At 64.3% G+C, this 115343-nt stretch carries 103 protein-coding genes (2 of these 103 running past the window's edge); 39 read left to right on the top strand and 64 right to left on the bottom strand.

Annotation, left to right across the window (positions count from 1 at the left end; translation table 11 throughout):
• The 3 genes in view from HNS03_RS03700 to HNS03_RS03690 are tightly spaced (at most 16 nt apart) and all read left to right on the top strand, a layout consistent with a single transcriptional unit that may run on beyond the window.
• Positions 1-402: the 3' portion of a FecCD family ABC transporter permease gene (locus HNS03_RS03700; protein WP_367193185.1), read on the top strand. It extends 612 nt beyond the left edge of the window; 402 of the gene's 1014 nt are visible here — the last part of the coding sequence; the start codon falls outside the window, past its left edge; it ends in the stop codon at positions 400-402.
• Positions 402-1460, top strand: a complete 1059-nt coding sequence (locus tag HNS03_RS03695) for a FecCD family ABC transporter permease (RefSeq protein ID WP_367193184.1) — start codon at positions 402-404, stop codon at positions 1458-1460. The genes HNS03_RS03700 and HNS03_RS03695 overlap by 1 nt, the downstream gene beginning before the upstream one ends.
• A gap of 16 nt (positions 1461-1476) precedes the next feature.
• Entirely contained in the window at positions 1477-2433 is a 957-nt protein-coding gene (locus tag HNS03_RS03690; protein WP_367193182.1) for an ABC transporter substrate-binding protein, read from the top strand.
• Between the two features lie 58 nt (positions 2434-2491).
• Here the strand turns inward: HNS03_RS03690 and HNS03_RS03685 are convergent, their stop codons facing one another.
• The 4 genes from HNS03_RS03685 to HNS03_RS03670 all read right to left on the bottom strand — a co-directional run bounded on the left by HNS03_RS03685 (position 2492) and on the right by HNS03_RS03670 (position 7218).
• A complete protein-coding gene (locus HNS03_RS03685; protein WP_367193180.1) occupies positions 2492-2803 on the bottom strand; it encodes a DUF2218 domain-containing protein in 312 nt (103 codons plus the stop codon).
• Between the two features lie 116 nt (positions 2804-2919).
• Positions 2920-4041, bottom strand: coding sequence for an ABC transporter substrate-binding protein (locus HNS03_RS03680; RefSeq protein WP_367193179.1), 1122 nt, complete (start codon positions 4039-4041; stop codon positions 2920-2922).
• Positions 4038-5030: an alpha/beta hydrolase gene (locus HNS03_RS03675; protein ID WP_367193177.1), complete on the bottom strand. Its 993-nt coding sequence runs from the start codon at positions 5028-5030 to the stop codon at positions 4038-4040. The genes HNS03_RS03680 and HNS03_RS03675 overlap by 4 nt, the downstream gene beginning before the upstream one ends.
• Positions 5031-5055: 25 nt before the next feature.
• Entirely contained in the window at positions 5056-7218 is a 2163-nt protein-coding gene (locus HNS03_RS03670) for a TonB-dependent siderophore receptor (RefSeq protein WP_367193175.1), read from the bottom strand.
• A gap of 306 nt (positions 7219-7524) precedes the next feature.
• Here HNS03_RS03670 and HNS03_RS03665 point away from each other — a divergent pair, with 306 nt between their 5' ends.
• The 3 genes from HNS03_RS03665 to HNS03_RS03655 are packed head-to-tail and all read left to right on the top strand — an operon-like array spanning position 7525 to position 10486.
• Positions 7525-8610, top strand: a complete 1086-nt coding sequence (locus tag HNS03_RS03665) for a helix-turn-helix transcriptional regulator (protein ID WP_367193174.1) — start codon at positions 7525-7527, stop codon at positions 8608-8610.
• Complete coding sequence (locus HNS03_RS03660) at positions 8607-9659, top strand: FecCD family ABC transporter permease (RefSeq protein WP_367193172.1); 1053 nt, start codon at positions 8607-8609, stop codon at positions 9657-9659. Before HNS03_RS03665 ends, HNS03_RS03660 begins: the two co-directional genes overlap by 4 nt.
• Positions 9656-10486, top strand: a complete 831-nt coding sequence (locus HNS03_RS03655; RefSeq protein ID WP_367193171.1) for an ABC transporter ATP-binding protein — start codon at positions 9656-9658, stop codon at positions 10484-10486. The genes HNS03_RS03660 and HNS03_RS03655 overlap by 4 nt, the downstream gene beginning before the upstream one ends.
• A gap of 26 nt (positions 10487-10512) precedes the next feature.
• Here the strand turns inward: HNS03_RS03655 and HNS03_RS03650 are convergent, their stop codons facing one another.
• Genes HNS03_RS03650 through phnA form a run of 6 tightly spaced genes read right to left on the bottom strand, consistent with a single transcriptional unit; the run spans position 10513 to position 18085 of the window.
• Complete coding sequence (locus HNS03_RS03650; protein ID WP_367193170.1) at positions 10513-12093, bottom strand: dipeptide ABC transporter ATP-binding protein; 1581 nt, start codon at positions 12091-12093, stop codon at positions 10513-10515.
• Entirely contained in the window at positions 12090-13004 is a 915-nt protein-coding gene (locus HNS03_RS03645; RefSeq protein WP_367193168.1) for an ABC transporter permease, read from the bottom strand. Before HNS03_RS03645 ends, HNS03_RS03650 begins: the two co-directional genes overlap by 4 nt.
• Positions 13004-13963 carry an ABC transporter permease gene (locus HNS03_RS03640; RefSeq protein WP_367193167.1) on the bottom strand — a complete coding sequence of 320 codons (960 nt, stop codon included), beginning with the start codon at positions 13961-13963 and terminating at the stop codon, positions 13004-13006. The genes HNS03_RS03645 and HNS03_RS03640 overlap by 1 nt, the downstream gene beginning before the upstream one ends.
• Positions 13964-13968: 5 nt before the next feature.
• Positions 13969-15519 carry an ABC transporter substrate-binding protein gene (locus tag HNS03_RS03635; RefSeq protein ID WP_367193165.1) on the bottom strand — a complete coding sequence of 517 codons (1551 nt, stop codon included), beginning with the start codon at positions 15517-15519 and terminating at the stop codon, positions 13969-13971.
• A gap of 3 nt (positions 15520-15522) precedes the next feature.
• On the bottom strand, positions 15523-16809 hold the full coding sequence (locus HNS03_RS03630; protein ID WP_367193164.1) for an alkaline phosphatase family protein: 1287 nt from the start codon (positions 16807-16809) through the stop codon (positions 15523-15525).
• Positions 16810-16813: 4 nt separating this feature from the next.
• Positions 16814-18085, bottom strand: a complete 1272-nt coding sequence (phnA, locus tag HNS03_RS03625) for a phosphonoacetate hydrolase (protein ID WP_367193163.1) — start codon at positions 18083-18085, stop codon at positions 16814-16816.
• A gap of 148 nt (positions 18086-18233) precedes the next feature.
• Here phnA and HNS03_RS03620 point away from each other — a divergent pair, with 148 nt between their 5' ends.
• Positions 18234-19178, top strand: a complete 945-nt coding sequence (locus HNS03_RS03620; RefSeq protein ID WP_367193161.1) for a LysR substrate-binding domain-containing protein — start codon at positions 18234-18236, stop codon at positions 19176-19178.
• 244 nt (positions 19179-19422) lie between these two features.
• Here HNS03_RS03620 and HNS03_RS03615 read toward each other — a convergent pair whose 3' ends face one another.
• Positions 19423-20355 carry a dihydrodipicolinate synthase family protein gene (locus HNS03_RS03615; protein ID WP_367193159.1) on the bottom strand — a complete coding sequence of 311 codons (933 nt, stop codon included), beginning with the start codon at positions 20353-20355 and terminating at the stop codon, positions 19423-19425.
• A gap of 97 nt (positions 20356-20452) precedes the next feature.
• Complete coding sequence (locus tag HNS03_RS03610) at positions 20453-20599, bottom strand: hypothetical protein (protein ID WP_367193158.1); 147 nt, start codon at positions 20597-20599, stop codon at positions 20453-20455.
• On the opposite strand from HNS03_RS03610, the gene HNS03_RS03605 reads away from it, so the two are divergent.
• Positions 20592-21593 carry a 4-hydroxyproline epimerase gene (locus tag HNS03_RS03605; protein WP_367193156.1) on the top strand — a complete coding sequence of 334 codons (1002 nt, stop codon included), beginning with the start codon at positions 20592-20594 and terminating at the stop codon, positions 21591-21593. The genes HNS03_RS03610 and HNS03_RS03605 overlap by 8 nt on opposite strands.
• A gap of 45 nt (positions 21594-21638) precedes the next feature.
• On the opposite strand, the gene HNS03_RS03600 is transcribed toward HNS03_RS03605, so the two are convergent.
• Genes HNS03_RS03600 through HNS03_RS03585 form a run of 4 tightly spaced genes read right to left on the bottom strand, consistent with a single transcriptional unit; the run spans position 21639 to position 25799 of the window.
• On the bottom strand, positions 21639-22505 hold the full coding sequence (locus HNS03_RS03600; RefSeq protein ID WP_367193155.1) for a DUF296 domain-containing protein: 867 nt from the start codon (positions 22503-22505) through the stop codon (positions 21639-21641).
• Positions 22502-23257 (bottom strand): SDR family NAD(P)-dependent oxidoreductase, encoded by a 756-nt coding sequence (locus HNS03_RS03595; RefSeq protein ID WP_367193153.1) that lies wholly within the window; start codon positions 23255-23257, stop codon positions 22502-22504. The genes HNS03_RS03600 and HNS03_RS03595 overlap by 4 nt, the downstream gene beginning before the upstream one ends.
• Positions 23258-23300: 43 nt before the next feature.
• Positions 23301-24914, bottom strand: coding sequence for an acyl-CoA synthetase (locus HNS03_RS03590; protein WP_367193152.1), 1614 nt, complete (start codon positions 24912-24914; stop codon positions 23301-23303).
• Between the two features lie 45 nt (positions 24915-24959).
• Positions 24960-25799, bottom strand: a complete 840-nt coding sequence (locus HNS03_RS03585; RefSeq protein WP_367193150.1) for an IclR family transcriptional regulator — start codon at positions 25797-25799, stop codon at positions 24960-24962.
• Between the two features lie 210 nt (positions 25800-26009).
• On the opposite strand from HNS03_RS03585, the gene HNS03_RS03580 reads away from it, so the two are divergent.
• From HNS03_RS03580 to HNS03_RS03570, 3 genes are all read left to right on the top strand, one after another.
• On the top strand, positions 26010-27017 hold the full coding sequence (locus tag HNS03_RS03580) for a DctP family TRAP transporter solute-binding subunit (protein ID WP_367193149.1): 1008 nt from the start codon (positions 26010-26012) through the stop codon (positions 27015-27017).
• A gap of 216 nt (positions 27018-27233) precedes the next feature.
• Entirely contained in the window at positions 27234-27719 is a 486-nt protein-coding gene (locus tag HNS03_RS03575; protein WP_367193148.1) for a TRAP transporter small permease, read from the top strand.
• Positions 27712-29040, top strand: a complete 1329-nt coding sequence (locus HNS03_RS03570; protein WP_367193146.1) for a TRAP transporter large permease — start codon at positions 27712-27714, stop codon at positions 29038-29040. The genes HNS03_RS03575 and HNS03_RS03570 overlap by 8 nt, the downstream gene beginning before the upstream one ends.
• A gap of 161 nt (positions 29041-29201) precedes the next feature.
• Here HNS03_RS03570 and HNS03_RS03565 read toward each other — a convergent pair whose 3' ends face one another.
• The 6 genes from HNS03_RS03565 to HNS03_RS03540 form a co-directional block, all read right to left on the bottom strand.
• The gene (locus HNS03_RS03565) at positions 29202-30107 is read right to left on the bottom strand and encodes a 2-hydroxyacid dehydrogenase (RefSeq protein WP_367193145.1); all 906 of its coding nucleotides are present in this window, start codon (positions 30105-30107) and stop codon (positions 29202-29204) included.
• On the bottom strand, positions 30104-31744 hold the full coding sequence (locus HNS03_RS03560; RefSeq protein WP_367193144.1) for a dipeptide ABC transporter ATP-binding protein: 1641 nt from the start codon (positions 31742-31744) through the stop codon (positions 30104-30106). Before HNS03_RS03560 ends, HNS03_RS03565 begins: the two co-directional genes overlap by 4 nt.
• Positions 31745-31747: 3 nt before the next feature.
• Positions 31748-32584 carry an ABC transporter permease gene (locus HNS03_RS03555; RefSeq protein WP_367193143.1) on the bottom strand — a complete coding sequence of 279 codons (837 nt, stop codon included), beginning with the start codon at positions 32582-32584 and terminating at the stop codon, positions 31748-31750.
• A complete protein-coding gene (locus tag HNS03_RS03550) occupies positions 32584-33600 on the bottom strand; it encodes an ABC transporter permease (protein ID WP_367193141.1) in 1017 nt (338 codons plus the stop codon). Before HNS03_RS03550 ends, HNS03_RS03555 begins: the two co-directional genes overlap by 1 nt.
• A gap of 3 nt (positions 33601-33603) precedes the next feature.
• Positions 33604-35163, bottom strand: coding sequence for an ABC transporter substrate-binding protein (locus tag HNS03_RS03545; protein WP_367193139.1), 1560 nt, complete (start codon positions 35161-35163; stop codon positions 33604-33606).
• Positions 35164-35224: 61 nt separating this feature from the next.
• A complete protein-coding gene (locus HNS03_RS03540) occupies positions 35225-36520 on the bottom strand; it encodes an LLM class flavin-dependent oxidoreductase (protein WP_367193137.1) in 1296 nt (431 codons plus the stop codon).
• Here HNS03_RS03540 and HNS03_RS03535 point away from each other — a divergent pair.
• The 4 genes from HNS03_RS03535 to HNS03_RS03520 all read left to right on the top strand — a co-directional run bounded on the left by HNS03_RS03535 (position 36519) and on the right by HNS03_RS03520 (position 39480).
• A complete protein-coding gene (locus HNS03_RS03535) occupies positions 36519-36818 on the top strand; it encodes a hypothetical protein (RefSeq protein ID WP_367193136.1) in 300 nt (99 codons plus the stop codon). The two genes, HNS03_RS03540 and HNS03_RS03535, sit on opposite strands and share 2 nt — an antisense overlap.
• Before the next feature lie 34 nt (positions 36819-36852).
• Positions 36853-37527, top strand: a complete 675-nt coding sequence (locus tag HNS03_RS03530; protein WP_367193134.1) for a GntR family transcriptional regulator — start codon at positions 36853-36855, stop codon at positions 37525-37527.
• The gene (locus HNS03_RS03525; RefSeq protein ID WP_367193133.1) at positions 37527-38825 is read left to right on the top strand and encodes an NAD(P)/FAD-dependent oxidoreductase; all 1299 of its coding nucleotides are present in this window, start codon (positions 37527-37529) and stop codon (positions 38823-38825) included. Before HNS03_RS03530 ends, HNS03_RS03525 begins: the two co-directional genes overlap by 1 nt.
• Before the next feature lie 100 nt (positions 38826-38925).
• Positions 38926-39480 (top strand): flavin reductase family protein, encoded by a 555-nt coding sequence (locus HNS03_RS03520; protein WP_367193132.1) that lies wholly within the window; start codon positions 38926-38928, stop codon positions 39478-39480.
• Here the strand turns inward: HNS03_RS03520 and HNS03_RS03515 are convergent.
• On the bottom strand, positions 39461-40633 hold the full coding sequence (locus tag HNS03_RS03515; protein WP_367193130.1) for an alpha-hydroxy acid oxidase: 1173 nt from the start codon (positions 40631-40633) through the stop codon (positions 39461-39463). The genes HNS03_RS03520 and HNS03_RS03515 overlap by 20 nt on opposite strands.
• A 35-nt stretch (positions 40634-40668) precedes the next feature.
• On the bottom strand, positions 40669-42267 hold the full coding sequence (locus HNS03_RS03510) for a thiamine pyrophosphate-binding protein (protein WP_367193128.1): 1599 nt from the start codon (positions 42265-42267) through the stop codon (positions 40669-40671).
• 194 nt (positions 42268-42461) lie between these two features.
• Between HNS03_RS03510 and HNS03_RS03505 the strand changes: the two genes are divergently transcribed.
• The 10 genes from HNS03_RS03505 to HNS03_RS03460 all read left to right on the top strand — a co-directional run bounded on the left by HNS03_RS03505 (position 42462) and on the right by HNS03_RS03460 (position 53158).
• Entirely contained in the window at positions 42462-43370 is a 909-nt protein-coding gene (locus HNS03_RS03505; protein WP_367193126.1) for an SMP-30/gluconolactonase/LRE family protein, read from the top strand.
• A 251-nt stretch (positions 43371-43621) separates the two neighbouring features.
• Positions 43622-44605: a TRAP transporter substrate-binding protein gene (locus HNS03_RS03500; RefSeq protein WP_367193124.1), complete on the top strand. Its 984-nt coding sequence runs from the start codon at positions 43622-43624 to the stop codon at positions 44603-44605.
• 102 nt (positions 44606-44707) lie between these two features.
• Positions 44708-45208 (top strand): TRAP transporter small permease subunit, encoded by a 501-nt coding sequence (locus HNS03_RS03495; RefSeq protein WP_367193122.1) that lies wholly within the window; start codon positions 44708-44710, stop codon positions 45206-45208.
• 52 nt (positions 45209-45260) lie between these two features.
• The gene (locus tag HNS03_RS03490) at positions 45261-46571 is read left to right on the top strand and encodes a TRAP transporter large permease (protein ID WP_367193121.1); all 1311 of its coding nucleotides are present in this window, start codon (positions 45261-45263) and stop codon (positions 46569-46571) included.
• A 37-nt stretch (positions 46572-46608) separates the two neighbouring features.
• Positions 46609-47754: a CaiB/BaiF CoA transferase family protein gene (locus tag HNS03_RS03485; protein ID WP_367193119.1), complete on the top strand. Its 1146-nt coding sequence runs from the start codon at positions 46609-46611 to the stop codon at positions 47752-47754.
• A 185-nt stretch (positions 47755-47939) separates the two neighbouring features.
• Positions 47940-48446 (top strand): MaoC family dehydratase, encoded by a 507-nt coding sequence (locus tag HNS03_RS03480; protein ID WP_367193117.1) that lies wholly within the window; start codon positions 47940-47942, stop codon positions 48444-48446.
• A gap of 23 nt (positions 48447-48469) precedes the next feature.
• Entirely contained in the window at positions 48470-49630 is a 1161-nt protein-coding gene (locus HNS03_RS03475) for a CaiB/BaiF CoA transferase family protein (protein WP_367193116.1), read from the top strand.
• A 22-nt stretch (positions 49631-49652) separates the two neighbouring features.
• A complete protein-coding gene (locus HNS03_RS03470; protein ID WP_367193114.1) occupies positions 49653-50474 on the top strand; it encodes a CoA ester lyase in 822 nt (273 codons plus the stop codon).
• A gap of 206 nt (positions 50475-50680) precedes the next feature.
• On the top strand, positions 50681-52171 hold the full coding sequence (locus tag HNS03_RS03465) for an aldehyde dehydrogenase (RefSeq protein ID WP_367193113.1): 1491 nt from the start codon (positions 50681-50683) through the stop codon (positions 52169-52171).
• Positions 52172-52396: 225 nt separating this feature from the next.
• Entirely contained in the window at positions 52397-53158 is a 762-nt protein-coding gene (locus HNS03_RS03460; protein ID WP_367193111.1) for a GntR family transcriptional regulator, read from the top strand.
• A 49-nt stretch (positions 53159-53207) separates the two neighbouring features.
• Here the strand turns inward: HNS03_RS03460 and HNS03_RS03455 are convergent, their stop codons facing one another.
• From HNS03_RS03455 to HNS03_RS03445, 3 genes are all read right to left on the bottom strand, one after another.
• Entirely contained in the window at positions 53208-54368 is a 1161-nt protein-coding gene (locus HNS03_RS03455) for a CaiB/BaiF CoA transferase family protein (protein ID WP_367193109.1), read from the bottom strand.
• Entirely contained in the window at positions 54368-55516 is a 1149-nt protein-coding gene (locus HNS03_RS03450) for an acyl-CoA dehydrogenase family protein (protein ID WP_367193108.1), read from the bottom strand. Before HNS03_RS03450 ends, HNS03_RS03455 begins: the two co-directional genes overlap by 1 nt.
• 338 nt (positions 55517-55854) lie before the next feature.
• Positions 55855-56517: a GntR family transcriptional regulator gene (locus tag HNS03_RS03445; protein WP_367193106.1), complete on the bottom strand. Its 663-nt coding sequence runs from the start codon at positions 56515-56517 to the stop codon at positions 55855-55857.
• 170 nt (positions 56518-56687) lie between these two features.
• On the opposite strand from HNS03_RS03445, the gene HNS03_RS03440 reads away from it, so the two are divergent.
• The 5 genes from HNS03_RS03440 to HNS03_RS03420 are packed head-to-tail and all read left to right on the top strand — an operon-like array spanning position 56688 to position 61975.
• On the top strand, positions 56688-57635 hold the full coding sequence (locus HNS03_RS03440; RefSeq protein ID WP_367193105.1) for a tripartite tricarboxylate transporter substrate binding protein: 948 nt from the start codon (positions 56688-56690) through the stop codon (positions 57633-57635).
• A complete protein-coding gene (locus HNS03_RS03435) occupies positions 57626-58090 on the top strand; it encodes a tripartite tricarboxylate transporter TctB family protein (protein WP_367193104.1) in 465 nt (154 codons plus the stop codon). The genes HNS03_RS03440 and HNS03_RS03435 overlap by 10 nt, the downstream gene beginning before the upstream one ends.
• A gap of 1 nt (position 58091) precedes the next feature.
• A complete protein-coding gene (locus HNS03_RS03430; protein WP_367193103.1) occupies positions 58092-59567 on the top strand; it encodes a tripartite tricarboxylate transporter permease in 1476 nt (491 codons plus the stop codon).
• 43 nt (positions 59568-59610) lie between these two features.
• On the top strand, positions 59611-61041 hold the full coding sequence (locus HNS03_RS03425) for an aldehyde dehydrogenase (protein ID WP_367193102.1): 1431 nt from the start codon (positions 59611-59613) through the stop codon (positions 61039-61041).
• A gap of 37 nt (positions 61042-61078) precedes the next feature.
• The gene (locus HNS03_RS03420) at positions 61079-61975 is read left to right on the top strand and encodes an NAD(P)-dependent oxidoreductase (protein WP_367193100.1); all 897 of its coding nucleotides are present in this window, start codon (positions 61079-61081) and stop codon (positions 61973-61975) included.
• Positions 61976-62045: 70 nt separating this feature from the next.
• Here the strand turns inward: HNS03_RS03420 and hpxZ are convergent, their stop codons facing one another.
• From hpxZ to HNS03_RS03370, 10 genes are all read right to left on the bottom strand, one after another.
• A complete protein-coding gene (hpxZ, locus tag HNS03_RS03415; protein WP_367193099.1) occupies positions 62046-62423 on the bottom strand; it encodes an oxalurate catabolism protein HpxZ in 378 nt (125 codons plus the stop codon).
• A gap of 15 nt (positions 62424-62438) precedes the next feature.
• Positions 62439-64031, bottom strand: coding sequence for a gamma-glutamyltransferase family protein (locus HNS03_RS03410; protein WP_367193097.1), 1593 nt, complete (start codon positions 64029-64031; stop codon positions 62439-62441).
• 54 nt (positions 64032-64085) lie between these two features.
• A complete protein-coding gene (locus HNS03_RS03405) occupies positions 64086-65375 on the bottom strand; it encodes a TRAP transporter large permease (RefSeq protein ID WP_367193096.1) in 1290 nt (429 codons plus the stop codon).
• Between the two features lie 19 nt (positions 65376-65394).
• Positions 65395-65952 (bottom strand): TRAP transporter small permease, encoded by a 558-nt coding sequence (locus HNS03_RS03400; RefSeq protein ID WP_367193094.1) that lies wholly within the window; start codon positions 65950-65952, stop codon positions 65395-65397.
• On the bottom strand, positions 65949-66971 hold the full coding sequence (locus tag HNS03_RS03395) for a TRAP transporter substrate-binding protein (protein WP_367193093.1): 1023 nt from the start codon (positions 66969-66971) through the stop codon (positions 65949-65951). Before HNS03_RS03395 ends, HNS03_RS03400 begins: the two co-directional genes overlap by 4 nt.
• A 153-nt stretch (positions 66972-67124) precedes the next feature.
• On the bottom strand, positions 67125-68333 hold the full coding sequence (locus HNS03_RS03390) for an amidase (RefSeq protein ID WP_367193091.1): 1209 nt from the start codon (positions 68331-68333) through the stop codon (positions 67125-67127).
• A complete protein-coding gene (locus HNS03_RS03385) occupies positions 68330-69568 on the bottom strand; it encodes an amidohydrolase family protein (RefSeq protein ID WP_367193089.1) in 1239 nt (412 codons plus the stop codon). Before HNS03_RS03385 ends, HNS03_RS03390 begins: the two co-directional genes overlap by 4 nt.
• Before the next feature lie 40 nt (positions 69569-69608).
• A complete protein-coding gene (locus HNS03_RS03380) occupies positions 69609-72098 on the bottom strand; it encodes an ATP-binding cassette domain-containing protein (RefSeq protein WP_367193088.1) in 2490 nt (829 codons plus the stop codon).
• Positions 72095-72970, bottom strand: coding sequence for a branched-chain amino acid ABC transporter permease (locus HNS03_RS03375; protein WP_367193086.1), 876 nt, complete (start codon positions 72968-72970; stop codon positions 72095-72097). Before HNS03_RS03375 ends, HNS03_RS03380 begins: the two co-directional genes overlap by 4 nt.
• Positions 72971-73049: 79 nt before the next feature.
• Positions 73050-74246 carry an ABC transporter substrate-binding protein gene (locus HNS03_RS03370; RefSeq protein ID WP_367193085.1) on the bottom strand — a complete coding sequence of 399 codons (1197 nt, stop codon included), beginning with the start codon at positions 74244-74246 and terminating at the stop codon, positions 73050-73052.
• A gap of 503 nt (positions 74247-74749) precedes the next feature.
• On the opposite strand from HNS03_RS03370, the gene HNS03_RS03365 reads away from it, so the two are divergent.
• Entirely contained in the window at positions 74750-75418 is a 669-nt protein-coding gene (locus tag HNS03_RS03365; RefSeq protein WP_367193083.1) for a TetR/AcrR family transcriptional regulator, read from the top strand.
• 158 nt (positions 75419-75576) lie between these two features.
• Here the strand turns inward: HNS03_RS03365 and HNS03_RS03360 are convergent, their stop codons facing one another.
• The 6 genes from HNS03_RS03360 to HNS03_RS03335 all read right to left on the bottom strand — a co-directional run bounded on the left by HNS03_RS03360 (position 75577) and on the right by HNS03_RS03335 (position 82984).
• Positions 75577-76848 (bottom strand): acetylornithine deacetylase, encoded by a 1272-nt coding sequence (locus HNS03_RS03360; RefSeq protein ID WP_367193081.1) that lies wholly within the window; start codon positions 76846-76848, stop codon positions 75577-75579.
• Between the two features lie 227 nt (positions 76849-77075).
• The gene (locus HNS03_RS03355; protein ID WP_367193080.1) at positions 77076-78146 is read right to left on the bottom strand and encodes an acyl-CoA dehydrogenase family protein; all 1071 of its coding nucleotides are present in this window, start codon (positions 78144-78146) and stop codon (positions 77076-77078) included.
• The gene (locus HNS03_RS03350; RefSeq protein ID WP_367193078.1) at positions 78143-79282 is read right to left on the bottom strand and encodes an acyl-CoA dehydrogenase family protein; all 1140 of its coding nucleotides are present in this window, start codon (positions 79280-79282) and stop codon (positions 78143-78145) included. Before HNS03_RS03350 ends, HNS03_RS03355 begins: the two co-directional genes overlap by 4 nt.
• Before the next feature lie 289 nt (positions 79283-79571).
• Positions 79572-80375 (bottom strand): enoyl-CoA hydratase/isomerase family protein, encoded by an 804-nt coding sequence (locus tag HNS03_RS03345; protein WP_367193077.1) that lies wholly within the window; start codon positions 80373-80375, stop codon positions 79572-79574.
• Positions 80376-80438: 63 nt separating this feature from the next.
• Positions 80439-81233 (bottom strand): IclR family transcriptional regulator, encoded by a 795-nt coding sequence (locus tag HNS03_RS03340; RefSeq protein ID WP_367193076.1) that lies wholly within the window; start codon positions 81231-81233, stop codon positions 80439-80441.
• A gap of 71 nt (positions 81234-81304) precedes the next feature.
• Complete coding sequence (locus HNS03_RS03335) at positions 81305-82984, bottom strand: AMP-binding protein (protein ID WP_367193074.1); 1680 nt, start codon at positions 82982-82984, stop codon at positions 81305-81307.
• 456 nt (positions 82985-83440) lie between these two features.
• On the opposite strand from HNS03_RS03335, the gene HNS03_RS03330 reads away from it, so the two are divergent.
• Positions 83441-84571 carry an acyl-CoA dehydrogenase family protein gene (locus tag HNS03_RS03330; RefSeq protein WP_367193073.1) on the top strand — a complete coding sequence of 377 codons (1131 nt, stop codon included), beginning with the start codon at positions 83441-83443 and terminating at the stop codon, positions 84569-84571.
• 128 nt (positions 84572-84699) lie between these two features.
• On the top strand, positions 84700-85617 hold the full coding sequence (locus HNS03_RS03325) for an acyl-CoA dehydrogenase family protein (RefSeq protein WP_367193071.1): 918 nt from the start codon (positions 84700-84702) through the stop codon (positions 85615-85617).
• Between the two features lie 38 nt (positions 85618-85655).
• Here HNS03_RS03325 and HNS03_RS03320 read toward each other — a convergent pair whose 3' ends face one another.
• The 7 genes from HNS03_RS03320 to HNS03_RS03290 all read right to left on the bottom strand — a co-directional run bounded on the left by HNS03_RS03320 (position 85656) and on the right by HNS03_RS03290 (position 93769).
• Positions 85656-87806, bottom strand: a complete 2151-nt coding sequence (locus tag HNS03_RS03320; protein ID WP_367193070.1) for an acetate--CoA ligase family protein — start codon at positions 87804-87806, stop codon at positions 85656-85658.
• Positions 87807-87842: 36 nt separating this feature from the next.
• Positions 87843-88613 carry an enoyl-CoA hydratase/isomerase family protein gene (locus tag HNS03_RS03315; RefSeq protein WP_367193068.1) on the bottom strand — a complete coding sequence of 257 codons (771 nt, stop codon included), beginning with the start codon at positions 88611-88613 and terminating at the stop codon, positions 87843-87845.
• 5 nt (positions 88614-88618) lie between these two features.
• A complete protein-coding gene (locus HNS03_RS03310; RefSeq protein ID WP_367193066.1) occupies positions 88619-89926 on the bottom strand; it encodes a TRAP transporter large permease in 1308 nt (435 codons plus the stop codon).
• Positions 89927-89929: 3 nt separating this feature from the next.
• The gene (locus tag HNS03_RS03305) at positions 89930-90490 is read right to left on the bottom strand and encodes a TRAP transporter small permease (protein ID WP_367193064.1); all 561 of its coding nucleotides are present in this window, start codon (positions 90488-90490) and stop codon (positions 89930-89932) included.
• Between the two features lie 100 nt (positions 90491-90590).
• On the bottom strand, positions 90591-91715 hold the full coding sequence (locus tag HNS03_RS03300) for a C4-dicarboxylate TRAP transporter substrate-binding protein (RefSeq protein WP_367193063.1): 1125 nt from the start codon (positions 91713-91715) through the stop codon (positions 90591-90593).
• Positions 91716-92036: 321 nt separating this feature from the next.
• Positions 92037-92705 carry an enoyl-CoA hydratase/isomerase family protein gene (locus HNS03_RS03295; protein ID WP_367193061.1) on the bottom strand — a complete coding sequence of 223 codons (669 nt, stop codon included), beginning with the start codon at positions 92703-92705 and terminating at the stop codon, positions 92037-92039.
• 71 nt (positions 92706-92776) lie between these two features.
• The gene (locus HNS03_RS03290; RefSeq protein ID WP_367193060.1) at positions 92777-93769 is read right to left on the bottom strand and encodes an NAD(P)H-dependent flavin oxidoreductase; all 993 of its coding nucleotides are present in this window, start codon (positions 93767-93769) and stop codon (positions 92777-92779) included.
• 256 nt (positions 93770-94025) lie between these two features.
• Here HNS03_RS03290 and HNS03_RS03285 point away from each other — a divergent pair, with 256 nt between their 5' ends.
• The gene (locus tag HNS03_RS03285; RefSeq protein ID WP_367193058.1) at positions 94026-94838 is read left to right on the top strand and encodes an SDR family NAD(P)-dependent oxidoreductase; all 813 of its coding nucleotides are present in this window, start codon (positions 94026-94028) and stop codon (positions 94836-94838) included.
• A 38-nt stretch (positions 94839-94876) separates the two neighbouring features.
• Here HNS03_RS03285 and HNS03_RS03280 read toward each other — a convergent pair whose 3' ends face one another.
• The 11 genes from HNS03_RS03280 to HNS03_RS03230 form a co-directional block, all read right to left on the bottom strand.
• On the bottom strand, positions 94877-95362 hold the full coding sequence (locus HNS03_RS03280) for an aromatic-ring-hydroxylating dioxygenase subunit beta (protein WP_367193057.1): 486 nt from the start codon (positions 95360-95362) through the stop codon (positions 94877-94879).
• Complete coding sequence (locus HNS03_RS03275; protein ID WP_367193054.1) at positions 95362-96621, bottom strand: Rieske 2Fe-2S domain-containing protein; 1260 nt, start codon at positions 96619-96621, stop codon at positions 95362-95364. The genes HNS03_RS03280 and HNS03_RS03275 overlap by 1 nt, the downstream gene beginning before the upstream one ends.
• A 92-nt stretch (positions 96622-96713) precedes the next feature.
• Positions 96714-97955, bottom strand: coding sequence for an NAD(P)/FAD-dependent oxidoreductase (locus HNS03_RS03270; RefSeq protein ID WP_367193053.1), 1242 nt, complete (start codon positions 97953-97955; stop codon positions 96714-96716).
• A 317-nt stretch (positions 97956-98272) separates the two neighbouring features.
• The gene (locus HNS03_RS03265) at positions 98273-99475 is read right to left on the bottom strand and encodes an acetyl-CoA acetyltransferase (protein WP_367193052.1); all 1203 of its coding nucleotides are present in this window, start codon (positions 99473-99475) and stop codon (positions 98273-98275) included.
• An 8-nt stretch (positions 99476-99483) separates the two neighbouring features.
• Entirely contained in the window at positions 99484-100932 is a 1449-nt protein-coding gene (locus HNS03_RS03260; protein WP_367193051.1) for a 3-oxoacyl-[acyl-carrier-protein] synthase III C-terminal domain-containing protein, read from the bottom strand.
• A 65-nt stretch (positions 100933-100997) separates the two neighbouring features.
• The gene (locus HNS03_RS03255) at positions 100998-102158 is read right to left on the bottom strand and encodes an ABC transporter substrate-binding protein (protein ID WP_367193049.1); all 1161 of its coding nucleotides are present in this window, start codon (positions 102156-102158) and stop codon (positions 100998-101000) included.
• Positions 102159-102200: 42 nt separating this feature from the next.
• Positions 102201-103247, bottom strand: a complete 1047-nt coding sequence (locus HNS03_RS03250) for a branched-chain amino acid ABC transporter permease (protein ID WP_367193048.1) — start codon at positions 103245-103247, stop codon at positions 102201-102203.
• Positions 103247-104119 carry a branched-chain amino acid ABC transporter permease gene (locus HNS03_RS03245; RefSeq protein WP_367193046.1) on the bottom strand — a complete coding sequence of 291 codons (873 nt, stop codon included), beginning with the start codon at positions 104117-104119 and terminating at the stop codon, positions 103247-103249. The genes HNS03_RS03250 and HNS03_RS03245 overlap by 1 nt, the downstream gene beginning before the upstream one ends.
• Positions 104116-106056 carry a long-chain fatty acid--CoA ligase gene (locus tag HNS03_RS03240; RefSeq protein WP_367193045.1) on the bottom strand — a complete coding sequence of 647 codons (1941 nt, stop codon included), beginning with the start codon at positions 106054-106056 and terminating at the stop codon, positions 104116-104118. The genes HNS03_RS03245 and HNS03_RS03240 overlap by 4 nt, the downstream gene beginning before the upstream one ends.
• Complete coding sequence (locus HNS03_RS03235) at positions 106053-106877, bottom strand: ABC transporter ATP-binding protein (RefSeq protein WP_367193044.1); 825 nt, start codon at positions 106875-106877, stop codon at positions 106053-106055. The genes HNS03_RS03240 and HNS03_RS03235 overlap by 4 nt, the downstream gene beginning before the upstream one ends.
• Positions 106874-107722 carry an ABC transporter ATP-binding protein gene (locus tag HNS03_RS03230; RefSeq protein WP_367193043.1) on the bottom strand — a complete coding sequence of 283 codons (849 nt, stop codon included), beginning with the start codon at positions 107720-107722 and terminating at the stop codon, positions 106874-106876. The genes HNS03_RS03235 and HNS03_RS03230 overlap by 4 nt, the downstream gene beginning before the upstream one ends.
• A gap of 661 nt (positions 107723-108383) precedes the next feature.
• Between HNS03_RS03230 and HNS03_RS03225 the strand changes: the two genes are divergently transcribed.
• Both HNS03_RS03225 and HNS03_RS03220 read left to right on the top strand, forming a co-directional pair.
• On the top strand, positions 108384-108977 hold the full coding sequence (locus HNS03_RS03225) for a TetR/AcrR family transcriptional regulator (RefSeq protein ID WP_367193041.1): 594 nt from the start codon (positions 108384-108386) through the stop codon (positions 108975-108977).
• A gap of 151 nt (positions 108978-109128) precedes the next feature.
• Positions 109129-110028: an alpha/beta hydrolase gene (locus HNS03_RS03220; protein ID WP_367193040.1), complete on the top strand. Its 900-nt coding sequence runs from the start codon at positions 109129-109131 to the stop codon at positions 110026-110028.
• A 125-nt stretch (positions 110029-110153) separates the two neighbouring features.
• Here HNS03_RS03220 and HNS03_RS03215 read toward each other — a convergent pair whose 3' ends face one another.
• From HNS03_RS03215 to HNS03_RS03205, 3 genes are read right to left on the bottom strand one after another with little or no spacing between them, the layout of a single operon-like run.
• The gene (locus HNS03_RS03215; RefSeq protein ID WP_367193038.1) at positions 110154-110903 is read right to left on the bottom strand and encodes an SDR family NAD(P)-dependent oxidoreductase; all 750 of its coding nucleotides are present in this window, start codon (positions 110901-110903) and stop codon (positions 110154-110156) included.
• 6 nt (positions 110904-110909) lie between these two features.
• Positions 110910-111728 carry an enoyl-CoA hydratase/isomerase family protein gene (locus HNS03_RS03210; protein WP_367193036.1) on the bottom strand — a complete coding sequence of 273 codons (819 nt, stop codon included), beginning with the start codon at positions 111726-111728 and terminating at the stop codon, positions 110910-110912.
• A 53-nt stretch (positions 111729-111781) separates the two neighbouring features.
• On the bottom strand, positions 111782-112264 hold the full coding sequence (locus HNS03_RS03205) for an aromatic-ring-hydroxylating dioxygenase subunit beta (protein ID WP_367193035.1): 483 nt from the start codon (positions 112262-112264) through the stop codon (positions 111782-111784).
• Between the two features lie 426 nt (positions 112265-112690).
• Between HNS03_RS03205 and HNS03_RS03200 the strand changes: the two genes are divergently transcribed.
• The 3 genes from HNS03_RS03200 to HNS03_RS03190 all read left to right on the top strand — a co-directional run.
• Positions 112691-113887, top strand: a complete 1197-nt coding sequence (locus HNS03_RS03200) for an acyl-CoA dehydrogenase family protein (RefSeq protein WP_367193033.1) — start codon at positions 112691-112693, stop codon at positions 113885-113887.
• Positions 113888-113979: 92 nt separating this feature from the next.
• Complete coding sequence (locus tag HNS03_RS03195; protein WP_367193032.1) at positions 113980-115176, top strand: acetyl-CoA C-acetyltransferase; 1197 nt, start codon at positions 113980-113982, stop codon at positions 115174-115176.
• Positions 115173-115343 carry the beginning of an acetyl-CoA hydrolase/transferase family protein gene (locus HNS03_RS03190; protein WP_367193030.1) on the top strand. 1074 nt of this gene lie beyond the right edge of the window, so only the first 171 of its 1245 coding nucleotides appear in the window; its start codon is at positions 115173-115175; its stop codon lies off the right edge, out of view. Before HNS03_RS03195 ends, HNS03_RS03190 begins: the two co-directional genes overlap by 4 nt.

Genomic DNA, 115343 nt, shown 5'->3' with positions numbered 1-115343 from the left:
ATCTTGTTGATGCTTCTGTCGAGGTCGCTCACGCTGATCGCGCTCGGCCCGGAAAAGGCTGCATCGTCCGGCGTCAACGTGAGACTCGTATCACCGCTGGCGCTGGCTGCCGTCGTCGTCTCGTCCAGCGCCGCCGTCGCCATCTGCGGACCCATCGGCTTCGTCGGGCTGGTGGTGCCCCACATCGTGCGGCCCTTCGCCGGCGACGCCATGACAGTCGCCCTGCCCGCCAACGCCCTTCTCGGCGCAAGCGTCGTGCTTGCGGCCGACATCGTCGCGCGCTCGGCCTTTGCCCCTTACGTCGTCCACACCGGCGTGATCATGGATCTGGTAGGCGGGCTGGTCTTCGCACTGATCGTAAAGCGGTTCTATCTCTCCAGCGGACCACGGAGATTTGCCTGATGCGCACGGCTCGCCGCCTCGACGGTCGACGGGTGCTGCGCTTCGCCTCGGGTCTTGACGTCCCGCTGGCCAATCTCGCCGCGGCGGGGTTTCTTCTGGTGCTGGTGCTGATGATCATGGCGTACGCCCTCGGCGTCGGGGCCACCGCGCTCGGCATCGGCGATGCGTTGCGCGCAGTGGTCGGAGCGGGAATAGGCGACGGCCAGGCGTTCGCCCTCTGGCAAGTGCGGCTGCCGCACATCCTTCTCGGCTTCATGGCTGGCTGGTGCGTGGCCCTCAGCGGCGCGATGCTGCAATCCTTGTCCCAGAACCCGCTGGCCGATCCAGGCCTTCTCGGCCTCAGCCAGGGCGCCATGGTCGCGCTCATGGTGCTCTTGGTCTTCTTTCCGGGCTTGCCGCACGGGCTCGCCCCGTTCGTGGCCCTCGCGGGCGGCCTCGGCGTGGCTGCCCTGATCCTCTTCCTGGTGGGGTGGGACCAGGCGGACGGTCTTGCCATCCTGTTAATGGGCATTGCGCTGGAGACGACCCTATCGGCCGTCGCCTCGCTGCTCCTGCTCTACACGCCGCCGGAAACCTCCTATGCCCTGTCGAACTGGCTGGCCGGCTCCCTGTTCGGGGCAAGCTGGTCGGTGATCGCGGGCTTTGCGCCCTGGTTCGCCCTCAGCCTGCCCGTGATCCTTCTCGTCGGCCGCTCCCTGAAGAGCTTCGACCTCGGGGACGAAACAGCGCTGGCGCTGGGAGAGAATGTTCGCCGTTCCCGCCCGGCCATCCTCGTCGCCGCCGTCCTCCTGACTTCGGCGTCCGTGACAGCGGTCGGTCCATTGATCTTTCTCGGTGTCATCGCCCCGCACATCGCGGATGCGATCTCCCGCTCGACGGGCCGCACGCGTCTCGTTCTATCGGCGCTCGTCGGCGGGCTGCTTGTCGTCGCCGGAGATACCCTTACTCGCGCGAACACCAGCGACGTAGCCCTGCCGACCGGCCTCGCCATCACCATCATCGGCGTTCCCCTCTTCATCGCCACGCTGCGCCTGCGCGCGCTGCGCACGGTCCAGTAGCCAGACGAGTCCCCCAATGCGTTCCCTGATCCTGATCCTCTCGCTTTTTTTCGCCGGTGCCGCGATGGCCCAGACCCGACCCGTCACCGACGACGCCGGACGCGAGGTGACGATCCCGGAAGACCCGAAACGCATCGTGACCCTGCACGAGCCCCTTCTGACACTGCCACTTCTGGAACTCGGAATGCCGGTCGTCGGCAGCTACGGGCGTGGCGACAACGGAGAGAGCCTGCTTGCCCTCGACTTCATCGAAAACGTGCTGGGCGCAGATGGCGAGGCGCTCGGGATCAGCGGTATCGGCGCGCCCGGCAACATTGATCTGGAGCGCATCCGTGCGCTGGAGCCCGACTTGATCGTCGGCACCGAGCACGACGCACAAAAAGCCGACCAGCTCTCCGCCATTGCGCCGGTTTACCTGCAGAACAGCCGCTCTGGCGTGGTCAGCGGCTTTGAGGCGGAAGCCGCACTCGCCGAACGCTTCGCCCGCACGGACACCTTCGACGCCAAGAAGGCGGCCTATCTCGATCGCGTCGCCGAGGTGCGCGACAGCCTGCCGGGCAACCCCGGCGAGGAGACCTATCTGGCGATCATCATCTACGACCAGATCAACGTCATCAGCGCCATGTCCGGGGCGATCCAGGCGATCGAGGATCTCGGCTATTCCAAAGCCGAGTGGCAGGGCGCCGGCAAGGCGTCGGGCTACGGCAGCGGCTTCGCCGTTCCGCTCAGCTCGGAAGCGTTCGGCCGGCTCGATCCCGACGTGCTGGTGATCATGAACAGCTATTCCAGCGACGAACGCGACGAGGCCGCGATCCGCGCACGTCTCGACCGCATCGTGCCCGGCTGGGACCGGTTCCTGAAACCGGCCCGGGAAGATCGCATCATCTTCCTCGATTCCGGCGCGACCGCCACGCCGACGATCGCAAGCGCAGAGCACACCCTCGACGCCTTCGAAGCCTGGGCCCGCGACTAGCAGCTATCCACGCGAAGAGGAAACCGGTTCGCCACGACCGCCATGATCCGGCAGATCCCTATCGGGCCGCTGCCGCCCGCGGGGTCGACAGAGGCGTCCACGCCACGACCGCCTTTTCGCGCCAGGCAAACCGCTCCAGATGAACGGCAATCACCGACTGCATCCGCTCGCTGGCCTCCGCATCAGGTGCCTCGCACCGCATCACCAGCTCATCCTCCCGCGCCTCGAGCCAACAAACGCCGAAGGGAAAGGTCACTTGGCCGCGAGCGGCATCGAACTCGACGTCCACCTTGTGCCGGAAATGCTTGCAGAGCTGCTGCAGGTATTTGCTCGCGGCAGCGGTCGCGATACGTCCCTCCGACAAAACCATCGGCAGTGCCTCCCCTCCGGTGACCGGGCTGATTGTTGGATTGTGTCAGGCGAAGTGAAATCCGGCTCGTCGCGCGAGTAAGGGTAAAAAGAACGGATCCAGCCGCGCGTGGCGGACTATTGGGAAACCCAATAGGTGCCGTCGAGAGGCACCGGTTGATAACGCTCGTAGAGCGTCGAGAGCGTCGCTTCCGGATCGAGATCGGCGAAAAGGTCCGGGTGGAACCAGGTCGCCATTTCCTGGATCGCCGCAACGTGGAAGGGCGTATTGTAGAAGTGGTGCCAGATGGCGTGCGCCCGGCCCCCTTCCACGGCCCGCAGGTCGGCGATGCCCACCCGACCGAGCGAATGATCCAGCGACCTCAGGGCCTGCTCCACGGAAATGCCCGCGCCGAGCGCAATGCGGTTGGAGTCCGAATTGAACGTCCGCGAGGTTCCGATCCCGGTGCCGACATAGATGTCCGGCTGGTTTGTGAGCAGATATTCCAGGCTGACCGTCCCGAAAAGCCCGGGGAGTATCTCGGCACCCATGTTGGCACCGCCCGCCACGGCGACCATTTCTCCGATCATGCCATCTCCCATGGTCTCGCAACAGGCCTCGGCGAGCCCGACCCGGCTGTCCACGAAGACCAAGGGCCGGTCGGCCTGCGCATTCGCCAGCGGCTCCGTCACGCGACGCAGCTCGGTCTCATAGAAGTCGAGAAACTCCCGCGCCCGCTCTTCCCGGCCGAGCACGGTTCCGAGGAGCTCGATGCTGGGGCCGGTGTTTTCCAGTGGCTTCTGCCGGAAGTCCACGAACACGACGGTGACGCCCGCCGCTTCGAGCGCCGCGATGGTCTCCGCCGCGCGGGCTGACGGTCCATGCCCCTCGACCCCGAAGATGGCAACGTCGGCACCGAGCGAAATCGCCTTTTCCAGGCTGAAACTGTCTTCCGTCGTCAGACCGAGCCGGGGCACGTCGGCCAGGGCCGGAAAACGTTCCTCGTAGAGAGCGTAACCGTCCGGATCGAGGCGTTCATATTCGCCCATCATGCCGGCAATGCGGTCGACCGGGTTCTCGGTCTCAAGGATGGCGAGAACCGGCAGAAAGCGGCCTTCGCCCAGGACAACCTTGTCGATGTCGTCGGGCAGTTCCACCGTTCGACCGGCAAGATCGGTGACCACAGGTCCGGCAAGCGCGGCGAGAGGCGCGAGGACGAAAGAAAACACGGCAACGGCCGCGGCGCGCAAGCAGGTCATCTGGTGGTCTCCACGGGTAGGGCGAAGCTGAGGCCGCGGCTGATCGAGGCGGGCAGAACCGATGTGTGGTCTTCGTCGGGGAACTCGACAAACTCGACGTCCAGTCCATCCGCGTCCTGCAGCCGGATAGCCATTTCCCGGGCATTGTCGACCATACGGTTGTTTGCCTTCCACTTTCGTCGGGTTGCCGCCTGCGGGTGATCGTCCTCGACGCTCGTCAGTCGCTGCTCCAGCCCTCCGACAGAGAGGAACAGCGAGACATCGCCGCGCTCCGCTGCAGGGCGGTTCAAAAAGGCGTCGGCGGTTTTCACCACCATGCGATCGTTGAACCAGATCGACGGGCTCAACGAAACATAGGTGTCGAAGGCCCCCGGATCGGTGAAGAGAACGTGGAGGGCGAACAGCCCGCCGAACGAGTGGCCCAATAGCACTTCGCGCGACGGATCGACCGGTACGAGGCCGGCGACCAAAGGCTTCACATCGGTTTCGATAAAGGTGAGGAACGCATCGGCGCCGCCAAGCGGTGGCCAGGGTTTTCCGTTCGGACGCGGCGGCATGGAGACCATTTCCACCGGCGGCGTGAGATCGTAGGCGCGGCGCTCGATGTCGTAGGGGGCATCGCCCGGATAGCCGATGGCCACGACGACGGCTGGCGCAAGCCCGCTCGTGCGCGGGACGCGTGAACGGATGTCGATGGCGTCCCGAACCGTCCCGAACAGCGCGTTTCCGTCGGTGACGTAGACCACCGGATAACCCTGCGGCGGCGGCGGGGTCGAGGGCGTCCAGATCATCAGCCGATAGTCGCGGCCATTCGTCGTCGCGGTGATATCGCGCATCTGCGAACCGGGAATGCGGACCTCGGCCGATATTTCGTCGGCGTGGAGATATTGATTGGCAGAAGCGAGACCGCCGGTGGCAAGGCCGAAAAAAAGCAGAAGGACGGTCCGACGGACCGCCCCTCCGCGCTTCACTCGCGGCGCAGCACTCATCCTACGGGTTCCCAAGACCTTCGCCCTAGAACGTGGCCTCGAGCTTGGCCATGAACGCCCGTGGCTGACCATAGAAGTTGAAGGTCGAGGTCGTGCCCAGACGTTCGTAATATTTCTCGTCGAAGAGGTTGGTGACGGTGAACGTCCCCTGCACCCGGTCGTCGAACAGATAACCGATCTGGGCATCGACGGTCACGTAGTCGTCCTGCCTGATCTCCAACCCCTGATACTGGTTGTAGAACGAGCTCACGTAGTTGAGGCCGGCCCCGACATGCACGTTCTCGAGTATGCCCTGCTGGAAGGTGTACTTGCTCCAGATGTTGAACATATTCTGCGGAAGGTAGAACTGGTAGCTCAGATCGGCGGAGTCCTTCTTATACTCCATGTCCATGTAGGTGTAGCTGCCGAACAGCTCCCACCCCGGGAAGCGGGTCGGAAACGGCGAGCCGGAGAGTTCCGCCTCGACGCCGCGCACCTGGATTTCGCCGCTGGCCAGAGACGCCCCCGGAGCGTTCGGGTCGGCGATGGCACGGTCGGTGTCGTTGAGCTGATAAAGCGCCAGTGAGCCGTTCAGCCGGCCGTCGAAGAAGGACGACTTCACACCCGCCTCGATCTGGTTGGCCGTGCGCACCGGCAGAACGTCGCCCGCCGCATTGACCTCGGTCTGCGGCTGGAAGATCTGCGTGTAGCTCGCATAGACCGAGAAATTCTGGTTCAGGTCAACAACGAGACCGGCATAGGGCGAGAAGTTCGCGTTGTGCTCCACCTCGGTCGTCGATCCGGAGACCAGATCGTCGACATCGGCCCGATACCAGCTCTCGCGCCCACCGAGAACGATGGTGACCATCTCGTGTGGTTTCAAACGAAGCTGGCCGTAGATGCCCGCTTCCTTGGGATTGGAGCTGGTGCGCGTCGAATAGGCATAGGACGGCTCGGCGATGAACGGGTTGGGACTGAAGACGTTGTTCGTGCCCAGGCCGCGCAGGCGAGCCTGATTGATCTTCTCGTCAAGCTGCTGATAATCGACGCCGACCAGCACGTTCTGCTCCTGACCCAGCAGCGTGAACGCCTTGTCGATGTGCGCGTCGATGGAGAAGACATCTTCGCTCTGCTCCAGTCCGTAGCCGACCAGGGAGCTCGTTCCGTTCGAGGACGCGGCCGAACCGGTGTAGGCGTAGAAGGCGTCCGCATAGCGATTGGAGTAGCGCGCCCCGACCTTCGCCTCGCCGCCGCTGTCGAAGCTGTGGGTGAATTCGGCGATGACGTCCGTGGAGTGATTCTTGAAGTTGTTCCAGTCGGCTCCCAGGAATGTCGAGGTATCCACGTCGAGCAAGGTGCCGTCGGCGAAGGTCGGCAGACCGTTGGTCGGGGAGATGTCGCGCTCCTGGTACCATGTGCCGATGGTCAGCAGGTCGCGATCGGTGATGTCGATGTCGACGGTGCCGTAGGCAACGCCAACGTCCCAGCCGTTGTAGTCGACGAAGCTGTTGTTGTTCTCATAGGCCATGACCGCGCGGGCGCGGACCCGATCGTTCAGCGGTCCGGTGACATCCAGCTCGCCCCGAGCGTTGTCCCACGAACCGTAGGTGCCGGTCGCCTTGACTTGGAAATGGTCGAGACCGCGCTTGCGGACCAGGTTCACCGTGCCGCCCGGCTCGCCCGAGCCAGAATAGAGCGCCGACGGTCCCTTCAGGAACTCGACCCGCTCGAACGGCGCCAGGTCCGGGACGGTGCCGTTCCGGCTCCCCATGGGCGCTGGCAGGCCGTCGACATAGTAGCTGTCGAACTCGAAGCCGCGGGAGAAGATCGACGAGCGGCCCGGGTCGTTGGTGAATACCCTGAGACCCGGCGTCCACCGTGCCACGTCCTCCAGCTGCGTCATGTTCTGATCGTCCATGCGCTGCTGGGTGACGACGTTGATGGTCTGCGGAACGTCCTTGAGCTCCGCCATCCCCTTAAGCGAGGCCGTGCTGAGTTGGGTCGTGTAGCTTCCGGTGCCTTCCGTGGACGCGGAGCCCTGCCCCGTGACCCGGATCGTTTCCAGAGGCACGGCGCCATCGTCCTGCGCCAGGGCCGCATGGGACCCGAGAGACAACGCGGCGGCAATTGCCGTCGTGGCGAGCAGATGCGTCCGCACGAGCGCGACCGACAGCGCCGCGGAGCCGCGGCGACTGGTGACATACTCCATTTGACCCTTGCCCTTTCCGAGCTCTGCTTGGATTGCCGGCGCCGATTACGCGGCAGCCGGGAACAGTTCTAATATTTGACTTCCAAAGTCATGATTTTCGACTATATGGAACCAAGTCGCCACGGACCAGACGCCCCCTCTTTGGCCGTAGGTCAAATGCGTTTTCCAGACGCGCAGACATGTGCGGCAGAATACCAACTGTTTATCAATGCCGGTCAGAAGCATAGGAATTGCGAATCTGGAGGCCCTCGCCGCCAACAAACGCCAGGCAGCAAGACTCAAATCGATCTAATCTAGAGTAATTCTATGAACTGGAACCCGGCTGAACCCGTTGATCTGCCGAACGCGACATCCGGCCAGGTCGCGAGGACGCCCCGCCGTGCCGGCGCCCAAGCCGGGCGCGGACGGGGCGAGCGGAGCGCCACGGTACGGGGCGCCGATCTGGCGCGCTCCTCTTCGCTTGTCGGCACCGACTTCCAGATCCTTACACCCGACGCGACCGAAAACGGAGCCGCCCTATCCGGCCACTATGTTCTGGCCAAGCTGCGGCCGGGTCTCACGCTGCACGCCACAGACACGGTCGAGCTTCACGACCTCACCACGGAACTCGTGCAGCAATCGGGCCTGACCTGCTCGCTCGTGCTGGAGGGAGAAATCGATTTCGAACTCGGCGGACATCATTTCCACTGCGCCGCGCAGACGAGCGATCACGCGGGCTCCAATGGCTACGTCATCCTCCGTTCCTCGCCGCAGCGCTTCGTCCGTCGCTCGCGCCAAGGGACCCATGTTCGCAAGGTCAACGTCACCGTTTCGCTCGACTGGCTCGGAGCCCAGTCCGGCGAGTTGGGGAGACTGCTGCCGGCGATCCGTGGAACGGACCTGTCGCACGCGATCTGGTCGCCCTCGCCGCACGCCATCGCTCTGGCCGAACAGATCCTCAATCCGCCCGGTCTGGATGGCTTCCTCGGACGGTTGTATCTGGAGTGTCGCGCGACCGAGATTCTCCTGGAAGCCTTGCGCAGCCTTACCGGGCTCGGTCACGGCGCTGCGGCCGGCGTGCGTCCGCGCGATCGACGGCGCGTGCAGGCCGCCTGCGATTTCCTCGAGGAGCACTTGTCGACGCCGATCTCGATCGCGGACGTGGCCCGCGAGGTTGGCGCCAGCGTTTCCACCCTGCAGCGGCTTTTCCACGCGACCCGGGGTATGTCCGTCGGCAACTATGTGCGCGAGCGCCGCCTTCTCAAGGCGCGCTTTTCCCTCGAAACCGACGAGATTTCGATCGCGGAGGCGGCCGCCATTGCCGGTTATCACAGCCCCGCGAATTTCGCGACGGCGTTCCGGCGGCGGTTCGGACTGGCACCGAGCGAACTGCGCGCGTTGCACCACGAATGACCACAGCACAGACAGGAGCGGCGGCGCGCTATGGCGCGCTGGTCCGGCGACGGATCCTGCTGCTCGCCGGACTGGGCACCCTCGCCCTTGCCGCATTTCTCGCCGACTTGATGACGGGCCCGTCGGCAATCGATCTCGATATGTTGTTGACCGCGCTGTTCGACCCCGAGGCCACCAGCCGAGCCAACCAGGTGATCGTCTGGAACGTACGCCTGCCGGCCGCGCTCATCGCCCTGCTCGTGGGCGCGATCCTGTCGCTTGCCGGAGCGGAAACGCAGACCATCCTGAACAACCCGCTCGCCAGCCCCTTCACGCTGGGCGTTGAGGCTGCCGCCTCGTTCGGGGCCGCGACAGCGATCGTGCTCGGCATCGGGCTGCCGTGGATCGGCGAGAACTGGATGATCTCGGCGAACGCGTTCGTGTTCGCGTTTGCGTCGACCCTCCTGCTCCAGGGAGTGAGCAAGCTGCGCGGACGACGGCCGGACACCCTGATCCTGTTCGGCATTGCGATCTTCTTCACCTTCAATTCCCTGCTGGCGCTGATCCAATTCCTGGCGAGCCAGGAGGCCCTGCAACAGATCGTGTTCTGGACGATGGGCAGCCTCGCTCGCGCCAACTGGGAAAAAGTCGGAATCCTCTGCGTGGTGCTGGCGGTGCTATTGCCGTTTTCCCTGTCCGCCGCCTGGAAACTGACGGCACTGCGCCTCGGCGAGGACCGTGCGCGCTCGTTCGGGATCAACACCGCCCGGTTGCGGCTCACCACCCTCCTGCGCATCAGCCTGATGACGGCCGCCGCGGTCTCGTTTGTCGGCACGATCGGGTTCGTCGGATTGGTTGGACCGCATATCGCAAGGCTTCTGACGGGCGAGGATCATCGCTTCTTCCTGCCGGCGAGCCTCTTGTCGGGGGCGATCATCATGGCCGGCGCCTCGATCGCGTCGAAGTCGCTGGTGCCGGGCATCCTCGTGCCGATCGGCGTGGTCACCTCGCTCATCGGAATCCCGATCTTCATCGCCCTCGTCCTGGCCCGGCCGGAGCGTGGCGGATGAGCGGTACACCTCTGGAAATTCGCAATCTGTCGGCCGGCTACCGGCGCCGCCCGGTGCTGACCGGCGTGACGCTGGAGCCGTTTTATCCCGGCGAATTGACCGCCCTGGTCGGTCCGAATGCGGCCGGCAAAACCACTCTTTTACGGGCCGTCGCCGGACTTCATCCGGCACGCGGCGAAATCCTCTACGACGGCCGCGATCTCCTGCAGGCCTCGCCGACAGAGCACGCCGCCACCGTAACCTACATGCCCCAGGCCCTGCCGCAGCAGATCTCGCTGACGGTCTTCGAAAGCGTGCTGAGCGCGCTGAACGCCGTTCCGACAGGCTGTCCCCGCTCCAGCCGCGAGGCGGCTCGGGAGAGCGAAGCGGTTCTTGCGAGACTTGGGATCGAACATCTGGCCATGGCGGCGCTCGACGAGTTGTCCGGCGGACAACGTCAGCTTGCCAGCCTCGCCCAGGCGATCGTCCGTGCGCCGCGCATTCTGCTGCTTGACGAGCCCACAAGCGCGCTGGACATGCGTCATGCGTTTTCGGTGATGCGGCTGGTCAAGGATCTCGCGGCAGAGCGCGGCATGATCGTGCTCGTCGTGCTGCACGATATTGCCCTGGCGAGCCGGTGGGCGGAGCGCATCGTTCTTCTCGGCAATGGACGGGTTGCCGCCAGCGGACCCGCCGAAGCCGCGGTGACCCCGGAGACACTTGCCGACGTTTACGGCGTAAAGGCTCGTGTGGAACGCTGCAGCCGGGGTCTTGTGCAGATCAGCGTCGACGACGTGCTGCCCGCGCGGGACGCAGACGCAAGGCCGGATGCCACCGGAACATCCTGAACCGCGAACCGACGGCGAATGCTTGCTCAAGCCGCACGCGGCGGAACGCTGGAGAGCAGCAGTCGCGTCTGCTGGTGGCGCTGCGGCGCCTGCAGGTCGGCGACCTCGAAGCGATCGACGAGACGGCCGGCGTGCATCACCACGATCTCGTCGGCGATCCAACGCACCACCTCGATGTCGTGACCGATGAAGGCCATGGCAAAGCCGTGTTCGGCCTGCAATCGCTTCAGCAGTTGGAGAATCTGAAGCTGCACCGTCATGTCGAGGGCGGAGACCACCTCGTCGCAGACCAGGATTTTCGGATCGCACAACAGCGCCCGCGCGATGCACACGCGCTGGCGCTGTCCGCCGGAGAGCTGATGCGGATAGCGTGCCGCAAGCGCCGGCTCCAGACCAACCTCCTCCAACGCCGCCTCGATCTTCGCCGGCGCCTCGCCCCCTGCCCCTGCCAGAGCCAGCGGTTCTTCGAGAAGCCGGCGGACGGTCAGACGCGGATTGAGCGCGCCATAGGGATTCTGGAAGACGAACTGGACCGAGCGGCGCTGCGCTCGCGAGAGACGGGGCTCCGATGGCGTCAGGGTCTCGTCGAGCAGCCGGACCGACCCGGTCGCCGGCGCCCTCAGCCCGCACAGAGCCGCCGCCAGCGTGCTCTTGCCCGAACCGGACTGGCCGAGAATGCCGAGCGTGCGGCCTTCGTGGAGCACGAGATCGGCTTCGTGAACGGCACGAACGGGGCGCCCGAAAAGCCCTTTGGCGGGATAGTCCACCGAGAGGTCCCGAGCGACGGCGCGGCAGGCGGCGCCACGCACCGTTGGATGACCAGGCATCCCGACGAGCGCCTTGCGCGCCTCCACCAGCCGCCTCGAATAGGGATGCTCCGGCCGCGACAACACCGTTTCCGCGGAACCGGTCTCGACGATCTCCCCGTGGTTCATCACCGCAATGTCGTGCGCCAACGCGCCCGCCACCGAAAGATCATGCGTGATGAAGAGCATCGCCGTTCCGTGGCGCGACTGCAGCGTGGCCAGCAGTCGCACGATCTCCGCGGCGATGGTTCCGTCGAGGGCGCTGGTCGGCTCGTCGGCGATCAGGAGATCCGGCGCGCAAGCGAGCGCCATGGCGATCATTACGCGCTGCTGCTGACCGCCGGAGATCTCGTGCGGATAGCGCGCGGAGATCGCGGGATCCGGCAGCTCCACCTCGCAGAGAAGATCCGCGATGTGCCTGCGGCGGGCGGCGGCGGAGCGGACGCCCGTGCGCCGCAAAGCCTCGCCAATTTGCGTACCGACCCGCATGAACGGGTTCAGGCAGGCCATCGGATCCTGGAAAACGACGCCGATGCGCCGGCCCCTAAACGCCCGCATACCACGCTCGTCGCGCAACGGGAGAGGCGCGCCGTCGAAGCTGATCGCACAGCCATCGCCATACGCGACGCCGCGCGGCAACAGGCCGAGAAGCGACAATCCGGTCATCGACTTGCCGGAGCCGGACTCGCCGATGAGGGCGAGCGTCCGGCCTGCATGCAAGTCAAAGGAGAGACCGCGCAGGATCTCCGTTTCGCCGGCGCGGACGGTGAGGTTGCGGACCTGGAGAAGCGGCGCAGTCATCGGGAGAGCCTCGGATCGACGGCGCGGTGGACGATATCCATCAGGGCGTTGATAAGGACGAGGCCGACGGCGGCGACGGTGATCGCCGCTTGCACCACCGGATAGTCGCGGCCGTGGATGGCGTTGAGCATCAGGCTGCCGAGACCCGGCAGCCCGAACAGGATCTCCATCGTGAGCGTGCCGGCGACGAGGCCGGCGAGCACCAGGCCGGACATGGCCAGCGCCACGGGGAGCGCCGTCGGCAGGAGATGGAAGAGCGCGACGCGCACCGGTCCGAGGCCCTTGGCATGGGCGGTGCGGACATGTGCCGACGTCGTCGCCTCGCGCAGCTCCTCGAACAGCGGCTTGCCGATCTGTCCGGCATTGTCCATGCCGAGGATCAGCACCGGCATGAGAAGCCCACCGATGACCGGCAGCCAGCCGAGCCAGATCGAAAAGATCAGGATCGCGATGACACCGACGCAAAAGGTGGGCAGCGCGATCGACCAGACATTCACGAAGTTGACGAGGCCCGCGAGCCAGCGGCTGCCGCTCATGGCGGCGGCAACGGCAAGACCGATGGCAAGCCCGATCCCGACCAGAAACGAGAAACCGGCGAGTTTCAAGGTCGACGGCAGCGCCGTGGCCAGCATGTCCGACACCGGGCGGTGATAGCGCAGCGAAGTCCCGAAATCGCCGTGCAGCGCGCCCCCCGCCCAGTCGACGAACTGGACAGGCAGCGACCGGTCGAGACCCATTTCCGCGCGCAGCGCCGCCTCCTGCGCCAAGGTGAGCCCGCCTTCGAGGGTCATCCGATCGACGGCGTCACCCGGCACGACCCGGCATAGAAAGAACACGAGCACGACGATGCCGGCGGCCTGGAAAAGGAGCCGAGCGACACCGAGCCCTGTTCCTGCGAGCCGGGCGCCCATCACGCTGCCCCCTTCGCGGCTTGCACGCGGCGCAGCGGATCGAGGTGGGCACGCACCGCATCGCCGACGAGGAGCAGGCTGACGGTCAGCGCGATCAGCGCCAGGACCGGGATCAGGATCGCATGGGGCGCGATCTCCAGGTAGCGGCTCGCGTCCGACACCATGCGCCCCCAGGTCGGCGCGTCCGGGGAAGAGCCGAGACCGAGGAAACTCAGCACCGATTCAGTGACGATACAGCGGGGCAGGATAATCGCCCCCTGAGTGATCAGCCCGCCCATCACGTTCGGCAGGATATGAAGGGAAAGCACATGCAATCTTCCGCCGCCGAACAGACCGGCGGCGCGCACATAGTCCTGGGCCGCCTCACGCTTGTAGGCGGCGCGGGCGACATAGGCGAAATGCGGGGCGTATGACAGGCCGAGCGCCAAGAGGACGGGACCTGTGCCCGCGCCGATCGCGACAATCAGCAAGAGCGCGAGCAAGATCCCCGGCATGGCGCGCACCACGTCGATCGCGCCAAAGACGATCGCCTCGGGAATGCGGCCGAGAGCAAGCGCGGTGAGGCCGCAGACCGCGCCCAACACGAACGCCACGCACGTGCCGCCAAGCCCCACCAAGAGAGTGACGCGCGCGCCCATTACCAGCCGCGAGAAGACGTCGCGGCCGAGATGGTCCGTACCCAGAAGATGCGCGGCACTCGGTCCCTGATTGAGGCTGAGAAGGTCCTGAGCCAGCGGATCGTGGGGAGCAATCAACGGCGCACACACCGCAGCCAGCGCGATCAGGGCGACGATCGCCCCACCGACCAGTGCGCCCAAAGCGGAGGCACGGCGCTGCCCCCGCGGGTCGGAAACGGGCTCCGACGCAGCGCGCGCCTCCCGATCGTCTTTGACGGGAGCAACGACGGCAACGCCGGACCTCTGCGGTCCGGCGCTTCCATGAGCGTGGGCGAACGCCATCGGGCTCAGTCCTGCTTCAGCCAAGTCTGCGCGATGCCCCCGGTCGCCCAGTTCGGCGACCAGGTAAAGCCGGGCTCGTAGCCCTGGACTTCTTCGCGGATGGCGATGGTGTTGGCCGCATGCCCCAGGACGACGGTGTAGTAGTTGTCCATCACCCGGTCCCAGGCCTTCAGATAGAGGGCCTTGCGCTTGGCTTCGTCGGTCTCGGCCACAGCCTTCTCGACAATGGCGTCGAGTTCTGGATCCTGGACCCCGCCCCATAGCACGGGGTTCGGACCGTTGCTCATCAGCCGCACGAACCGTAGGAAGATGTCCGCGCGCGGACCGGACGCCATGGCGTTCATGTCCCAGTCGTACTGGCCGAGACGGTTCTGGGCGCCGAGATCGTCGAGCGCGACGTGGTTCACTTTGAAGCCGAGCTGGCGGACCATCTGGACCACCACCTGCGGGTAGTTCTCCTGCCAGGAGAGGAACTCGATGGTGATTTCCTCCGGCTTCACGCCGGCCTCCGCCAACATCGCTTTCGCCTTTTCCAGATCGGGTTTGGCGTGCTTGTCGGCGTCATGCAGTCCCTGGTCGAAGTAGACATGTCCCGGCATCACGAGCTGGTTGGTCACGACCCCGTCGTCACCCGCCAGGAAGTTCATGAACGCCTGCTTGTCGACGGCATACATGATCGCCTCACGCACGCGCGGGTCGTCGAACGGTGGCCGCGGCTTGCGGTTATTGAAGGAAACGAAATACCAGGTGGAGTCCTTCAACTGGCTGACGTGGATGTCGCCGCTCTTGGCAAGCTGGCGAGCCTCGTCACGCGGCACGCTGGCGATGTGGAGATCGCCCACCCGCATCGCGCCCGACTTGTCGAGATCTTCGCGCAGGTTCGCCTCGACGGCGTCGAGATACGGCATGTCCCCGCGCCAGTAGCCCTTGTAGGCAGGCGCGTAGAGGCTGATCTGCGGCTTCCATTCGCCGAAAACGAAGGGACCGGTGCCGATCGGCGTGGTGATGGTCTCGTTCCACCCGTCCGACTTCGGCGACACGATCCAAAGCTCCGACAGCAGGTTCGCGAGCGGTGCGTAGGGCTCCTTCATCGCGATGACGACGGTGCGATCGTCGGGCGCGTTCACTCCGTCGACGAGCTTCATCGCCGAGGCGAGCCAGCCGCCCTTCACGTTGGTGCGCACGCGCTCGACGTTGGCAACCACGTCCTCGGCCGTCACCGGGTCGCCGTTGTGGAAGGTCACCCCGTCACGCAGCGCAAAGGTGTAGGTCAGACCGTCGTCGGAGACCTCATAGCCTTCCGCCAGGAACGGCTCGACCCGGCCGTCCGGACCGATGGAGGTCAGCGCCTCGACATAGAGCTGTTGCACGGCAATCGAGCCGGTGTGGCGGTGCGGGTCGGAGGTGTCGAGGCCGAGAGTGGCGTAGCGCAACACGCCACCGCGCGACGCGGCCTCCTGCGCGCTCAGGGAAACCGGCATGACCGCGACCAGCGAGGCGGTGGCGGCGCCGAGCATTAGCTGGCGACGATCGAGGGTGAGCGAGGGAGATTTCATGTTTCAGAACTCCGGCATCTCTGAGAGGGGATCGGCTTGCAAAGCCCGCCCGTCGAGGCCTTCGGGGAGAAGACCGAGATGGGCGAGAAAGGTGGGGGCAAGATCGACGACCGAGGTCTCGTCGTCGCGCCGGACGCCGGGGCGAAAGCCGCGCCCGGCCAGCATCAGCACCGGCGATTGCTCATGGCGCCCGAGGCCGCCGTGCTGACCGCATCCAGCGCGGTCCGCCTTGCCGGCGGCAGGCTTCACGGCGGCGGAGAGCCCAGGCACGCCATAGTCGTTTTTCGCATCGCTCGCCGCCATGGAAACCGCGATCGCGGGCCCCTCCGTGGGGTGTTGGCCGATGGCGGCCAGATCCGCGCCCGAGATCACCTCGCCGGCCCAGGATTGTCCGCGCAGGTGCGCGGCGAGGGCATCGATCTGGTCCGCGTGGTCGGGCGCGACATAGATCAGCGCCGCCGTTCCGTTCGCCGCGACAACAACGTCGTCGGAGCCGAGGCTCTCCTTCAGCCCGGCGGCAACGAGACAAGCCTCAAGGTCGACGGTCTCCGTCACCGTCTGGTGGCCGTGGTCGGAACCGACGGAGAGCAGGATGTCCTCGCCGTCCGCAACGCGCATGGTCACCGCGTCGATGACAGCTCCGGCGAGGGCATCCGCCTCATTCAGGGTATCCAGATGCTCGGGCGAGCCGAGGGGCGAGGCATGCTGCGACGTGTCCGGTTCCGACAGCCAGAGCACCGACAGCGCCGGATCGCGCGCCACGGCTTCGTCGAGAAACCGCCGGGTCATCTCCCGGTCGCCTTCGATGCCGAGGCTGATGTCCAGCCGGTCGGACTCGGCGACGGGGACGCGGCCGGGTCCGAACGAACCGGCGCGGTGATAGACGCGGCCGTGACCGTCTGGATCGTGGGCATAGGCGGCGCCGGGCGAGACGTTGTTGAAGACGACGGCGCCGCCACGCGGGGCCAGGCGCTCCGCCATCGTCGGCGTTGCGAGGGTCCGCCCGGTAACTGCCCGCTTGTGCTGCAGGAAGTCCGGCTTGCCGGCATCGTGCACGACGAGGCCGCTGTCTTCCATGAGCGCCATGGAGTTGCCGTGGAGTCCGTTGCGTGCCGGATGACAGCCAGTGGCGAAGGCAGCGGAGACGACGCGGGTAGCGGAAGGAAAGACAGAGCGGTGGGCCTCGAACACCGCCGCACGTTCGGCGAACCGGGCGAGGTTCGGGGTGAATTCGGGTCGCACGAAGTCCCGGCGCAACCCGTCGAGCATGATCGCGATCACACGGGACATGGTGTCAGTCCGTTCCGTTGATGGCGAAGTCGAAGATGTCGAAGTTGCGTAGCGTGTCCTCTGCGCGCGCCCGGTAGGCGGCATTCAGCGGCCGCGATAGGATGAAGGGCACGCGCTGCTCGGCGAGCCCGCCGTGGGAGCGCAGCCGCGTGCCGGCGAGCTGCGACAGGTCGTGGTCGGCGGCGCGGGCACCGATCGCCACGCCGGCCTCGGCCACCACGACGATGTCGGCCTCCCGGTCGGCCGGCAGCTCGAAGCGGGCGCAGGCCTCGTCCCTGACAAGCGCCAGATCGACGCCGTCAGTCGCAGCGACTTCGGCGAGCACCTCGCCGGCTTCGAGCTCGGGATCGAGGACATGCACCCGAACGAAGCCGCCGAGCGCACCGTGATGGCGCACGAACGGGTCCGTGATCGGGCAGATGACACGGGTCCGCCCGACGCCGAAGCGAGCGTCGAGCGCATCACCGAGGTAGACGACGTTGGGACTGCCGTCCTCCAGCGCCATGTCGGTCATGCCGTGGTCTGCGACGATGCCGACGGTCGCGCCGAGCGCAATGAGGCGGCCGACGCGGGCGTCGACCTCGGCCATGAAGGCATTCGCCTCCGGCGTGCCGGGCGCATGGCTGTGCTGCACCAGGTCCGACAGCGACAAATAGACCAAGTCGGGCGCGTGCTCCTCCAGGAGCCGGACCCCGGCATCGAGAACGAACAGCGACAGGTCCGGCTGGTACTGGCCCGGCGTCGGCCGGCCGACGAGCCGGGTGGCATCCTCGATCCCGTTCGCCGCCAGGGTGGCCTTGTCGGCCTTCTCCGCGGAGAAGGCGACGCCGTCCAAGTCCTTGGCCAGCGCCTTCAGGAGCTTGTCCTTGGCAGTCACGGTCGCGACCTCGGCACCGCCGCGCGAGAAGCCGGAGAGGATCGTCCGGGCGATCATGCCGGCGTCGTCCAGCATCATCACGGCCTCTCCGCTCTCGACGTCGAGAAAGTAGTTGCCGGAGATGCCGTGCACGCTCGGCGGCGCACCGCAAACGATCGAGACGTTGTTGGGGTTGGTGAAGGTCGGCATCGCCGCCAACGCCACGCCATCGAAGCCGTCCGCCCGCATCCGTGCGAGGTTCGGCACGATGCCATCGCGGCAGGCGGCTTCCACGTAGGCGGGGTCGCACCCGTCGTAGCAGATCACCACGACCGGGCGCCGCGGCCACCGATAGCTGCGGCCGTTGACCTCGACGTTCCACGCCTCGTCGATGATCGGTCGGTGCTGTGCGACGGACATTCTCACTCCCTGTTATCAAAGCGCCATGGGCGTCCTGTATGCTCACTCAATTCAGGCATAGAGGCCGCTTATCTGAGTATTTTCATTATCCTTTTCTGGATCTGATGCTCAATCGAAATAAATTCGGCGCGATGTGAACGGTATTCACATGACAAAACGACGACTACCGCCACTTAAAGCGCTTCTTGCACTGGAAAGCGCAGTACGAACGGGAAGTATTTCTGCTGCCGCGGAGGACCTATCCGTCACGCACGGGGCTGTGAGCAAGCAGATCACGCAACTGGAGCAGTGGCTCGAGCGACCGCTCTTTGCGGAAAAACGGCGCGGCATGATCGCCAATGCCGCAGGCGAGCGATTGGCAACGGCGATGGGAGAGGCCCGTCAGCTCCTGGCGGCCGCCCTCGACGACATCGAAGCGGCGGAACAGGAAAGCGAACTAGCCGTCGTCGCGCCTGCGACCTTCGCGATGCGCTGGCTCATTCCCCGGCTGCCGTCCTTTCAGGCCTCCGGGCCGGGCGTCCGCGTCGCCGTACGGCCGACCCATACGACGGAAGACTGGGACGCGATCCCCTTCGACGTGATGATTCGGCGCGGCCCGGCGCTCGCTGCCCGTTTCGATCCGCAGCCCCTGTTCGTGGAGGAGCTCGGTCTGCTGACGGCCCCGGCACTATCTGGGGCATCCAGCCCGTCGGCACTGCCGCTGGTCGCCGCCGACACGCGCGCCGGCGAGTTGAAGCGCTGGTTCGCACGGGCGACAGGAGCGCCAACGGCGCCCGAGGCGATCCGCTTCCCGCACTTCTACATCGCTCTGGAGGCGGCCCTTTCGGGCATCGGCGCACTAGTCGCGCCGCTATTCCTTGTGGAGGAACTGGTCCGCGCCGGCCATCTGATCGAACCGTGGCCTGAGATCCGTGTCCCGGGGGCGACCTATACGGTTGGCGTCAACCCAGAGGGCAACGCCGCCGCGGCGCGCAAGGTCGCCACATGGTTGTGCGAAACGGCCGCCGACTGCCGGTCTACGGCCATTGCCGACAGCGCGCGACCGGGCGCCGACCAGCCGGGCGAGAAGGCATCGGCTCCGCCGCGCGGCTAACAGCCCGCCCGGAGCGAAATCAAAAAATGCTCGACTGCAGACCGCACGTCCTGACGCCTTTTTCGCGCTAGCGACCGACGGCGTCGCCGTCCAAACGCACCTTCTTTTCGTTCAAACCGCTTCCTTCTGAACGGGAAATACTCAAGAGCGGGTCTCGGCGAAGCGGAAACGGGTTGGCCGTCCGGAAACGCGTTGAAATAAGGAGTTAGAACCGTTCTGCGATTCTGTGAAAGGCTGAACGGTTCTAAGAGACCCAGGCATCATACCAGGTCCGGAACAGCTTGAACTGCGCTTCGGCGAAGGCCCGCTGCGTCTCGGACAGCGCATCGGTCTCGTTGAAATGCAGCCGGTATTCCTCGTTGCCGGTCAGCACCATCAGATGCTTGTAGAACAGCACCAGATCGGGGCCCTCGTCGAAGGTCGACAGCACCAACAACGCCTCTTCCAGCTCGCGCGCCTTAGCCCGCGCCACCATGTTGCCGGCCGCCGCTTGCTCGCACAACGAGACAAGGTGCAGAACCTCCTTGGGCAGCGCGTTGCCGATGCCGGTAATGGCACCCCCTGCCCCGCACTTGACGAAGCCGTGGTAGACCTGGGTGTCGACCCCGACCATCAGCGTCAGGTCGTCGTCGCCCGAGGTGATGGTCTCGGCCGCGTAGCTCAGGTCCGCCGCCCCGCCGAACTCCTTGAACCCGACCAGATTGGGATAGTCGGCGCGCAGGGCGAAGAACAGGTCGGCGCGGGTGGCGAAGCCGTAATAGGGGCTGTTGTAGATCACCGCCGGCAAGCCTTTCGCGGCGTCCAGGACGGCGGAGAAATGCGCCCGTTGCGCGCTTGGCGCGGTGCCGCGCGACAACACTCGGGGAATGACCATCAACCCCTGAGCGCCGACCTCGGCGGCATGCGCCGCGTGCGCGACGGCCGACTTCGTGTTGATCGCCCCTGTGCCCACGATGGTCGGGACCCCGGCTTCGACCAGATGGCGCACGCCCTCCATGCGCTGCTCGTCGGTTAGAAGCGGCCAATCGCCCATCGACCCGCAATAGACGACCGCGTTCATACCGGCCGCGTGCAATTCGCGCCCTTTGCGCGCCAGCGCCGGAAAATCCGGGGTCCGGTCCGGCTTGCACGGCGTCATGAGCGCGGGAATGCAGCCGCTGAAGATATTCGTCGTCATTGCCTCTATGCCCTTCCCAAAAGTCCTGAACCGAATGAGCGAATAAGGTGTCCGGCATGACCTGCGCCGAACGCCGGATCACGATCGCGGTCACCGGTCACTCTTCCAGGACTTTGAGCCGACGACAAATTCCGAGTGGTTCGAACACTGCCCATGTGATGACATAGGCTTCCGGCCAGCCACCCGCGATCGAGCGAACGCCCTTCAGATCCACCCGCTTCTCCGGGTTCACGCGAATGAGCAACCACACCTTCCAGTGCATCGACGGGCACACCTGCGGCAATCCCGTGCGCTTGGTCGCAGGCGGCGCGCCGCACCTTTCCGGCGCCGACATGACCGAAAAACGCGCCCATTTCCTGGCCGAATTCGATTGGATTCGCACTGGCCTGATGTTCGAACCGCGCGGCCACGACATGATGTCCGGGTCCATCCTCTATCCGCCGACGCGGGACGATTGCGACATCGCCGTGCTCTTCATCGAAACCTCCGGCTGCCTGCCGATGTGCGGCCACGGCACCATCGGCACGGTCACCATGGCGATCGAGAACGGCTTGGTGACGCCGAAAGAGCCCGGCCGTCTGCGTCTCGACACGCCGGCCGGACTTGTGGTGGCCGACTATGTCCGGACCGGCCGCTATGTCGACGAGGTGCGGCTCACAAACGTGCCGGCCTTCCTTCACTCCGAAGGCCTGACGGCGGAGGTGGAGGGCCTCGGGGACGTCACCGTCGACGTTGCCTATGGCGGCAACTTCTACGCCATCGTCGAGCCCCAGCCGACGTTCCGCGACATCTCAGACTTCACCGCAGCCGAACTCGTCGGCTTCAGCCCGAAGCTGCGCGCCGCGCTGAACGCGAAATATTCCTTCGTTCATCCCGAAAATTCCGCCATCGGAGGGCTTTCCCACGTACTGTGGACCGGGGCGCCGCGCGATCCACAGGCCACCGCCCGTAACGCCGTATTCTATGGCGACAAGGCGATCGACCGGTCGCCCTGCGGCACGGGCACCTCCGCCCGGATGGCGCATTGGGCCGCCAAGGGACGGCTGGCGGTGGGGGACGACTTCGTTCACGAGAGCATCATCGGCAGTCTGTTCAGGGGACGCGTGGAGGCGGCGACCACCGTCGGCGAGCACCCGGCAATCGTTCCCTCCGTCGCCGGCTGGGCGCGCCAGACCGGCTTCAACACCATTTTCATCGACGACCGCGACCCCTACGCGCACGGCTTCGTAGTGATCTGAACCGGCCTCAGCCTGCGTGTCCCGTCAGACACCCCGGAGCGTTTGTCATCCGGCTGAACTACGGACGACGAGGAGCTCGAACGTGACGCACACCGGATTGCGGCCGGGCACGAGCCGGCCTTCGGCGATCGTGCCGTCCATGCCGACGAGCGCGATGTCCAGGCTCGTGTGCGGCCCCGTGTCGCCGGGCGTCACGGCGCCTTCGCGGATCAGCAGCTCCGTCGCATAGGAGGCGAGATGCTCCCCGTCCTCGAAATCGGCACCAACCAAGCTGCCGATTCCGTGCAGACTCGCCTGGTCGATCCCATTCTTCCGGCAGATCTCCGCAATCGCCTCTGTGACATCGGTGTTGGGCCGAATGGTGCACAATAGGGCTTCGGCAGTGGATCGCCCGTGCTCCTGGCGCGCGACCGGCTGAAACAGGCGAAACCGGGTCTCCGGATCGTCCTCCACGTCTAGGATGGCCCCGTCGAGGCCAAAGCCCGTCACCTCGACCGCTTTGGCGAGCACGCTGTCGTGAGGCAGAAGATGGCCCATGGCCTGCGTGCCGTCGGGCAGCGACCAGATGCCGTGACAATGCAGGAAGGGCTCGCCATCGCGCCTGCCCACGTGCAGTCCCGCAATCTCGACCGTACAGACGCCGTCGGGGGCGAAGGTCTCGCTGTACCAGGCCGCATGCCCGTCGCCGGGCGCACCGGCCGGGATGACGTAGCGCATCGGATCGAAGCGCGCGCCGGCGAGCGAGAGATACGCCGCTTCGAAGCCTTCCGCCGCAAGCGCGGCAGTGGCCTCCTCCAGAACGCTGCGACCCGGCTCCAGCCGAAGCGTCACCGGCACCGCGCCACAGGGAACGACGCGCGTACGCTCGGCGGCCTCGGGACCGGGATGCGCGATGCGGCGCGGCGACGTCATGACGCCAGCCCCGCGGAGACGAACCCGCCATCGACGGTCAGGATGTGCCCGTTGACGTAACTGGCGTCGTTCGACAGCAAAAATGCGACCGCCATTGCGACCTCCCGGGGGGTGCCATAGCGCGACAGCGGCACGCGCTCGGCCCATTGGCGGCGCACGTCGTCGGTATGCACGGAACGGGCAAGCGGCGTGTCGATCGGTCCAGGCGCCACGGCGTTGACGCGGATGCCGGAGCGGCCGAGCTCATTGGCCATCACAAGGGTCATCAGGTTCACCCCGCCCTTCGACGATCCGTAGGCGACGCGGCCCTTGTTGCCGGTCATGCCGGATACGGAGCTGATATTTACGATCGCGCCCACCATTCCGGCCTCCAGCCAGCGGGAAGCGACAGCACGCGAGACCGCGAACGAGCCGATCAGATTGATGTCGAGCACCCGGCGGAACTCCGCGACGCTGGTCTCCACCGCCGCCTTGTCGGCACCGATGCCGGCGCAGTTCACCACCGCACCAACCCTCTCGCGCGCCCATACCGTCGCCACCGCGTCCTCGACCGCCGCCTCGTCGGAGATATCGCAGACCAAGCCGCGCTCCATCTCCAGTCCCAAGCCGGCGCATGCCGTTTCCAACGCCTCGCGCTTGAGATCAAACAGATAGACGGACCAGCCCCGCTCCTTCAGAACCTCCGCCGTCTCGTAACCGATCCCGGACGCGCCGCCGGTCACGATGACGGTCCCTCCCACCGTTTCGCCCATTGGGTTTCCTCCCTTGTCGTTATCGTCTCAGGCTGAGTGCTGATTACTCCGGCGTGGGCAGATCGCCCCGCCGCTCCAGCTCTTCCCGGATCATTTTCTTGGTGATCTTGCCGTAGGCCGATTTCGGCATCTCGTCCCAGAACAGGACGTGCTTCGGCAGTTTGTAGCGGGCGACCTTGCCCTCCAGCCAACCGCGCACGTCGATCTCCGCGGCAATCGCGCCCGGCCGGACGACACAGACCGCGACGCCCACTTCGCCCCAGACGGGATCAGACACGCCGAGGACGGCGGTCTCGCTGATTTCCGGATGCAGCAGGATCTTCTCTTCGATCTCGCGCGGATAGATATTGGAGCCGCCGGAGATGTACATGTCGGAGGAGCGGCCGGTGATGTAGACGAAGCCATTCTCGTCCATGTGGCCGAGATCACCGGTGCGAAACCAGCCGTCGCGGAACGCCTTGGCATTGGCCTCCGGGTTCTCGTAGTAGCCGACGAAAACCGCCGGACCGATGACACAGATCTCGCCAGTTTCGCCGGGCACCACCTCCGCCCCGTTGTCGTCCTGGATCTGTACCTGCATGCCGGTGCGCTCGAACCCGCAGGTGCCGATGCGGGCATGCGGACCGTCGGAGGGATCATGATAGGCCGGCGGCAGCACGGTGATGTTGCCGGTCACCTCGCCAAGGCCGAAATATTGGACCAGCACTCCGCCGAGCTTATCCAGCGCCCGCACCTGGTCGGCCCGGTACATCGGCGCGCCGGCATAGATCACGTAGCGCAGCGAGGAATGGTCGAAGCGATCGACCGCAGGGTCCTCGATCAGCATCTTCAGGATCGTCGGCACGGTAAAGGCGTTGGTCACACCCCATTTTTCGACAAGCTGCCAGATCGCGGCGACGTCGAGCTTTTCCGCTGCCGGGAGGATGGTCTTGGCGCCATGGGCGACCTGGGTGACCTGGTGGACACCGGCCCCGTGGGAGAGCGGCGCGACCACGATCGACGCATCGTCCGCGCCCGTGCCCGGCATCAAGTCGCACAGATGGTTGGTGACCACGAAGGCCATCTGGCCGTGGGTCAGGACGGCGGCCTTCGGACGCCCGGTCGTCCCGGAGGTGAAAAAGAACCAGCACGGATCGTCGCGGTCGACCGCAGCCACTGCCGGCTTCTCGCCGATATGCCGGGCGACGATCGCGTCGTAGTCCGCGCCGAAACCGCTCTCGCCGATGGAAATCGCAGTGGTGATCGCGTCCGTCGCTTCGCGGCACGCCGCGACGTGGCCGGCGAAGCGAGCGCCGGAGATCATCAACGACGCGCCACTCGCCTTGGCGAGGAAGGCGACTTCGTCCGGCGACTGGCGATAGTTGGTCGGCACCCAGACGGCACCGATGCGGAAGACGGCCCACATCGATTCGAACATCTGGTTGCAGTTGGTCGACTGGACGAGGATCCGATCGCCCTTGGCAACGCCGAACTCGCTCTGTAGGGCGGCGGCAAGGGCGTCGACCCGCGCCTCCATCTCCGCCCACGTCCAAGTCGTCTCGCCCCAGACAAAGCCGACCGCATCGCCCTGTCGGCGGGCCTGCTGGGTTAGAAAATGGGCGAGGTTCATCACCCGTGTGGAAATCGGCGCTACCCCGCCGTGCGGTGCGTCAGTCATGTCCCCGCCCCGCCTGACCGGTTCGATCCCTGATGGCATCAGCGCTCATGCGGCCGTCTTCCTCCCTCGTCGGGACCGCTCCGGTTCCTGCGGTTCGCCTGCCGAGGCGAACATCTTGCCGAGCTTGTCCTCGATGCGTTTCACTTCGTCCTTCAGGCAGGCCGCAATTTCCGCCCGCCGTGGCTCCTGCATGCGGCTGTCGATGGCGGCCACGCTGAGCGCACCCGCCGGCCGGCCGTCGGGAAAGCGGATCACCATGCCGACAGCCCAGGAGTTGGCGACAATCAGCCCCGGATTGACGGAAAATCCGCGTTCGCGCGTGGCCGCCACTTCGGCGCGCAGGCGCTCAGGCGTCAGCATCGGATAGCGCTCGCGCAGCAGCGGCGTGTTCACGTCGATCACCGCCTCGATTTCCGTATCGGGGAGCGCCGCGAGAATGGCGAGCGCTCCAGCTCCACAGCCGAGCGGATGCTCGTCGCCAGCCTGCAGCACATGGGTGCGGATCGGAAAGGTTCCCTCCTCCCTGTGCAGGCACAGCGCATGGGTGTCGCGCCGCACGGAGAGAAAGCTCGTATCCTCGGTGTGCCGGGAGATCCGCGCGAGGCTGTCCATCGACAGTTCCAGGAGACCGAAGCGGCGGGCGGCAAGGCTTCCCAGAACATAGGCCCCCTCCCCCAGATGATAGCGTTTGGTGCCCGCATCCTGCTCCACGAAGCCGGCCCGCATCAGCGCCAGAAGCAACCGGCGCGTGGTCGCCTTGTTCAGCCCCGCGACCTCGACGAGGCTGGCGAGCGAAATGCCCCGGTCGGCATGGCGTCCGACCAGATTCAACAGGGCGAGCGCCCGATCCACGCTCTGCGAGCCGTTCGCTCCGCCTGTCTTCACCACTCTCCTCGTTTCATATTATGAACCAAAAATCGCAACTGAACTGTGCCTAATACACTATGAGCATCGCAGCGTTGCAATCCCCGGTGGTTTCCGTATCCTACCGACCTTCAATACGGGCCAATCAAGGTCCAAAATATGAACTCAGCAGCGCGATTTCGCCGGCACGGTCGGCTCGCACATGCTGATCGAACAAGGGAGGAAGCGACGATGAAGCGTTCCGCGCTCGGAATGGCGGCTTTGGCCGCGCTCATGGTCGGCGTCGCCGCGGCGCCGGTTTCCGCGGAAACCTACCGTCTTTCGCATAACACCAACGACACCACGACCTGGCACAAGGGCGCCGAGAAGTTCAACGAGCTCCTTCAGCAGGCCACCGACGGCGAGATGGAGATCCGCATCTTCCCGAACGCCCAGCTCTCCGGCGGCGACCAGATGAAGCAGGCGGAAATGGTCGGTCGCGGCGCACTCGATTTCGTCGAGACATCGGCGATCAACGTCACGCCGCTGGCTCCCGAGATGGCGGTCTTCTCGCTCCCCTATCTCTATTCCGACTATGCCGACGTCGACGCCACCACCGGCGGCGCCCCCGGCAAGGAAATGGAAAAGATCATGGCAGAGCACGGCATCATCGTGCTGGCCTGGGGCGAGAACGGTTTCCGGGAAGTGACCAACAACGTCCACCCGATCAAGACGCCCGACGACATGAAGGGCCTCAAGATGCGCGTGGCGGGCCCGATGTATATCGACGTCATGAACGCGCTCGGCGCCAACCCGCAGCAGATGCAATGGACGGAGACGTTCCCCGCCCTGCAGCAAGGTGTCGTCGACGGCCAGGAGAACCCGATCGGCGCGGTGATCATCCCACAGCGGGTCTATGAGGTGCAGAAATACCTCACCACCTGGCACTACTCCTACGACCCGATCTTCCTGGGCGTTTCCAAAAAGCTCTGGGACTCCTGGGATGCCGGCACACAGAAGAAGGTGAAGGCCGCCGCCGAGGAGGCGATGGAGTACCAGAAAGAGATCAGCCGCGAGGCGACCGCGAGCGGCATTGAGTTCCTCGAGGGCAAGGGCATGGAGGTCTACCAGCCCTCCGCCGAGGAAATCGACGCCTTCCGCCAGGCGACCAAGCCGGCCTTCGACACCTGGGCGCAGAAGGTGGGACCGGATCTCGTGGAGAACTTCCAGGAGACGATTTCGGACGCCAAGGCGAACTGATCGCCGAAAGGACTGCACCTCGCGCAATGTGGTGCGGGGTGCCATGCTCCTGAGAATGGGACGCCTTGACCGGCGATCGGGAAAGCCCTCCCGTCGCCGATCAGATTGGATCGTTGGGGGGCGGCCTCACGATCGCCCGGCTTTCCTTGAGCAACGTCCCATCGATCGGGTGTGTCCACCCGATCGGAAAAGGCTCCACCCGGTGACGGAGGCTTCATGTCGATCCTTTGGCGCGATCTGGAAAAGATCGTCTGCGCCGTCGTGCTCCTGGCGATGACGGCGCTCGGCTTCGCCAACGTGGTCGTGCGCTACCTCACCCATTATTCGCTGGCGGCCACGGAAGAGTTGCTGACCAACGGCTTCCTCATCCTGACCATCTTCGGCGCGGCGATTGCCGCGCGCAAAGGCGAACATCTCGCAGTCACGATCCTCTACGACCTGGTGCCGTCCCCCGCCCGCAGAGTGATCGCGGTGCTGGCGAGCGGCCTTTCCGTCCTTCTTCTCGCCCTGTCGGTCTGGTTCACTTGGCAGCTCCTCTTGAACCAGTATGCGAGCGGCATCCAGTCCTACGGACTGCAGATCCCGGCCTGGTACTACAGCGTCGGCCTGCCGATCGGCTTCGCCCTGGTGATCGTGCGTTACATTCAGCACACCCTGGAGACGTGGCGCGGCACCGGCGACGGGGTCACGCCGGATGTTTGACCTCGATCCCGGCACGCAGATGCTGATCGTCTTCTTCGCGCTCCTTTTCCTGCGCGTGCCAGTTGCGTTCGCGCTCGGCCTGTCGGCGCTCTACGCCATGTGGATGCTGGGTTTCGGGCTTGATCTCGTCGGCGACCTGATCGCCAGCGGCATCGCCAAATTCTCGCTTCTGGCGATCCCCTTCTTCATTCTCGCCGGCACGCTGATGGGCTCGCTCGGCATCGCCTCGCGCATGATCGCCTTCTTCCGGATCCTGGTCGGCCGACTGCCGGGCGGCATGGGCCTCGTCGGCACCGTCGTCTGCCTGTTCTGGGGCGCCGTCTCCGGCTCCGGGCCCGCCTCCGTTGCCGCCATCGGGCCGCTGATCATCAAAGGCATGGTGGAGGACGGCTATTCGCGCGGCTTCGCGGCCGGGCTGGTGTGCACAGGAGCCGGCCTCTCCATCGTCATTCCGCCCTCGATCGGCCTCGTCATCTACGGCGTCATCGCCGAGACCTCGATCGCCGACCTCTTCATCGCGGCGATCGTGCCGGGCCTGTTCATGGGCCTATTGATGCTCGCGACGCTGCCGTTCGCCACCACGGGGCGTTCGCTGGAAGGTGGTTCCCCGAGCCTCGATCGACTGATGCCGGAGACGGACGACACGCATCGCGCCTATGGCGATCGGCTGTGGCGCTCGTTCGTCCACTCCTTCTGGGGGCTGATGACGCCGATCGTCATTCTCGGCGGCATCTATTCCGGCGTCTTCACCCCGACGGAGGCCGCTGTCGTCGCAACGGTCTACGCGCTGTTCGTCGGCGGCGTGGTTTACCGTACCCTGTCGCTAAAAGTGCTTTATGAGGCGCTCGTCACCGCCAGCGCCTCCTCCGCTGTCGTCATGCTGGTCGTCGCCTATGCGAGCCTGTTCGGCTGGGTCGTCACCGTCGACGACCTGATCGGCAAATATTCCACCGTGCTCCTCGGCCTCAGCGACCAGAGCTGGGTCATCCTCCTCGTGATCATGCTGGTGCTTCTGGTCGCCGGCATGTTCATGGACGCGATCACCATCATGTTCATCTCGCTGCCGATCTTCCTGCCCGTGGTGAACGAGCTCGGCTGGGACCCGGTCTGGTTCGGCGTGCTGGTGATGATCAACCTGGCGATCGGACTGTTCACCCCGCCGGTGGGCATCAACCTCTACGTCGCGGCGAACCTGACCCGGCTGCCTCTTGAGCAAGTGGCACGCGGAGCCTTGCCGTTCCTGCTGACGAGCCTGATCGGGCTCGCCCTCGTGGCGATGTTTCCCGAACTCTCGCACGTGCTCTTGAACGCGATGCGGTGATCCAGGTCTCAGGCAGCTCACAGCATGGGCCGATCGCCATCTGCCAGCTCATGACAGCCTTCCCGCTGACGCCAAAGACATTCGAAAGCCGACATTCGCACGGACGGTCGGATGCGCGCCCTTTCGACTTAGGCCACATGCCGCAAGCGCGGCCACGACCGTCAGTCGAACACGAGGTCGAGCGCCTGTGACACGAGGCGTCTCGCCGCATCCTGCGTCTTGAAGCCGGCGTGGGCCGTCAGGGTGACGTTCGGCAAGGTGGTCCAGACGGAACCCGCCGGTAGCGGCTCTTCATCGAAGACATCAAGCCCCACGTGACCCAGCTTGCCCGCGGCAAGAGCCGCCAACAACGCGTCGGCATCGACGAGACCACCGCGTGCGGTATTGATCAAAATCGCTCCGGACTTCATCCGTTCGATTTCAGCGTCGCCGATCATCCCGCGCGTTTCTTCCGTCAACGCCAAATGCAGGGAAACCACATCGGAGCCAGCCAGAAGCTCATCGAGCGGCATGGCATAGTCCCGCCATTCCGCCGCGACGGGATTGCGGTTCCAAATCGCCACCTTCATCCCCAACGCCTTGGCGATTTCGGCGAAGCTCCGGCCGATCCCCCCGAACCCGATGATCCCGAGCTGACGACCCAGGAGTTCGGCACCCTCCAACGGTTCCCAGTGGCCGGCGCGCAGATCGCGGTCCATCGCCGCCACCTTGCGAGCAGCCGCAAACATCAGGGCCGCCGCATGCTCGGCGACGGATCGATCCCCGTAGCCGGAAATCGTCTCCACTTTGATGCCGCGCTCGGCTGCCGCGCGAACATCGATATAGCTGCTCGCCCCACTGCCGAGAAATATGATCCGACGAAGCTGCGGCAAACGCCCCAGCAGCTCGTCATCCATCATCGTATGGCCATTCAGAATGACTTCAGCATGAGCCGCCAGATCCACCACGGCATCCGGTCCCGGATCTCCGATATGGACCAGCATACGCTGCCGCCAATCCGGCATCGCCTCTTCCAAGAGACGGCCCATGAAAGGCGAACAGTCGATGTAAACGACGTCCCCGCTCATACCGACGCTCCGATCAACTTGGCCAGGCTCCCCTGAGAGGCAAGCAGCGTTCGTGTGTAGCTGTGCGTCGGACTGTCGAACACCTGCTCCGTCGGGCCGATCTCGAGCAGCTTTCCATGGAATAGAATGGCGATTCGATCGCAGATAAAGCGCGCCGCATCCAGATCATGGGTGATAAAGACCATCGCCATTCCCGTTTCGGCCTGGATGTCCTCGAAGAGATCCAAGATGCCGGCGCGGACGGAAACATCGAGCTTGGAGACCGCTTCATCGGCGACGATCATGCTGGGCTTGAGAGCGATGGCCCGCGCGATCGCCGCACGCTGCAACTGCCCCCCGGATAGCTCGTGGGCGTAACGGCCGGCATGGGTCGCCGTCAGCCCCACACGCTCCAGCAACGCCACGGTCTGATCGTGGACTTGCGCGTCCGGACACCCCACCACCCGCAACGCCTCCGCAAGCGACGCTCCCATGGTCTTGCGTGGATTGAACGAACCGCCCGGGTCTTGGAAAACCATCTGCAGTTCATGACGCAATGGCCGAAGCTGTCGCTCGGGCAGATGCGCAATGTCACGGTCGCGATAGATGATCTCGCCCGTGGCAGGCTCGTAGAGCCTCAGCAGCGTCCGCCCGAGGGTGGTTTTTCCGGAGCCGGACTCGCCGACCAATCCGAGGATTTCACCGGAGCGGATCTCGAAATTGACCCCCTCCAAGGCCGTGAAGGCCGCCCGCATACGGGAGCCCGGAAAGGTCACGGACAAATCGCGGACACGAAACAGAGGCTCGGCGGCTGAGCCGTTGGCTGCCGCGCGGGTCTCGCGTTCCGAAGCGCGATGAGCATGGCCATTCTTGGGGCTGGACAGCTCGATCGCGGTATCGACAAGCCGGCGCGTGTAGGAATGCTTCGGCGCGGTAAACACCTCCCGCGCGGTGCCGGTCTCGACGACGTCTCCCGCCTTCATCACCACGATGCGCTCGCAGAGCGACGCGGCGACCGCCATATCGTGCGTAACGAAGATGATCGCCGCGTTCAGCTTGCGACGGAGCTCCAGGAACAGCTCGAGGATCTGTGCCTCGACGACCTTGTCGAGGTTGGTTGTCGGTTCATCGGCGACGATCAGCGTTGGACGCAGGGCGAGCACCATCGCGATCAACGCACGCTGCAGCATCCCCCCACTCAACTGGTGAGGATAGAGATCCACCGTTTCGGCGGCACGTTTGACGCCGACATCCTCCAACAAATGGATCGTACGCTCACGCCCGTGCGGCACACCTGCCTGGCGCATCACATGCTCGAAATGCCAGCCGATGCGCTTGGATGGATTGAACGAGCCGACCGGGTCCTGAAAGATCATCCCCATCTGGACGCCGCGCAGGTCAAAGAATTGCGTATCGCTGAGCGGCAAGAGATCCATGCCGTCGAAGCGCATTTCTTCGGCCTTGACCTCGGCATTGTCCGGCAGAAGGCGCAGCAGCGACAAACCGGTCATGGTCTTGCCCGAGCCCGACTCGCCGATGACGCCCAGGATCTCGCCCTTGTTCACGCTCATGTCGACGCCGTGGAGAACCTCGACCTCGCGCGATCCGCTACGGAAGGCGACGCGAAGGCCGCGGATGCTAACGATCGGCTGAGACATGCCTCAAATCCGCTCCTTGAGACGTGGGTCCGTCATGTCGCGAATGCCGTCTCCCAACAGATTGATCCCGAGCAGCGCAAAGGCGATCGCGCTGCCGCTCAACGTCAGGACCCAAGGTGCACGGCCGAAATATTCCCGCCCATCCGCCATGATCCCGCCGAGCGATGGAGTCGGCGGCTGGACGCCCAGGCCGATGAAGCTCAGCCCGGCCTCCAGAATGATGGCGAAGGCCAGCGCAACGCTCGCCTGCACCATGATGGGCGCGGTGATATTCGGCAGGATCTGCGTGAACATGATCGCCAAAGGCCGCCGCCCCATCAGGCGCGATGCCTGCACGAACGGTTCTTCGCGGATCAGCATTGTCGTGTTGCGCGAGATGCGCGCGAAAATCGGCAGATAGACGAGCGCAAGCGCCAAAACGATGTTCAGCGTCGAAAAGCCGAACAACACCATCAGCAACATGGCGAGAATGAAGGCGGGAAACGCGAACAGCAGGTCGACGATCCGCATCAGGGAAGCGTCGGCCCATCCGCCATGATAGCCCGCCACAATGCCCATCGTGCACCCCACGGAGGTCGCCAGAATCACGGAGGCGGCACTGATGAAGATCGAGACCTGACCGCCAGCCAGGACTCTCGCCAACACGTCCCGGCCAAAGCTGTCGGTGCCGAACCAATGGGACAAGCTCGGCGGCGCCAAAGTGGCCATGAAGTCCATGTCCTCCGGTCCGAACGGAAGAAGCGAAGGACCGATGAAGACAGCGGCCAGCACGAAAAGGGTGATGAACAACCCCGCCGCGCCGGTGCGATGACGCAGGAAGCCGGAAAGAAGCCGCGGCATCAGCTCGTCCTCCGCGGATCAAGCAGCATGCAGACAAGGTCCGTCAGCATGTTCACGACGAGAACGATGGCAAGAAAGACCACGGTGCATGTCTGGAGAACGGGGAAGTCGCGTGCGAAGGCGCCGTCGACCATCAACGAACCGACGCCGGGAATGCCAAAGATTCTCTCCACCACCACCACGCCTCCGAGGATATAGCGGATCTGGAGCCCGACGACCGTCAGATAAGGCACTAAGGCGTTGCGCAGCACGAAGTGGATGAAGATGAAGCCTTCTCGCAGGCCGAAGGAGCGGGCCGCCGTCGCATAGGAGCGGCTCATCGTCTCGATCAAAACGGCACGCAGGGTGCGCGAAAACACGGCGGCCATGGGCGCGGCAATGGCCAGCGCCGGCAGGAAGCCGGCATAGAGCGCGGCGGGCAAATCCACCACCGGCGAAACATATCCATAGGTCGGGAAGAGCTGGAGGCTCAGGCCGAGACCAAAGATCAGCACATAGCTCAGCCAGAAGTCGGGCATGGAAATACCGAAGACCGCCAGCGAGGTTGCCAGCATGTCGACCGTGCCGCCGCGATTGCGCGCGGCCACGCTGCCGAGCACCAGCGAAATGACGATCGCCAGGGTCAGCGCATAAAGCCCGATGAACACCGTGGCCAACAGCTTGGAAGGAAGAAGATCTCCGACCGGCATTCCGGACGCGACGGCCAATGACGTGCCGAAATCGCCCTGAACGATCCCTCCGAGCCAGGAGAGATATTGGGCATATACGGGGGCGTCCAAACCATGTTGCACGCGAAAAGCCGCCACCGCCTGCGGCGTCGCCTGTTCGCCGAGGGCCGCAAGAGCCGGATCGCCGGGCGCCGCTTTCATCGTGAGAAAAATCACGAGGGTCCCGACGATCAGCACGGCGACCGCCCCAATCAGTTTGGTGGCGAGCCCTGCCGCGAGAGCGGCAAGGCTTTTTCGTCCGGCCTGACGTACGGTCGCTTGGTCGGCCGTTTCGGTCACCGCAACCATGCGTCAGCTAACTTTCATGTTCGCAAACTGATCGCCGAAGTTGGAATAGGGCTTCTGCACGAAGCCGTCGACCCCATCCCGAACAAGGTTGTGAATGTTGGAACAGAAGCAGGGAATAACAGGCATATCATTCATGATGATATCTTCCGCCTGGTGATAGTACTCCGCGCGCTTGTCGGTATCCAGCGTCGTCCGAGCGGCTTCAAGCTGCTTGTCGACTTCCGGATTCGAGTATTTTCCGAAATTCCGCCAGCCGTCGGTCGAGAAGATGTCGCCCATATACTCGTCCGGATCGATCATGCCGAGCCAACCCCAGACCCCGATCTGGAAGTCGCCGGATTTTTCCCGCGCATAGGCGGCATTGGCATCGGTGACCTCGACCGCGAAGCGCGTGCCGAGCACCTGGTTTACCTGCGCGACGAAAATCTCGGCGTATCGCTTCCACCAGCTCCCGCCCCAGGTGATCACCTTCACCTCGTGCTCGTCGGCCTTGTACGCCGACTTGGCGAGCTCTTCCTTGGCAGCCTGGGGATCGAACTTCGCATAGGTGCGCTCGCCCGGCACATAGTACTTGCCCAGAAGCGGTGGGATGGTGCCATAGAGCGGTACGCCCTCTCCGAAGATGACGGCGGAGACCATCGCCTCACGCTGGAACGCCATGGAGACCGCACGCCGGAAATGCACGTCGTCAAACGGTGGCTTCTGGAGATTGAGCGATAGGAACCGCACGTTCAGCCCAGGCTGACGCAGCACCTTGACCGACGGGTTCTTCAACAACTGCGGAACGTCTGCCGCAGGAGCCGTCGACGTGATGTCGGCAAGTCCGCCCAGAAGCGCGGTAACGCCAGACGCCTCCTCCGAGATCAGAGGGATATCGACCGACTTGATCGTCGGGGCGCCCTCGAAATAGCCATCGTGAGCGACGAGTTTCAATCCCTCGCCCACGTCCCAGGACACGAGCTTGTAGGGGCCGGTGCCGACGGGAGCCCGGCCAAACGCCTCGTTTCCGGCCGCTTCGACGGATTTGCGCGACACGATCTGCGTACCCGTGCGCGCGTTGGTCAGAAATGTCAGCAACGGCGCAAACGGCTTCTTGGTGTAGATGCGGAAGGTCAGGTCGTCGACGATCTCGATCTTGTCGATGTCCGACACCTTGGACCGGTTCGGAGAAGCGAACGATTCATCCAGCAACCGCTCCAGCGTGAACTTGACGTCGTCGGACGTCAGGGCGGAGCCATCGTGGAAGGTCACGCCCTTGCGCAACGTGAATTCCAAAGAGCCGTCATCGCGGGTCGTATAGGATTCCGCGAGATCCGGTACGATCTGCATGTCCTTGTCGAACTTGAGCAGGCCGTTATAGAGCGACCAGATCACATAGAACTCGGGAATGAGCGACGCCTTGCCCGGATCGAACGTATTGATGGCGTTGTAACCGGTGATTGCCGCCCGCAACTTATCCGTGGCAGCCAGCGTTTCTCCCGGCCGAATCCCCAACCCCGCGAGGACCGTCAAAGCCCCTGCCCCCTGGAGCAAAGTCCGCCGTTTGACCTGCAATTGCGACATCGTAGTTCACTCCTGTTCTTCAGGACCGTCTGGAAGGTTTATTGATTGTGGACGCGCCTCTTCAGGCGAGCCCGAGATTTTCCCGGAGGGTGTGCCCCCCATATTCGTTGCGGAACAGGCCGCGCCGACGCAGTTCCGGCAAAATGAAACGCGATAGATCGTCCATCCCCTGCGGCAGCATCGGCGGACAGATATTGAAGCCGTCGGCGGCCCCGCTCTCCAACCAATGCTGCATATCGTCGACGATCTCTTCGGCCGTTCCGACGAAATAGCGCCCCGTAAAGCCGGCCGCGGCACGTTCGTACATCTGGCGGATGGTCGTCTTTTCGCGCTTGGCCTTCTCAACCATCGAGCCGGAAATGCTGATCTTGTCGCTGGAGAAGTCGTCGGGGAGCGGCTGATCGAGATCGTAGCCGGATAGATCGCCGCAGAAATTGTACAGCATCGCCAGTCCGGCAAGCGGATCGATCAGGGACTGAAGCTCATCGAATTTCGCCTGCGCTTCCTCGCGCGTCGCTCCGACATAGAGCGTGATCCCCGGCATGATCAGCGGTGCATTGTTCGGGCGGCCATAGTGAGCCGCCCTCGCCTTCAGGTCGGCATAGAAGGCGCGCGCCTCCTCCACATCGAGCGCGACGGTGTAGACCACATCGGCATACCGCGCCGCGATATCCCGTCCCTTGTCGGAGGCTCCCGCCTGCACGATGAGCGGCCGGCCCTGGGGCGTGTGCGCAGAGGTCAACGGGCCGCGCACTTGAAAAAAGCGGCCCGAATGATTGAGCACATGCAATTTCTCAGGGTCGTAGAACTGCCCGGTGGCCTTGTCGTGCGTGAAGGCATCGGGCTCGAAACTGTTCCATAGGCCGCAAACCACTTCGACGAACTCCAAGGCCCGATCGTAGCGCTCATCTCGCGGAAGATTGCCAACGCGGTTGAAGTTCAAAGCCTCCTGATCGGACCAGGAGGTGACGACGTTCCAGCCGGCGCGCCCGTTGCTGATGTGGTCGAGCGACGCGTATTTGCGCGCCACATGGTAGGGCTCGTTATATGTCGTGGAAGCCGTCGCCACGAGGCCAATGTGCTGCGTCACAGCCGCGATCGCCGAGAGCAACGTCAAGGGCTCCAGTTCGGCATTGCGCATGTCATGCGACAGCGCGCCTTCCGGAACATCCGCGCCGCGGACAGCCAGCCCATCGGCGAAGAAGATCATGTCCAGCTTTTCGGCTTCCGCCTTTTGGGCGATCTCCCGATAGACATCGAAGCGCGTCAGGGAAGATGGGTCGAAATCCGGATGGCGCCATGCCGCCACATGGTAGCCCAAATAGCGCATGGACAAGCCGAGTTTCATTTCCCGCATGGTCATTCTTCTCCGGGCGCATCGCGTGCAGCGCGGCCTTTCACATTTCAGTATACCCAATGATCACACCCATCCTCGGATGGCGCAATTCATTTTTTTCAGGAACACGCTGACCTTCGTCAATTTGCCAAAAAAATTATCTGAAAAATATATATTTGTGCAGATTCAGGCCGCGCGAGATCATAATTCGCGCAGCAAATTCAGCCTCATTGCCAAGCAACCCACCATGCGCCCGATTGTGCCCTCTCAAAATCTGAGTATACTGAAATCGACTGCGCCGCACTCGATGGCCGCTTAGCCCTTGGATCTTGTGAGAGAAAGGAACGCCCCTCGTGGAGGCGGAGGACACCCAACGCGGAAGCGCGGTTTATGCCGGCTTGAAGGGCCAGATCCTTCGCCACGAATTCCTCATGGGCACGCCGCTGCGGGAGGAAGATGTGGCGGGGTGGTTCGGCACCAGCCGCGTTCCCGCACGCGACGCGCTGCGCCGTCTCGAACAGGAAGGACTCGTCGAGCGCGTCGGCCGCAAATACACGATCCGCAGCTATAGCTACGACGAGATCGTCATCATTTATCGGTTGAGATCGGCGCTCGAACATCTGGCCGTGGAACACGCGGTCGCCCGCCTCGGCTCGGGGGAAAATGACGAGCTGGAGAAAGTGGCGACGATCCTCGACCAGCAGCACGAGGCGATCGAGCAAACCAGTCGCGGCGAATTCAGCGAACTCGATGTCGCCTTTCACCTCGCCATCGCCGACATCAGCGGTCTGCCGCTTCTGTCGCGCGAACTGGAGTTGTCGCTCAACCGCGCCCGCCTCATCCGCAGCAACGAGATCAGCCGAGATTCCGGGCCGCGCGGCGCCTACGAGGACCATTGCCGTATCTTCGCCGCCTTGCAGCGCGGCGACGCGGCGACCGCCAAGGCCGAGCTCGACTATCACTATATGACGACGCTGCGCCTGCACGCCGGCGCAAGCGCGAATTCCCACCCCCAGGACGCTTCCTGATGAATTACATGGCAGACTGCCTGAACCAATTCCCCTCGCTCTGGCTGCGCACCGCCGCAGAGGCCGATCCGTCCGAACCGCTTGAGGGCGACGCACGCTGCGATGTCGTGATCATCGGCGGCGGTTATACTGGGCTTTCGGCAGCCATCACTCTTGCGAAGGGTGGCGCCTCGGTTCGGGTGCTGGAAGGAAAATTCCCAGGCTGGGGCGGCTCGGGCCGAAACAGCGGCGCGGCAATCCGCGGGTTCAAGAACAGCCGCACGGCCTTGATCAAGGAATATGGAGAGACGCACGGCCGCGCCATGGCGGATTTCGGTTCGCATACGACCGATGTCGTCTTCGATATGATTTCTACCTACGGCATCGATTGCGACCTGAAGCGCACCGGCTGGATATTGCCGGCGCACAATGAAGCCGGCATGCGCCGAGTCGAGGAACGTGTGCGCACCTGGACGGATGACGGCATCGGCGGGCTCGATCTCCTTTCGCGCACAGAGTTGAGCCGAATGCTCGGATCCGACGCCTATGTCGGCGGGATGATCGATCGCGAAGGGGCCTCCCTCAACCCTTTGAGCTATGCCCGCGGCCTGGCCCGTGCCGCAATCGAGCTCGGCGCCGCCGTCCATGGAGAAACGCCGGCGACCGCCATCATTCCCTCCGGAAGCGACTGGAAGGTCGAAACGCCGCGCGGCACGCTTACGGCACCAACGGTCATTCTAGCCACGGACGCCTATTCGGACGGCCTCAGCCAGGAAGTGGATCGAAGCTATGTGGCGATCCACACCTATATCATCGCAACGGAGATCCTGCCTGAAGCGATCGCGGCGACCATCCTGCCGGGGGAACAGGCCGTCTCCGACAGCCGGCGCATTCTCAATTACTGGCACAAGACTCCCGACGGCCGCGTCCTCTTCGGCACGCGCGGAACCCTGAACGGTCCCCGCCACCCGCAAGACTTCTCCCATGTGGAAGCGGCAATGCTGTCCGTCTATCCGCAGCTTCGCGGACAGCCGATCGCGTTTCGATGGGCCGGTAAGGTCGGGATGACGCGGGATTTCATGCCCCACATCCATCAGCCGAAACCCGGCCTCTGGACGGCGCACGGCTACTGCGGGCGCGGCGTCGCGATGGCGAGCGCCTACGGCAAGCTTCTCGGCGAAACCGTGCTGAACGACCTGCCGCTGGAGAACCTCCCGGTCCCCAACACACAAGCTCCCCGAATGCCGCCGTCCGCTGTGCGAAATGCCGGCATCGTGGCGGTCACGCACCTCTATCGGGCGCTGGATGTCTATTTCTAGAACCATTTTCGCTCGGGCCACTCCGTCACATTCAGATCCAACCGACCCGACCAGGAAAAGCTCCAGCACCACGTCAAGGTCAGGAGACCCGGGGCCTCACATGAGCCACAATGACATTCCTCGCGATGATCATCGCCTGACGGCCGCGCCTGTTCCGGCCGCTTCGTCCGTCACGGCCTCCACCTATCGATCGGCCATGGCTCAGGTGGCAGCGCCGGTTCACATCATCACCACGCTGTGCGGCGACGGACGCTATGGAATGACGGCAACGGCCGTCTGCAGCGTGACGGACACGCCTCCCCGGCTCCTGGTCTGCATCAACCGCTCCTCGCAATCCTACGAACGCTTTCTCGAAAGCCGTATCCTGGCCGTCAACACGGTCGCAGCCAACCAGCAAGAGCTGGCGGCCACGTTTGCCGGGGCCGGTGGAGTAAAGGACATGACGGAGCGCTTTGGTCAGGGCCGTTGGGACGCGTTGGAGACCGGCGCTCCGATCCTTGCCGATGCAATCGCCTCATTCGATTGCCGTCTCGTCGATTCAACGCGGCAATCCAGCCACGATGTGCTGTTCTGCGAAGTCATCGCCTTGAAGACGACGGCAAATGTTCCGCCCCTTCTCTATTTCGATCGGCGCTTCACGTCGCTGACGTCATAGAGGCTGACGCGTTTCCGTGCTGGAGATAGCTCTCGTCGAGCTCGGAGATGGATGGACATCCAATCTGCGAAAGCGCGAGTTCGATCTCTCGGCCCAAGATAGCGAGAGCGCGGTCGGCACCAGCCCGACCGAACGCCGCCACTCCGTAGAGTGTGGCGCGACCGACGAAGGTCATGCGCGCGCCGAGACAAAACGCGGCGACCACGTCTGAGCCGCGCGTGATGCCGCTGTCGAGCATCAACGTCGTGGCCTCGCCCACCGCCTTGTGAATGGCGGGGAACACCTCCACCGGCGCGGGACTGCGATCGAATTGTCGGCCGCCATGGTTGGAGACGATGATGCCGTCGCAACCGGCTGCGACCGCATCGAGGGCGTCCTGAGGGTGCAGAATCCCCTTCACCACCAGCTTGCCTGGCCACTGCTCCCGAATCCGCTTCAGCCGATCCCAGGTTTGGATCGCGGGGACCTCCCGCGCGAAGATGCCGGTGACGTCCATGGCCGAAGCCCCAGTTTCCGCATACGCCTGCCAATTTTCCAGATAGGGCAGGCCGTCGCGCAGATAGCGCACGACCCAGGCGGGATGCAGCGCTGCCTCCAGCGTTGCGGCGAGCGTCGGTTTATAGGGCCGCACCCACCCCGCGCGGATCGACCGCTCCCGCTTCGAATGGGCCGGAACGTCGACCGTGACGACCAGGGTGGAAAGACCGGCTACCTCCATCCGCTTCAAGAGATCTTCCGCGATGTGCTCCGATTTCGGCAGATAGATCTGATACCAAGCGCCAGGATGAACGGCCGCGATCTTCTCGATCGATGAATTGCTCGCCCCCGACAGGATGAACGGAGCGCCCGCCGACGCAGCCGCCTTGGCAAGATGAAGGTCGGCATCCGCATATGCGATCGCCGCCATGCCCGTCGGAGCGATCCCGAACGGTCGCGCGAACGACTGCCCAAGGATCTCCACTCCTTGGGCAGGCGTCGAAACGTCCCGCAAATAGCGTGGGACCAGCAGGATGTCCCGAAGCCGCTGTTCATTGCGAACGATGCCGGCCTCGTCCTCCGCCCCACCCTCGATATAGTCGAAGATGATCTTCGGCAGCCGCCGCCGCGCGACCCGCTTCAAGTCCCCGATGCTGATTGCCTTGTCCGGCGTCATGGACAGCCTCCCCCTCTCCTCGATTCGTTCCGGCGTCAGCCGCGCAGGGCAGCGGACTGCTGATCGTAGCCGGACGGATCGATGGGAACGTCGATCAGGCTCGGCCCCCGTCGGGTCATCGCCTGCGCCACGGCATCGGAGAGCGCCTCGAGGGTTGTGGCGCGCTGGCCGTGAACTCCGGCACCGGCGGCCATCTGTGCAAAATCCACCCCCGACCAGCGCAGATTGCCCTGAGGCAACTGACGGGCGCGCTGCTTCAATTCGATCAGCGACAACCCACTATCGTTGAAGACGACGACCACGATCCATGCGCCGACATCGGCTGCGGTGGCAAGTTCGCCCGCGCACATCAAGAGCCCGCCATCACCGGTAAAGGCGATGACCGGACGGTCCGGATCCGCCAGCGACGCGGCGATGGCGGCGGGAAGCGAGTACCCCATCGTCGCCAGACCGTTGGAGATGAAGATCTCGTTCGGCGCCGTCACCTCCCAATAGGCCATGGCGGAAAACATATGCGCGCCGGCATCGACGGCTGCCCGCGGACGGTGCGCGCCCGACGCCGCTTGTACGGTCTTCACCACGTCGACCGGAGAAAGGCCGCTGTTGCCGGCCACCTCGTCGGCAAGACGCGCCGCCATCGCTGCCTTGTGGACCGCAATGTCTTCCGCCGGCCAGCCGGAGAGCGCCGCCCCGCCCCGAAGCTTGCCAAGCGCTGCGGCAAGATCGCCCCGACACACCGCCTTCGGCTCGACATAGTGCGGATCGTAGGCGAGGGATCCGACATCGAGCACCGGTGCCGCATAGGGCCAAGGCTTGCCGATGAGCTCCACCGGATCGAAGCCGACGAGAACGATCAGATCGGCCTCGGAGACGCAAGGCGCCTCCAGTGCCCCACCCGTAAAGAGGCCGACAAACAGGTCGTGGCTCGACGGGATCGCCCCTTTGGCCTTGTAGGTCGTCAGCACCGGGCACCGCAGCACCTCAGCCAAGTCCTGCAGGGCAGCCGCGACACCGGGATGCCTTGCCTCGAGACCGGCCACGATCACCGGGCGCTTTGCCCCAGCCAATAGTGCAAGGGCATCGGCACACTCGCCCGCGGCTTCCGTTTCGATGGCTGGGACCGGGCCGGCTGCATCGGCTTGCCGGCGCGCAACCTCCCCGGTCAACTCGACATAGACGGGCCCCATCGGCGCGGTCTTGGCAGTTGCGGTCAGCCCCGCGAACTCACCAGCCGGATCCGGCCCATCGAGCGTACTGCTGCCCTTTACGAGGCCGGAGAGAAGGGCGGGTTGATCGTAGCGCTGATGGGTATCGAAGCGCGCCCGTTCGCCGCTCCATCCGTCGGTGAACAGCACCAAGGGGGATTTGTCGAGCCAGGCCTGAGCAACGCCATTCACAGCACTGGCCGTCCCCGGGCCCTGGGTGGCGAGCGCAACGCCAATTGACCCGCTCAGATCGGCCATGGTGGCAGCCATGAAGGCAGCCCCTGTCTCCGTGCGCGTCAGGACGAAGTGAAGCCCCTTTCGACTTGCCGCATCGATAAGATCGAGGCTGGAACCGCCACCCGGAACGCCGAAGAGATGGGTCACGCCGTCCCGAGCCAGGACATCGATCACCGTTTCTGCCACCTTCATCGGCTTTCTCCCAGGGCTTTTCTAAATTTGTACTTACAAGATAGACCCTGCTCAATAGAGCCCGACGGCGCATTGGTCAATCCAGATATCCGCCACGAATATCGCGGAATCAGATCGGATTGACCCCTGACATCCCGAGCGCTACCGTACCTGTTCGAACAAATTAGAACCCATTCGGAAACGAGAGCCCAAGCGTGTACGCAGCCCCGCCTTCACGCCACCTCGCCGTGGCGACCACGATCCCGTCAGAGCACCACCGATCCGAGAAGAATGTCTGGATCGACGTCCAATTTCACGGAAAGCCCGCCCCGGTCTTTCTGGAGGGCCCCTCCTTCGACCGAGAGGGCAATCTATGGCTCGTGGACATCCCTTGGGGCCGACTCTTCAAAATAACGCCCGAAGGGCACATCCACTGCGAGCTCGACTATGACGGCCAGCCAAATGGCCTTGCGATCCACAAGGACGGTCGCATCTTCATCGCCGACTGCAAGAACGGGATCCTGGTCTTCGATCCGGCCTCGAAGCAACTTGAGACCTTTCTGGATCGCATCCTGCTGCAGCCCTTCAAGGGGCCGAACGATCTCACCTTTGCCTCGAACGGCGATCTCTATTTCACCGATCAGGGCCAGACCGGCCTGCACGACCCGACGGGCCGCGTGTTCCGTGTCCGCGCCTCAGGCCATGTCGAATGCCTGATCGACAACGTCCCAAGCCCGAACGGCCTCGTCCTCAATGCTGCAGAGGATACGCTCTTTCTGGCGGTCACACGCGACAACGCCATCTGGCGCGTGCCGCTCGTCCACGACGGCTTGACCACGAAAGTCGGCGTCTTCATCCAAATGTCCGGGGGCGGCGGGCCGGATGGCCTTGCCATGGATTCCGCCGGCAACCTGCTCGTTTGCCACGTGGGCCTTGGATCGATCTGGGTGTTCAATTCGATCGGCGAGCCGATTGAGCGACTGAAGACGCCGGACGGCGGCCTGATGACGACCAACTGCGCCTTTGGCGGACCCGACAATCGGCACCTTTACGTTACCGAGGGCCTCAACGTGCTGACGACCGAAATGGCTCAGCCGGGCCGTCGCCTCTACTCCCACGCCTGACCGCGAAGCCACCGGGCGGATCCAATCGACTTGTCACAATAGGAGCGCGAAGGCCGGCTCGAATTCGTCGGCCTATACTTCGCAAATTATGGGAATTTCCAAGTTGACAGATTTCCGCTCCCCTATATTGTACGTACAAGTTTTGGATCCGCCCAACGGTCAGGAGGCCGTCCAAGGATCCGGCGCGCCGCTCGTCAAAACCAACAAGATGCCGCGCTGACAGAAACGAGACACCGGCAAGGGAGGAACTCATGGGGAAAATGCTCAATTCGGCGCTCATCGCGCTCGCGATTACGGCCGCGACGGCGGCACCCGCTACCGCCGCCGACGTCAGGCTCGACCTGGCCAATGAATATGGCGCGTCGTCCTTCGTCGCACTGGCCGACAAGGACTTTGTCGACACCGTCGCTGAAAAGTCGAACGGATCGATCGACATCACCGCGCATTTCGGCGGCGCCCTCGGCTTCAAGTCGAAGGACCAGTTCGACGCCGTCGGCTCCGGAATCGTTCCGATCGCCGGCTCCTATGCGGGCGCCTTCGTCGGCATCAATCCGCTGTTCGCGCTGTCGTCGATGCCGTTCCTGACCCCGACCGTGGACGACGCCAAACGTCTTTTCGAGATCGCTCGCCCGGACTACGAACGCATCTTCGAGAAGAACAATCAGAAGCTCCTCTACGCCTCGCCCTACACCCCAGTCGGAATCTGGGCGAAGATCCCGGTCAAGAGCGTCGAAGACCTGGAGCAGCTCAAACTCCGGACCTATGACGCGGCGGGAACGGAGACCTTCAAGGCGGCCGGCGCCTCGCCCCTGCAGGTGAGCTGGGCTGACGTGGTGCCGCTGCTCAGCGCCGGGGGCATCAACGCCGTACTCACCTCCGACGAGATCGGCATCAGTGCCAGCTTTTGGGACTACATGCAGAATTTCAATGCGCTGCCCTACTCGATCGCCGTCAATATGACGCACATGAATCTGGACGCCTTCGACGCGCTTTCGCCCGAGCAGCAGCAGATCATTCTGGATGCCGCCGCCGAAGTTCAAGAGCGCAACTGGGGCCGCGTCGACGACCGCGTCAAGCGCAACAAGGGCATCCTGACCGAGCACAACGTCACCGTTGTCCCGGCCGATCCGGCCCTGGTCGCCGATCTTCAGGAAGCCTCGAAGAGCGTCATTGACGGCTGGCTTGCCCAGACCGGCGAAGTCGGTCAGGCCATTCTCGACGAATATAGAAAGTAGGCTCCTCCTTCTGGAGAGTCCTCCCGATCGCGATGATTTCGGGTCTTAACGGCCCGAAATCACGAGCCGCGATCGGTCCTTTTCGCTGCGAATAGGCGTCCCATGACTGCGATCTTTCGAGCAATCGACCGCCTGAGCGACCTGTCCGCGGTCCTGGCCAAGATTTTAATCGTGTTTATCTTCGCCCATATTCTCGTCGAGATCGCCGCCCGAAACCTGTTCAGCACGTCAACCTTCGTGCTCGATGAGTTTGTCGGCTATTCCGTCGCCGCGGCAACATTCCTCGCCGCCGGCGCGACCTTCAAGGCCGGCGAATTCATTCGGGTGGGCTTCCTGGGCGAGCTTCTCAACAACCGCGATCGCGCCCGCGCCGCTCTTGAGGCCGCCTGCACGCTGGTGACGCTGGCCGTCGTCCTGATGCTTGCCCGCTACTTCATCCTGAACGCGATCAAGCATTTCGAGCGTGGCGTCGTCAGCGACACCATCGCCAAGACGCCGCTTTGGGTGCCGGAAGCTCTGGTCTGCTTCGGGCTCGTCATGTTCGCGCTGCAGCTTCTTTCCCACCTGCTTCAACTGCCGGCGCGCCTCGCCCAAAGCAAATAGCAACGGCCGGATGCCTTCGCCGCATCGCCCCCGGTAGAACAGCGAGACGACAATGTCGCCGATCGAGCTTGGTCTCTTCCTACTGGCTCTGCTTGCCGTGACGCTGGGATCCGGCGTGTGGATTTTCGCCGCCCTGATCCTCGTCAGTATCGTCTGTCAGTATTTCGTACTCGGCTTTCCGCTGGAGCGCATCGGCATCTTCCTCCAGTCGATCGCCTGGCGCGCCGCCAATTCCTGGGAACTCTCGGCGATCCCACTCTTCCTCGTGATGGGCGAGATCATCTCCCGAACCGATATTGCCGACAGGCTGTTTCGCGGACTGACCCCCTGGCTGGAGCCCGTGCCGGGACGCCTGCTCCACGTCAACATCGCCGGCTCGACGATCTTCGCGGCTGTCAGCGGCTCAAGCACCGCGACGACCTCGGCGGTCGGTCGCGTCACGCTGCCGGTTCTGCTGGAGCGCGGCTATTCGCCTTCGCTTGCGCTCGGTTCGCTGGCAGGCGCCGGCAGCCTCGGTCTGCTGATACCGCCATCGATCATCATGATCATCTACGGCGTGCTGGCGGAGGTCTCCATCGCCAAGCTGTTCATCGGCGGCGTGCTGCCCGGTCTTCTGATCGCCGCACTCTATTCCGCCTATATCATGGCGCGCTGCCTGCAACACCCCGAGCGCAGCCCCCGGGCCAACCGCACATTCGCCCCTAGAGAATATTGGGGGGCCCTGATCGAGATCGCCCCCTTCTTCATACTGATTACGGTCGTCCTAGGCGGGATCTACGCCGGCTTCGTCACCCCGTCGGAAGCGGCGGCCATTGGCGTCGCCGCCACGCTTGTCATTGCCGGCGTGACCGGGCAACTGAGCTTCCGCCTGCTCTCGAACGCGCTCCACGCGGCCGTGAAGACGTCGTGCATGATCTGCTTCATCGTGGTTTCCGCCGCGATCCTGTCGTCCACGCTGGGCTTTCTCCACCTTCCCCTCGATGTCGCAACCGCGATCGCCAGCCTCGACTTGTCGCCCTATGCGCTGATCCTTTTCATCGGCCTTTTGTACATCGTGCTCGGCCTCTTTCTCGATGGCATCTCGATCGCGGTCATGACCCTGCCGATCACCCTGCCCCTGGTTCTGGCCGCCGGCTACGACCCGCTCTGGTTCGGGATCTTCCTGGTCATCAACATCGAGCTCGGACTGATCACCCCGCCCGTCGGCCTCAACCTGTTCGTTCTGCAGGGGCTGACCCGGGAACCGCTCGGCAAGGTCGCGGCGGCGGCAATGCCGTTCTTCTGCCTGCTGATCGTCGCCGTTGTTCTGATCACGCTGTTCCCAGGCCTTGCGCTTTGGCTGCCCAATCTCGTCTCCGGTTGATGCCGCCCGCCGCGATCCGATCAAGGAAACATTCCCAATGAAGCTCGAGGGTATCCGCGTTCTCGACTTGTCGAGCTTTCTGCCCGGCCCCTATCTGACGCTCGCGCTTGCCGACCACGGCGCCGAGGTGATCAAGATCGAGGCACCCGGCGAAGGAGATCCAAGCCGCCACATCGGTCCACGCGATGGCCCACACACCGTCTTCTTCCGCAGCGTCAATCGCGGCAAGAAGAGCGTCGCGCTGAACCTGAAGGACGAGAGCGACCGAGCGGCCTTTCTGCGCCTCGCCGACACCGCCGACGTCGTCGTGGAGTCCAACCGGCCCGGCGTCGCGAAACGCCTCGGCGTCGATTACGACACCATCGCCGCCCGCAATCCGTCGATTGTCTACTGCTCCCTGAGCGCCTTCGGCCAGGACGGCCCCTATGCCGGGCGCGCCGCCCACGATCTGGCGCTGGAAGCCTTGAGCGGCGTGCTGTCGCTCACACTCGGCGACGACGGCCGCCCGGCCATTCCCGGCATCCCGATCGCCGACGTGCTGGCCGGCCTGCAGGGTCTCTCCGGCGTCATGATGGCGCTTTACGCCCGCGAACGGACCGGCAAGGGCGACTTCGTGGACATCGCCATGCACGAAGCCCTGCTCGGCGCGACCGTGAACATGCTCGGTCCGGCCGTAGCCGACGGCGTGCAGCCGGACGTCAAGAATGGCCGGACCACGGGCGGGGCGGCTTTCTACGCTATCTACGACACGGCCGACGGGCGGCAAATCGCGCTGGCCGGCCAAGAACCGAAGTTCATCCGCGCCCTCCTCGACAAGCTCGGACGGCCCGACCTCGTGGAGCCCTGCACGCGCGGGCCAGGCCCGCACCAAGCGCCTGTCCGCGCATTTTTGGCTGACACCTTCAAGGCGATGACGCTGGCGGAGGCCGAGGCATTCCTGAACGCGATCGACGTGTGCTGGGGACCGGTCAACACCCTGCCCGAAGCTTTGGCGGATCCACACCTCAGCACCCGAGGCTTTGTCCTGACGGACGCCGAGGACCAGCGTCATCTCGCGTCGCCAATCCGGTTCCGGAACGAGCCTGCGCGGCCGGATTGGCGCGCGCACGACCTCGACGAAGATTCAGACCTTGCCCGCACCGCGGCGGACCCGCCCTCGGCCGCCGCCGAAGATACTCGCTAACCTATACGCATAGGTTCGATCCGGCCCAATGACCACCCAGAAAGCCCCGACTCCGCTCGCCGGAATAAATGCCGAATTATCGGAATTTATCGAGACTTCTAAATTTCACAACCGCCCTTTGAAAGGGTCGACACCGACTGGAATAGCGCGTATAACTTGTACGTATAAGTTGATCGGAGAGTAAAATGCGCGAGATCGCACCGCGGCGATTCAGGGGACAGATCGGCCTCTACTTCGACGATTTCGAGGTCGGTGACGTCTACGAGCACCGGCCGGGACGCACGCTAACCGACGCCGACAACATCCAGTTTTCGCTGATGACCATGAACTACCACCCGCTTCACTGCGACGCGCATTTCGCGTCGCAAACGGAGTTCGGGCGCATGCTGGTCAACAGCGGCCTGACCATTGCCATGGTGCTCGGAATGACGGTGCCGGAGGTGTCCGGCCAGGCGATCGCCAATCTCGGCTTTCAGGAGATCAAGCTGACCGCACCGGTCTTCTCCGGCGACACGATCTACGCGGAGAGCGAGGTGCTGGCGAAGCGGGAATCGAAGTCGCGCCCCGGCCAAGGCGTCGTCACGGTACGCACCCGGGGACTCAAGCAGGATGGCACCGAATTCATGACGTTCGAGCGCAGCGCCCTGATCCGCAGCCGCGCCGACGCGGAAGCCAACCCGACGAACTACTGAGCAACGCGCGAACGGAGCGGACCATGGCACTCCCCCTGGCCGGCGTTCGGATCGTCGCCGTCGAGCAATACGGCGCCGGCCCGTTCGGCACCCAGCATCTCGCCGACCTCGGAGCCGAGGTCATCAAGGTCGAAAACCCCGAAGGCGGCGGCGACGTCGGCCGCTCTGTGGGGCCCTACTTTTTCGGCCCCGGCGACAGCCACTTCCACCAGTCGTTCAATCGCAACAAGAAGAGCGTGACACTGGACCTGAAGTCCCCCGAAGGCCGAGCGGACTTCGAGGCTCTCGTCAGCAACGCCGATGCCGTCTTCGATAACTTGCGCGGCGACCTGCCGGCCAAGCTCGGTCTGACCTACGAAGCCCTGAAACATATCAACGCTTCGCTCGTCTGCTGCCATTTGTCGGCCTACGGCCGCGAGGGAGAGCGAGCCGCCTGGCCCGGCTACGACTATCTGATGCAGGCGGAGGCCGGCTATCTGTCACTGACCGGAGAGCCGGACGGGCCACCCGCCCGCTTCGGCATCTCCATCATCGACATGATGACAGGAACGATGTCCGCGCTGGCGCTGACCTCCGCCTTGATTGGCGCCCGCGCAAGCGGGATGGGACGGGACGTCGACGTCTCGCTGTTCGACGTGGCGATGCACAACCTCAACTATCTGGCGACCTGGTATCTGAACGAAGGCATCGTCTCCGGGCGCGCGCCGCGCTCCGCCCATCCTTCGCTGACCCCGTCGCAACTCTACAAGACCGCGGACGGCTGGATCTTCGTGATGTGCAACAAGGAGAAGTTCTGGGGCATTCTGTGTGACCGTCTTGGCCGGCCGGATCTTGCCAACGACGCTCGGTTCGCAACGTTCCAGGATCGGCTCGCCCATCGCGATCTTCTGACCGGCCTTCTGGACGAGGCCTTCTCGACCGACACCACCGCCAACTGGATGAAGGCGTTCGGAGGGACCGTTCCCGCCGCTCCCGTCAACGACCTCTCCGAGGCGCTTGAGACCCCGTTCGTGCGCGAGATCGGCCTGATCACGGAGATGGCGCATCCGGCCCGCGGCACGATCGAGACCATGGCCTGCCCGATCCGGGTTCCTGGCGAAGATCTGCCGCGCGAGCGCGCTCCGCTGCTCGGCGAGCACAACGACGCCCTGCTCCCGAGCCGTCGCCTGGCACAACCGACCTGACGGCGCCCGAGAGGCCGCGACGATGACCGCCCTTCCCCGTTCCTATCTTTTCGTGCCGGGAGACCGGCCCGAGCGCTTCGCCAAAGCCGTTGCGTCGGGCGCCGACCGCGTCATCCTCGATCTGGAAGACGCCGTCCTGCCGGAGGCCAAGGACAGCGCCCGCGAGGCGATCCGAACCTGGCTCGCCGACGGTGGACACGCGGCGATCCGCATCAATGGGCTCGGCACGCCATGGCATGCGGACGACCTGGCGCTAGCGGCATCCGGCGCAAGCGAGATCATGCTGCCCAAGGCGGAGCAGGGAGAGGCCCTTTCGGCACTCGTCGGCAGCCTTCCGGTCCCACTGATCCCGCTCGTGGAGACAGGGCAAGGGATACTCGATGCCCGGTGGATCGCGAGCCTTCCGGGTGTCCAACGCCTGGCCTTTGGCTCGGTCGACTTCGCCAACGATGTCGCCGTCGCACCGGACGACGATTGGGCGCTCTATTTCGCCCGCTCCGCAATCGTGACCGCGTCAGCAGCCGCCGGGATTGCCGGCCCGATCGACGGCGTGACCCTGACGCTTACCGATCCAAAACGGTTATCCGCCGATTGCGGTCTCGCCCGTCGCATCGGCATGGCCGGAAAGCTTTGCATTCACCCAACCCAGGTGACAGCCGTCAACGAGACGTTCCGCCCAACACCCGCCGAGATCGATACCGCTCGCCGGATCGTCGCCGCAGCGAACGAAAGCGGCGGCCGGGGCGGAGTCCGCGTCGACAACAAGCTGGTCGACAAACCGATCGTCGACAGGGCCGAACGGCTGCTTGCGGGCCTGCACGAAGCCCCGTCCGACCGACGGTGAAACGAACGGGACAAACATATTCGTATATGTTTGCTCAGAAACCGCGACAACGGTGGGCGACACGGCGGTCAAAAACTCACTTTAACAGACATGTTGTGGCCTCCTATCCCATTTGCGAGCCACCTCGACGGTCTCAACTTGTTCGTATAAGCATTGATATCAGGATGGTTGCGGCAACGGCCGCACCAAACGGGAGGAACAAACCGATGGGTCATCTGGATCACAAGGTCTATGGCAACTTCGTCGGCGGCGCGGAAGTCGCCGCAACCTCCGGCGAGACGTTCCCGTCCATCAACCCCACTACGGGGGAACAGTGGTGCGACTTCGCCCTCTCCTCCGATGCCGACGTGAACCGGGCCGTGCGCGACGCCCATGCCGCTTTCGTCGGCCCGTGGGGAAGGATGTCGCCGACGGAGCGCGGCAAGCGCGTGGCGAAATGGGGCGAGTTGATCGCCGCCAACGCGGACCGGATCGCAACCATCGAGTCCACCCAGAACGGCAAGCTCTTCACCGAGATGAAGCTTCAAGCGACCATCTCGGAAGACTGGTTGCGCTACTATGGCGGGCTTGCGGATAAGATTGAGGGCTCCGTCATCCCCCTCGCCCGCCAGAGCGTGTTCAACTACACGCTGCGCGAACCCATTGGCGTGGTCGCGGTAATCACGGCCTGGAATTCGCCGACCTTCCTCAACATCATGGCGGCGGCGCCGGCGCTCGCTGCCGGCAACGCCATCGTGCTCAAGCCGTCGGAGATCACCTCCGCCTCGGCCGTGGAGATCGCGCGCCTCGCCGTCGAGGCCGGCATCCCGGAAGGTGTGGTCAACATCGTCACCGGCCTGCGTGAAGCCGGCGAGGCGCTGATCGATCATCCGCTGGTGCGCAAGGTCTCCTTCGTCGGCAGCGTCGCCGCCGGGCGCGAAATCGGAGCGCGCGCCGGACGCCGCCTGATCACCAGCACGCTCGAACTCGGCGGGAAGAGCCCGAACATCGTGTTTGGCGACGCCGATCTCGACCTTGCCGAGATCGGCGTACTCGCCGGCATCTTCGCAGCCGCCGGTCAGACCTGCGTCGCCGGCAGCCGCGCCTATATTCACGCCTCGGTCTATGACGAGCTCCTGTCCCGCCTGGTGTCCCGCGCCCAGGCCATCAAGCTCGGCGATCCGCTGAAAAGCGACACCCAGATGGGGCCCGTGGCGACCCGAGCCCAATGGGACAAGGACGAACGGATGGTGGCCCAGGCCGTCGACAGTGGCGCGGAGCTTCTCGCCGGCGGTCGAAAGACCCAGCTCGACGGCTTTCCAAACGGCCAGTTCTTCGAACCGACGGTTCTCGGCGTCTCCGATCGCGCCAACCCGATCCTGAAGGACGAGGTGTTCGGCCCCGTGCTGGCCGTCTCGCGCTTCGAAAACGACGAGGAGGTCGTCGACCTCGCCAACGACACCGAGTTCGGGCTTGCCGCCGGGGTTTGGACCCGCGATCTGCGCCGGGCCCACTCCATGGCCCGCGCGCTCCAGGCTGGCACGATTTGGATCAACACCTACCGCGCGATGGCTTTCAACTCGCCGTTCGGCGGCTACAAGAGCAGCGGAACCGGACGCAACAACGGCATCGAAGCGATCAACCAGTACCTTCAGACCAAAAGCGTCTGGTGCGAGCTTGCGAGCGAAGCGCAAGACCCGTTCGTCCTGCGCGCCTGATATGATGCGCGGAGCAAAAAGCCGAAAGGGTAAGTCGATCGGTCTTTAAGTGAGAGCGGGATGCGGACGGAAAACCGGTCGGCCGTCCGGAAACGCATCGAAACAAGAACTTAGCCCCGCTCTGCGATTCCGAGAAAAGCGGAGCGGGGCTAGCGCCCGAAGCTCGGCTGTGAAACATGAGCAAGGGAACGGGACAACGTCTCCGAAACTTAAGATAGAGAGAGCATGGCTCGCGGACACGACGCCAACGGAAATAAAAACGACCCGCTCTACATGACGGTCTTTCGCGAGCTCCAAGCGGAAATCGCCAGAGGCGTGTTCCCGGTCGGCACACCCCTGCCCTCGGAAGCAGCCTTGGTCGAGCGCTTCGGCGTCAGCCGGCAAACCGTTCGGCAGGCGTTGCGAAACCTCAAGGAGTCCGGCCTCGTCACCTCGCACCAAGGTCTCGGGACGATCGTCGAGCGCCCGGGCCTGTCGCGGGGCTATGTGCATCAGGTCGACACGATCAGCGATCTGTTTCCCGTCGATGTCGACACCCGCTATCAGCCCACCGACGGAAAGCTCGCACCCCTACCCGGCTGGGCCGCAGACCGATTCCCCGCCGAGGCCGAAGGGACCAAATGGCTTCATGTGCGGGCCTTCCGCTTCCGACCGCCGGAAACCGCGCCCTTCAACCAGCTCGATGCGTTCGTGGCCGCGCCGTTCGCCGGCCTCTCCCGGGTGATCGAGACCCATCGCGGCCCGATCTACGGCCTCGTCGAGGCCATGTATGGCGAGCTCATTGACGAGGTCCGCCAAACGATCGGCAGCTTCATCGCAAACGATCAAATCGGCCCTGAGATCGGACTGAAAGTCGGCGAACCCGGTATTGCCGTCGACCGCGTCTACAAGGTCAAATCCAGCGGCAGCGTCGCAATCCTGAGCGTTAACCTCTATCCGGTCGAGAAATTCACCTTCTCGATGACGCTGCGCAGGCTTCAATCCTGATCTGTTGAGGCGGACCGCACTTCCACTGCCGTCAACGACGGCCCAGCGCTCAGGATCCGAGAATATCGTCGTTGTCCGCACCCAGGGCCGAGCCCGCCTTCTGGGTCGGCCGCTCGCCGTTGAAGCGAAGCGGATTCGACAACAGTCGCATGCTCGGCAACTCGGGATGGGGCACGTCGGAGATCATCCCGATCCGCTCGACGAAGGGGCTGTCCAGCGCCCGATCCACATCATAAACAGGCCCGATCGGGATCAGACCGCCAAGCCGCTCGACCCAGTGCTCCATGGTCCGGGTCTCGAACACAGCGTCGAGCAGTTCGGTCAACTCGGCGCGATGCTCGGTGCGCAGCCGCATCGTCGCAAAGCGTGAATCCTGCAAAAGGTCCGGCCGCCCGATCTCCTCCGCCATGGCGCGCCAGAACTTCTCCGTCATACACATAACGAAGATCCAGCCGTCCTTGGCGCGATAGGTCTGGCTCGGCGTCGCGGAGAGATGCGAACTCCGCTTCTGGCGCGTCGCCTTGAATCCGGTGTTGAGATACCAGGTCGCCGAATAGTTGAGCTGGTGCAGAGCGACCTCGAACAGCGAGGTATCCACATCGCCGCCGACACCGGTCTCCCGCGCCCTCAGGACCGCCGACAACAAGCCAACCGTCAGCGTCATGCCGGTCATGAAGTCGATGATCGAGGGACCGAAGCGCGCCGGATCGCCGTCGGGATCGCCGGTCATGCTCATCAGGCCCGCTTCCGCCTGCATCAGAAAGTCGTAACCAGGCCGGCCAGCGCGTTCGTTGTCGCGGCCGTAGGCGGAAATATGTCCGCACACGACACACGGATTCACATCTTTGAGCGCCGCATATTCGAGCCCGAGCTTGGCGGCCTGATCTCCGCGCAAATTGTTGACGACCGCGTCGGCATCCCGAACGAGCTTGCGGAACGCCATCTGCCCGTCTTCGGACTTGAGATCCAGCGTGACGCTCTTCTTGTTGGTGTGCCACCCCTGGAAATAGAGGCTGTCATTGTCGCCGAGCAGATAGGGGCCACCGTGGCGAGCCGCATCGCCGCCGGCCTCGCCGTGTTCCACCTTGATCACCTCTGCACCCAGGTCGGCCAGATACAGCGTCCCGTAAGGCCCGGCACCGAACTGCTCGATCGTCAGGATGCGCAGGCCCAAGAGCGGCTTTGCCGCGGAGGCATCCGGCGCCGCCATCACGCCTGGCTCCGCTTGACCAGCTGGCGCGCGATGATGATCCGCTGGATCTCGTTGGTGCCCTCGCCGATGCAGGTCAGCGGGGCATCCCGGTAGAGCCGTTCGATGTCGTATTCTTTCGAGTAGCCATAGCCGCCATGGATGCGCAGCCCTTCGATGGAATTCTCCAGCGCGGCTTCGGACGAATAGTATTTCGCCATTCCCGCCTCCAGATCGGCGCGCTCTCCGGCGTCGAACTTGTGGGCTGCGTCCAGCGTTAGAAGCCGGGCTGCCCGCGCGCGGGTCGCCATTTCGCCAAGCTTGAGCTGAATCGCTTGGTGTTCGGCGATCGGCTTACCGAACGTCTTGCGGGTCTGAGCGTAGTCCAGCGCGAGCGCAAGCGCGCCCTCGGCGATCCCGACCCCGCGCGCGGCCACATTGATGCGTCCGAGTTCGAGCCCGCCGGTGGCCTGATAAAACCCCTTGCCTTCTTCTTCCCCAATCAACTGGTTGAAGGGCAGATAGTAGTTGTCGAACACCAGTTCGGCTGAATCGATGGACTTGTATCCGAGCTTGTCGAGCTTGCGCGAAACCGTGAACCCCTCGCGCTTGTCGGCGATCACGAGGCTCATGCCCTTGTGCCGGGGATCGGCGTTCGGATCGGTCTTGACCAGCATCGCGAACACAGAGCCGTGGATGCCGTTGGAAATCCAGGTCTTGGTGCCGTCGATCACGTAGCCGGTGTCGGTGCGCTTGGCGACCATGCGGATCGCTTGCAGGTCCGTCCCCGCATCCGGCTCCGTCAAGGCCAGCCCACCCCGTAGCTCGCCGGACGCCAGACGCGGAAGCCAGGTCCGCTTCTGCTCCTCGGTGCCAAACTTCTCGATCGCCAAGCACAGCATGAGATGGGAATTGAAGATGCCGGTGATCGACATCCACGCCGCCGAGATCTTCATGACGATCTTGGCATAGGTCGTCGCGGGAAGGCCGAGACCGCCATAGTCCTGCCCGACGGTCGCGCCGAACAACCCGAACTCCGCCATCTGATCGACGATCTTCTCGGGCCACTCGTCAGCATGATCGTACGCCTTCGCGACCGGACGCACGTCCTTCTCTACCCAGCGCTCGATCGCCTCAATCAGGGCCTGTTCGTCAGCTTGATCGATCATTTTTCCTCCCGAGAGAACGACCCAATATTCGGGCCTTAGCCAAGTTCGGCCCTTTCAAACCAAACATATACGTACAAGTTAGGGAGTCAATCGGGCTATTGCGAAATGGACGTCCGGCCTTCGTGGTCGGCAGCCGTGCTCTCTCTATTGGTAAAGGAGGCCTTGGCGCCGACGTCTCTCCGACGTCCGCCATCGCCGGGCCTGGACAGCACGGGCTCGAATTCGATGTCGGTGAAATGGAGATCGGGCGCAAGTTTGGCCGAGACAGCGTCAGCGGTCGCGATCGATCCGACCGCTGCCCGCAGGGGCCCCTTAGGTCATGGACACAGAGCGACCCTCTACAGAACGCCGCAGTACTTTTCCTCGTAGAAGGCGCGCGCCGGCTGCATGTGGTCGATACAGAGCCGGCCAAGCGTGTCGAGATCGCCGGCTTTGACCGCATCCACCATCGCGAAGTGCTCGGCCTTGGCCTTTTCCAGCAGAGAGGGCATGCCAAGCCCATGCGAGCGAATGCCATGGGTTTTGGCGTTGGAGGTCTCGATCGCTTCGGAAAGATAGTGGTTCCCGGTTCCCTCGAAGAGCTTGCGATGGAAGAGCGTGTTGGTTTGGAACACCAGCCCGAGATCGCGGGCGGCGACCGCCTCGGCATGGGCGTCCCGTGCGGCCTCAAGCTCCGACAGCCATTGCGAATCGGCCGGGAGCTGGATCCGTCTCGCAGCCGCCTCGTGCAGGATCACCCGCAAATCGTAGAGTGCGGCAACTTCGGAGCGCGAGAAATAGCGCACCGCCGCGCCTCGGTTGGGCTGACGCTCGACAATGCCCTTGCGCTCCAACTCTTGCAGAGCCGCCCGCACAATGTGCCGCTTCGTCGAGAAACGGACGATGAACTCGTCCTCATACAGGCGCTGCTTGGGCAGGAATCGGCCGAAAATGATGTCCTGCTCCAAGACGGCGACGATCTCGGAGACCGCCGTCTCAGTCATGGTTCCGTGTCTGAGCATGGTTCATAGCTCGATTATCGATAATTTCATCAAGGAATATATCGCCATGTGCGGCAGCGCAAATGCCGCCCCAAAACTGCTTGCCGCCCTTTCGCTCGGTCGTATCGTTCGGCCGTTCCACTCAATGGGCCGCCAAAAGACCGGCCGCATCGATCACGGGAGGATATATCTTGCTTAGAAAGCTCATGACCGCCGCTGCGGCGATCGCCATCTCCGCCGGCCCCGCCTTCGCAGAGTGGCCGGAAAAGCCGATCGAACTTCTTGTCGCCTATGGTGCCGGCGGCGGCACCGACGTCACCGCGCGCACGCTCCAGCCGCTGCTGGAAAAGGAGCTCGGCCAGTCGATCGTCGTCGTCAACCGTCCCGGTGCAGCGGGCGAAGTTGGCCACGCGGCTCTCGCCGATGCCGATACCGACGGCTACACCATCGGCATCGTCAATCTGCCGCCGATGCTGACCATTCCGATCACCAAGGACGCCGCCTTCAAGCCGGAGCAGATCGTTCCGGTTGCCGGCCTCGTCCGCGACCCTTCGGCGATTTCGGTTCCGGGCAACAGCCCGTTCAATTCGCTCAAGGACCTGATCGACTACGCCAAAGCGAATCCGGGCGCCGTGACCATCGGAACCACGGGTGTCGGCACCGACGATCATCTCGCTATGCGCTATCTGGCCAAGGCGACCGGCGCCGAGTTCACCCATGTTCCCTTCGCATCCGCCGGTGCGGCCCGCACGGCAGTGATGGGCGGCCATGTTTCCGCCGCCGCGCTTAATCTGGGCGAGGCCATGCCGAACGCCCAGGAAGGCAAGGTCAAGATTCTCGCCCAATTCGGTCCCGAGACCTCGCCGCTCGCCCCCGACGTGCCTACCGCCCAGTCGCTCGGCTACGATGTCACCATGCTCTCCGAGCGTGGCGTGGGCGTCCCGGCCGGCACGGACCCGGAGATCGTCGCGAAGCTTGCGGCTGCTATCGAGGCCGTGGCCAAGGATCCGGCCTTCATCGAGCGCAACAAGGAGCTCTTCACCGAGGTCAACTACATGCCGACGGAAGAATTCCAGAAGCATGTCGAGCAGTTGCGCGAAGACTACCAGGCCATGTGGGACGAGTCCCCGTGGCAATAGAGCCTGCTGAAGAGCTCGTGGGAAACCCCGTTCGGCCGCTCGAGCGGCTGGCGGCGGCTCTCGCGGTCGCGCTTGCCGGCGGTGTCGTCGTCTGGGACGGCACCAGGCAGGCCGGAGCAAGCGCCTACTTTCCCATTGCAGTCGGCAGCGCGATGATCGCGCTGTCGGCCGTTACCGTCATCAGGCTCGATCGCAAAACGCGTATGACGGAAGAGGCGCCGCTCCTCAGGGGCTTCGCGGGCCTTGCGATGCTCGCCGCCTTTATCGGCCTGGCCGGTTACATCGGCTTCCTGTCGGCCTCGGTCGCCTTCATTCCCGCCATGGCGGTGCTTGGCGGAGACCGCAACATCGTCCGCATCGCCGTTGGAACGGTCGCCTTTGTCATTTTGGCCTATGTCGTTTTCAATCTCGCCTTCGCACAGCCGTTCCCAGCGGAACTGATCCTGGGAGGCTGACATGATGGACGTTCTCTCCGGTCTTCCGCACGCCCTCGTCGTGGACAGCCTCTTGGCCATGGTCGTGGGCACCGCCGCCGGCATTCTCGTTGGCGCGATCCCCGGGCTCACGGCCACCCTGGCCATGGCTCTGCTTTTGCCCTTCACCTACACCATGTCGCCGCTCGTCGCGCTCGGCATGATGGCCGGTATCTACAACGGCTCCATGTATGGCGGCGCGATTCCGGCAATCCTGATGCGGATTCCCGGCACACCGTCCGCGGTTGCCACCACCTTCGACGGCTATCCGCTGGCACAGGCGGGGCGCGCGAAATATGCGCTCCACGTCGCGCTGGTATCCTCCACCGCCGGATCGATCATCAGCGCCCTCGCACTGATGATCATCGCTCCGCCGCTGGTGTCTCTCGCCCTCCAGTTCGGCCCGACCGAATATTTTTGGGTTGCGGTCTTCGGCCTCGCCAGCGTCTCGCTGCTTCTTGCCGGAGCGCCGGCCAAGGGGCTCGCCTCAGCCATGATTGGCGTCGCGGTCGGCCTCGTCGGCATGGACATGATGACCGGATCCGAACGACTGGTCTTCGGGGTCAGGCATGTCGCCGGCGGCATCGATCTCGCCGTGATGCTGACAGGGCTCTTTGCGGTTCCACCGGCGCTGGCGATGCTCGCCTCCCCGGCAGGAGGGAGCAGTCGCGCGGACCTCACCGCCGTGGGACTGCGTCTCGGCGAAGCCTTCACCTTCGTCCGGACCTGGATCCGCTCCGGTGTCATAGGTGTGGTGATCGGCATCATGCCCGGCGCGGGCGGCAATCTGGCGGGGATCGTCAGCTATTCGGAGGCCAAGCGGGCGGCCAAGGATGCCTCCCTGTTCGGCAAGGGCGACCCTCGCGGCATCGCAGCGTCGGAATGCGCCAACAATGCCGACAACGCCTCGTCTCTCATCCCCACGCTCGCGCTCGGCGTTCCCGGAAACTCGGTTGCCGCGCTGATGATGGGAGCCATGCTGATCCAGGGGCTGAACCCCGGTCCGGCGCTCTTCAGCCAGCATGCGGACGTGGTCTACGGCTTCATGTGGCAGATGCTGCTGACGGCATTCATGATGCTCGCCCTCGGGCTGGTCGGAGCGAAACTGTTCGTGAACATGCTGCGCATTCCCGCGGCACTGCTCGCACCGATGATCCTGATCATCTGTTCGCTCGGCACCTACGCCTCCACCAACGCGATGGCCGATGTCTGGCTGATGCTCGGCTTTGGCGTGCTGGGATACGTCCTGGCCCGCACCGGATACCCCATCGCACCCATCGTGCTGGGAGCGATCCTGGGCCCGATGGCTGAGTCCTCCTTCCGCCAGGCACTCCTGATCTCGCGCGGCGACCCTCTCTCCTTCGTCTCGTCGCCGATCTCGATCGTGCTCGTCCTTGCGATCCTTGCGCTTCCGCTGATGCAGCTCCGCAGCCGGAAGAAGGACACCACCTCCGGCTGACGACCGAACACCGAAAAGACAGGACACAAGCACAGGCATGGATATGCGCACGACAATCGACGAGCTCGTCAGCATCAACCCCGCCGATGGCAGCGAAGTCGCCCGCGTGGCGGCGACCACTCCTGAGGAGCTGGACACCATCGTGGCACGCGCGCAGGAGGCCTTCCGCCACTCCGGTTGGAAAGAACTGCTGCCGCACAAGCGGGCAGAAATTCTGCATGCCATCGCCAACGGCCTTCTGGCCGAAAAAGAGGCGCTCGCCACGCTGCAGATGCGTGATAACGGCAAGCCGATCGCGGAATGCCGGGGAATGGTCGACTACGCGGTCGGAACGTTCCGCTATTACGCCTCCGTTTGCGAGACGCTGGAAACCGACGTCACGCCCCGGCGTGGTGACTACGTGTCTTTCACCGTGCTCGAACCCTACGGCGTCGTGGCTGCCATCACGCCTTGGAATTCGCCGATCATGAACGATGCCGCGAAAGTGGCGCCGGCCCTTGCCGCGGGCAATGCGGTCATCTTGAAACCGTCCGAGGTGGCGCCGCTGCTCGCGCCGGAGCTTGCGCGCATTGCCGCCGCCGCCGGTCTGCCGGATGGGCTTCTGCAGGTCGTGCAGGGCCACGGCGCGGAAATCGGTGCGGCCCTGGTCTCGCACACGGGCGTCGGCATGATCTCGTTCACGGGCGGCACGACGACAGGCCGATCGATCGGCCGCGTCGCCGGCGAACGCATCGTGCCGGTGGCGCTGGAGCTTGGCGGCAAGTCTCCGCATATCGTGTTCGCGGACGCGGACATGGACCATGCGGTGGCCGCAGTCGCCGCAGGCATCTTCGGGTCCTCCGGACAGTCCTGCGTGGCCGGATCCCGGCTCCTTGTCGAGGAGAGCGTCTATGATGACGTCGTGGCGCGCCTCGTCGAGCGTGCGAAGCGCATCGTTGTTGCCGCTCCCGACGCCAAGGGTGTCGAAGTGGGGCCGCTTGCCTCGTTCCATCACCGAGACAGCGTACATGCCTTTGTCGAGCGGGCCCGTGCGGAAGGAGGACGCATTCTCTGCGGCGGCTCCGTCCCCGAAGGTCCGCAATACGAGGCGGGGGCTTACTATCTGCCCACCGTGATCGACGGGCTGCCTCATGACGCCGTCTCCTGCCAGGAGGAAGCTTTCGGTCCCGTGTTGGTGGTGCTGCCGTTCAAGGACGAGGCCGATCTCGTCGAGAAGGCCAACGGCACGGACTTCGGGCTCGCCTGCGGCATCTGGACGGAGAACTTCAAGAAGGCGTGGCGCATCGGTCGCGCGCTGGAGGCGGGATCCGTCTGGATCAACACCTACAAGCAGTCCGTCACGAGCACGCCCTTCGGCGGCTTCAAGGACAGCGGCATTGGCCGGGAAAAGGGCATCGATGGCCTGCGCCTCTACGCGCAGGTGAAGAGCATGTTCTTCGGCCTGCACGAAAAGCCGCTGCCGATCGCGAAGTAATCCGACCCGACAACGCGGAAGAACTCCTGGAGCATCAATGACCGATATCTCAAAGGTTGCCGTCTACGGTCTCGGCAACATGGGCTTTCCCCTCGCCCGGCGTATCGCCGATCGCTTTCCGGTGCAGGTGTTCGACCTGAACCAGGACATGCTGGCAAAGGCGAAGACGGAGCTGGGCGCCGAGGAGATCGCCGACCCGAAGGCGCTTTCGGCCACGCCCGTCGTGGTGCTGTGCCTGCCGAGCCCCAAGGCATCCCTTGCAGTGCTCCGCCAAATCGCCCCTCACCTGCCCAAGAGCGCAGTCGTGGTGGAAACCTCGACCGTCAATCCGGACGACGTGTTGGCCTGCCGCGATGTCCTCGCGCCGCATGACATTCGCCTGATCGATGCATCGCTGATGGCTGGCGTGAGCCAGATGGAAGCCGGCACTGCCTCGCTCCTGATCGGCGGTGAGCCCTCGGCGATCGCGGACTGTCAGGCGGTGCTCGACGCAATCGCCGAAAAGCAGACAGTGTTCGGCCCCCTTGGAACGGGCGCGGCCGCCAAGGTCATCAACAACGCGGTGGCGCACGCCGTCATGGTGGTGGTCGCCGAGGCGGGATCGATGGCCACGGCGACGGGCGTTTCGATCGAGAAGCTCGTCGACCTTCTCTCGGACCCGCAGATGGGGCTGCATCGCCCCTTGACCTACCGCTTCGCGAAACGCGTGGTGGAGGGGGACTATGCCGGCGGAATGCCGCTGGACGCCGCCCGCAAGGATTCCCGCCTGGCGCTCGACCTGGCGCAGACGGAAGGTGTCCCGCTGTTCGCGATCCAGGCGGCCCATTCCGTCTACGAGATGGCATTCCGCTCCGGCTATGCGCGCGACGACTACGCAGCAATCGCGAAGCTGTGGGACGATTGGCAGGTGCCGGCTGTTCCCAAGCAAGGCTGAACCGGACAGGAGGCCCGCCATCTGGATTTTGCGATCCGAGATGCGGGCCTCTTCCAGCCGGGATCGCCTTTCACCCGGCCATGACGCTGACATGCGCGGCAACCACCTTCCAGCCGCTCGGGGTCCGCATCCAGGTCTGGCTCTGCCGACCGGTCCCGCTTGCTCCCTGACGCTCGAACAGCGTCATCGCCGTCGCCATATCGCGTCCGTAGGTGGTGATAACGGTCCGATGCAGGGTGCGGTCCAGGTTCTTGCTGCTGCGCCCTGCGCGAAACGCCCTGATCTCTTCGTAGCCGTAGAGGTTCTCGCCGGCGCCGTATCGGATGGTGTGCGGACTTTCCCAGAAGAGCTCGTCGAGAACCGCCACATCATTCGTCACGAGTGCCGTCTCGTAGCGCGCGAAGGCAGCCTCGACCTCCGCCTTCACGTCGGGAAGGTTGATTTCCACGATCGGAACTCCTCTTCAAAAGGCCGCGACGCAGCCGTCGCTGCGGGGATCGGCGGCCCCTTCAAGCAGCCCGTCCGGATGACGCACGATGGCGCCGGCATGGCCCATCATGTCTGAGAACTCCTCCACGAGCTCGACATCGTGACCGGCGCGGCGAAGGGCCTCAACGATCTCCGGCGCGAAACGCGCTTCGAGTTTCAAGTTGGTGCTGTCGGCGCCCCAGGTGCGGCCAAGCAGCCAGCGCGGTTCCGTCACCGCCTGCTGAAGGCCCATGCCACCCCAGGCGTAGCGGGCAAAAATCGCGGCCTGAGTCTGCGGCTGCCCCTCCCCGCCCATCGTGCCGTAAGTCAGCGTGCGACCATCCTCGAAAAGGGCCATCGCAGGATTGAGCGTGTGGAACGGCAGGCGGCTGGGCGCCAGGCAGTTGGCGTGCTTGGGATCGAGCGAGAAGCTCATGCCACGGTTTTGCCAGAGCACACCCGTCGAGGGCGAAACCACGCCGGAGCCGAACTCCCAGTAGATGCTTTGGATGAACGACACCGCGCGCCCTGCACCGTCCACGGCCCCCATCCAGATCGTGTCGCCAGGCGCGGCCGGCTGCGGCCAGGGCGCCGCCCGGTCACGGTTCGCCGACGCTGCCATGCGGGCGATTTCCCCGTCACTCAGGAGGTCGGCGGGATCGACCTCCATGTAGGCCGGATCGAACACCTTCGCATTGCGCACGAGAAAGGCCTGTTTGGTCGCTTCGACGGCACCGTGGACGAAGGCTGCGCCGGACGTGTCGCGCTGCCCCAAACGATCGAGAATGCCGAGAATGGCAAGCGACGAGACGCCTTGCGTCGGGGGTGGCATGTTGAACAGGCGCGCCCCTGCGATCGGAAGCGACAGCGGCGCAACGCGACGCGCCCGATAGCTCTCCAGATCTTCCAGACGCACCGGGCTTCCGGCTGCCTCCAGATCCGCAGCAATCGCCCGCGCGAGATCGCCCCGATAGAAATCGTCAAGCCCGGCGTCAGCAAGGCGTTGAAGGGTTGCGGCAAGAGGCAGGAACCTCTGGCGCGCGCTCTCCCGTGGGGCCGCACCATCGGCGAGAAATGCCTCCGCGAAGCCGGGGACGTCTCTCAGTTCCGCCAGTTTGGCCGCAGTGAGGTGAGACTGGCTGGCGCAAATCGCGGCACCGTCGCGCGCGTAGCCAATGGCGTCGGCTAAAAGGTCCCCCAACGGCAGTTTGCCGCCCCAGTCACGCGACAGAGACAGGGCTTCCTGCCACCCGCCGATCGTCCCGGCGACGGTGAGAGCGGCAGGGCCTCCGCGGCCGGGAATGGCGTCGACGAAACCGAGCTCTGCATAGTGCTCCCGCGTCGCCAGCCTTGCCGCCGGCCCGCAGGCCTGGATCCCGATGGGCCCCGCGCCCGGCGCGTGGGCGATCCAAAATCCATCGCCGCCGATCGCGTTCATGTGCGGATAGACGACTGCAATGGTCGCAGCCATAGCCACCATCGCCTCGAGAGCATTCCCGCCCTGCTCCATCACCCGGATACCGGTCCGGCTTGCGAGATGGTGCGGCGCGGTCGTCATACCGCCATAGGCGCGGAGGGTGTTCAGCACGTGGCTCAGCCTTGTGAGTGTTCGTCGAGCGGACCGGCAGCTTGGGTCCATGACCTAGTTGCCACCAATCCCCTGGTAGACCTGGGTGGGTAGCCAGAGGCTGACTTCCGGTACGTAGGTGATCACGGCCAGCGCAACGAGGGCGACCAGGATGAAGGGGGCCGAGCCGATTACCGCTTGCCGGTAGGTGATACCGAGCGTACTCGCCACGAAGAGATTGAGGCCAAAGGGCGGGGTGAACATGCCGATTGCCGCATTGACCGAGAGAACGACGCCAAGATGCACGGGATCGATGCCGGCACTCGTTGCAAGGACGAAGAGGAACGGCACAAGGATGATGATGATCGAGTTCGGATCGAGGAACATACCCGCAATCAACACGACGATGTTGATCACCAGCAGCACTTTCACCGGGTTCTCGCCGATATCAGCAAGCATCGCTTGAACGGTGACGGCAAAGCCTGACGTCGTGAGATACCACGCGAAAGCCGAGGCCGCGGCGACGACGATCATCACTTGCGCTGTGGTGACAGCCGATTCCAGCAGGACGGCAACAAGCCCCTTCAAGTCGAGCTCACGGTAGACGGCCATCGTCACGAAGGCCGCGTACGCCACGGTCACCGCAGCCGCCTCCGTCGGGGTGAACACCCCGCCATAGATGCCGCCGAGCACGATAAAGGGGATAGCGAGCCCCCAGGCGGACGCCTTGAGATTGCGCAGGATCTCGCGGCCCGACCAGGATGCGCCGCGGGCAAGGCCATCCCGCCACGCGTAGAGCATCGACATCACCATGAAGACCGCGCCGTAGATCAGCCCCGCCCCCAAACCGGCCAGGAAAAGCGCACCAATGGAAACGCCGGTGACGGCACCGTAGACGATCATGAAGATCGACGGCGGAATGACGATGCCGAGCGAGCCCGCTCCCATGAGCAGGCCAATCGAGAACGGCTTGCGGTATCCCGCTTCGCTCATCGCCGGCAACATGATCTTGCCGACCGCGACCACGGTGGCGGGGCTGGATCCGGAGATCGCGCTGAAGAACATCGAACTCGCAACCGAGGTCATCGCGAGACCGCCCGGCAGTGCTCCAACCAGAGAAACGGCAAGATCCGTGAGGCGGCGCGACAGCCCGCCGCTGGCCATGAGGTTACCCGCCAGAATGAAGAACGGGATCGCCATTAGCGGAAACTTGTCGACCCCGGAGAAGAGCCGCTGGATCACCAGCTCCGGCGGCGTCGCGGTGGTCATCGCAAGGAAGGCAATGACGGGCAGGCAGAGCGCGACGAAGATCGGAACGCTTAGTGCCAGCAAGCCCGAAATGGCGGCGGCAAAGCCGATGGACATCCGGCAAACTCCAGGCGGATCAGGCGGCCGAGCCTGCGTGGTGGGCGGGAGGCCGGACGGCGGCCTGCGCGAAACGCACCGTCATCAGCGCAAAGCCGATGGGAAGTGCGAGATAGATCCACCACATCGGGATCTCCAGCGACGGGGAAAGCTGACGGAACATCATCATTTTCTTGACAAGGCTCACACCGAACCAAGCGAGCAGCGCGCAGGCGACGGACGACACGGCGAATGCCGTCCGCGTGACGACACGTGCTGCGCTCGGTGGCAGAAACTCCGGCAGTGCGTCGATCGTGATGTGGGCACCGAGACGGGTCGCGCGGCTGCCGCCGATGAAGACGAGCCAGACGATTGCGTAGCGGGTTGCCTCCGACGCCCACGGAAGCGCGGTATTGGAAACGGTCCGCAAGAAGATATCGACCACGAGGAAGGTCACGGACGCGGCAAGGGCACTAACGAGCAGCACACCCTCAAATGCTGTCAGGGCTTTGTCCGCCAGGCGCATGAGCGTCCGGACGCCGCCGCTGGTGGCGGCGCCCAGATTGCTTACGTCCTTCTCGGCCGACGCGCCCGTCATTGGGCACTGAGCTCGTCGATCTTGGCATAGGTGCGCTCGAGCAAGTCCGGACCGATCTTGTCGGCAAACTGGGCGTGCACCGGCTTCATCGCCTCGGAGAAGGCGGAAATCTGCTCCGGCGTCAGCTCGACGATCTCCGTCGTGCCGGCGCTCGCGATCTCTTGCAGATAGCCTTCCTGGAGTTCCGCCGACTTCTCGCGCTGATAGGCACCGGCTTCCCGTGCCGCCTGCATCAGAATGTCCTGAGTCTCTTTGTCGAGCCCGTCGAACCAGACCTTGGAGAAGATCATGGCGGTGCCGAGATAGCCGTGGTTCGACAGCATCATGTAATCCTGAACCTCGTAGAATTTCATCTTGAGGATCGAGACGATCGGGTTTTCCTGACACTCCACGACGCCCTGCTGCAGGGCGGAGTAGGTTTCAGAGAAAGCGATCGGAATGGCGGTCGCGCCGAGTTCTTCGAACTGCGCAATGAGGAGCGGACTCTCCATTACCCGGGCCTTGTGACCGTCGAGGTCTGACGGAGACGTCACCTCGTGATTGCAGGTGAGCTGCTTAAACCCCGACTCCCAGAACATCGCACCGACGAAGCCTGAATCCTCAAGGTCGGAAAGGACTTCCATCCCGACCTCGGAATCGAGGAACTGGTAGGTGACCTCGGGGCTGGGAAACAGAAACGGGAGGTCGATCAACTGCAGGCTCGGCGCGAAGTTGGAAAGCTTCGCCGTGGGAATCGGAGCGGCCTGGACCGCACCGAACTGCATCTGTTGAGCGACTTCGACGTCGTCGCCAAGCGCGTTGTTGGCGAAAATCTGAACGTCGATTGCACCATTTGTACGGTCCTCCACGAGTTCCTCGAACCGCACAGCCGCCATGTGCTGCGCGGAGTCCTCCGGAAGGTCGTGATGGAATTTGAGAACCTCCTGCGCCTGAGCCGACGTGCCGACCATCAGCGTGGCGGCCAGAGCGAGGCCGACAGGCGTTGTGCCTCGGCCTTCGGCGAAGAATTGACGGAGCATGACGATATTCCTCTCGTTCGGGCACACCGCGCGTGCGGTTCATCGCTAGGCTAAATGCAAGTAAATGCTTACATGCAAAGGCAACGTGATCAACTGATTTGCAGGATCAAAATTTATGCAATCTGCTTCATCCGCAGACAGGCAGGCGCCCCGTCAGCGGTCACAGACGGCCTCTGCCAGCGCCAAAAGATCGACATCGCTGCCTCGCGATCCGACGATGGACAGCCCCAATGGCAGGTGGCCGTGCCGCGCAAGCGGCAGCGAGATCTGCGGAAGTCCGGCGAGACCGGCAACGCTCAGGAGGTTCATCGCCTTGTTGCGATAGCTCACCTCAATCTCGGCAACGTCGCCCCCTCGTTCCGGTGCGCCGCGCGGGACAGTCGGAAGAACCAGGACTGAACCGGGTCTCAGCAACGCGTCGAGACCCGCCACGATCGTCCGACGGTGCGCCTTCGCCCGGTCCAGGCTGTCCGGATCGACCGTCTTCGCCGCCTCGAAGCGCTCTTTCACGCCTGGGCCGAACTGCGGCTCCACCTCGTTCAGCCAGCCGCCCATCGACTGCCAGATCTCACCGGCCTGAAGGGTCCGAAACGTTGCCGACCAGGTATCCAGGCCGTCCTTTGCCAGGACGATCTGCTCGACCGGCGAGACAAGCGTGGCGACCCGCTCTACGGCTTGGTCGAGCGACGCTCGTGACTCGGCCTCCAACATTGCGAAGGCATCGACGGGAAACAGAAGCCGCGTCAGCGGACGGGCCGGAGTGTCGTCCGACAGAAGGACCCGCCCCACCCTCATGAAAATGTCGGTATCGCGCGCGAACCATCCCGCGCAGTCGAAGCTCGGAGCAAAGGGCACCGCGCCTTGAAGCGAGATGCGACCGTGCGTCGGCCGCATGCCAAGGATGCCGCAGTAGCTCGCCGGCACACGAACCGAACCTCCGCAATCGGACCCTAGCGCGAAGTCAACCACTCCTGCCGCCACAACCGAGGCCGAGCCGCTCGACGAGCCACCCGGCACGCGCGAGGGATCGGCCGGATTGAGCGGCGTGCCATAGTGGAAGTTCTCGCCGGTAAGCGAATAGGCCAGCTCGTCGCTGATCGTCTTGCCCACGAGGTCTGCGCCGGCCGCCAGCAGGCGCTCGACCACATCGGCCGAGCGCGCCGCCGGGGCGTGGGTCCTCAGCCAGTCCGGATGCCCGTTTCCGGTAACGGCTCCGGCGATGTCGAAGACGTCTTTGGCGGCGAAGGAGAGACCCGCCAGGGGCCCCTCCCCGGAGCCGTTCAGCGCAATCTGGTTATCAGGACAGAAGGCGCCGAGGGTGTCATCGGCGGGCGTTGCGGCAACGTGCGCTTTCAAGCTCATGCGTGGTCTCGGTTGGGAAAATGAAGCTGCGCGGGCTGGCGGGTCAGGGTCCGGCGTCCGCGTTTGAAGGCATGGAGAACAGGTGCCAGCTCCGCGACTGCCGCCTGGGTCGTCGGCCCGTCGATCACCACCAGATCCGCCGACTTACCGACCTCCAGCCCATAGTCTGGCAAATTCGACAACCTTGCCGAGCGCGTGGTGATCATGTTGAAGCATTCGGCGATGTCGTCCGCCGCGCCGATATGGCAGATGTTGGCGTTGAGATTGGCCATCCGCAGCAGCGAACAATCGCCGAACGGCGTGAACGGGTTCAGAACGTTGTTCGTCGAAAGCGAGCAGTTCACGCCATGGTGCAACAGCGCGTGGGCGTGCGTGACGCCACGCGTTTGCGCATGGTCGCGGTCGCGGCCCATCAAAAAGAGATCGGTGGACGGAAGCACCGTCAGGGCGACGCCGGCATCGCGAAGCCGGCCCGCGATCTCCGTCAGCCTGTTTGGCTCGACATAGGCAAGCTTGGTGACGTGGCCAATCGCGGTGCGTCCTCCCCGCCCATGGCGCTCGGCCAGCTCGCAGACATAATCCAGATCGAGGCTCGAGCTATCGGCCCCAAAATCGAGATGCATGTCGATGTCGGCATCGAAGTCCCGCGCGATCTCGAAAACCCGGTCGATCTGACCGTGCGGATCGCTGTCGGTGTAAGGCGCGGCGCCCACGACCTTGGCACCACGTTTCATGGCCTCGACCATCAGTTCGTCGGTGCCGGGATAGTTCAGCAGCCCTTCCTGCGGGAACACGCAGATTTCGATGTCGATCGCCCAGGAATAGTCCTCGACCAGCTTCATCACGCCTTCGAAACTGCGAAGTCCGATGGCCGGGTCCACTTCGAGATGCGTGCGCATGTGCGTGGTGCCATGAAGCAGGCACTTTTCGACCGTCCGCCGGCCCCGCTCGTAGACGTCTTCCGCGGTGAAATCCTTCTTGGCCTTCGCAACCTCGCTGATCGCCTCGTCGATATCTCCGCGCCGCGACGAGCAGCGATCTAGGATGCACGACTTGTCGAGATGGATGTGGGTTTCCACAAATCCCGGCGAGACCAGTCGACCTCCGAGCTCGATCGTTTCGCCCTCGGCCGCCAAATTCGTCTCAATCGCAGCGATCCGGCCGTCCTGAATGCCGATGTCCACGCTGCGTTCCGCGTCGCCCGGCAGACGCGCGTCCTTCAAGATGAGATCCATAGTCCGTTCCTCAACGCTTCCGATGTTCTCGCGCAATCGCTCAGGACACCGCGGCCGACGCGCTGCCCAAATAGGCCTCCTCAAGAAGCCGGCTATCGCGGATTTCCGTCGGCGTTCCGCCGGCGACGATGGTGCCGGACGAGAGCACATAGGCGCGGTCCGCGATGGCGAGTGCCATCTCCGCCATCTGGTCGACCAGAAGGATGGTCGCACCTGCATCCCGTAGCTCGGCGAGGATTGTGTAGAGTTCCTGGATCAGGGCCGGCGCCAGACCGAGCGACGGTTCGTCGAGAAGAAGCACCTCGGGTCTGGCAACGAGACCGCGCGCGATCGCCAGCATCTGCTGCTCGCCGCCCGAAAGCAGCCCCGCGCGCTGACCCTGGCGTTCGCGCAAGCGCGGAAAACGGTCGAGCATCCGTTCGACCTGCTCATCCAGGTCGGCCGGTTGGCGACCATAGGCACCAAGGCGGATATTCTGGACGACGGTGAGCTCCGGGAAGACCTGCCGCCCCTCCGGCACCAGCACCAGCCCCCGACGCGCGATCCGGTTCGCAGGCACAGCCTGGATGTCCTCGCCCTGAAACACGATCCGGCCCCCGACGGGCCTGTGCAGCCCGCTAACGGCCCGCATCAGAGTCGACTTTCCGGCTCCGTTGGCACCCAGAACCGCCACGAGCTCGCCGGTAGAGACGCTCAGATCGAGGCCGTGAAGGACTTCGCTCGCGCCATAGGAGGCGGTCAGCCCCTCGACAGCAAAAGCAACCTTGCCCCGACGTTCCGACACAGCGCGGACCGGCATCGCCTCCACGCCTTCGCCGAGATAGGCCGCAAGCACCATCGGGTCCTTGCGCACGAGGTCCGGCTTGCCCTCGGAGATCTTACGCCCTGAATCGAGCACGAGCACATGATCTGAGATTCCCATCACGAGACTCATGTCATGCTCGATCAGGATGACCGTGATGCCGGCTTCGGCAAGCTGCTGCAAAAGCCTCGCGACATGGGCGGTGTCCTCCTCGCCCAGACCGGCCGCCGGCTCGTCGAGCAGCACGATTTCGGGATCGAAGGACAACGCCCGGGCGATCTCGACGAGACGCTTGTCGATATGGGCGAGCGCACCGGCGAGCGCGCGGATATCGCCGCGATAGCCGACGAAGGCCAGCAGGCTTTCCGCCTTGCGACGTCGCTCAGACGTTTCCAGCGACACGCCGAGATCGCTCGCCGTAACGCGCCCGCGCACCATCGCCATCAGGAGGTTGTCGAGCACGCTCATATGCTCGAAAAGCTGCGTCGTCTGGTATGTCCGCGCGACACCCGCACGAGCCACCTGATGCGATGGAAGCCCGGTCAGGTTCTCGTCACCCAGCATCACCCGACCACTGTCCGGCGTGTAATACCCCGCAATCAGGTTGAGCGCGGTCGTCTTGCCCGCCCCGTTGGGGCCGATGATGCTCGTTATGCGTCCCGGCTCCGCGGAGAGGCTCAGCCCCTGCACCGCCTTCACGCCACCGAAAGAAATCGAGACATCCTCGACGTCGAGCCGCCGCCCGCGCCCATTGCGCCCCGGGAAAGCCGGCTCGCCGGCGACTTTGGAACCGCCATCGGGCCGGTAGCGGCGCCAACGGGCAAGCACGCTGCCGACAATGCCGCGCGGCGCCAGGCGCAACACGACCAACAGCAGGATGCCGACGAAAAGCAGGCGATACTCGGCAAGCGAGGAGAAGACCTCCGGAAGCAGCACCACGATCACCGCGCCGATCACCGGTCCGAGGATCGTGTCGGCGCCACCGATCATCACCACCAGCAGGAAGAGGATGGATTCGAAAAACGGAAAGCTCTCCGGACTGATGAAGCCGCTCATAGTCCCGTAGACGCCGCCCGCGATGCCGGCGAAGACGGCTGACAGCGCGAAGGCGACGCAACGCAGCCGGATCGGATTGAGGCCGATCGACTGCGCGGCGACTTCGGAATCGCGGAGAGCCCTGAGCGCCTTGCCCCAAGGGCTCTTGCTGATGAGCGCGTAGACAAAGAGCGAGATCAGCATCAGTACCAGCACCAGGATCGCAATCTCGCGCTGGCTGAAACCAAGGCCGAAAAGCTGAGGCGGACGGATGCCCATGATGCCATTCCAGCCGCCGGTGAGCTCGTCCAGCTCCGCCGCGCTCTGCTCGACGATGAAGCCGAAGGCGATGGTGATCATCGCCAGATACGGCCCCCGAACCCGCAGCGCCGGCACCGAGAGCAGGCCACCCGCCAGGCCCGCGAGCAGCCCCGCGATTGGCAGCGCGACCCAAAAGCTGACGCCGTGATCGACCGTCAGGATCGCGACCGTGTACGAACCGATCGCATAGAAGGCGACGTGGCCGAGCGAGATCTGGCCCGACATGCCGACAAGAATATTGAGACCAATGCCGACGACCGCCGTCAGCCCCACCAGCGAGAGGATGTAGAGTTGATATCCGTTGCCGCTGAAGATCGCGACCAGCGCCAGCGCGACGAGACCACCGCCGGAGATGAAAGAGGAGAGCTTCATACCTTCTTGACGCTCGCTCGTCCGAACAGCCCTTCCGGCCGCAGCGCGAGCGCCACGATCACCAGCGAGAAGGCCGTAATCTGGGTGTAGGTCGAGCCGAAAGTCGCCGTGATCAGTGCTTCGGCGACGCCGTAGAGCAATCCCGCGCACATCACGCCCCAGGGATTTGTGATTCCACCGAGAATCGCGACGGCGAAGGCCTTGATGCCAAACAAGGTCCCCATGGTCGACGAAATGGTGAATAGGGGCGCAATCAGGATGCCGGCCACACCCGCGAAGAAGCCCGACATGGCGAACGCGGCCGAGACCGCGACCCCCACGTTGATCCCCATCAGCCGGGCCGCCCCCTCGTTCTGAACGACGGCCAGCATGGCAAGCCCGTGGCGTGTCCGCCTGGAGAACACGCTGAACACGATGGCGAGCCCAACCCCCACCAGCGGAATGAGCACCTGTTGAGGCTGAACCCGGACCCCTGCGATCAGAAACGAGTCGGTGACGAGAGGCGTCGGCGGCATGCCGCGCGGATCGCGGCCGAATGTGAACAGAACGATGTTGTCGAGCACGATGCCGAGCGCGACCGTTGCCATCAGCCAGGCTTCGGACCGACGTCGCACGAAGGGCCGCACAGCGATGCGCTCGACCGCGACCCCCCAAAGGGCGCAGCCGATCAGGGCGATCGCGATGGCAAGCGGCGCGGGCCAGCCGAACGTCACCCAAAAGGTGAAACACAACACCGCGCCGAGCATCATGGTGGAGCCCTGCGCGAAGTTGACCGTCTTTGAGACGACGTAGGTCACATAGAAGCCCAGCGCGAGCAGACCATACATGCTGCCAAGCCCGAGGCCCGTGATCAGTGCCGAGAGGAAAAGCATGAGGGTTCCATTTGACGCCTGACGGGTCGCGAAGACGGACGGCGGCCGGGCGCTGACTGTCGCCCGGCCAAGTCTCGCATCACTCGGTCGGAACGACCTTGTCGCCCTCGTAGTGGACCATGACGTAGTCGTTCGGTCCGAGCGCGTCGTGATTGTCGGCGGAGAACGGGCTCTCGTAGGTCTTGATCAGACCGGGATAGGAGCCTTGGAGGTCTTCCAGCGCCTGACGTATGGCATCGCCATCGGTAGAGCCGGCCTGCTCGATCGCCATTGCGAGGAGATGCATCGCATCATAGGCGTTGGCGGTGCCAACCGGCGAGAACACGTCCTCGGGCCCTTTGATCTCCGGATATTTCGCCTTGAGCTTCTCAAGCACCGAAGTGCCAACCTCGCCCTGGTCTCCGAAGAAGGAGTAGGTCTGCACGAAGTGCGCGTCTCCAGCCGTCGGTCCGGCCAGCTCGGGAAAGCGGCCGCCGGAGATCCCCCAATGGGACACCACCGGAACGTCCCATCCCATGCGCTCGCGCGATTTCATCATCTGCGCGCCGGGCGGGGCATTGACCACGAGAATGATCGCCTCGGCACCCGCCTCCTTGAGGCGAGTCAGCTGCGGCGTCATATCGACGTCGGCTCCCTCGAACTTCTCGATGCCGACGATCTCGACGGCGTCGTTCTCCTCATCAGCCGCCGTCAGACCCTTTTCGTTCGACTCCCCCCAAGGATTGTTGATCAGCATCAGACCGACCTTGGAAGCACCGAACTTCTTATCGGCATAGTCCAGGAGCTTGACGTCGACGAGGGTATCGATCGCGGAAACCCGGAAGACGTAGTTCGGGTCCGCCCCATTGCGGGTAATGCCGGTCGCAGCGGCCCATACGCCTATAAAGGGTGTCTTTTCCTGGTTGGCGAGCGGTGCGATGGCGAGCGACACGGGGGAGTCGATACCGCCGAAGAACGCCGCGACATCCTCGTTGAAGATAAGCTCGCGCGCGGCAATCAGGCCTTTCGGGGGCTTGGATTCATCGTCGCGCTGGATGAGCTCGATCATGCGGCCATCGAGAAGACCGCCGGACTCATTGATTTCATCGATGGCGATCTGCAGGCCTCGGGTGATCGCCTCACCCGACTGTGCCGATGCGCCCGAGAGAGCAGCGACATGACCCAACTTGATTGGGTCGGCGGCCTGCACCGTGCCTGCCGCCCCGGCGAGGCCGAGTGCGGCGATGGACATGCCGACTGCGGCCGGCAACATTCTGAGCCTCAAGAGTGTCTTCATGTCTGCTCTCCCCTTTCGGATTGATGCCCACAGGCGCAATCGCACCTGCCAGCCAGAGAGACGTGTGCAACGGCCGGGCCAAAATGCGCGCCGTACCTGGATCGAAGATGCTCGACAGGGAAGAAAGCCAGCGTGTAAGCAAATTTTTACATACGTATTTGCACGGTCGTGTTTCTATCGGCGGCGGGCGGAAACCGTCGTACGCAAATCAGCGATGTTCAATCAGACGCCACGTGCCTCAATTGCAGGCATCGGCGGGCGCCAGAAGGCGCAAAAGGCTATGGGCTCACGAAGACGAACGCTCCGGCGCCTGAAACGGCAAAGACTTGCCAGCAGAGTCGTGACGGGCGAGGTCTCTCTCCGCCCGAGCGCGCAGCCCCTGTGGACCAAAGCCGACTCGGCGTCCGGAAACGCGTCAAAACAAAGACTTAGCCCCATTCCGCGATTCAATGAAAAGCGGAATAAAGCTAAGAGTAGTGTCGACCACGAAGGATACGGATTACGTGACGACCCAAAAGACCAAGCCGTCCCGGCGGGCGCCTCACAAGCGAGATGCCGAAGCGACGCGCCGGCGCATTCTCGACGCGGCTCGCCACGCCTTTGCAGAGCATGGGCTGAGCGGCGCCAGGATCGATCAGATCTCGCGCGCTTCGGAAGCCAATGTGCAGATGATCTACCGCTATTTCGGCGGCAAGGAAGAGCTCTATCTTGCGGCGCTAGAGGACACCTACGCCGGGATCCGGGCGATGGAGCAGCAGCTCGACCTGACCACCCTATTGCCCGAAGAGGGAATCCGGCGGCTCGTCGAGTTTACCTTCGACTATCTCCGCGACAATCCGGACTTCGTGGCGATCATCCGCAATGAGAACATGGCGTGCGGCCGGTTCGCGCGAAAGCTCCCCATGGTCTCCGACACGACGCTGCCGCTGGTGGAAGCCATCGACGACCTTCTCGCCCGCGGCCTGAAAAGCGGCGTGTTCAAAATCTATATCGATCCGGCTCAGATGTACGTGACGATTCTATCGCTGTGCATCACGCATCTTGCCCAGCGCCACACGCTGTCCGCGATGTTCCAACGCGATCTCGGCGAGGCCGAATGGCTGGCGCAACGCCGCGCCCATGCGGTCGATGTCGTGATGACCTATCTCACGGCCCCGCGCTCCACCGCATAGAGCGTTTCGCCGGCAAATAGATCCAACCCCTGATCGAAGGGTGCCGCCGGCCTTGCCGACCCAGATCAGGCGCTTTGGGGCGCCGTGCGCAAGCCGGCCGAACCGACCATATGACGTAGAGACGGCGGGCTCGGCGCACCCGGCGACGACACGGACGATCAATCTCGCGGCGTGTTCGACCAGTCGTGGATAAAACGCACCAGCACCTTGGTGTAGCTCTTCAACTGCTCGATCGAGACCTGCTCGTTGACCGAATGGGCATGCTGGAGTTCGCCCGGTCCGTAGATCGCTGCCGGAATGCCAGCATCCCCCATCCAGCCGCCATCGGTTACCGAGGGCGAGACGTCCAGCTCCGGCGGCGTCCCGAACACGCCTTCATGGGTGGCGGACAGAAGCTTGATGCCGGGATGGTCGGGATCGACGTTCAGCGACGGAAAGATTTCGCCCCGATCCTCGATCATCGAAGTGCCGCCCCATTCGAAGGTCGGCGGGTTGTCGCGCAGCCAGATATCGGCGGCCGCCACTGCGCGAATGTGGGTCTCGATCTCCTCCACGACCTGCTGATGGGTCTCATCGGGATAGAAATGCACGGTGATCCACAACCGGCACTCGTCGGCGATGAAAGCGGCGTGGCGGCCGCCCTCGATCACCGCCGGGTTGATCGTTGTGGTGCCGGGCGGACAACCTGGAAAGCTCTTGGTGATGGCCCAGTGACGCTCCAGCTCCTGGAGACCCGCGATGATCTTCATCATCTTCTCGATGGCGCTCGCCCCGACAAGCCCACCGCCGGCGTGGATCATGTTGCGCCGGGTGCCGTCGTGGAAGGTCTGCGGGCTTTTCACCGTGATCCAACCGGTGATCACGCCGCCCTGCCCCTGGATGTGCAGATCGGAGGTGTCGACGACGAGGGCGAGATCGGCAGTGTAACCGCGCTTGCAGCATTGCAACGTGCCGGCCTCGCCGACCTCTTCGCCGATCACCGATTCAAAGATGACGTCGCCGGGAAACGCAACGCCAGCGTCGCGCAGGAGTTTGAGGGCAAAGAGCGCACCGGCGACGCCACCCTTCATATCCGCCGCGCCGCGGCCGATCACGGCCCCATCCTTCACGAATGGCTGGAACGGCCCGGTCGCCCAGGCCTCCTCCGGGCTCACCTCGGCGACGTCAACATGACCGTTGATGATCAAGCTCTTGTGGCTGTCGCCGTGCGCGCCCTTAAGCGTGCCGACGACGTTGGGGTCGTTCGGGTAGACATCCCACATGTCGATCGCAAAGCCCATCGCCGCCAAGCGATCGGCGACAAAGCGCTGAACGCCGGCGGTGTTGCGCGCAGGCGGCGCAGGCGTCTCGAACGCAATCAGCTTACAGAGGAGGTCGACCAGCTCACCTTCCCGCGCATCGACCTCGGCGAGCACTCTGTTCAGGTCCATGGTGTCTGCTCCTCCTTTGCTCATGCTGTTTCGGACGCCTCGCTTGCCGCGTCGAGTCGCATGCCGAGCTCGTGCGTCGACAAATAGCCGTTTCAAGGAATAGCAGCAGGGACAATGCTGCAGAGCGACCCAGGCGGATTACATTCCACCGGTCTTTTTGGCGGCCTCGCGCCTTCGAAGCCCCACCGACTGCCGACCTTGCTCCAAGAGGAGCCGAGAGGGCGGCCCTATCCGAACGCCCTCGCAGCCCCAAGATCCGGGCCGCTCGAGGCGAATTGCGGGAACGGCGTGCGCAGGAACGCCGCCTCCGTGCGGCGCGGAGGGCCACCGATCATTTCCAGCAGATTGGCCCGCAGCAGAAACAGGTGGGCATCGCATTCATCGCTGAAGCCGATGCCGCCGTGGACCTGGATCGTCGCGGACGCATTGGCGATCGCGTGACGCGCGGCGAGCTGACATGCAGCCCCGGACTGGAACGGCGCGTCCTCCCAGCCGTCGCGTTCGGCAATCGCCGCGAACAGGAGCTGCGCCGACAGGACTTCCGCATTGATCGCCATGTTGGCGCAATGGTGCTTGACCGCCTGGAAGGCCCCGATCGGCTGGCCGAACTGGGTGCGCACCTTGGCATAGTCGACCGCCATGTCGCGGGTCGCCTCGCAGATGCCCAGAAGCTGGGCGGAGACCAGCAATTGCGCCAGGCGAGCGACCGGCACATCCTTCGCCGAGACGCCCGCCAGGACGGCATCTCCGACGAGGACGGCACGGCCCGCGCTCACGGTCCGGTCGGTCGCGGAACAGGGCGAAATCTCCAGCTTTCGCGGGTCGAGCAGAAGCGCGCCCGCCTCGGTCCACACCACGGCCGCGTCGCAGTCCTGCCAATCGAACAAGAGAAGGGCCGCCCCTTCGGGCGCGTCCATGTCGAGCGCCCCGACCGCGTTGGCAAGACAAGCGCGCCGGCTCCCCTCCGACAGGGTGTCCGCCAGGTCGGGAAGCCCCGCAGCCGAGGCGATCCGGACCGCTACGCCGGCAGCGAGCGCCCCTGGAGAGACCAGCGCGCGGCCGAGCTCCACATGAACCAACACCTCCTCCACGATGGAGAGGCCGAGCCCGCCCTCCTCATCAGGACGCGCCAGCCCAATCGCGCCGAATTCGGCGACGGCGGCCAGCGCGAAGCGGTCCTGCTGAGTATGGCGCGCGGTGTCGCGCAGCCGCGCCACCGGGAACCGGTCCGCCAGCATCTCGCGGAGCGATCCGACGATCTGGCGCTGCTCTTCGGCAAGGTTGAGGTCGATCGTCACCGGTTTCCTCCACGCGGCAGGCCGAGGATACGCTCGCCGATGATGTTGCGCTGGATCTCCGCCGTGCCGCCGGCGATCGTCTCGCTGAAGGCCTCCAGATAGGCGTAAACCCAGCCGGAAAGCCGGTCGCAGTCGGCATTTTCCGGGCCGTAAAGCTGCATGCCCAGCCGGTGGATGCGCTGGGCGAGCTCGGCGAAGAAGAGCCGAACCATCGACCCGTCGAACGGCGTCGTCGGATCTTTGAAGAGCGTGCGGTAGGTTAGCGCGCGCAACGCCGCCGCCTCTGCGCGCGCAGAGGCAAGCTCGTGCGCAAAGCCGCCATCGCCCTGCACCTCGGCAAATCTGAGAAGCGCTTCCACTTTCGCCGAAAGCTCGATTTGCAGTGCTGTCGCGGCCGTTGCGCGCTCGAAACCGAGCGTCGTCATCGCCGTCTTCCAGCCGTTGTTGAGACCGCCGACGACGTTGGAGAGGGGAATGCGCACATCGTCGTAGAAGACCTGCGCGAAATGGTGCGCACCGGCGATGTTGCCGATCGGTTGCACCGTGATGCCCGGCGCGGACATATCGCAGATGACCCAGCTCAGACCGGCCTGGCGCTCCGATCCCGGCTCGGTGCGAATGAGCAATTCCTGATAGTCGGCGATGTCGGCGTAGGTCGACCAGATCTTCTGCCCGTTGACGATGAGATGATCGCCCTCGACCCGGCCGAACGTCCGCAGACTTGCCAGATCCGAACCGGAATCCGGTTCGGAAAAGCCCTGGCACCAGACCACCTCGCCCGAAAGGATCTTCGGCAGGTGAAATGCCTTCTGCTCCTCGGTACCACAGGCAATCAGGGTGGGACCGGCATGATTGACGCTGACGAAGGTCGGATCGAGCGGGCTCGGGGCACCGGCGATCACGCTCTCTTCATGCCAGGCGATCTGACGCTCATAGGAAAGACCGAGCCCGCCATAGGCCTTCGGCCAGGCGATCCCGGACCAACCGGCCGCATGCCGGCGCCGCAACCAGGACAGGGCAAACTCCCGAGCCGGCTGGCCGTCATGAGGCGCCGGTTCGGACGGCACGTTCTCCACCAGCCACGCCCGAGCGGCGGCCCGAAACGCATGATCCTCGTCGCTCAGCTCGAATTTCACGTGGGCATCCCCCGACGACTCTTGTGACGACCGCCCCGCGCGAACGTTCCATCGGACGGCCTGAGCCTTTCCACCACCCCTACCACATTGAGGATCGATGTCCATATTTCAGGACATTAATCCGGAGCAGATGCGCGCCCCTATCGCATCAAGACGGACTGAAAATTCCCAGTTTTCCGATATTGTTTCGGGAAAACCCCGCTCTCCGCCGAAACGCGCCCATCCGCCCAACCAAGGCTGAAATTCAGAAACTCTCATATTATGGGAGACGCATCCCGATCGCCCAGAACTACTCTCCAGTGAAGTTAGGACGGCGCTTTTCCAAAAACGCGTCCACCGCCTCGCCATGGTCCTTGGAGTGAACGCTCAGCGCCTCGTAGGCGAGACCGGCATCGAGGGCGGCGCCGGCGATCCGCTTCAGTTCGGCGTTGGCGACCGTCTTGGTCCAACGGATGGCACGGGTCGCGCCCGCGGCCAGCCGATCGCAGAAGGCATCGACATGCTGGTCGAGCTCGCCGGCCGGCACGCAGTGATTGACGAGCCCGATCTTCTCCGCCGTCGATCCATCCAGAAGATCGCCGGTCATGAGATATTCCTTCGCGCGCGCGAAACCGACGAGCTGCGGCCAAATCGCAGCACCCCCGTCGCCGGCGACGAGCCCGGCCGCCACGTGCGGATCGCCGATCTTCGCCGTGTCGGCCATGAAGGAGACGTCGCAGCAAAGCGCCAGCGTGGCGCCAAGGCCGACGGCGGGGCCGTTGATCCGGGCGACGATCGGCTTTTCAAGATCGAGCAGCGAGAAAATGACCCGCTTGGCCGACGGCAGATCGGAAAGGAAGGTCGCCGGCGCGCGCGCCACCTCCTTCATCCGCACAAGATCGCCACCGGCGGAAAAGGCCCGGCCCGCACCGGTCAGGACGATAATGTCGCTGCCGGCATCGTCGGCCGCATCGAGGAAGACCCGCGCCAACTCGTGATGCATCGCCGGGTTTACGGCATTCAGCCGCTCCGGATCGTCGAGAACGATGGTCAATATCCGGCCACGGCGCTCAAACCGCAGCATGGTGTAGGCGTCTTCCCAGGCTTCCTTCATGAAGCTGCCCCTTATCAGTGATTTGCGCGTGTTCCGGGCAACTGCGTCTGGCGAACGCCGCCCTTAGAGGTCGTTATGAACGTCGACGGCGCCTTCCTGGTGCGGGGTACGGGCCGCCTCCAGAAGCAGCCGCTTCCACACCGCCGTGCGCTCGGGAACCGCAAGCGAGCGATGCGCCGCAAGGCTCAGCGCCAGCGTTCCTGCGCCCTGCCCCGACGGAATCGCAACGCCCAAGCCGTAGGCTTCCGACACCACCTGGCCGAGGCTCTCGGCAACGCCGGTGCGGCGCGCCTTCGCAATATCCGCCCGGATCGTCTCCGCCGTGATGGATGGATAGGCTCCGAGCTCCGGCGCGATCGCCGCCAGGATCCGATCCACCTCATCGTCGGGCGCCCCCGCAAGCAGCGCCGTCGCGCCAGCCCCCACCCCAAGCGGACGGCGCTGGCCGACTTCCACGGGGAACACCCGGACCACCCCCGTGCCGTCCGCCTTGTAGAGGCAGACGGAGTCCAAACCCGTCCGCCCCATCAGGTACATCGTCGCCCCGGTCTCTCGGCCCAAACGGTCGACCGTGTCGCGCCAACGCAGCACCTCCAGACGGCGGCCGCTCGCCGCCAGCCCCAGCTCGTAGGTCAGCGCGCCGACCCGGTAGCGCCGGCCGGTCTCATCGGTCTCCAGGAGCCCCTCTTCCACCAGGCATTTCAGGATGCGATGCGCGGTGGATCGCGACAGCTCCATCGCCTTGGAGACGTCGTTCAGGCTGACGCCGGCGCCCGATCCGCTCGCCACGAAGCGCAGCATTCCCGCCGCACGCCGGATCGCCTGCGTCCCGTGAGCCTTTCCATCCGTCTCAACCATCACACCTTCCGCCAAACGAAGACCCCACTTTCACCCCGGGCGCCACAACAAACACGCAAAGGAACGAACGCTTATGCCCGCTGCCGCCCCTCACGAGAGGTGAAGGCACCCGGCACGTCCTCCTCCGCCAGCCGCTTCAAATCAAGCTTCATGACCTTCCCGACAGAGTTGGTCGGCAGCCGCTCCAGCACACAGAGTTCTTCCGGAAACTTCTGCTTGGCGAGGCCATAGGCCTGGAGATAGGCCTGCATGTCGGCAAAACCGAGCCGATGACCGGGATGCAGCTCAACGAACGCGACCGCCCGCTCGCCCGTGCGCGGATCGGATAGTCCGACCACCGCCACCCGTTTCACCGCTTCACATTGCAGAAGCGCCGTCTCGATTTCGAGCGGGCTGATATTCTCGCCCAGCCGAATGATCAGCTCCTTCCGCCGGCCGGTGATCTTCAGATAGGCGTCGTCGACGACCACGCCCATGTCCCCCATCCGGAAATAGCCGTCGTCGGTGAATTGCCCCGCCTCGTCCTCACTCTCCAGATAGCCAATGAACGCGCTCGGCGAACGGACGACGATATCGCCCTCCTGCCCCGACGGCTGCGGCTTTCCGGCACCATCGAGAATCAAGACGTCGGCATCGATCTCGCCATCGGTCGTCCGACCATGGGCAGCATCCGCGCGATCGCGAACGCCGGGACAGACCAGCGGCACTTCGGACGAGCCATAGGCGCGGGAGACCACCGCCGCCTCAAACACCGCGCACGCCTCCTCCACCAACCCTTCCGGCACGCTCGCGCCGCCACAGATGAAGCGGCGCAGCGTCGGCAAAGTGCTGTTCCGACTGCGCGCTTCCTGCACCAGCCCCTGCAGAAAGGGCGTGGCGCCCGCACAGAACGTGCCTCCGTGCCGTTCGATCAGCTCGGCCGCATGCGCGGCATCCCAGGCCTCCATCAACCGCGCGGACGCGCCCGTGAACCAGGGAAGCTCAAAAGCGTAGAGCGAGCCGCCGACATGGCCGACGGGCGACGGCACAAGCAGATGGTCGCTCGCGTCCAGCCCCCAAAAACGCGCGCTCCGCAACACGGTCGCATGGGCCGTATAGTGGCTGTGGAGCACCCCTTTCGGCCGACCGGTGGTTCCGGAAGTGAAGACCACGAACTTGATGCTCTCCGGATCCACGTCGGGAAGCGGCGCCCCCACCCCCGGCTCGGCGAGCAGACGCTCATAGGAAGCCTGCGGACGCTCCGGATCGCGGACGGAAAAGACCTGGGGACCCGCCACCAGCCCGGACGCGACCCGATCGTACAGGCCTCGATAGTCGAACCCGCGAAAGGCGCCCGGCAAAAACAGGGCATCGCAACCGGTTTCGGCGAGGACGAAACCGAGCTCGCGTTCGCGATACATCATCAGCAGAGGGCACAGCACAAATCCGTAAAGCGCCGATGCCGTGCTGATGACGCAGGCCTCGTGCCAGTTCGGAAGCTGGAACGCCACCACTGAGCCCGGCCCCAGCCCTCGGGCGCTCAAGGCCTCGCCAAGACGCACCGCTTGCTCATAAAGCTCGCGCCGAGACAGCTTGACAGTATCGTCGGCAATGATGAGCCGATCCGGCGCCTCGGCCACACGGGCACGCGCAACGTCGGCGACCGTCTCCCGCGTCCATATCCCCGACGTGAGATAGTCCGGCGCGGCGGCATCCAGCGGCGGCAGAACCCAACCGTCCGCTGACCTACGCCGCACGACCGAACCCGCCATCGCGCGGCCCCTTCGACGACATCCGCCCCATCGCGACCTCCCCTTCTTGACCCTGCCTCGCTGTGATAGCCGGCATTTTCTTTGACCTACCACATGCCTACATAATGGCAATAATCGAGAGGCCGCCGGCGCCAAAGATCCCTGTTTTCTGAAGAAAACCAGACGAAACAGGTGGGAACGGCAATCAAATCGATCATATTATGGAATGTTTGAGGCTATTACGAACCGAACCTGGCCAGCTTCCAACTCCGCCTTGTCGCATCGCCCGCACCGGGCAATAAATATTCCACAATACGGTATACGTGATCCCCGCTTGCAAGGCACTCAAAGGCACTGCTATTGCTTTTTACGAGAAAGCGTCGGCGGGAACGCTTTAAAAATTCCATAATATAGGAATCTTTGAAGCGACCATACCGTGGCCGTGCGCCAAAACAAGACCAGCGGGGAGGCCCGAACGTGCAACTGCGGTGGACCGACGAACAACAGGCGTTTCGTGGGCGCGTAAGGGACTTCCTGGCGCGCGAGTTGCCGGAGAATTTCGAAGAGCTGGCCCACAAGGGGCCCGCTTCCCGGGAAATTCACGAGTTCTCCATCGATTTCTGCGGCAAGCTCTCCGCCGAGGGCCTGCTCGTCCCACACTGGCCGGAGGAATGGGGCGGCAGCGGCGCCACGGCCTACGAGCACTTCATTCTGGGCGAAGAGATGTGGATCGCCGGCGAACCGCGCGGCGGCCAGTACATGAACGTCAATTGGATCGGCGTGACGCTGATCAAATACGGCACGCAGGAGCAGAAGGAGCGCTACGTGCCGCCGATGGCGGAGGGGCGAACGCTCTGGTGCCAGGGCTTCTCCGAGCCGGGCGCGGGGTCGGACCTCGCCTCCCTGCGCACCCGCGCGGAGCGGCGCGGCGACGGCTACCGTATCAACGGCCAGAAGATCTGGACCTCCTACGCGACCTTCGCCGACACCTGCTTTCTGCTCGCCCGCACCGGCGAAGGCAAAGCGGGAATTGCCGTTTTCCTGGTGCCGATGGACACGCCCGGCATCACGGTGCGGCCGATTCCGAGCCTGATTGGGGAGGGCGACATCCATGAAGTCTTCTTCGACGATGTCGACATTCCCGAAACCGCCCGGCTGGGCGAGGAAGGCGCTGCCTGGGAAATCATCACCTTCGCGCTCAGCAACGAGCGCGTCGGCATCCCGCGCTACGCGCTTGCCCTAAGGGTGATCGAACGCGCGGTGGAGCGGCTGAAGGCACAAGGCGACTTTACGTCCGAGCTGGTGCGCGGGCGCGCGGCGCGGGCCGTTCGGGCGTGCGAGGCGGCGCGCATGATGGTCTACAAGGTTCTAGACGACCGGGCACGGGGCCAACCCCCCTCGCCGGAATCGAGCGTGGCACGCCGCGCGGTGATTACGGCGGAGCGGCTGACCGCGGAATTCGTGGTCGAGTTCGTGCCGGAATGCCTGGCCGACGATAAGCTGATCGAGGCCCATCACCAGCGCGCCATCGTGGCCGGGATCGCCTCCGGCGCGCTGGAAATCCAGCTCAACCTGATCGCAAACCACCTGCTCTCACTGCCACGCTAGAGCATTTCCAGGCGAAGCGGACACCGGTTCGCCGTTCGGAAATGCGTCAAAACAATGGGTCAGAGTGGTTCAGCGATTACTTGAAAAGCTGATCGGCTCCCGAGCAACTCCAGCAAAGTGACACGCCCGTGGAATACCAGCTCTCCGACTATCAGACGACCGTGGAAACCGCGGTTCTCGGCCTTGCCGAGCGCTTCAGGACGCCGCCGATGCTGCACGACGAGAGCTTCGTCTACAGTGAGACGCTCGACGCGGAACTGGCGGAATCCGGCTTTCACGAAGTCAGCACCGATCCCGAGCTCGGACTGCAGACGGCCGCCCTGGTCACGATGGAGATCGCCAAGCTTCCGGTGTGCGTGGAGGTTGCCGCGTCGACGATGGTGCGGCCTCAGTTCTTTCCGGAGGTCCCGCGCCCGATCGCGCTTGCCGACCGCACAAACCGGCCGATCCGGTTCCTGCCGCAGGCCAAGACGCTGGTCCTGATCGAGGATGGTGCGGTCAAGACGTTGGAGCTTGCGCCCAGCGACGTCACCCCGATCGCCTCGCTGTTCGCCTACCCTTATGGCCGGCTGTCCTCAGAAGCACTCGACCGGGCCGTCGCACGCGACGTCGACGCGAATGCGCTGCGGCGGCAATGGCAGGTGGCGATCGCGGCGGAAATCTGGGCGGCGCTCGACGGCGGCCTCGCGCTCACCATCGACTACGTCACCCAGCGCAAGCAATTCGGGCAACCGATCGGCGCCTTCCAGGCGGTGAAGCACCGGTTGGCGGAAGTCGCCGTTCTCAGCCACACATTGAAGTGGCTGACCCTCCGGGCGGCCTCGAACGACGCACCGGAAGACGCGCTGATTGCCTGCGGCTACGCCCAGGACGCGGCGACCCAAGCCGCCCACGAGCTGCACCAGTTCCACGGCGCGACCGGAATGACGCTGGAATATCCGCTCCATCTGTGGAGCTACCGGCTCAAGGCGCTGGTCTCGGAACTCGGTGGCGCGGACACCCAGACCGCCGCACTTGCCGACGCGCTCTGGGGCGCGGCGGCCTGAGGTTTAAGCGCGGACGGAGAAACGGCCGGCCCCGGCGATCAGCCCGCTTTCCCGCCCGCCGTGCGCACCAGGCCGTCGACGGCGACGATCCGGTCCGGCAGGCAGATGACCGGGTTCACGTCCAGCTCTTCGATCTCCGGAAAATCGGCCGCGATCTGCGACACCGCCGCGACACACTCTGACAGCATGCGGACCGGGAGCGGCGCGGAGCCGCGGTAGCCCTGGAAAAGCCGGGCGCCGCGAAGCCGGCGGATCATGGCTTCCGCCTCCTCCGGCGAAATCGGGGCGAGGTCCGTCGCGGCGTCGGAAAGCAGCTCGGTCAACACCCCGCCCATGCCGACGGTCACGGTCGGGCCGAAGCCCGGAACGTTGCGGCATCCGACGATCACCTCGAGCCCGGCCGGCACCATTTCCTGCACCAGCACCCCGTCGATCCGCGCGCTCGGCTCCGCCGCGCCGCACCGGGCAAGGATCTGCTCAAATCCGACCCGCGCCGCCGCCGCGCTGTCGACACCCAGAAGGACGCCGCCGGCATCGGTCTTATGCGGGATATCCGGGCTCTCGACCTTCAAGACAACCGGGAAGCCGATCTCCGCGGCCGCTTGCGCCGCATCATCGGCGCTCGTTACCAGGCGCTCCGCCGGCACGGCGAGCCCATAAGCCGCAAGCAGCTCCTTGGAGGCCCGCTCCGCCAGCACCGGACCGGCCTCCCGCGCGAGGATCGCGGCCGCCGCTTCGCGCGCGCTTTCGGGACGGGCCGGAGGTGCGGTCGCAACCGTACTCTGCGGCCGGGACGCTCGATCGCTCCAGGCTTTGAGGGCGAAAAAGGCACGGCGGATGGAGCGGAAGACGGCGACGTTCGGATCGCGCTCGGCCTCGATCGTCCCCGGCCCTTCCAGAAGCTGCGTCAGCCAGAGATAGATCAGCGGTTTGCCGTGCTTGGCCGCGATCGCGCTGAGCTTGGGCTGGCGCGCCGTGGCGGTCTCGTAGGCATAGGCATAGCCAAAGATCAGAGCACCGAAATTCGGATCGCCCATCAGCGTGTCGGCCGAGGCGAGCAGCGTGTCCACGTCGTTGATCACGCCGGCGGTGACGTCGCACGGGTTCTGGGCGGGCACGAACGGCGGCAACAGCTCCTTCAGACGACTCAGCGCGTCCGGCGACGGCTGCGGCAACGGCAGACCGGTGGCCTCGCTGGCGTCGGCCGCCATGATCGCCGCTCCGCCCGAGCCGGTCAGCACCGCGACGCCCGGCGCCGTCGGCGGCGGCGCCTTGGCAAAGAACCAGGCCGCCTCGATCAGCGCCTCGAAATCCTCCACGACGATGGCGCCCGCCCGCTCAAACAGCGCGTTCCAAAGCGCGGACGAGCCGGCAAGCGAGCCGGTGTGCGACATCGCCACCGCCGATCCGCGCTCGCCCGTCGCCATCTTCATCACGATCAACGGCTTGTCTTGCGCGCGCGCCACCTCCGCCGCGCGCAAGAATTTCAAGGGCTCCGCGACACCCTCGAAGACGCAGGCGATCGCCGTGCACGACGGGTCCTCAGCAAGGGCCGCGACCCAGTCCGCCACGTCCACATCCGCAGAGTTTCCGCAGCTCAGAACGTGGCTGAAGCCGACGCCGCGATCCATCGCTTGGGCGAGCGCGAAGCCGAGCGCGCCGGACTGGCTGATCAGCCCGATTGCCGGACCGCCTTGGTGGCGCCCTTCCGGCACGCCGGCAAAGCTGATCCGCGCGCCGCTGGTGTAGTTCAGGAGGCCCACGCAGTTCGGGCCGAGCAAGCGGATTCCGGCCTCACGCGCGCGGCGAGCGATCCGCTCCTGAACAGCGACGCTGTCACGATCCCCGAGCTCGGCAAAGCCGGAGGCATAGACCAGAACCGCCGGCACCCGGGCAGCGATGCACTCCTCCAGCAGGCCCTCCACGCTGGCGGCCGGTGTCGTGAGAACCGCCAGATCCGGCACCTCGGGCAAATCGGCGAGGGAGGGGTAGCAGATCGTGCCGTCGATCTCCGGATATTTGGCGTTCACGAGATAGAGCGCGCCATCGAACCCCGCCATATTCTCCGCGGTCCGCCCGCCAAAGGAGCCCTGGCGCGGCGACGCCCCGACGACGGCAACGCTTTTGGGCGCAATAAGCGGCCGCAACGCTTCCGCCGTATACGGCGGCCGGCGAAGTTCGACTGTCATATCCATCCTTCCTTCGAAGCGCTTCGGCGCCTCACGTCATTTCCGGTGAAAGGCGTCGACCGCCGCCGCGTGCTCGCGCGACAGGATGAAGCGGCCCTGCAACTCCGCCTCGTTGTCGAGCATCTGTTGATGGGAGCGGGTCTCCGCCCGTCGCAGAAGACCTTTCATCGCGGCCCGCGCATCGCCCGGCCAGTCGGCGATCTTTGCGGCGATCGCGACCGCCCTCGGTTGAAGGTCCTCGACGGCGAGCATCTCCGAAATCAGACCGAGTGCCTGAGCCCGATCGGCATCGAGCACCTCGTCCAGGAACACGATCCGACGCGCCGCGGCCGGCCCCGCCAACCGGGTGAGCTGATAGGACAGGCCGAAATCGCTCACCAACCCCTGCTTGAGAAAAGCGGTCCCGAAGCGGGCCGTCCGTGCCGCCAGAACCAGGTCGCAGCTCAGCGCCAGGGCAAAGCCGGCGCCGTAGGCGAACCCGTTCACCGCCGCCACGACCACTTGCGGCATCTCGGCGATACAGGCCGGAATGCGATGCATGAGAGCCAGATCGGCATGGCGCTGGGCCAGCGTCTTGCCCCGGTTCAACATCATCTCCTTGACGTCGCCGCCGGCGCAGAAGCCCCGCCCCTCCCCCGTCAGCACGACGGTGGCGATCGTTGGATCGTTCCGGATCTCCTCCAACACGGAAAGCAGTTGCTCGGAGAGCGCCATGGACAGCGCGTTCATGCGATCAGGGCGGGCAAGCCGCACCAGCGCGATGCCCGGCGCCGGCGCCTCCACCACAACGAAGTCTCGGGATTCCACGCGCCTCACTCCATTAACTGCGGCAGCCAGGTGATCGTCGCCGGAAAGGCGATGAAGATCGCCACGGCGATGGCGTCGGCGAGCAGGAACAGGAAGATCCCCCGGAAGATCGTAGTCAGCGACACCGACGGGCCGATCACCCCTTTGAGCACGAACACGTTCAGCCCGATCGGCGGCGTGATCATCCCGATCTCAAGGAACTTCACCAGGAACACGCCGAACCAGATCAGGTCGATGCCGGAGCCATCGAGGATCGGCAGCACCACCGGCAGCGTCAGCAGCATGGCGCCGAGCGGATCGAGGAACATGCCCATCAACAGGTAGATCAGGCACAGGCCCAGCAGCAGCGCCAACGGACTCGCGTTCATCGCGATGATGCCGTCGGCGATGAAATCGCCGGCGCCGGACAGCGTCAGAAAGCGCGTGAGAAGGGTCGCGCCGACGGCAATCAGAAACAGCGACGCGGTCGCGACGATGGTCTCCTTCAGCGCCTCCCAAAAGCCTTTCCAGCCGAGAGAGCGCCGCCCCATCGCGATCAGGATCGCCGCCAGCGCGCCCACGGCTCCCGCTTCGGTGGCGGTGAACAGGCCGAAGAACATGCCCCCTATGACGATGAGGAGCAGAAGCACGACCGGCCAAGTTTGCCGCAAAAGGCGAATGCGTTCGCTGAAGGAATCCGTCGTATCGGATCGCGGCGCGAAATCGGGGCGAACCGTAGCGACGATGATGATCACGCTCATATAGAGCAGCGCCGTGATCAGCCCGGCACCGACGCCGCCCAGGAACAGCTTGGAGATCGGCACTTCGGCGAAGATGCCGAACAGGATCATCAGGATCGAAGGCGGGATCAGCGCGCCGAGAGTGCCGGCCGCCGCGACCGTGCCGGTGGCAAGCGCCGGGCTGTACTTGGCCCGTAGCATTTCCGGCACGGCGATCCGCCCCATCGCCGCCGCGCAGGCAATCGACGAGCCCGTCACCGCCGCGAACCCCGCAGCTCCCCAGACCGAGGCGACCGCCAAGCCGCCCGGCAACCAGGCGAGCAGACTGCGCGCCGCCTCGAACAGCCCGCGCGTGAGGCCGGCGTGGTAGCAGACGAAACCCATCAGCAGGAACATCGGCACCGAGGACAGCGTCCACTTGGCCGCGAAATCGTAAGGCAGCGTCGCCAGCATGCCCAAGGCGGGGCGCGGACCAAGCAGGATATAAATGCCGGTGAAGCTGACCGCGATCAGGCTGATCCCGATCGGCGTGCGCAGCACCAGAAGCAACAGAACGACGGCAAGGCCGATAAGGCCGATGAGTTCACCGCTCACGGATCAGATGCCTTCCTCAATCGGATCGACGGTCTGATCGGCATCCGCATCGATCGGCGTCTCTCCCATTCCGCTCGCAAAGCCGCCCCAGAGCACGGCGACCCGGTAGGCGAGCACCGCCCCGAACACGGCGAAACCGACCGGCAGGAAGAAGTAGGTCTCCCAGACGGAGAGGTGGCGCCCGTTTTCGACGATGAAGCTGCCGGCCTCCATCCGCTCCACCGCCTCGTCCCACAGCGGCACGACCATGATGCAGACCGTCGCGACCGCGAGCAGGCAAACCGCGCCGCCGACAATGCGACGCCATCTGCGGGAAAAGTGCTGGTAGACGATCTCGACGGAGATATTCCGGTCGAGCATTTCGACGAGGCCGAGTGGCAGGAACGCCGCAGCAACCATGTACCACTTGGTGACGAGCGTCGCGGTCAGCGGGACATGAAGATTGAACAGGTTCTTCAACGTCACATCGACGGCGATCTGCAGCATCATCAAGACGACCGCCGCCGCCGCCACGAATGCGCAGCCCTGGGCGAGCCAGCGCAGCGCCTTGCCGATTATGATCATCGCGACAGATCTCTCCCGAGCGCTCTAGAGGTAGCCTCGTTCAAATTGAATAAATCTGAACGAGGCTACCTCAATTTATTGAATATCGAGCGCCTTTAAATTAGAGCGAATCCGGATTGATCTTATCGAACACTTCCCGCTTCAGAAGCGTTGCCACCGCGTCGGGATCTTCGGTGTCGAGACCTTCCGTCAGACCTTCCCACTTGGTCACGAGCTCGCGGACCGTCTCCACGCGCGCGTTGGCGTCGTCGATCCCATAGTCGGCGATCGCTTTCTCCGCGACTGTGTTGAGATCCTCATGCTGGAACTTCGCCGACGCTTCGGCGAGCGCCTCGTCCGGCTCGACCAGCTCCACCCCGCCGCTCGCCGGATCATCCAGGAAAACGGCGTTTTCGGCGTAGTAGTTGATCACGGTCCAGGCGAGACCTTCCGCAGCCGCATCGATAAAGGCGCGCTTGTGCTCTTCGCTCAGGTCGTTCCAGGTGTCGCGATTGACGTCGTACATCGCCGACCCGAGATAGAGCCCGATCGGCACATCCAGGACATAGTCGACGATCTCGCCGAAGGATTGGCTCTTCAGGGTGTCGAGGCCCTGGGTGTTGCCGTCGATCTGGCCCTGGTTGAGCGCTTCATAGACGTCCGCCGCCGTTACCACGACCGACTTGCCGCCCATCGCCTCGACCCAGCGGCCGAACGGACCGACGCCCCGGATCGTCTTACCGGAGAAGTCCTCCAAGGTCTGAATCTTGTCGAGGCTCATCAAATAGTACGGCCCGAGCGGCGCAAAGCCCAGGAACACATGGTTCATTGCGTCGAATTCCTTGAGACAAGGCTCGCAATTGAACATGTACTCGTTGACAACGCCGAGCATGACGACCGGATCGGCCGACGCCGTCGACATATCGCTCAGAAAATTCGTCTGAGGGAATTCGGCGCGCGCATAGGCGGGAATGTTGAACCCGACATCGACGATGCCGTCGCGCACACCGTTCAGCATCTCCGCGAAGGTCAACAGCGTGCCCGGGTAGACCTTTCCGGTATATTCCCCGTCGGTCTTCTGCTCGATCAGTTCCGCGAACTTGTCCATACCGCCGTTGAGCGCGTTCTTGCTGACGGTACCGCTGGCGATCCGCAGCTCGTCGGCAGACGCCGTCCCGATCGACAGCGCGAGCGCGAGCCCGCCGATGACCATCGCAGCAGAACGAATGGGTGTCTCAATTCGCATCTTGCGTCCTCCCGTGGCCCGCCCTTTCGGCTGCATATCTGCAGACCCCACGGACCGTTTTCATATTATGGAATATTTTTAGCCTGCCGCTCGACCGCGCCAGCGCCTTCAGAACATTAGCGAACTTGCCAATTTTCGCAACATATCTCTTTTAGAAGACGAAGCCACGGCGGGATGACATCCCATCCGTCAGGTCAAGCCCCAATCCTCACGCCCAATTTATCCCATATAATGGGCAATACCCCCCCCTCGTGCCGATCGCGCCGGCAACCGTCAAGGCAACCAGCCCGCCGAAAGGGGGTGCAGATCCGCTATTGCGCGTCAGCTCCCGGTGAACGGCATCGAGGAAAAGGCGCGTTCGGCGTCAAGCGCCTCGTCGATCGGCAATCGGGACGTCCGGTCGTAAAGATGCCGAATAGCGGCGACCGACGATGGGTCGCTCGCGGCACAGCGCTCCGCCAGAGCGAACGCGAATGCCTCCAACTCGGCCCGCGGCACGACATAGTCGCACAAGCCCAGCCGCAGCGCCTCGTGAGCATCGAGCACTTCGCAGGTGGTCGAAATCCGTATCGCAACCGCCAGACCGACGCGGCGCGGCAGACGCACGGACATGCCCCAGCGCGGCACGATCCCCAATTGCGCATGGGTGTCGCGAAACCGCGTATCATCGGCAGCAACGATGACGTCCGCCGCCAAGGCCAGCTCAAGCCCGCCGGTGTAGCAATGGCCGTGCACCGCCGCGATGGTCACCGGCGCCAGCTCGCCCAGAAGCTGGACGGTCTTGGAGCGGAATTCCGGATCATCCGTTACGACACCCGCCTTCAAGGCTTCGATGTCGGCACCGGCGCAGAACGAACGGCCATTGGCTTTCAGGACCAACGAGCGGATCGCCGCGCCTTCGCCGGCGATCGCCGTCAAGTGGCCCCGCAGGTCCCCCAGAAGCGCCGGCGACAAGGCGTTCAGCTTCTCCGGACGGTTCAGCGTGAGCACGACGCACGATCCCCGATTTTCCCGCGCTACGAGCCCGTCTCCGCCGTCGCCCCCTGCCCCGCGCGACATCGCTACCCGCCCACCGGATCCAGCGACGCGGTTGGCGCACCCGCCCGCCGGCGCGGCGGCCCGGCCACATACTCCCGCTCGATCCGATCGATCAGATCGGCCACCTTCGGCGTGTCGTCGATGAGCGCCACGCCCTGGCCGGCCGCCCAGACATCCCGCCACGGCCTGGCGTCGTCACGCGGCCGCTCGGCACCATAGGCCGGCAAGGCGTCGGGATCGTATCCCACCTCACGGATCGATTTTTTCAAGAGATTGGCCGGAATTCCATGGGTGAAGAACGGCGTGAAGACGAGATCGTCCGCCCCGCTCTCCACCAGGATCTCCTTATATCGCGGCGCCACCCGCGCCTCTTCGGTGGCGATGAAGCGGGTGCCCATATAGCAAAGGTCGGCCCCGAGCGCCTCGGCGGCACGCAAATGCGCGCCCGTCGAAATGCCGCCCGCGAGCACGATCACGCCGTCGAAAAAGGACCGCACCGCAGAGACGAAGACGAACGGATTCATCTGGCCCGAATGTCCGCCACCGCCGGCGCAGATCAGGATCATGCCGTCGACCCCGGCCTTGGCCGCCTTTTCGGCGTGGCGGATCGATGTCACGTCGTGGAAGACCATGCCGCCCCAGCCGTGCACCTCCTGCACGATCTCGTCGGGGGCGCCGTTGATGGTGATGAGCAGCGGCATCTTCCGCGCCTTGCAGACATCGACTTCCTGAGCGAAGCGATCCGCCGCGCCGACCTTGCCGGAACGCAGGCTGATGTTGGCGACATAGGGCGCGGTCGGCCGACCGGTCTCCTTGCGAAACGCCGCCAGTTCGGCCTCGAACTTGTCGAGCCATTCGGCATACTCGGCCGGCGCGCGCGCCGTCGCAGAAGAGCAAGCGGCCGCGACGTTGGCCTTGCAGGTCGCCAGGATCAGCTCCGGATAGGAGACCAAGAACATCGGTGCGCAGATCAACGGCAACCGCGTCTCGCCAAAGAGCGAGTCAAAACCCGGCAAAGCGCTCCTCCCTTGCGATTTTTTCGTATCAAAATATGGGACGCCAAATCCAACCCTAGCCCCACACTCTTATGATCGTCGAGAATTTTTGTCGTCTATTGAGGGGTCACCCTCGAAATATCCTTTTTGAAACTTCCATATAGTGAACGTCACTGTCATGCTTCGGCTTGAGGCCGGATGGGCGGCTGCAACGCGGCACCGCGTGCCGGCCCCTCGAAGCGGGCACACATCCAACCGGAATGAGGCCACCGTCATCATGAAAACCGCACTCGTTACCGGCGCCGGGACCGGCATCGGTCTCGCCACCGCCAAGCGTTTTCTGGAGTCCGGCGTCGCCGTGGTCGGCATCGGGCGGCGGGCGGAGAAACTTGCGGCTGTGCACGCCCTTCCCGGCGCCGACGAGATCGGGGTCGAAACCCTGACGCTCGACGTTCGCGACGACGATGCACCGGCGCGCGCGGTCGAAGCGGCCCTGACGCGCTTCGGTCGGCTCGACTATCTGGTGAACAATGCCGGGACCGGCTCGCCGAAGCCGGTTCACGAAGCCGAGGACGCCGATCTCGACGACAGCCTCGCCATAATGTTGCGCGCGCCGTTCCGCTTCACGCGTGCCGCCCTGGAAGCGATGCCGGAAGGCGGCGCGATCGTCTATGTCTCATCCACCTTCGCCTTGGTTGGCGGCTTGCGCGGCGGCGCCTACTCCGCGGCGAAGGCCGGACTGATCGGCCTGTCCAACCATGTGGCATGTCAGTATGGCAGCAGCGGCATCCGCTCCAATGTCGTCGCTCCGGGCGTCATCCCCACGGAGATGACGAAAGAGCGGCTCGACGACGAGCGCTTCCGGCGGATGAACGACGACATGACGCCGGCGAAAGGGCACGGACAGCCGGAAGACGTGGCCAATCTGATCGTCTTCCTGTGCTCCGACGCGGCACGCTGGATCAACGGTCAGACCGTCGCCGTCGACGGTGGCTGGTCGACGACCAAGTTTCTGAGCGAGACGGCCCTAACGTCCGAGCGCACCGAGGTCGACCCGGACTTCCACCACGCCGGCAAGCAGCGCCGGTAGCCGACGGCCGGTTTCGCGAAATTAAACGCCCGCTACGACTAGATCAAAAACGAAAGCGTGAAGATCGGCTTGTCGTTGTTGGCGAGCACGACCTTTTTCTTCTTCATTTTGAAGCCGTCGGCCACCCGGCGCAGCTCGTATTCGTTGCGGGTCGCCCATACCGTTTCGCCGCGCCCGCAATATTCGTAGACCATTGCGTTGGTCGCGACCCGGACATCGTCACCCTCCTGGTCGAGCAGCTCGATATTGGAGACGACCCGCGCGAGCTGGGACGGCGGCGTCTGGGTGTAGCGCTTACCGGTCTTGAGCTGCTTGATCCTCAGCGCGATCCGGGAGCGGTTGTCGTAGATGAACGACATTTCCCGCTCCGGGTCCGGATTCGCGCCATTGGCAGGAACCCAGTAGATTGCCTCATCGTCCCACAGCGCTTCCCAGTCATCGTAGGCGTGGGTATCCTGCAGCCGGGCCTCGCGATAGATGAACTGGCTGACGTCGCGGTAGAGTTCTTCGGAGACCGCTCCCATCACTCCGCCTCCATCAACGATTTGTAGTGGCGCCAGATGCCGCGCGACGGCAAGTCGTCGGTGGAATGACCGATCGTGTAACCGTCGGCGTCGTGGCCTTCCCGGTGCATGCCGCGCTCCAGGAACAGCCATTCCGGATCGTTCATGGCGAGGCCGCGCTGGTTGCGCTCGTACATTTCCGTATCGTCGGCCAGCAGGAAGCCCGCCGGCCCGACGGACCCCATGGTCTGCTGGCGCAGGCGCCGATTGAAGTCCGAAGCACCTTTGAACTGCAGCGCCGTCACATGCTGGATGGTCTCGTCCACGGCCTTCGGCTGGATCACGAAAAGCTGGATTTCGGCGATAAAGAGGTTCGGGAAGATCATGATGTGCGGCGTGCCGTCGATCATGATCTCGCGAGCCTTCTCCGCGCCATAGGCCGCTTCCATCTTGGAAACATAGTCGGGAAGCTTTCCAGCCGTGGTCCCGAACCAGCTCAACACTTCGTCGCGCTTGCGGAACTCCGGCCTGAGGTCGACTTCGGTATGGCCATTGCCGAAATCGCGCGAGACCGCGGAGGAGTCCGGACCGTAGAGCTCGCCGATCTTGCTGTCGGCCACCGAGAAGATCGACGCGTGGACGAAGCCGGGATGATAGCCGTCGCACTCATTTTCCAGGATGAACTTCCAGTTCGCCTTGGTGCGATGGTGCAGGAAGCCGGCGGTGACTTCGATTTCGCCTTCCGGAGAGTTCTCGCAAAGGCGGTCGATCGCATCGGCAGCGCCGCCCAGGTGCTCCTCCAGCGACGGCCCCTCGGGCGCCATGCTGCCGAACACGAACCCCTTGTAGATCGCCACCCGCGGCACCTGGCCGAGGCCGAGCTTGGACTTGTCCGCCCCTTGGTAGCCTTCGGGGAACGCATAGCCCATCAGCCGGCCATCGTTGGCGAAGGTCCAGGAATGGTAGGGGCAGGTGAAGGAGGAGCGGTTGCCCTTTTCGGTCACGCAGACGGTGTTGCCGCGATGGGGGCAGCGGTTCTGCAACAGCCGGATTTCCCCCTTTCGGTCGCGCACCATGATGACCGGCAGCGGGCCAATCGACTTGATGATGAAGTCGTTGCGATTGGGGATCTCGCTGACGTGACCGACATAGACCCAGGTCCGAAACCAGATCTTTTCCAGCTCGGCCTTGAAGATCTCAGAGTCGGCGTAAAGCGACCCATGCACCCGTCCCGGCTCGATCAGATGCGACCAGGTGGAGCTTGGTGTGGCGATGTTCATTGGCTTGCTACCCGCGGTTTGGGTTTAGGGGCAAAAGGCGAACCGATCGCCTTAAATTATAATCCGGCTGTACGTCTTAAATTTGATCTAGATCATGCCGCAGCGTTGGCAAGAAGCTGGCGCAGGTCGAAATCCGTGTCCGCCAACAGCGCGTCGTCGATCTTCGGCCCGTCCCGGCCAATGATCCGCTTGGCCACATTGAAGGCGGCGGCGCTGTTGATGGCATCGACCGCGACCAGCCGATCGCCGACGAGATAGAACACCGCGAACCGGCCGGAGTCCGGTTCGCCACGCAGCACCTCGCGGTGTCCGGTGCCACGAGGGACAAGACCTGCCGTCTGGAGCTTCAGGTCGTACTGGTCGGACCAGAACCACGGCACGGCCGGCGCCGGCAGTGCCTTCTCGCAAAGGCTGGCCGCGGCGATCTTGGCCTGTTCGATGGCATTGGCGACGGATTCCAATCGGATGACACCATCGGCGAAGGGATTCGGCGCGCGCGCGCAGTCGCCGATCGCATACACGTCCGGATCGCTGGTGCGCATCCTGGCATCCACGTCGATGCCGTCACCAACTGTGATCTCGAGGCCGGCATACATCGCGACTTCTTCGTTCGGCACAACACCGATCCCGACCACGGCGAGGTCGCAGTCGATTTCGCTGCCGTCGGTCAAAATCACCGAGCGGACGTGTTGTTCGCCCTTGAATTCCAGCACGCCGGCCGAGGTGCGGATGTCGACGCCCTTGGCACGGTGGAATCGCTCATAGAAGGCGGAGACAAGCGGACAGGTAACCCGCGCCAACACCCGCTTGGCCGCCTCCGCAACAACCACCGACTTGCCGAGCTTTGCCGCGACGGCGGCGACCTCCAGGCCGATATAGCCACCACCGACCACCAGCACCCGTTCCGCCGAGCCGAACGCGCTCTTCAGACGATCGACATCGGCGACATCGCGGAGATAGCCGACGCCCTCCAGCGTAATTCCGGGAACTTGGAGCCGCCTTGGCCGCGTCCCCGTGGCCAGCACCAGCTTGTCGTAGGCAATGGCATCGCCTTCGCTGGTGATCACGAAATTGTCGCGCCGGTCGATCGCCGTTGCCGACTCGCTCAGGCGCAGCTCGATCCCTTCAGACTCATAGAACGCGAGGTCGCGAAAGCTCAGCCGCTCCACCGGCATCTCGCCGGCGAGATAGGCCTTCGACAAAGGCGGGCGCTGATAGGGCGCGACTTCCTCGGCCCCGAGCAGGATCACCCGGCCCTCCCAGCCATTTTGGCGAAGGCTGAACGCGCATTGCACACCCGCCTGCCCCGCCCCGATGATGACCGCCGTCGCCACTCGCTGTCCGCCTTTCGTCGTTTCGCCCGGCGTCCTAAGCAGAAAAATTTATAAACCGGACGTTCGTCTTAGTTATAGTGTCTTCGACCTCAGGTCAAGCATTCCGGACAGGTGAGCCGCCAACGGCGGCGCATCTCGGGAACTTGCTCGCCCCGACCGACTCCCGCTTTCGCGACATCGACGGATGGCTCTAGGTCATTGATTGAAAACGCATACTGGCTGCCAACCGGCTTCCGCGCGCCTTATGCGCCTCTGGCATTCGAGGTCGCGAGCCCAGCCTTCTCGATCCGCGTCAGGATGAGGCAAGCGCCCCGCCCCTAGCTATCGTACCGGCCGACGATCGCTATCGAGCAGACATTCTGATGCGGCCAGCCCCCGAGATTATGGGTCAGCCCGATTTTCGGATCGGGAAGCTGGCGGTCCCCCGCCCGGCCCAACAACTGCAGATACATCTCATAGAGCATGCGAAGTCCGGACGCGCCGACCGGATGGCCGAAACACTTCAGCCCGCCGTCGATCTGGCATGGCGTCCGCCCATCGGCGTTGTAGGCACCGTCGAGCACGTCCCTCCACGCAGCGCCTTCGTCGGAGAGGAACAGATCTTCCATGGTGACCAGCTCGGTGATGGAGAAACAGTCGTGCACCTCCAACATGCTCACCTCGTCGCGGGGGCGCTGGATGCCCGCCTCTTCATAAGCGCGCCGCGCGGCCTCGCGCGTGGTCATGAAGTAGCTGCCGTCCCAGCTCCCATAGCTCGCCTCGGTGCCATTGGAGACGGCGAGCTGCAACGACTTCACCGCGACCAGATCGCTCTTGCCGAGCGCACGCGCGATCTCGGGCGTCGTGACGATGGCGGCCGCCGCTCCATCCGACACGCCGCAGCAATCGAACAGGCCGAGCGGCTCGGCCACGATCGGGGCGCTGATCACCTTGTCGATGTCGATCCGGTTGCGCAGATGCGCCTTCGGGTTCTTCGCGCCGTTGTCGTGGCTTTTCACGCTGACTTGTGCCATCGCCCGCTTCAGCTCGGCGGCGTCGACGCCGTGTTTCGCCCGGTAGGCGCTGGCAAGCTGGGCAAAACTGCCCGGTGCTGAAATGTTGGCGAAATACATGTCGTTCAGCGCGCCGCGTGTGCGTTGCGGCAGGCCGCCGTAACCGGTGTCCTTCAGCTTTTCCACGCCGACGGCGAGCGCGATATCGGCCGCTCCACTGGCGACGGCGTAGACCGCCCCGCGAAAGGCTTCCGTCCCCGACGCGCAGAAATTCTCCACCCGCGTGATCGGGATCATCGGCAAGCGGAGGGCGACCCCCATCGGAACGGCGGACTTGCCGACGTGCTGTTCCTCGATCGCGGTCGAAAACCAGGCGGCGTCGATCTGGCTCTTGTCGATGCCGGCATCCGCCATGCATTCGGTATAGGCCTCGATCATGAGATCGGTCGCCTCGGCGTCCCAGCGTTCGCCGAACGTCGAACAGCCCATGCCGAGGACGACGACCTTGTCCTTGATGCCTTTTGCCATGACGATCTCTAGACCCTCTCCGCCGCCGGCGTTGCCTTCCAGAAATAGCGTTTGATACCGCGCCGCTCGTCCTCCGCCTTGATGCGGAACACCATGGAAAGAGGACGGCCGGCCTCCACCTCGTCGGGAAGTGCGTCGGTGATATCCATCATCAGACAGCCTCCCTCCTGGAAACGGACCATGCCATAGAGAGCCGGCGGATCCGGGCAGTAGGTCAGCCGATCGGCCGTGAAGCTCTGCAGCGAGGCGCTTGTGTCGGCGAAACAGTGGTTGTGCTGGCTGTCGTGCGCCCCGCAGTTCGGATTGACGCAGATCGGCGTCTTCGGAAACTGCACGGCGCCGCAACGATCGCACTTGCCGCCGAAGAAGCCGAACAGCATGCGCCGGTTGCGGTACATGATCGTCGGCGCGGTTTGCAGATCGAGTTCGGCACGGATGCCGTGTTCGCGCTCGACCAGCTTGTTGAAGGCCAGATAGCGCATGTACCCGCCGGTGGAGAGACCGCGCGAGATCTGGTCGGCAAAGCTGGGAACCGGCCGATGGTCCGCCGCCGCCGACGTGGTTTCCAGGACGATCACATCGACGCCTTGGCCGAAGCCCACGACGACAATGCGTTCGCCGGCCCCCGCCGTCTCAAGCGCGGCGGCGAGCATCAGCAGCGGATGTGCGGCACCGGTAAAGCCGACCGTCGCAAACAGCGTGTCCGCGACGGCGCCCTCCCGCACGCCGGCCCGCTTGGCCAGGCTGGTGGCAATCGCAGGTGTGGGAGCGGGCAGGATGAAGCGATCGACGTCGGACCCCGCAAGGCCGGCTGCAGCCAGCGCCTCGGCGACGACGGGCGGCACCAGCTTGGCGTAGCCCTCGTCGCGGATCCAGCGCTCCTCCCAGCCATAGTTGAACTCGCGGTCGGCCGCCCGATAGTGATCGACGAAATCGACGGAGCGCTGCGCAGCGCCCAAGATCTTGGCGATCCCCTCCCCGTGACCGAGAAGCAGCGCCGCCGCACCGTCGCCGGATGTCAGCTCTTCCGAACTGCCGGCGCGGGCCGATCGATGCTCGGCCGCACACAGAAGGATCGGGCCTCCCTCCGCCGGTTCTGAACGCACAGCCGCAGCCAGGCCCGAGGTCCCGCACCTTGCCGATCCGCCAAGATCCAGCGTTGATACCGCTTCCTCCAGACCGAGGGCTGCGGCGACGAGGCCGGCATTCTGCCGATCAGCGAACGGCGCAGTGGTGGAAGCAAGCCTCACATCACCCGGGAGGTCGTGTCCGGCCAGCGCGATCCTTCCAGCCGCAACCGCCATGGTGACCGCATCCTCGTCCCAATTGGCATAGGCACGGGCCCCCTTGGCGAGGGCACCCATCCCGCCGGCGAACCAGCGGTTGGCTTCGACGATGTCACTGCGTGCGATCCGGTAGCGCGGCACGTAGGTGCCGGCGGAGAGAATGGACAACATGTCGGCAATGATTTCCCAACTTGTGGCCGATATGGCCGGGACGTGCCCGGCCATACCGTTGCGCATCAGTTCACGGGCTTGAAGCTCAAGGCGTCGTAGTCGGCTTGCATGATCTGAACCGGCTGGTTGGAGAAGGTCGAACCGTCCTTGAACGAGATTGGCGCCATCACGCCGACATCGAGGTCCTTGGTCTTGGCCAGAGCCGCGTTGGTGCAGTCCCAGGTCAGATCGTCGGCACAGCTCTCGATCGCCGCCAGAAGCACCCGCGTGGAGGCGTACCCGGTCATGGTGTAGCGGTTCATTTTGGAAAGCTCGTCCTCGTTGAGATAGGTCTTCGCCATCTCGACGAACGTCTTGCCCTGAGGGCTGTCGAACGGAACGACATAGTCGACGGCGTAGATGTCGTCGCTCGCCGGGCCGATCAGCTTCAGAACGACCGGGACGCGGCCCGGCCAGAAGATGCCGACCTCCGGCTTGATGCCGAGCTTTTCGAGCTCCTTCACCATCGCGACATTCTCGCTGATGATGCCGCCGGCGATCAGGACATCGACCTCGGCATCCTTGGCGCGCAGGATCTCGGAGGAAAAGTCGGTCTGGCCCCGCTTGTAGATGGTCTCGAAGACGACATTGAAGTCTCTCTCCTTCTTCGCCTCCGCAAGGCCCTCGCGCAGCGCGACGCCGTAGTCGTCGTCCTGGGTAACCAAGCCCCACTTCTTGTCCGGGAACCGCTCGGCCAGGAACAGGGCGAGCTGCTTCATGCCCTCGTCGTAGGACTGGCCGATCACGAAGACATTCTCACGCGGCGGATTGTAGAGCGGCGGCACCGGCCCGATCGGGACCATGGTCGGAATGCCGGCCTGCTCCACCACCGGCACCGAGGCGATCGCCTGGCCGGAGCCCGACAGCGCCGTCAGGGCAAACACCTTGTCGACGGAGATGAGCTTGCGAAGCGCCTGGATCGTCCGCGAGGAGACGTAACCGTCGTCCTCCGCGATCAGGCGCAGCTTGCGCCCGGCGATCCCGCCCTGGGCGTTTTTCTCCTCAAGCGCCAGCCGGACGCCGATATTGTGCGCGATGCCGAGCAGGCCGGGCGGACCCGACAGCGGCTCGACCTCGCCGAGAATGATCTCCGTATCCGTCACGCCCTGGTCCTGCGCCAGGGCGGCCTGCGCCGACGCGGCGAACAGGGTTGCAGCGGCAACCGCTTTGATCGACCCCTTTATCATGGGTGCTTTCCTCTCCCGGTTTTCTGTTTTCGTTTCAATTGTTTAGTAGCGTAGCGGCCAGTTCACCCAGGCACGCTTCACGTCGCGCCAAAGCCCGACGAGCCCGTGCGGCTGGAAACGGAGGAAGGCGATGATGACGACGCCGTAGAGCATGCTCTTCAGCTCGTGCGCGCCGGTCGATAGCGAGCGTGCGAACTCATCGCCGAGAAGGCCGAACAGGATGTTGGCGAATTCGGGAATGAGCACCACGAAGATCGTACCGAGCACCGCGCCGAGCGCCGTCCCAACGCCGCCGACGATCAAGATCGCCAGGGCCTCGATCGACAGCAGGAACGGAAAACCCTCGACGGTGACGAAGCTCAGGAACATGCCGTAAAGCGCACCGGCGATGCCGACGATGAACGAGCTCGTCACGAAGGCGAACAGCTTGTAGGCGTGCAGGTTGACGCCCATGACCCGCGCCGCGGTGTCGTTGTCGCGCACGGCGACGAACGCACGGCCGATGCGGCTTCGACGAATGTTCAAGGTGGCGAGCAGCGCGGCCGCCGCAACGCCGATACACAGGAGCGCGAACGCCGCGTCGTTCTGGAACGAGATCCCGAGGATCTCGGGACGGTTCACGAAGATGCCGCGCGCACCGCGCGTCAGCCCGTCGAAATCCAGAACGAGATGGTTGATGATGAAGGCGAAAGCGAGCGTCGTGATCGCAAGGTAAAGGCCAGTGAGCCTCAGCGACGGTATACCCACGACAAGGCTCGCGACCGCGGGCACCAGACCCGCGAGAAGAAGGCCCACGAGCGGGTCCCAGCCGTAGAGCGCCGTGGGGATGGCATAGGCATAGGCGCCGAGCACCATGAATCCCGCCTGGCCCAGCGAAATTAGGCCGGTCCAGCCGGTAAGCACGTTCAGACCCAGCGCCCCGACCATGGTGATCGCCATCAGGGTCAGAAGCGAGAGATAGAACGCATTCAGGTAGAACGGCAGCACGATCAGCGCGAGAACGAGGGCGATCGTCCATCCCCGAACGTGCCAGGAATCGGTGAGGTTGATCTGCTCGCCGATGGTTTCCTTGAAGACACCCGACCGCATCAGACCCTCTCGATCCGCTTTTCACCGAACAGTCCGAAGGGTCGGACCATCAAAATGACGATGATGATGACGAAGCCCGCGACCTCTTTGATCGCCGGACTGATGTAACCGCCGGTCAGGTTCTCGATGCCGCCGATGACCAGGCCGCCGAAGGCCGACCCGATGACGGAATCGAGGCCGCCGACGATGGTTGCCGGGAACGCCTTGAGGCCGAGCGCGAACATGGACGGCGAAAGCTCGTAGACGATTGCGAACAGGACGCCGGCAATCCCGGAGATGACCGCCGCGGCGGCCCAGGCCACCGACTGGACGCGGGCGGCGCTCACCCCCATCAGAAGGGCCGTGCGGTCGTCGCTGGCGACGGCCCGCATCGCCACGCCGAAGCGCGAATAGCGGAAGAAGGCGAAGAAGCCGATCATGGTGAGGATCAACAGGACGAGCACGGCGATCTGCCCGGTGCGCATGCGCGCGCCCGCGACTTCCACGATCCCGCGCCCGAGCCCGATGTCGAGCGCGTGCGGATAGGCGTCCCACAGGAAGACGACCGAAGAGCGCAGGATCACCGCCAGGCCGATCGTGACCATGATGGTGGCAAACAGCGGCTCGCCGATCATCGGCCGGATCACGAGCCGCTCGATGAGGAGCCCGAAGGCAATGGCGAACACGACCGCGCCGAGCGCGACCAGAAACGGGTTGCCGTCGACATAGGACGAGATCGTCCAGGCCACATAAGCGATGATCATGGAGATCTCGCCCTGGGCGAAATTCACGATCCCGGTGGCCTTGAAGATGACCGCGAAGCTCATCGCGATCAGGCCGTAGATCGCGCCGATCGCGAGCCCGGAGATAGACAGTTCGATCAGGTAGCTCATCGGCCGCCCTCCCCGCCGTAGATCGTGGCCAGCTCCTTGGCGAACTTCTTGTCGATGATGGAGCGACGCACCTTCTGGGTCGCCGTCAGCTCGCCGTCGTCGTGGTCGAGCTCCTTTTCCAGGATCAGGAACTTGCGGATGTTCTCCACCCGGGCGAAGCGCTTGTTCACGTCGTCGACGACGCCCTGGACCAGGACGCGAACCTGAGGCAGTTCGGTGAGCGACTTGTAGGTGGTGTAGGGCAGCCCCTCGTCGCTCGCCCACCGGCCGACATTGTCGAAGTCGATCTGGATCAGAGCGGCCAGGAATTTCCGGCCGTCACCTACGACGATCACTTCCTTGATGTAAGGGCTGTCCTTGAGGGCGTTTTCGATCTCGGACGGCGCAATGTTCTTGCCGCCGGAAGTAATGATGATCGCCTTCTTGCGGTCGACGACGGTGATTTCGTCGTTCTCCATCACCCGAACGATGTCGCCGGATTTCAGCCAGCGCCCGTCCATGGTGGCGGCCGTTGCCGAAGGGTCGCGGAAGTAGCCCTTGAACACCGTCGGCCCGGCAAGCTCGATCTCGCCGTCGTCGGCAAGCCGATATTCCGCGCCTTCGACCGGAACGCCGCAGCCGCCAAGCGCGCGATGGCCGTCGTCCTGGATGAAGACGCACCCGGCCGATTCCGTCATGCCGTAGCCTTGGCTCACCGGAAGGCCGATGACGGAGAAGAAGCGCAGCGTCTCCGGCGAGACCGAAGCGCCGGCGCACAGTCGATGCACCGTCCGATCAAGCCCCAGATGCTTGCGCACATCGCGGAATAAAAGCGCGTCGCAGGCTGCCGCCACCGCCTTGTCGGCGATCGAAAGCTGGCCCTCGGCACGCTTGTCGTCGAGTTGCCGGCCGAGCCGGAACATCCGATCGACCATTCCGCGCCGGATCGGCCCGCTCTCGGTAATGCGAAATTCGAAGCCTTCCTTCAACTTCTCCCAGATGCGCGGCACACCGATGAACATGGTGGGCGCGATTTCGCGCACGTTGGTCGCCACCGTGTCGATGCTCTCGGCGAAGTTGACCACACCGCCGAGCACGAGCTGCATGCACATGGAGTAGCAGCGTTCGGCGGCATGGCAGAGCGGGAGGTAGCCCACCGCCTCGAAGCGGTGCTTCTCCATACCCACTGCACGGGCATAGGCCATCGTGGAAGAGACCAGATTGCGATGGGTCAGCATCGCGCCCTTCGGAGGGCCGGTGGTGCCGGAGGTGTAGACCATCAAGGCGACGTCGTCGGGCACGGCCTCCTCGATCGCCCGGTCGAGCCGCTCGGCCGCATCCGGATGCCTCTCCAGGTAGGCGTCGCCGCGGGCCAGAAAATCCTCAAACGACAGAAGGCCCGGATCGGCGTAGCGTCGCATCCCCTTCATGTCGACGCAGACGATGGTGCCGAGATCCGGCAAGCCGCCCTCGTTCGCCTGGGCGTCGAGGACCTTGTCGGTCTGCTCCTGGTCGCCGGTCACGGCCAGACGCGCCCCGGAATGTCGCGCGATATATTGCAGCTCCGGCCAAGGGTTGGTCGGATAGATGCCGACCGGCACGACGCCAAGCATCTCCGCACCGAGATCGGCGTAGTACCACTCCGGCGAATTCTCGCTGGCGATGACGAGGCGATCCCCGCGCGAAAGCCCCAGCGACATCAGCGCGAGCGCGAACCGGCGGGCCTGGCGCTCATAGTGCGCCCAGTCGTAGCGCTTCCAGATGCCGTGCTCCTTCTCGCGCAGGGCAAGCGTGGCGCCGTGGCGCGCGGCTCGGGCCCGCAAGATGCGCGGTAGCGTGGTGGCACCGGAAATCAACACATCGCGGGCGAGCGGATCGTGCCCTTCGGCAAGCGGCGTCCTGTCGCTCGCCAGCAGCGCGGTCTTCGGATCGAGCTCGACGACGGACGAAGCGGTCATGGACGAGCGAGCTCCCTGTCTCCGTTTGCCCCCTCTGTGGCCACTTCAGCGGCCTGCTTCTTGCCGAGATAGGCTTCCGCCACCTCCGGATGAGCCTGAACCTCGGCCGGCTCGCCTTCCGTTACGGTGCGGCCGAAATTCAGCACGTGAACCCGGTCGGAAATGTCCATGACCAGGTGCATGTCGTGCTCGATCAACAGGATCGCGATGCCGAGCTCATCCCGGATATCCAGAATGAAGCGAGCGATATCCTCAGTCTCTTCCCGGTTCATACCCGCGACGATCTCGTCGAGCAGGAGAAGCTTCGGGTCGGAGGCAAGCGCACGTCCGAGTTCGACGCGCTTCTGCTGACCATAGGAGAGCGAGCCCACGACCTTGTCGCGGATGCTCTCGATTTCCAGAAATTCGATGATCTCCTCGGCCTTCTGACGCGCCGCGATCTCTTCGCGCCGGCAGCGGCCGTAATGGAATACCGCTTCCACCACACTGGTCTTCATGTGGCGATGGAGGCCAACGAGGATGTTCTCAACCACCGTGCCGTGCTTGAATAGAGCCAGGTTCTGGAACGTTCGGCTGATCCCGAGCGTGGTGTAGTTCCAGGGCCGAACCTTCGCGAGATTGCGGCCTTCGAACGTGATCGTCCCGGACGACACCGGAAGCACGCCGGAGATCAGGTTGAAGAGCGTCGTCTTCCCCGCCCCGTTCGGCCCGATCACGGAGAAGATCTGCTCGGGGAAGACCTCCAGCGAAACGTGATGGACGGCAGTGACACCGCCAAAAGCTTTGGTGACGTTGTCGAGCGACAGGAGCGGCCCGGTCATGACAGCCACCTCTTGCGCCGTTTGTAGTGTTTGACGTCGCGGAAGCTCTTGCGCTCCCCAGCCCCGGCATAGCCGAGATAAAATTCCTGAACTTCCGCATTGCGCTCCAGCGCGGCCGCGTCGCCGTCGAGCACGATCCGGCCATTCTCCAGGATGTAACCGTAGTCCGCCACGGCGAGCGCCTGGGCGGCACTTTGCTCGACCAACAGGATCGTCATCCCCATCTCGCGGCGCATGCGCCCGATAGTCTCGTAGATCGTCTCGATGATGAGCGGGGCGAGGCCGAGCGAGGGCTCGTCGAGCGCCAGCAGCTTCGGCGATGCCATCAACGCACGCCCGATCGCCACCATCTGCTGCTCGCCGCCGGAGAGATAGCCGGCGGTCTGGCCCCTTTTTTCCGCGATGCGCGGGAACAACTCGAACACCATCTCGCGGCGGGCGCGCAAATCCGCCTGGGACTGCAGATAGCCGCCCATCATCAAATTCTCCTCCACGGAGAGATTGATGAAGAGCCGTCGCCCCTCCGGCACCTGGACGATGCCCTTGCGCACGATGGCTTCCGCGGAAAGGCCGGCAATCGGTTCGTCGCGGAAAAGAATACCGCCCTTCTCGATCTCGCCCTCCTCGATGTCGAGGATGCCGGACAGCGCCTTCAATACCGTCGACTTGCCGGCCCCGTTGGAGCCCAGCAGCGCGACGATCGACCCCTCCGAAACCGCGAGCGAGACATCGCGCACGGCTTCGATGGCATCGTCGTAGACGATCTGCAGATTGTTGATTTCGAGCAGGTTCGGCACGCTTTCCGCTCCAGCGGTGGACCGGCCCTCAAAGCTATGCACGTTCATCGCGCCCTCGGATGCGCCTGGTGTGCGCCACCGTTGGCCTGCCGCCCTGCCTGAGCGGCCCGAAACGCGGCATCTGGTTCACATGGACACGCCCCGAACGGGCCCGCGTCCTTCGATTTTCGATCGAAAGGAAGCTTCAACTGGCATTTCCCCGTCTGTCGGCGCATGCGGCGCCGGCTCACGCCCTTCGAGGGACGTCATTCTCTGATTGTTGTCAGATTAATATAATCCGGATAACCGATCAATTAATTTCTGTCGAACTGGACCGGCTCGCAATTCGGCGTGTGCCCAGAGGGTGAATGCACGCCGACCGGAGACGGCACGGACGTCGAATCCATCCGTTAAATATCTGTTATTCTTCTCATTTCGCGAGTTCGGGCCGACCAGGCGCAGCTCTACCCAATTCTCGGATGACAGGCGTTCGACATGGTTCGCTCCTCCTCAATAAGTTGAACAATCGTGTTGTTATCGCTAGAGCATGCCGCAAATATCGGGGTTCGTCGCGGCTTGTGAGGTTCCCCTGACGTCAAACGAGGATCAGCACGGGTGGACGAGCGTCCACTCGACTCGCTCCACATCGAATGAAACGATCCTGCATGCGATGACGCCGGTCGCTCGACGGGCCCAAGCCACTGCGATCGAGTTCAGACGGAGATCAAACTTGGCCCGCACCCAATCCGAACGTTATCCCGAAATCCGCGAGAATATCCTGAAGAACGCGGCTCGTCTCTTTGCCGAGCAAGGCTATGCCGGCACGACGATCATCGATCTGGCGGAGGCCTGCGAATCCTCCCGCGGCGCGCTCTATCACTATTTCGGATCCAAGGAAGATATCCTCTTCCACATCCTCGACGAGCATGTCCGTCACCTGTTCGAGCAGATCCAGACGGCAGTGCAGTTGAAGAAGGCGCCGCTGGAGCAATGCCGCGCCGTCATCGAAACGATGGTGACGGTCAATTCCGCCTCTCAGAGTGAACAGGTCGTGCTTCTCAACGAACTCGGCGAGCTGAGCGAGGAGCAGCAGCGCGGCATCGTCGCGGTTCAGCGCCAGATGACCGAAACCGTCGGCGACATTCTGATCCGGATCGATTCCCAGCACCGGCTGACGACCCGCACGAAGAAGGTCTACGCGATGATGCTGTTCGGCATCATCAACTACACCTTCGCCTGGTACGATCCGAAAGGTCCGGTCGGCCCGGAGGAATATGCGGACATGACCTCGGACCTGTTTATCCGCGGCTTCACCGGAAGCTGAAATGCCCGGCCACGCCTGACATCTCGTTGCCGGCCACACGACACGCCACCTTCGAAACGGCGAAGTGACGCCGCAAACCGCTTAAATAATTCGGACGATTGTCTTTATTATGCTGCGATGACCACGCTCAGATAACCGGAGGCCGCACGCAATGACCATCACGGACGACGAGGCGCAGCGCCTTCACGCGGTGAAGGACAAGATCCGGACCGTGTTCGGCGGATGGAGCAAGGGCACGACAATTGCGGAAATGCGCGCCGAGTTCGACCAGATGCTCGCAAGCGACCGAGCGGCCACGATCGAGCCTCTCCAGATCGGCGAGATTCAAGCCGACCGTATTCTGGCAAATGGGAGCGACGGCCGCACGGTCCTCTATTTTCACGGCGGCGGCTACCAGATGGGGTCCCGCTTTTCCCACCGCGACTTGATGATCCGCCTGTCAGAGGCCGGCGGAGCGGACGTTATCGGGTTCGACTACCGGCTCGCGCCAGAGCACCGCTTTCCTGCCTCTGTGCAGGACGGCGTCGCCGCCTATCGCTGGCTCCTGGAGAGCGGTCATCCGGCCGACAGCATCGCATTTGCCGGCGATTCCGCCGGCGCCGGGCTCGCGGTTGCGACCTTGCTTGCCGTTCGCGAGGACGGACTGCCGCTTCCCCGGGCTGCCGTCCTGCTCTCGCCCTGGCTCGACATGGAGGCAACCGGCGAGACCTATCAAAGCCGCGCGGACGTCGATCCGATGACCCAGCGCGACAAAATCCGATTGATGGCGCGCGCCTATCTCGGGCGGACCGGCGATCCGCGCGATCCCCTCGCCTCGCCGATCCATGGCGACCTTGCCGGCCTTCCGCCCCTGCTGATTCATGTCGGCGATCACGAGACGATCCTCGACGATTCCCGCGTGTTCGCCGAGCGCGCCCGTGCCGCCGGGGTTCCCGTGACCCTCACCGTCTTCGATGAGATGATCCACCACTTTCAGGTGTTTCCGGAATTGGAGGCGAGCGGGAGATCCCTGCAAGAGATCAGTGCGTTTCTTCGCGACGCTTGGCGCTGATCCGGATCCCAGCTCCGTCAGATCCAGACCCGCACCTCTTTTCCGGGACTCGCGGAGCGGGTCTAAGTTCTTGTTTCGACGCGTTTGCGGACTGCCGACCGGGTTCCACTTGGCCTGGAAGCGCTCTAGCCGAGGCCCATTCCACCCGAGACACCCAGGACTTCTCCGGTGATGAAGCCCGCCTCCCGGGAGGCAAGAAAGGCAACCGCCGAGGCGACCTCCTCCGGCTCTCCGATTCGGCGTAAAAGGGTCGCGCCTTTCATCGCCTCAAGGATCTGATCGCCCCCGCCGGCGACGGCGGCTTCGAACAGCGGCGTGCGCACCGGACCGGGCAGAACCACGTTCGATGTGATCGCGAAACGGGCATTCTCCCGCGCAACGGATTTCGCGAACGCGATCAATCCGCCCTTGGCGGAGGCGTAGACCGCCGCCCCTTTGGAGCCAAGCCGCCCCGCTTCGGACGAGACCGTGACGATCCGTCCGTAACCGGCCGCCTGCATCGCCGGCAGCACCGCGCGGGTGAACGCGAACGCGGATTCCAGATTGATGGCAAGCAGCCGCCGCCAGTCCTCCGCACGCGTATCGGTCAAAAAAGCGTGCTGGTCGACGCCGACATTGTTCACCAGAATATCGAATGGACCATGGGCCGCCATTGCCCGATCGAGCGCATCGATGTCCGTCACGTTGAAGCCGGCGAACGCCGCCCCCGTATCCTCGGCGAGCGCGCGTCCCGCGTCCTCGTCACGGTCACAAATCAGAACGGACGCGTCCTCTGCTCGAAACCGGCGCACGACCGCAGCGCCGATTCCGTTGGCCCCGCCGCTGACCGCGGCGCGACATCCCTTCAGACGATTGGCAAGCCCGGTGTCCATCATGGCCGCTCATCGGCCCGTGAAGTTGGCCGCCCGCCGCTCGATGACGGCGGCCAACCCCTCGCGGGCATCGTGGGTCCCCGAAAGCTCAGAAACGGTTCGCGCTTCTTCCGGGAAACAGGAGTCGACCGAGAGGCCGAGCCCGCTCCAAAGCAGCCGCTTCGTCGCCGACAGCGCCTTCGGAGCACCGGCTGCCAAGGATTGGGCGATGGCGGACGCTTCCTCCTGCAGGCGATCGTCGGGCACCACGCGGGAAACCAGTCCGCTCTCGAACGCCTCGTTGGCATCCATGATCCGGTTGGTGAGGAGCAGATCCATGGCCCGCCGGAAGCCGATTAGCCGAGGAAGCACCACCGACGACCCCGCATCCGGCGCCATGCCGACACGGGTCGCACCCGCCAGATATTTCGAGTTTTCCGCGGCGATCACGATATCGGCGGCACAGACCAGACCGAGACCGCCACCGCCCGCCGCATAGCCCTGAACGGCCGCCACGACCGGGGCGTCCAGATGGATCAAGCCGGAGGCGCAGATCTGCAGATAGGCGGTCGCCTGGCGTAAAAAATCCGGTAGCTCCTCCCCTTTGGACGCGAACTCGCGAACATCGCCGCCGGCGCAAAAGTTCGCCCCTTCTCCGCTCAAGAGCACCGCACGGATCCGCGCATCGCCATGGCAGCGCATGATGACGTCGTGAAACTGCTTCAGGAATGCGATGCTGATCCCGTTGGAGGCCTCCGGCCGGTTGAGCCGGATGTGGGCGACTGCGCCCACCAGATCGAGCAGCACCGGGCCTTCGGCGACGACGGCTTGGCGATCGGTTTCGGTCATCACGTGTCCTTGTCTGCCAGTCGTGTCGGGCGGGATCGGTCTTGCCGTCCCGCTCAAATGAGGAAGGAGAGCGTGTAGATCGGCTTGTCGTTGTTCACGAGCACGACTTTCTTGCGCGCCATCCGCAAGCCGTCACAGTCCTTGCGCAGCAGATATTCGTTGCGCGTCGCCCAGACCGTCTCGCCGCGCAGGTTGGACTCGAACACCATGGCATTGGCGCGAACGTGGATGTCGTCGCCATCGCACTCGGCAATTTCGATGTTGGAGACGATCCTCCCCAGCCGGGAGCGCGGCGTCTGGGTGTGACGCTTTCCGGTATGGAGCTGCTTGATGCGAAGCGCGATGCGCGAGCGATTGTCGTAGATGATCGACATCTCCCGCTCCGGATCCGGATCGTCGCCGTTGGCCGGAATCCAGTAGAGCGCGTCGTCGGTCCACAGCGCCTCCCAATCGTCGTAGGCGTGAGTATCCTGAAGGCGGGCCTCCCGGTAGATAAATTCAGAGACCTGCTCGCGAAGATCGTAGTCGACCAACAATCCGGTCCTCCCTGGCTTCTTACTTGTCATGGCCGGCGTTCGAAGGCCAATAATTAAGACGTCTGTTCGGTTTATTTTCTAACCGGCAGGACGGCAAAGATCAAGCGGTCGCGACGCGGCGCACGACAAAAGTCCAAGGCGCGATCTGTTTTCGACCCGTCTACGGATCGAAACGAGCACCTATCAATCGTTGATCATCTCTTGCCCTCGGCTCAATCTCGATCGCGCCTCGCGCCTCGACGCACGCTTAGGCATTGTTTCAATGCCGCCTTGCGGACAAGAGATCTTGACGGAAACGGCGCAGCGCCATACCACAAGATCTAATAACCGGACGAATAACCGGTTTATATATCGCACGCGCCACCAGAGGGCCGGCGCCCCACGCGGGCGATCCGGCCACGACCGGCGAAAGCAGGAGGATTTGCCTTGAACGCTCCCATCTCGGGCCAGAACGGCGCCCTTACCCAAGGCTTCCGCTTGCCGGATCCGGACTTCGTTCCGGAAGAGCTGCAGATGCTGCGCGACCAGGTTCAACGGGTCGTCGAAGCCGAAATCGTTCCCTACGCCGACGACTGGGAGCGGGAAGGCAAAATCCCGCGCGCCTTGTTCCGCAAGCTCGGCGAGCTCGGTCTTCTGGGCATGCAGCACGAGACCGCCTATGGCGGGACGGAAATGGGCGCGCTTGCCTCCGTGGTGTTCGGCGAGGAGCTCGCGCGCAGCTCCTATGGCGGCGTGACGTCGAGCGTCACCGTCCACAGCGATATGTCGGCAAGCCACATCACCCGCGTCGGTACGCCGGAGCAGAAGGCTCGGTGGCTGCCCCAGATCTGCAGCGGCGAAACCGTCTGCGCGATCGCCGTGACGGAAGCCGGCGCGGGCTCGGACGTCGCCGGCCTCAAGACCCATGCCCGCCGCGACGGGGACGACTGGGTCATCAACGGCTCCAAGATGTTCATCACCAATGGCGTCTATGGCGACATCATCATCGTCGCCGCCCGCACCGATCCGGACGCCAAGGGCAGCCGGGGCCTGTCCCTCTTCATCGTGCCGAAATCCACCCCCGGAGTGACGGTCGCCAGCAAGCTGGAAAAACACGGCTGGCTCTCCTCCGACACGGCGGAACTCTATTTCGACGACGTGCGCGTGCCCGACGAAGACCTTCTCGGCGGCGAAAACCAGGGCTTCTACGCCATCATGCGTGGGTTCGAACACGAGCGGCTGATGGTTGGCGCGATTTCGTCGGGCGAAGCCGCCAAGGCGATCGAACTCGCGCTCGACTATGTCCGCACCCGCAAAGCGTTCGGCCGCACGCTCTGGGAGCAGCAGGCGACCCGCCAGCGCCTTGCCAGCCTCGCCTCCCAGGTCGCCATGATACGGGCGATGACCTACCAAACCGCCGCAGCTTACGACGGTGGCCGCAACACCAGCCTCGAAACGGCGATGATCAAGTCCACCGCCCCGGAGATCCTGCACGAGGTGGTTCACGGCTGCCTGCAGCTCCACGGCGGCACCGGCTATATGCGCGGTACGCCGATCGAGCGCATGGTCCGCGACGCCCGGATTCTACGGATCGGCGGCGGGGCGACGGAAGTGATGCTCGAAGAGGTCGCCAAGCGGCTCTAAATCATCGAGTGAGCGTGCTGGCGAGGAAAAGACCGAAAGCGGGCCTCGCCGAAATGGCGGCGACTGTCAGGATCCCGCAAGGAGAAAAATTCATGAAACGTGCTGCCATCGTGGCGCCGTTACGCAGTCCGATCGGGCGCTTCGGCGGCGCCCTTCGGCCCGTTCCCGTGGAACGGCTGGGCGCGACCGTCGCCAACGCGGTCCTCGCCGAGGCGGGGCTCGATCCGGCCTTGGTGGAAGACGTGGTCTTCGCCCAGTCCTATGCCAACTCCGAAACGCCGTGCGTGGGGCGCTGGATCGCGCTGGAAATGGGGCTTCCTATCGACGTCCCGGGCATGCAACTCGATCGGCGCTGCGGCGGCGGGCTGCAGTCGATCGCGACGGCGGCCATGATGGTGCAGACCGGCGTCTGCGACGTGGTGCTTGCCGGCGGCGTGGAGAGCATGAGCAACATCGAGTACTACTCTGTGGACGCGCGTTGGGGAAAACGCGCCGGCAACTTCACCATGTATGACCGGCTCGACCGCGGACGCGAACGCTCCCAGCCCGAGCATCGCTTCGGCTACATTTCCGGCATGGTGGAAACGGCGGAAAATCTGGCAACGGATTTCCAGATCTCCCGCGAAACCGCCGACGCTTTCGCCGCAGCCAGCCAGCAGAAGGCCGCGGCCGCCTGGGAGGCGGGCACGTTCGCCGAAGAAGTCGTCGCCATCGAGGTGCCCCAGCGCAAGGGCGAGGCGATCGTGGTGGACCGTGACGAGGGCATCCGGGGCGACACCACGCCGGAAAGCCTTGCCAAGCTGCGCCCGATCATGAAGGGCGGCACCGTGACCGCCGGCAATGCAAGCCAGCAGAACGATGCGGCCGCAGCCTGTCTGGTCGTTGCCGAGGACCGGCTTGCCGACCTCGGGCTGACCCCGCTTGCCTTCCTGAACGGTTGGGCGGCGGCCGGTTGCGATCCCTCAAGGATGGGGATCGGCCCCGTTCCCGCCACGGCCAAGGCGATGGACCGCGCCGGCATGACGCTTGCCGACATGGATCTGATCGAGGTCAACGAGGCCTTCGCCTGCCAGGTTTTGGCCGTGCTGAAGTCCTGGGGCATCGAGGGGGATCCGCGCGTCAACGTCAACGGCTCCGGCATTTCGCTCGGCCATCCGATCGGTGCGACCGGGGTGCGGATCATGACGACGCTCTTGCGCGAGATGAAGCGGCGCGGCGCCCGCTATGGCCTGGAGACGATGTGCGTCGGCGGCGGCCAGGGCATGGCCGCGATCTTCGAGGCGGCATGAGCCGGGAGATCGCCGCGGACGCCTTTCGGCCGGCCGACTATGTCCGTCCCGGCGATCTCGTGGCCTGGGGACAGGCCTGTGCGGAGCCGACGACATTGAGCGAACGCCTGATGGACGAGCGGCACACGATCGGCGGCCGCTTCTCGGCGTTCGTCGGGATCGGTTTT

The organism is Amorphus sp. 3PC139-8 (genome assembly GCF_040750475.1).
Lineage (GTDB): Bacteria > Pseudomonadota > Alphaproteobacteria > Rhizobiales > Amorphaceae > Amorphus.
Note: the sequence above shows the minus strand (reverse complement) of the source record. Positions and strands in the feature narration are given on the sequence as shown.

Bases quoted from the DNA above. Each gene is read 5' to 3' on its own strand.
- HNS03_RS03575 (WP_367193148.1), top strand. From the start codon at position 27,234: ATGTCGATCCTTTGGCGCGATCTGGAAAAGATCGTCTGCGCCGTCGTG.
- HNS03_RS03215 (WP_367193038.1), bottom strand. From the start codon at position 110,903: ATGATGGACACCGGGCTTGCCAATCGTCTGAAGGGATGTCGCGCCGCG.
- HNS03_RS03605 (WP_367193156.1), top strand. From the start codon at position 20,592: ATGAGCAACCACACCTTCCAGTGCATCGACGGGCACACCTGCGGCAAT.
- HNS03_RS03580 (WP_367193149.1), top strand. From the start codon at position 26,010: ATGAAGCGTTCCGCGCTCGGAATGGCGGCTTTGGCCGCGCTCATGGTC.
- HNS03_RS03320 (WP_367193070.1), bottom strand. From the start codon at position 87,806: ATGACAGTCGAACTTCGCCGGCCGCCGTATACGGCGGAAGCGTTGCGG.
- HNS03_RS03590 (WP_367193152.1), bottom strand. From the start codon at position 24,914: ATGACTGACGCACCGCACGGCGGGGTAGCGCCGATTTCCACACGGGTG.
- HNS03_RS03615 (WP_367193159.1), bottom strand. From the start codon at position 20,355: ATGACGACGAATATCTTCAGCGGCTGCATTCCCGCGCTCATGACGCCG.
- HNS03_RS03280 (WP_367193057.1), bottom strand. From the start codon at position 95,362: ATGGGAGCGGTCTCCGAAGAACTCTACCGCGACGTCAGCCAGTTCATC.
- HNS03_RS03390 (WP_367193091.1), bottom strand. From the start codon at position 68,333: ATGAGCTTGAAAGCGCACGTTGCCGCAACGCCCGCCGATGACACCCTC.
- HNS03_RS03525 (WP_367193133.1), top strand. From the start codon at position 37,527: ATGAATTACATGGCAGACTGCCTGAACCAATTCCCCTCGCTCTGGCTG.
- HNS03_RS03655 (WP_367193171.1), top strand. From the start codon at position 9,656: ATGAGCGGTACACCTCTGGAAATTCGCAATCTGTCGGCCGGCTACCGG.
- HNS03_RS03595 (WP_367193153.1), bottom strand. From the start codon at position 23,257: ATGGGCGAAACGGTGGGAGGGACCGTCATCGTGACCGGCGGCGCGTCC.
- HNS03_RS03620 (WP_367193161.1), top strand. From the start codon at position 18,234: ATGACAAAACGACGACTACCGCCACTTAAAGCGCTTCTTGCACTGGAA.
- HNS03_RS03385 (WP_367193089.1), bottom strand. From the start codon at position 69,568: ATGGATCTCATCTTGAAGGACGCGCGTCTGCCGGGCGACGCGGAACGC.
- HNS03_RS03650 (WP_367193170.1), bottom strand. From the start codon at position 12,093: ATGACTGCGCCGCTTCTCCAGGTCCGCAACCTCACCGTCCGCGCCGGC.
- HNS03_RS03375 (WP_367193086.1), bottom strand. From the start codon at position 72,970: ATGCTTTTCCTCTCGGCACTGATCACGGGCCTCGGGCTTGGCAGCATG.
- HNS03_RS03360 (WP_367193081.1), bottom strand. From the start codon at position 76,848: ATGGACCTGAACAGAGTGCTCGCCGAGGTCGATGCGCGGGAAGGTGAG.
- HNS03_RS03335 (WP_367193074.1), bottom strand. From the start codon at position 82,984: ATGGCGGGTTCGGTCGTGCGGCGTAGGTCAGCGGACGGTTGGGTTCTG.
- HNS03_RS03670 (WP_367193175.1), bottom strand. From the start codon at position 7,218: ATGGAGTATGTCACCAGTCGCCGCGGCTCCGCGGCGCTGTCGGTCGCG.
- HNS03_RS03540 (WP_367193137.1), bottom strand. From the start codon at position 36,520: ATGCGGGAAATGAAACTCGGCTTGTCCATGCGCTATTTGGGCTACCAT.
- HNS03_RS03445 (WP_367193106.1), bottom strand. From the start codon at position 56,517: ATGCTCAGACACGGAACCATGACTGAGACGGCGGTCTCCGAGATCGTC.
- HNS03_RS03515 (WP_367193130.1), bottom strand. From the start codon at position 40,633: ATGACGCCGGACAAGGCAATCAGCATCGGGGACTTGAAGCGGGTCGCG.
- HNS03_RS03550 (WP_367193141.1), bottom strand. From the start codon at position 33,600: ATGGTTGCGGTGACCGAAACGGCCGACCAAGCGACCGTACGTCAGGCC.
- HNS03_RS03465 (WP_367193113.1), top strand. From the start codon at position 50,681: ATGGGTCATCTGGATCACAAGGTCTATGGCAACTTCGTCGGCGGCGCG.
- HNS03_RS03260 (WP_367193051.1), bottom strand. From the start codon at position 100,932: ATGTTGTCCATTCTCTCCGCCGGCACCTACGTGCCGCGCTACCGGATC.
- HNS03_RS03660 (WP_367193172.1), top strand. From the start codon at position 8,607: ATGACCACAGCACAGACAGGAGCGGCGGCGCGCTATGGCGCGCTGGTC.
- HNS03_RS03340 (WP_367193076.1), bottom strand. From the start codon at position 81,233: ATGGTTGAGACGGATGGAAAGGCTCACGGGACGCAGGCGATCCGGCGT.
- HNS03_RS03635 (WP_367193165.1), bottom strand. From the start codon at position 15,519: ATGAAATCTCCCTCGCTCACCCTCGATCGTCGCCAGCTAATGCTCGGC.
- HNS03_RS03400 (WP_367193094.1), bottom strand. From the start codon at position 65,952: ATGACGGGCGCGTCGGCCGAGAAGGACGTAAGCAATCTGGGCGCCGCC.
- phnA (WP_367193163.1), bottom strand. From the start codon at position 18,085: ATGTCCGTCGCACAGCACCGACCGATCATCGACGAGGCGTGGAACGTC.
- HNS03_RS03345 (WP_367193077.1), bottom strand. From the start codon at position 80,375: ATGAAGGAAGCCTGGGAAGACGCCTACACCATGCTGCGGTTTGAGCGC.
- HNS03_RS03520 (WP_367193132.1), top strand. From the start codon at position 38,926: ATGAGCCACAATGACATTCCTCGCGATGATCATCGCCTGACGGCCGCG.
- HNS03_RS03690 (WP_367193182.1), top strand. From the start codon at position 1,477: ATGCGTTCCCTGATCCTGATCCTCTCGCTTTTTTTCGCCGGTGCCGCG.
- HNS03_RS03405 (WP_367193096.1), bottom strand. From the start codon at position 65,375: ATGTCCATCGGCTTTGCCGCCGCCATTTCGGGCTTGCTGGCACTAAGC.
- HNS03_RS03500 (WP_367193124.1), top strand. From the start codon at position 43,622: ATGGGGAAAATGCTCAATTCGGCGCTCATCGCGCTCGCGATTACGGCC.
- HNS03_RS03495 (WP_367193122.1), top strand. From the start codon at position 44,708: ATGACTGCGATCTTTCGAGCAATCGACCGCCTGAGCGACCTGTCCGCG.
- HNS03_RS03645 (WP_367193168.1), bottom strand. From the start codon at position 13,004: ATGGGCGCCCGGCTCGCAGGAACAGGGCTCGGTGTCGCTCGGCTCCTT.
- HNS03_RS03455 (WP_367193109.1), bottom strand. From the start codon at position 54,368: ATGGCGGCGCCGGATGCCTCCGCGGCAAAGCCGCTCTTGGGCCTGCGC.
- HNS03_RS03630 (WP_367193164.1), bottom strand. From the start codon at position 16,809: ATGTCCCGTGTGATCGCGATCATGCTCGACGGGTTGCGCCGGGACTTC.
- HNS03_RS03600 (WP_367193155.1), bottom strand. From the start codon at position 22,505: ATGACGTCGCCGCGCCGCATCGCGCATCCCGGTCCCGAGGCCGCCGAG.
- HNS03_RS03275 (WP_367193054.1), bottom strand. From the start codon at position 96,621: ATGAACATCGCCACACCAAGCTCCACCTGGTCGCATCTGATCGAGCCG.
- HNS03_RS03675 (WP_367193177.1), bottom strand. From the start codon at position 5,030: ATGAGTGCTGCGCCGCGAGTGAAGCGCGGAGGGGCGGTCCGTCGGACC.
- HNS03_RS03300 (WP_367193063.1), bottom strand. From the start codon at position 91,715: ATGCGAATTGAGACACCCATTCGTTCTGCTGCGATGGTCATCGGCGGG.
- HNS03_RS03430 (WP_367193103.1), top strand. From the start codon at position 58,092: ATGATGGACGTTCTCTCCGGTCTTCCGCACGCCCTCGTCGTGGACAGC.
- HNS03_RS03485 (WP_367193119.1), top strand. From the start codon at position 46,609: ATGAAGCTCGAGGGTATCCGCGTTCTCGACTTGTCGAGCTTTCTGCCC.
- HNS03_RS03395 (WP_367193093.1), bottom strand. From the start codon at position 66,971: ATGCTCCGTCAATTCTTCGCCGAAGGCCGAGGCACAACGCCTGTCGGC.
- HNS03_RS03285 (WP_367193058.1), top strand. From the start codon at position 94,026: ATGAAAACCGCACTCGTTACCGGCGCCGGGACCGGCATCGGTCTCGCC.
- HNS03_RS03235 (WP_367193044.1), bottom strand. From the start codon at position 106,877: ATGACCGGGCCGCTCCTGTCGCTCGACAACGTCACCAAAGCTTTTGGC.
- HNS03_RS03380 (WP_367193088.1), bottom strand. From the start codon at position 72,098: ATGAAGCTCTCCTCTTTCATCTCCGGCGGTGGTCTCGTCGCGCTGGCG.
- HNS03_RS03425 (WP_367193102.1), top strand. From the start codon at position 59,611: ATGCGCACGACAATCGACGAGCTCGTCAGCATCAACCCCGCCGATGGC.
- HNS03_RS03245 (WP_367193046.1), bottom strand. From the start codon at position 104,119: ATGAGCTACCTGATCGAACTGTCTATCTCCGGGCTCGCGATCGGCGCG.
- HNS03_RS03510 (WP_367193128.1), bottom strand. From the start codon at position 42,267: ATGAAGGTGGCAGAAACGGTGATCGATGTCCTGGCTCGGGACGGCGTG.
- HNS03_RS03480 (WP_367193117.1), top strand. From the start codon at position 47,940: ATGCGCGAGATCGCACCGCGGCGATTCAGGGGACAGATCGGCCTCTAC.
- HNS03_RS03210 (WP_367193036.1), bottom strand. From the start codon at position 111,728: ATGACCGAAACCGATCGCCAAGCCGTCGTCGCCGAAGGCCCGGTGCTG.
- HNS03_RS03460 (WP_367193111.1), top strand. From the start codon at position 52,397: ATGGCTCGCGGACACGACGCCAACGGAAATAAAAACGACCCGCTCTAC.
- HNS03_RS03545 (WP_367193139.1), bottom strand. From the start codon at position 35,163: ATGTCGCAATTGCAGGTCAAACGGCGGACTTTGCTCCAGGGGGCAGGG.
- HNS03_RS03680 (WP_367193179.1), bottom strand. From the start codon at position 4,041: ATGACCTGCTTGCGCGCCGCGGCCGTTGCCGTGTTTTCTTTCGTCCTC.
- HNS03_RS03470 (WP_367193114.1), top strand. From the start codon at position 49,653: ATGACCGCCCTTCCCCGTTCCTATCTTTTCGTGCCGGGAGACCGGCCC.
- HNS03_RS03640 (WP_367193167.1), bottom strand. From the start codon at position 13,963: ATGGCGTTCGCCCACGCTCATGGAAGCGCCGGACCGCAGAGGTCCGGC.
- HNS03_RS03490 (WP_367193121.1), top strand. From the start codon at position 45,261: ATGTCGCCGATCGAGCTTGGTCTCTTCCTACTGGCTCTGCTTGCCGTG.
- HNS03_RS03420 (WP_367193100.1), top strand. From the start codon at position 61,079: ATGACCGATATCTCAAAGGTTGCCGTCTACGGTCTCGGCAACATGGGC.
- HNS03_RS03265 (WP_367193052.1), bottom strand. From the start codon at position 99,475: ATGGCAAAAGGCATCAAGGACAAGGTCGTCGTCCTCGGCATGGGCTGT.
- HNS03_RS03685 (WP_367193180.1), bottom strand. From the start codon at position 2,803: ATGGTTTTGTCGGAGGGACGTATCGCGACCGCTGCCGCGAGCAAATAC.
- HNS03_RS03475 (WP_367193116.1), top strand. From the start codon at position 48,470: ATGGCACTCCCCCTGGCCGGCGTTCGGATCGTCGCCGTCGAGCAATAC.
- HNS03_RS03230 (WP_367193043.1), bottom strand. From the start codon at position 107,722: ATGAACGTGCATAGCTTTGAGGGCCGGTCCACCGCTGGAGCGGAAAGC.
- HNS03_RS03240 (WP_367193045.1), bottom strand. From the start codon at position 106,056: ATGACCGCTTCGTCCGTCGTCGAGCTCGATCCGAAGACCGCGCTGCTG.
- HNS03_RS03370 (WP_367193085.1), bottom strand. From the start codon at position 74,246: ATGAAGACACTCTTGAGGCTCAGAATGTTGCCGGCCGCAGTCGGCATG.
- HNS03_RS03305 (WP_367193064.1), bottom strand. From the start codon at position 90,490: ATGATCATAATCGGCAAGGCGCTGCGCTGGCTCGCCCAGGGCTGCGCA.
- HNS03_RS03695 (WP_367193184.1), top strand. From the start codon at position 402: ATGCGCACGGCTCGCCGCCTCGACGGTCGACGGGTGCTGCGCTTCGCC.
- HNS03_RS03535 (WP_367193136.1), top strand. From the start codon at position 36,519: ATGGTCATTCTTCTCCGGGCGCATCGCGTGCAGCGCGGCCTTTCACAT.
- HNS03_RS03560 (WP_367193144.1), bottom strand. From the start codon at position 31,744: ATGTCTCAGCCGATCGTTAGCATCCGCGGCCTTCGCGTCGCCTTCCGT.
- HNS03_RS03665 (WP_367193174.1), top strand. From the start codon at position 7,525: ATGAACTGGAACCCGGCTGAACCCGTTGATCTGCCGAACGCGACATCC.
- HNS03_RS03570 (WP_367193146.1), top strand. From the start codon at position 27,712: ATGTTTGACCTCGATCCCGGCACGCAGATGCTGATCGTCTTCTTCGCG.
- HNS03_RS03450 (WP_367193108.1), bottom strand. From the start codon at position 55,516: ATGATCGATCAAGCTGACGAACAGGCCCTGATTGAGGCGATCGAGCGC.
- HNS03_RS03250 (WP_367193048.1), bottom strand. From the start codon at position 103,247: ATGCGGTCGGGTGTCTTCAAGGAAACCATCGGCGAGCAGATCAACCTC.
- HNS03_RS03195 (WP_367193032.1), top strand. From the start codon at position 113,980: ATGAAACGTGCTGCCATCGTGGCGCCGTTACGCAGTCCGATCGGGCGC.
- HNS03_RS03255 (WP_367193049.1), bottom strand. From the start codon at position 102,158: ATGATAAAGGGGTCGATCAAAGCGGTTGCCGCTGCAACCCTGTTCGCC.
- HNS03_RS03555 (WP_367193143.1), bottom strand. From the start codon at position 32,584: ATGCCGCGGCTTCTTTCCGGCTTCCTGCGTCATCGCACCGGCGCGGCG.
- HNS03_RS03565 (WP_367193145.1), bottom strand. From the start codon at position 30,107: ATGAGCGGGGACGTCGTTTACATCGACTGTTCGCCTTTCATGGGCCGT.
- HNS03_RS03220 (WP_367193040.1), top strand. From the start codon at position 109,129: ATGACCATCACGGACGACGAGGCGCAGCGCCTTCACGCGGTGAAGGAC.